At 71.8% G+C, this 110,498-nt stretch carries 109 protein-coding genes, 1 tRNA gene, 4 pseudogenes and 1 riboswitch (1 of these 115 cut by a window edge); of the genes and pseudogenes, 53 read left to right on the forward strand and 61 right to left on the reverse strand.

Annotation, left to right across the window (positions count from 1 at the left end; genetic code table 11):
* Positions 1-14 precede the first annotated feature (14 nt).
* From AB0J02_RS08770 to AB0J02_RS08780, 3 genes are all read left to right on the forward strand, one after another.
* Positions 15-1,082: an iron chelate uptake ABC transporter family permease subunit gene (locus tag AB0J02_RS08770; RefSeq protein ID WP_363193042.1), complete on the forward strand. Its 1,068-nt coding sequence runs from the start codon at positions 15-17 to the stop codon at positions 1,080-1,082.
* Positions 1,079-1,873 (forward strand): ABC transporter ATP-binding protein, encoded by a 795-nt coding sequence (locus AB0J02_RS08775; RefSeq protein WP_363192868.1) that lies wholly within the window; start codon positions 1,079-1,081, stop codon positions 1,871-1,873. The genes AB0J02_RS08770 and AB0J02_RS08775 overlap by 4 nt, the downstream gene beginning before the upstream one ends.
* Positions 1,874-2,112: 239 nt before the next feature.
* Entirely contained in the window at positions 2,113-3,096 is a 984-nt protein-coding gene (locus AB0J02_RS08780; protein WP_363192869.1) for an iron-siderophore ABC transporter substrate-binding protein, read from the forward strand.
* 2 nt (positions 3,097-3,098) lie between these two features.
* On the opposite strand, the gene AB0J02_RS08785 is transcribed toward AB0J02_RS08780, so the two are convergent.
* Positions 3,099-4,148: a hypothetical protein gene (locus AB0J02_RS08785; protein WP_363192870.1), complete on the reverse strand. Its 1,050-nt coding sequence runs from the start codon at positions 4,146-4,148 to the stop codon at positions 3,099-3,101.
* Positions 4,149-4,316: 168 nt separating this feature from the next.
* On the opposite strand from AB0J02_RS08785, the gene AB0J02_RS08790 reads away from it, so the two are divergent.
* Positions 4,317-6,767 (forward strand): helicase-associated domain-containing protein, encoded by a 2,451-nt coding sequence (locus AB0J02_RS08790; protein ID WP_363192871.1) that lies wholly within the window; start codon positions 4,317-4,319, stop codon positions 6,765-6,767.
* Positions 6,768-6,787: 20 nt separating this feature from the next.
* On the opposite strand, the gene AB0J02_RS08795 is transcribed toward AB0J02_RS08790, so the two are convergent.
* Together AB0J02_RS08795 and AB0J02_RS08800 are read right to left on the reverse strand one after the other, a co-directional pair.
* Positions 6,788-7,792 carry a hypothetical protein gene (locus AB0J02_RS08795; RefSeq protein WP_363192872.1) on the reverse strand — a complete coding sequence of 335 codons (1,005 nt, stop codon included), beginning with the start codon at positions 7,790-7,792 and terminating at the stop codon, positions 6,788-6,790.
* 18 nt (positions 7,793-7,810) lie between these two features.
* Positions 7,811-8,320: a SigE family RNA polymerase sigma factor gene (locus AB0J02_RS08800; protein ID WP_363192873.1), complete on the reverse strand. Its 510-nt coding sequence runs from the start codon at positions 8,318-8,320 to the stop codon at positions 7,811-7,813.
* Positions 8,321-8,597: 277 nt separating this feature from the next.
* On the opposite strand from AB0J02_RS08800, the gene AB0J02_RS08805 reads away from it, so the two are divergent.
* On the forward strand, positions 8,598-10,241 hold the full coding sequence (locus AB0J02_RS08805) for a DNA repair helicase XPB (protein WP_363192874.1): 1,644 nt from the start codon (positions 8,598-8,600) through the stop codon (positions 10,239-10,241).
* Here AB0J02_RS08805 and AB0J02_RS08810 read toward each other — a convergent pair.
* Both AB0J02_RS08810 and AB0J02_RS08815 read right to left on the reverse strand, forming a co-directional pair.
* Positions 10,193-11,326, reverse strand: a complete 1,134-nt coding sequence (locus tag AB0J02_RS08810; RefSeq protein ID WP_363192875.1) for a glycosyltransferase 87 family protein — start codon at positions 11,324-11,326, stop codon at positions 10,193-10,195. The genes AB0J02_RS08805 and AB0J02_RS08810 overlap by 49 nt on opposite strands.
* A 79-nt stretch (positions 11,327-11,405) precedes the next feature.
* Complete coding sequence (locus tag AB0J02_RS08815; RefSeq protein WP_363192876.1) at positions 11,406-13,664, reverse strand: heavy metal translocating P-type ATPase; 2,259 nt, start codon at positions 13,662-13,664, stop codon at positions 11,406-11,408.
* Positions 13,665-13,838: 174 nt separating this feature from the next.
* Here AB0J02_RS08815 and AB0J02_RS08820 point away from each other — a divergent pair, with 174 nt between their 5' ends.
* Together AB0J02_RS08820 and AB0J02_RS08825 are read left to right on the forward strand one after the other, a co-directional pair.
* Positions 13,839-14,711, forward strand: coding sequence for a hypothetical protein (locus tag AB0J02_RS08820; protein WP_363192877.1), 873 nt, complete (start codon positions 13,839-13,841; stop codon positions 14,709-14,711).
* 66 nt (positions 14,712-14,777) lie between these two features.
* Complete coding sequence (locus tag AB0J02_RS08825; protein ID WP_363192878.1) at positions 14,778-15,476, forward strand: copper homeostasis protein CutC; 699 nt, start codon at positions 14,778-14,780, stop codon at positions 15,474-15,476.
* Positions 15,477-15,689: 213 nt separating this feature from the next.
* On the opposite strand, the gene AB0J02_RS08830 is transcribed toward AB0J02_RS08825, so the two are convergent.
* Together AB0J02_RS08830 and AB0J02_RS08835 are read right to left on the reverse strand one after the other, a co-directional pair.
* Positions 15,690-16,403 carry a MerR family transcriptional regulator gene (locus AB0J02_RS08830; RefSeq protein WP_363192879.1) on the reverse strand — a complete coding sequence of 238 codons (714 nt, stop codon included), beginning with the start codon at positions 16,401-16,403 and terminating at the stop codon, positions 15,690-15,692.
* A 184-nt stretch (positions 16,404-16,587) separates the two neighbouring features.
* Entirely contained in the window at positions 16,588-18,567 is a 1,980-nt protein-coding gene (locus AB0J02_RS08835; RefSeq protein WP_363193043.1) for an AAA family ATPase, read from the reverse strand.
* A 365-nt stretch (positions 18,568-18,932) separates the two neighbouring features.
* Here AB0J02_RS08835 and AB0J02_RS08840 point away from each other — a divergent pair, with 365 nt between their 5' ends.
* The 3 genes and pseudogenes from AB0J02_RS08840 to AB0J02_RS08850 form a co-directional block, all read left to right on the forward strand.
* Complete coding sequence (locus AB0J02_RS08840) at positions 18,933-19,121, forward strand: hypothetical protein (protein WP_363192880.1); 189 nt, start codon at positions 18,933-18,935, stop codon at positions 19,119-19,121.
* Positions 19,122-19,174: 53 nt separating this feature from the next.
* Positions 19,175-19,831, forward strand: coding sequence for a hypothetical protein (locus tag AB0J02_RS08845; protein ID WP_363192881.1), 657 nt, complete (start codon positions 19,175-19,177; stop codon positions 19,829-19,831).
* Positions 19,800-20,414 (forward strand): annotated as a pseudogene (locus AB0J02_RS08850) (Cmx/CmrA family chloramphenicol efflux MFS transporter); the annotation flags it as partial. The gene AB0J02_RS08845 and the pseudogene AB0J02_RS08850, both read left to right, overlap by 32 nt.
* Here AB0J02_RS08850 and AB0J02_RS08855 read toward each other — a convergent pair.
* Positions 20,368-20,637 (reverse strand): DUF4031 domain-containing protein, encoded by a 270-nt coding sequence (locus tag AB0J02_RS08855; protein WP_363192882.1) that lies wholly within the window; start codon positions 20,635-20,637, stop codon positions 20,368-20,370. The pseudogene AB0J02_RS08850 and the gene AB0J02_RS08855 sit on opposite strands and share 47 nt — an antisense overlap.
* The gene (locus AB0J02_RS08860) at positions 20,634-21,014 is read right to left on the reverse strand and encodes a hypothetical protein (RefSeq protein WP_363192883.1); all 381 of its coding nucleotides are present in this window, start codon (positions 21,012-21,014) and stop codon (positions 20,634-20,636) included. Before AB0J02_RS08860 ends, AB0J02_RS08855 begins: the two co-directional genes overlap by 4 nt.
* A 122-nt stretch (positions 21,015-21,136) precedes the next feature.
* Here AB0J02_RS08860 and AB0J02_RS08865 point away from each other — a divergent pair, with 122 nt between their 5' ends.
* The 5 genes from AB0J02_RS08865 (at position 21,137) to AB0J02_RS08885 (ending at position 25,855) form a co-directional block, all read left to right on the forward strand.
* Entirely contained in the window at positions 21,137-22,066 is a 930-nt protein-coding gene (locus tag AB0J02_RS08865) for a MurR/RpiR family transcriptional regulator (protein WP_363192884.1), read from the forward strand.
* Between the two features lie 687 nt (positions 22,067-22,753).
* On the forward strand, positions 22,754-23,707 hold the full coding sequence (murQ, locus tag AB0J02_RS08870; protein ID WP_363192885.1) for an N-acetylmuramic acid 6-phosphate etherase: 954 nt from the start codon (positions 22,754-22,756) through the stop codon (positions 23,705-23,707).
* A gap of 43 nt (positions 23,708-23,750) precedes the next feature.
* The gene (locus AB0J02_RS08875; protein ID WP_363192886.1) at positions 23,751-25,253 is read left to right on the forward strand and encodes a PTS transporter subunit EIIC; all 1,503 of its coding nucleotides are present in this window, start codon (positions 23,751-23,753) and stop codon (positions 25,251-25,253) included.
* A gap of 90 nt (positions 25,254-25,343) precedes the next feature.
* Entirely contained in the window at positions 25,344-25,595 is a 252-nt protein-coding gene (locus tag AB0J02_RS08880; RefSeq protein ID WP_363192887.1) for a type II toxin-antitoxin system prevent-host-death family antitoxin, read from the forward strand.
* Positions 25,592-25,855 carry a Txe/YoeB family addiction module toxin gene (locus AB0J02_RS08885; protein ID WP_363192888.1) on the forward strand — a complete coding sequence of 88 codons (264 nt, stop codon included), beginning with the start codon at positions 25,592-25,594 and terminating at the stop codon, positions 25,853-25,855. Before AB0J02_RS08880 ends, AB0J02_RS08885 begins: the two co-directional genes overlap by 4 nt.
* Here the strand turns inward: AB0J02_RS08885 and AB0J02_RS08890 are convergent, their stop codons facing one another.
* Together AB0J02_RS08890 and AB0J02_RS08895 are read right to left on the reverse strand one after the other, a co-directional pair.
* Positions 25,856-26,059 (reverse strand): hypothetical protein, encoded by a 204-nt coding sequence (locus AB0J02_RS08890; protein ID WP_363192889.1) that lies wholly within the window; start codon positions 26,057-26,059, stop codon positions 25,856-25,858. It lies immediately after the preceding gene.
* Positions 26,056-26,310 carry a hypothetical protein gene (locus AB0J02_RS08895; protein WP_363192890.1) on the reverse strand — a complete coding sequence of 85 codons (255 nt, stop codon included), beginning with the start codon at positions 26,308-26,310 and terminating at the stop codon, positions 26,056-26,058. Before AB0J02_RS08895 ends, AB0J02_RS08890 begins: the two co-directional genes overlap by 4 nt.
* Before the next feature lie 80 nt (positions 26,311-26,390).
* Between AB0J02_RS08895 and AB0J02_RS08900 the strand changes: the two genes are divergently transcribed.
* The 5 genes from AB0J02_RS08900 to AB0J02_RS08920 all read left to right on the forward strand — a co-directional run bounded on the left by AB0J02_RS08900 (position 26,391) and on the right by AB0J02_RS08920 (position 29,502).
* Complete coding sequence (locus AB0J02_RS08900) at positions 26,391-27,224, forward strand: helix-turn-helix transcriptional regulator (protein WP_363192891.1); 834 nt, start codon at positions 26,391-26,393, stop codon at positions 27,222-27,224.
* Positions 27,211-27,420: a DUF397 domain-containing protein gene (locus AB0J02_RS08905; protein ID WP_363192892.1), complete on the forward strand. Its 210-nt coding sequence runs from the start codon at positions 27,211-27,213 to the stop codon at positions 27,418-27,420. Before AB0J02_RS08900 ends, AB0J02_RS08905 begins: the two co-directional genes overlap by 14 nt.
* A 266-nt stretch (positions 27,421-27,686) precedes the next feature.
* Positions 27,687-28,514, forward strand: a complete 828-nt coding sequence (locus AB0J02_RS08910) for a hypothetical protein (RefSeq protein WP_363192893.1) — start codon at positions 27,687-27,689, stop codon at positions 28,512-28,514.
* Positions 28,515-28,570: 56 nt separating this feature from the next.
* On the forward strand, positions 28,571-29,149 hold the full coding sequence (locus AB0J02_RS08915; RefSeq protein ID WP_363192894.1) for a Uma2 family endonuclease: 579 nt from the start codon (positions 28,571-28,573) through the stop codon (positions 29,147-29,149).
* 56 nt (positions 29,150-29,205) lie between these two features.
* On the forward strand, positions 29,206-29,502 hold the full coding sequence (locus AB0J02_RS08920; protein ID WP_363192895.1) for a hypothetical protein: 297 nt from the start codon (positions 29,206-29,208) through the stop codon (positions 29,500-29,502).
* On the opposite strand, the gene AB0J02_RS08925 is transcribed toward AB0J02_RS08920, so the two are convergent.
* The 8 genes from AB0J02_RS08925 to thrC all read right to left on the reverse strand — a co-directional run bounded on the left by AB0J02_RS08925 (position 29,499) and on the right by thrC (position 36,957).
* A complete protein-coding gene (locus AB0J02_RS08925) occupies positions 29,499-30,662 on the reverse strand; it encodes a mannosyltransferase family protein (RefSeq protein ID WP_363192896.1) in 1,164 nt (387 codons plus the stop codon). The genes AB0J02_RS08920 and AB0J02_RS08925 overlap by 4 nt on opposite strands.
* Positions 30,663-30,754: 92 nt before the next feature.
* Entirely contained in the window at positions 30,755-31,198 is a 444-nt protein-coding gene (locus AB0J02_RS08930; RefSeq protein ID WP_363192897.1) for a hypothetical protein, read from the reverse strand.
* Positions 31,191-31,688 (reverse strand): SigE family RNA polymerase sigma factor, encoded by a 498-nt coding sequence (locus AB0J02_RS08935; protein ID WP_363192898.1) that lies wholly within the window; start codon positions 31,686-31,688, stop codon positions 31,191-31,193. The genes AB0J02_RS08930 and AB0J02_RS08935 overlap by 8 nt, the downstream gene beginning before the upstream one ends.
* A gap of 113 nt (positions 31,689-31,801) precedes the next feature.
* Positions 31,802-32,500: a DUF6215 domain-containing protein gene (locus tag AB0J02_RS08940; RefSeq protein WP_363192899.1), complete on the reverse strand. Its 699-nt coding sequence runs from the start codon at positions 32,498-32,500 to the stop codon at positions 31,802-31,804.
* Between the two features lie 187 nt (positions 32,501-32,687).
* A complete protein-coding gene (gene groL, locus AB0J02_RS08945; RefSeq protein WP_363192900.1) occupies positions 32,688-34,313 on the reverse strand; it encodes a chaperonin GroEL in 1,626 nt (541 codons plus the stop codon).
* A 362-nt stretch (positions 34,314-34,675) separates the two neighbouring features.
* A complete protein-coding gene (locus AB0J02_RS08950; RefSeq protein WP_109445992.1) occupies positions 34,676-34,885 on the reverse strand; it encodes a cold-shock protein in 210 nt (69 codons plus the stop codon).
* Positions 34,886-35,317: 432 nt separating this feature from the next.
* On the reverse strand, positions 35,318-35,593 hold the full coding sequence (locus AB0J02_RS08955) for a MoaD/ThiS family protein (RefSeq protein ID WP_363192901.1): 276 nt from the start codon (positions 35,591-35,593) through the stop codon (positions 35,318-35,320).
* A gap of 53 nt (positions 35,594-35,646) precedes the next feature.
* A complete protein-coding gene (thrC, locus tag AB0J02_RS08960; RefSeq protein WP_363192902.1) occupies positions 35,647-36,957 on the reverse strand; it encodes a threonine synthase in 1,311 nt (436 codons plus the stop codon).
* A gap of 18 nt (positions 36,958-36,975) precedes the next feature.
* Positions 36,976-37,130, reverse strand: a riboswitch (SAM riboswitch).
* Between the two features lie 165 nt (positions 37,131-37,295).
* Between thrC and AB0J02_RS08965 the strand changes: the two genes are divergently transcribed.
* The 3 genes from AB0J02_RS08965 (at position 37,296) to AB0J02_RS08975 (ending at position 41,838) form a co-directional block, all read left to right on the forward strand.
* Entirely contained in the window at positions 37,296-38,243 is a 948-nt protein-coding gene (locus tag AB0J02_RS08965; RefSeq protein ID WP_363192903.1) for a glucosyl-3-phosphoglycerate synthase, read from the forward strand.
* Positions 38,244-38,282: 39 nt separating this feature from the next.
* Positions 38,283-40,346, forward strand: coding sequence for a hypothetical protein (locus tag AB0J02_RS08970; protein WP_363192904.1), 2,064 nt, complete (start codon positions 38,283-38,285; stop codon positions 40,344-40,346).
* 103 nt (positions 40,347-40,449) lie between these two features.
* Positions 40,450-41,838, forward strand: coding sequence for a trehalose-6-phosphate synthase (locus AB0J02_RS08975; protein ID WP_363192905.1), 1,389 nt, complete (start codon positions 40,450-40,452; stop codon positions 41,836-41,838).
* A gap of 146 nt (positions 41,839-41,984) precedes the next feature.
* On the opposite strand, the gene otsB is transcribed toward AB0J02_RS08975, so the two are convergent.
* From otsB to AB0J02_RS08990, 3 genes are all read right to left on the reverse strand, one after another.
* Complete coding sequence (gene otsB / locus AB0J02_RS08980; RefSeq protein ID WP_363192906.1) at positions 41,985-42,830, reverse strand: trehalose-phosphatase; 846 nt, start codon at positions 42,828-42,830, stop codon at positions 41,985-41,987.
* Between the two features lie 63 nt (positions 42,831-42,893).
* On the reverse strand, positions 42,894-43,130 hold the full coding sequence (locus tag AB0J02_RS08985) for a DUF3263 domain-containing protein (RefSeq protein ID WP_363192907.1): 237 nt from the start codon (positions 43,128-43,130) through the stop codon (positions 42,894-42,896).
* 10 nt (positions 43,131-43,140) lie between these two features.
* The gene (locus AB0J02_RS08990) at positions 43,141-44,355 is read right to left on the reverse strand and encodes an extracellular solute-binding protein (protein ID WP_363193044.1); all 1,215 of its coding nucleotides are present in this window, start codon (positions 44,353-44,355) and stop codon (positions 43,141-43,143) included.
* A gap of 227 nt (positions 44,356-44,582) precedes the next feature.
* Between AB0J02_RS08990 and AB0J02_RS08995 the strand changes: the two genes are divergently transcribed.
* From AB0J02_RS08995 to AB0J02_RS09005, 3 genes are all read left to right on the forward strand, one after another.
* Positions 44,583-45,566, forward strand: a complete 984-nt coding sequence (locus AB0J02_RS08995; protein ID WP_363192908.1) for an ROK family protein — start codon at positions 44,583-44,585, stop codon at positions 45,564-45,566.
* Positions 45,566-46,711, forward strand: coding sequence for an N-acetylglucosamine-6-phosphate deacetylase (nagA, locus tag AB0J02_RS09000; RefSeq protein WP_363192909.1), 1,146 nt, complete (start codon positions 45,566-45,568; stop codon positions 46,709-46,711). The genes AB0J02_RS08995 and nagA overlap by 1 nt, the downstream gene beginning before the upstream one ends.
* 114 nt (positions 46,712-46,825) lie before the next feature.
* Positions 46,826-47,755, forward strand: a complete 930-nt coding sequence (locus AB0J02_RS09005; protein WP_363192910.1) for a 1-phosphofructokinase family hexose kinase — start codon at positions 46,826-46,828, stop codon at positions 47,753-47,755.
* Positions 47,756-47,767: 12 nt separating this feature from the next.
* On the opposite strand, the gene AB0J02_RS09010 is transcribed toward AB0J02_RS09005, so the two are convergent.
* A complete protein-coding gene (locus AB0J02_RS09010) occupies positions 47,768-48,733 on the reverse strand; it encodes a carbohydrate-binding protein (RefSeq protein ID WP_363192911.1) in 966 nt (321 codons plus the stop codon).
* 111 nt (positions 48,734-48,844) lie between these two features.
* Positions 48,845-50,581, reverse strand: a complete 1,737-nt coding sequence (gene cdgB, locus AB0J02_RS09015) for a diguanylate cyclase CdgB (RefSeq protein ID WP_363192912.1) — start codon at positions 50,579-50,581, stop codon at positions 48,845-48,847.
* A gap of 351 nt (positions 50,582-50,932) precedes the next feature.
* On the opposite strand from cdgB, the gene AB0J02_RS09020 reads away from it, so the two are divergent.
* Positions 50,933-51,523, forward strand: coding sequence for a flavin reductase family protein (locus AB0J02_RS09020; RefSeq protein ID WP_363193045.1), 591 nt, complete (start codon positions 50,933-50,935; stop codon positions 51,521-51,523).
* A gap of 91 nt (positions 51,524-51,614) precedes the next feature.
* Here the strand turns inward: AB0J02_RS09020 and arfB are convergent, their stop codons facing one another.
* Positions 51,615-52,040, reverse strand: a complete 426-nt coding sequence (arfB, locus tag AB0J02_RS09025) for an alternative ribosome rescue aminoacyl-tRNA hydrolase ArfB (protein WP_363192913.1) — start codon at positions 52,038-52,040, stop codon at positions 51,615-51,617.
* 160 nt (positions 52,041-52,200) lie between these two features.
* Here arfB and AB0J02_RS09030 point away from each other — a divergent pair, with 160 nt between their 5' ends.
* Entirely contained in the window at positions 52,201-52,776 is a 576-nt protein-coding gene (locus AB0J02_RS09030; RefSeq protein WP_363192914.1) for a TerD family protein, read from the forward strand.
* A gap of 75 nt (positions 52,777-52,851) precedes the next feature.
* On the opposite strand, the gene AB0J02_RS09035 is transcribed toward AB0J02_RS09030, so the two are convergent.
* The 4 genes from AB0J02_RS09035 to AB0J02_RS09050 all read right to left on the reverse strand — a co-directional run bounded on the left by AB0J02_RS09035 (position 52,852) and on the right by AB0J02_RS09050 (position 56,712).
* On the reverse strand, positions 52,852-54,252 hold the full coding sequence (locus AB0J02_RS09035; protein WP_363192915.1) for a M1 family metallopeptidase: 1,401 nt from the start codon (positions 54,250-54,252) through the stop codon (positions 52,852-52,854).
* Positions 54,253-54,291: 39 nt separating this feature from the next.
* On the reverse strand, positions 54,292-55,470 hold the full coding sequence (locus AB0J02_RS09040; RefSeq protein ID WP_363192916.1) for a YncE family protein: 1,179 nt from the start codon (positions 55,468-55,470) through the stop codon (positions 54,292-54,294).
* Positions 55,467-56,066, reverse strand: coding sequence for an ankyrin repeat domain-containing protein (locus AB0J02_RS09045; protein ID WP_363192917.1), 600 nt, complete (start codon positions 56,064-56,066; stop codon positions 55,467-55,469). The genes AB0J02_RS09040 and AB0J02_RS09045 overlap by 4 nt, the downstream gene beginning before the upstream one ends.
* A gap of 100 nt (positions 56,067-56,166) precedes the next feature.
* The gene (locus AB0J02_RS09050) at positions 56,167-56,712 is read right to left on the reverse strand and encodes a heme-binding protein (RefSeq protein WP_363192918.1); all 546 of its coding nucleotides are present in this window, start codon (positions 56,710-56,712) and stop codon (positions 56,167-56,169) included.
* Between the two features lie 354 nt (positions 56,713-57,066).
* Between AB0J02_RS09050 and AB0J02_RS09055 the strand changes: the two genes are divergently transcribed.
* The 3 genes from AB0J02_RS09055 (at position 57,067) to AB0J02_RS09065 (ending at position 59,487) form a co-directional block, all read left to right on the forward strand.
* Positions 57,067-58,209 carry a sensor histidine kinase gene (locus AB0J02_RS09055; RefSeq protein WP_363193046.1) on the forward strand — a complete coding sequence of 381 codons (1,143 nt, stop codon included), beginning with the start codon at positions 57,067-57,069 and terminating at the stop codon, positions 58,207-58,209.
* A 54-nt stretch (positions 58,210-58,263) separates the two neighbouring features.
* A complete protein-coding gene (locus AB0J02_RS09060) occupies positions 58,264-58,911 on the forward strand; it encodes a response regulator transcription factor (protein WP_363192919.1) in 648 nt (215 codons plus the stop codon).
* Between the two features lie 66 nt (positions 58,912-58,977).
* Positions 58,978-59,487, forward strand: coding sequence for a hypothetical protein (locus AB0J02_RS09065; RefSeq protein WP_363192920.1), 510 nt, complete (start codon positions 58,978-58,980; stop codon positions 59,485-59,487).
* Positions 59,488-59,748: 261 nt separating this feature from the next.
* Here the strand turns inward: AB0J02_RS09065 and AB0J02_RS09070 are convergent, their stop codons facing one another.
* Positions 59,749-60,429 (reverse strand): pentapeptide repeat-containing protein, encoded by a 681-nt coding sequence (locus AB0J02_RS09070; RefSeq protein ID WP_363192921.1) that lies wholly within the window; start codon positions 60,427-60,429, stop codon positions 59,749-59,751.
* Positions 60,430-60,506: 77 nt separating this feature from the next.
* Between AB0J02_RS09070 and AB0J02_RS09075 the strand changes: the two are divergent.
* A pseudogene (locus AB0J02_RS09075) lies at positions 60,507-60,813 on the forward strand (FAD-dependent oxidoreductase); the annotation flags it as partial.
* Positions 60,814-60,907: 94 nt separating this feature from the next.
* A complete protein-coding gene (locus tag AB0J02_RS09080; protein WP_363192922.1) occupies positions 60,908-61,921 on the forward strand; it encodes a zinc-binding dehydrogenase in 1,014 nt (337 codons plus the stop codon).
* A 14-nt stretch (positions 61,922-61,935) separates the two neighbouring features.
* On the opposite strand, the gene AB0J02_RS09085 is transcribed toward AB0J02_RS09080, so the two are convergent.
* Positions 61,936-62,409, reverse strand: a complete 474-nt coding sequence (locus tag AB0J02_RS09085) for a GNAT family N-acetyltransferase (RefSeq protein WP_363192923.1) — start codon at positions 62,407-62,409, stop codon at positions 61,936-61,938.
* A gap of 72 nt (positions 62,410-62,481) precedes the next feature.
* Positions 62,482-63,363 (reverse strand): aminoglycoside phosphotransferase family protein, encoded by an 882-nt coding sequence (locus tag AB0J02_RS09090; protein WP_363192924.1) that lies wholly within the window; start codon positions 63,361-63,363, stop codon positions 62,482-62,484.
* Between the two features lie 33 nt (positions 63,364-63,396).
* Here AB0J02_RS09090 and AB0J02_RS09095 point away from each other — a divergent pair, with 33 nt between their 5' ends.
* Complete coding sequence (locus tag AB0J02_RS09095) at positions 63,397-64,053, forward strand: rhomboid-like protein (RefSeq protein WP_363192925.1); 657 nt, start codon at positions 63,397-63,399, stop codon at positions 64,051-64,053.
* Between the two features lie 11 nt (positions 64,054-64,064).
* The gene (locus tag AB0J02_RS09100; protein ID WP_363192926.1) at positions 64,065-65,489 is read left to right on the forward strand and encodes an FAD-dependent oxidoreductase; all 1,425 of its coding nucleotides are present in this window, start codon (positions 64,065-64,067) and stop codon (positions 65,487-65,489) included.
* A 72-nt stretch (positions 65,490-65,561) separates the two neighbouring features.
* Here the strand turns inward: AB0J02_RS09100 and AB0J02_RS09105 are convergent.
* Positions 65,562-65,635: transfer RNA gene (locus tag AB0J02_RS09105), tRNA-Thr, on the reverse strand.
* 226 nt (positions 65,636-65,861) lie between these two features.
* On the opposite strand from AB0J02_RS09105, the gene ugpC reads away from it, so the two are divergent.
* The 3 genes from ugpC (at position 65,862) to AB0J02_RS09120 (ending at position 68,485) form a co-directional block, all read left to right on the forward strand.
* On the forward strand, positions 65,862-66,998 hold the full coding sequence (ugpC, locus tag AB0J02_RS09110) for a sn-glycerol-3-phosphate ABC transporter ATP-binding protein UgpC (protein ID WP_363192927.1): 1,137 nt from the start codon (positions 65,862-65,864) through the stop codon (positions 66,996-66,998).
* 208 nt (positions 66,999-67,206) lie between these two features.
* Positions 67,207-67,665 carry a hypothetical protein gene (locus AB0J02_RS09115; protein WP_363192928.1) on the forward strand — a complete coding sequence of 153 codons (459 nt, stop codon included), beginning with the start codon at positions 67,207-67,209 and terminating at the stop codon, positions 67,663-67,665.
* Between the two features lie 64 nt (positions 67,666-67,729).
* Positions 67,730-68,485, forward strand: coding sequence for a nucleotidyltransferase family protein (locus tag AB0J02_RS09120; protein ID WP_363192929.1), 756 nt, complete (start codon positions 67,730-67,732; stop codon positions 68,483-68,485).
* A 79-nt stretch (positions 68,486-68,564) separates the two neighbouring features.
* Here the strand turns inward: AB0J02_RS09120 and AB0J02_RS09125 are convergent, their stop codons facing one another.
* The 10 genes from AB0J02_RS09125 to AB0J02_RS09170 all read right to left on the reverse strand — a co-directional run bounded on the left by AB0J02_RS09125 (position 68,565) and on the right by AB0J02_RS09170 (position 79,187).
* Entirely contained in the window at positions 68,565-70,244 is a 1,680-nt protein-coding gene (locus AB0J02_RS09125) for a DoxX family protein (protein ID WP_363193047.1), read from the reverse strand.
* 99 nt (positions 70,245-70,343) lie between these two features.
* Positions 70,344-71,294 (reverse strand): 23S rRNA (guanosine(2251)-2'-O)-methyltransferase RlmB, encoded by a 951-nt coding sequence (gene rlmB / locus AB0J02_RS09130; RefSeq protein ID WP_363192930.1) that lies wholly within the window; start codon positions 71,292-71,294, stop codon positions 70,344-70,346.
* A gap of 98 nt (positions 71,295-71,392) precedes the next feature.
* Positions 71,393-72,793 (reverse strand): cysteine--tRNA ligase, encoded by a 1,401-nt coding sequence (gene cysS / locus AB0J02_RS09135; RefSeq protein WP_363192931.1) that lies wholly within the window; start codon positions 72,791-72,793, stop codon positions 71,393-71,395.
* Between the two features lie 46 nt (positions 72,794-72,839).
* Positions 72,840-73,244 carry a PPOX class F420-dependent oxidoreductase gene (locus AB0J02_RS09140; protein ID WP_363192932.1) on the reverse strand — a complete coding sequence of 135 codons (405 nt, stop codon included), beginning with the start codon at positions 73,242-73,244 and terminating at the stop codon, positions 72,840-72,842.
* A gap of 112 nt (positions 73,245-73,356) precedes the next feature.
* A complete protein-coding gene (locus AB0J02_RS09145; protein WP_363192933.1) occupies positions 73,357-75,054 on the reverse strand; it encodes an ABC transporter permease subunit in 1,698 nt (565 codons plus the stop codon).
* Positions 75,051-76,517, reverse strand: a complete 1,467-nt coding sequence (locus AB0J02_RS09150; RefSeq protein WP_363192934.1) for an ABC transporter substrate-binding protein — start codon at positions 76,515-76,517, stop codon at positions 75,051-75,053. Before AB0J02_RS09150 ends, AB0J02_RS09145 begins: the two co-directional genes overlap by 4 nt.
* Positions 76,517-77,080, reverse strand: a complete 564-nt coding sequence (locus AB0J02_RS09155; protein ID WP_363192935.1) for a GNAT family N-acetyltransferase — start codon at positions 77,078-77,080, stop codon at positions 76,517-76,519. The genes AB0J02_RS09150 and AB0J02_RS09155 overlap by 1 nt, the downstream gene beginning before the upstream one ends.
* Positions 77,081-77,175: 95 nt before the next feature.
* The gene (gene ispF, locus AB0J02_RS09160) at positions 77,176-77,712 is read right to left on the reverse strand and encodes a 2-C-methyl-D-erythritol 2,4-cyclodiphosphate synthase (RefSeq protein ID WP_363192936.1); all 537 of its coding nucleotides are present in this window, start codon (positions 77,710-77,712) and stop codon (positions 77,176-77,178) included.
* On the reverse strand, positions 77,702-78,451 hold the full coding sequence (ispD, locus tag AB0J02_RS09165; RefSeq protein ID WP_363192937.1) for a 2-C-methyl-D-erythritol 4-phosphate cytidylyltransferase: 750 nt from the start codon (positions 78,449-78,451) through the stop codon (positions 77,702-77,704). Before ispD ends, ispF begins: the two co-directional genes overlap by 11 nt.
* A 253-nt stretch (positions 78,452-78,704) precedes the next feature.
* Positions 78,705-79,187, reverse strand: a complete 483-nt coding sequence (locus AB0J02_RS09170) for a CarD family transcriptional regulator (RefSeq protein WP_003953493.1) — start codon at positions 79,185-79,187, stop codon at positions 78,705-78,707.
* A gap of 658 nt (positions 79,188-79,845) precedes the next feature.
* Here AB0J02_RS09170 and AB0J02_RS09175 point away from each other — a divergent pair.
* On the forward strand, positions 79,846-80,505 hold the full coding sequence (locus AB0J02_RS09175; RefSeq protein ID WP_363192938.1) for a DUF461 domain-containing protein: 660 nt from the start codon (positions 79,846-79,848) through the stop codon (positions 80,503-80,505).
* A gap of 96 nt (positions 80,506-80,601) precedes the next feature.
* Here the strand turns inward: AB0J02_RS09175 and AB0J02_RS09180 are convergent, their stop codons facing one another.
* Positions 80,602-81,282: a response regulator transcription factor gene (locus tag AB0J02_RS09180; protein WP_018527980.1), complete on the reverse strand. Its 681-nt coding sequence runs from the start codon at positions 81,280-81,282 to the stop codon at positions 80,602-80,604.
* Positions 81,279-82,556 (reverse strand): ATP-binding protein, encoded by a 1,278-nt coding sequence (locus AB0J02_RS09185; protein ID WP_363192939.1) that lies wholly within the window; start codon positions 82,554-82,556, stop codon positions 81,279-81,281. Before AB0J02_RS09185 ends, AB0J02_RS09180 begins: the two co-directional genes overlap by 4 nt.
* A gap of 201 nt (positions 82,557-82,757) precedes the next feature.
* On the opposite strand from AB0J02_RS09185, the gene phoU reads away from it, so the two are divergent.
* Positions 82,758-83,459 (forward strand): phosphate signaling complex protein PhoU, encoded by a 702-nt coding sequence (gene phoU, locus AB0J02_RS09190; protein ID WP_363192940.1) that lies wholly within the window; start codon positions 82,758-82,760, stop codon positions 83,457-83,459.
* 381 nt (positions 83,460-83,840) lie between these two features.
* Complete coding sequence (gene cpt, locus AB0J02_RS09195; RefSeq protein ID WP_363192941.1) at positions 83,841-84,359, forward strand: chloramphenicol phosphotransferase CPT; 519 nt, start codon at positions 83,841-83,843, stop codon at positions 84,357-84,359.
* Between the two features lie 121 nt (positions 84,360-84,480).
* Here cpt and AB0J02_RS09200 read toward each other — a convergent pair whose 3' ends face one another.
* On the reverse strand, positions 84,481-85,395 hold the full coding sequence (locus tag AB0J02_RS09200) for a calcium-binding protein (protein WP_363192942.1): 915 nt from the start codon (positions 85,393-85,395) through the stop codon (positions 84,481-84,483).
* A 213-nt stretch (positions 85,396-85,608) separates the two neighbouring features.
* Positions 85,609-85,989 carry a VOC family protein gene (locus tag AB0J02_RS09205; protein WP_363192943.1) on the reverse strand — a complete coding sequence of 127 codons (381 nt, stop codon included), beginning with the start codon at positions 85,987-85,989 and terminating at the stop codon, positions 85,609-85,611.
* Between the two features lie 481 nt (positions 85,990-86,470).
* On the opposite strand from AB0J02_RS09205, the gene AB0J02_RS09210 reads away from it, so the two are divergent.
* Together AB0J02_RS09210 and AB0J02_RS09215 are read left to right on the forward strand one after the other, a co-directional pair.
* Positions 86,471-86,860 (forward strand): hypothetical protein, encoded by a 390-nt coding sequence (locus AB0J02_RS09210; protein ID WP_363192944.1) that lies wholly within the window; start codon positions 86,471-86,473, stop codon positions 86,858-86,860.
* Between the two features lie 55 nt (positions 86,861-86,915).
* Positions 86,916-87,050, forward strand: a pseudogene (locus AB0J02_RS09215) (site-specific integrase); the annotation flags it as partial.
* A gap of 82 nt (positions 87,051-87,132) precedes the next feature.
* Here the strand turns inward: AB0J02_RS09215 and AB0J02_RS09220 are convergent.
* Positions 87,133-87,894 carry a phosphoglyceromutase gene (locus tag AB0J02_RS09220; protein ID WP_363192945.1) on the reverse strand — a complete coding sequence of 254 codons (762 nt, stop codon included), beginning with the start codon at positions 87,892-87,894 and terminating at the stop codon, positions 87,133-87,135.
* 134 nt (positions 87,895-88,028) lie between these two features.
* Here AB0J02_RS09220 and AB0J02_RS09225 point away from each other — a divergent pair, with 134 nt between their 5' ends.
* From AB0J02_RS09225 to AB0J02_RS09240, 4 genes are all read left to right on the forward strand, one after another.
* Positions 88,029-89,318 (forward strand): MFS transporter, encoded by a 1,290-nt coding sequence (locus tag AB0J02_RS09225; RefSeq protein ID WP_363192946.1) that lies wholly within the window; start codon positions 88,029-88,031, stop codon positions 89,316-89,318.
* The gene (locus AB0J02_RS09230) at positions 89,315-89,467 is read left to right on the forward strand and encodes a hypothetical protein (protein ID WP_363192947.1); all 153 of its coding nucleotides are present in this window, start codon (positions 89,315-89,317) and stop codon (positions 89,465-89,467) included. Before AB0J02_RS09225 ends, AB0J02_RS09230 begins: the two co-directional genes overlap by 4 nt.
* 62 nt (positions 89,468-89,529) lie before the next feature.
* The gene (locus AB0J02_RS09235; RefSeq protein WP_363192948.1) at positions 89,530-89,796 is read left to right on the forward strand and encodes a hypothetical protein; all 267 of its coding nucleotides are present in this window, start codon (positions 89,530-89,532) and stop codon (positions 89,794-89,796) included.
* A gap of 68 nt (positions 89,797-89,864) precedes the next feature.
* Entirely contained in the window at positions 89,865-90,056 is a 192-nt protein-coding gene (locus tag AB0J02_RS09240) for a hypothetical protein (protein ID WP_363193048.1), read from the forward strand.
* A 3-nt stretch (positions 90,057-90,059) separates the two neighbouring features.
* On the opposite strand, the gene AB0J02_RS09245 is transcribed toward AB0J02_RS09240, so the two are convergent.
* From AB0J02_RS09245 to mshA, 3 genes are all read right to left on the reverse strand, one after another.
* On the reverse strand, positions 90,060-91,739 hold the full coding sequence (locus AB0J02_RS09245; protein ID WP_363192949.1) for a glycosyl hydrolase family 28-related protein: 1,680 nt from the start codon (positions 91,737-91,739) through the stop codon (positions 90,060-90,062).
* Between the two features lie 171 nt (positions 91,740-91,910).
* Entirely contained in the window at positions 91,911-92,411 is a 501-nt protein-coding gene (locus AB0J02_RS09250; RefSeq protein WP_363192950.1) for a YbjN domain-containing protein, read from the reverse strand.
* Entirely contained in the window at positions 92,404-93,747 is a 1,344-nt protein-coding gene (gene mshA / locus AB0J02_RS09255; protein WP_363192951.1) for a D-inositol-3-phosphate glycosyltransferase, read from the reverse strand. The genes AB0J02_RS09250 and mshA overlap by 8 nt, the downstream gene beginning before the upstream one ends.
* 179 nt (positions 93,748-93,926) lie before the next feature.
* On the opposite strand from mshA, the gene AB0J02_RS09260 reads away from it, so the two are divergent.
* From AB0J02_RS09260 to AB0J02_RS09270, 3 genes are all read left to right on the forward strand, one after another.
* Positions 93,927-94,721: a class I SAM-dependent methyltransferase gene (locus AB0J02_RS09260; protein ID WP_363192952.1), complete on the forward strand. Its 795-nt coding sequence runs from the start codon at positions 93,927-93,929 to the stop codon at positions 94,719-94,721.
* Between the two features lie 169 nt (positions 94,722-94,890).
* Positions 94,891-95,988 (forward strand): NlpC/P60 family protein, encoded by a 1,098-nt coding sequence (locus AB0J02_RS09265; protein ID WP_363192953.1) that lies wholly within the window; start codon positions 94,891-94,893, stop codon positions 95,986-95,988.
* A 317-nt stretch (positions 95,989-96,305) separates the two neighbouring features.
* Positions 96,306-97,631 (forward strand): SpoIIE family protein phosphatase, encoded by a 1,326-nt coding sequence (locus AB0J02_RS09270; protein WP_363192954.1) that lies wholly within the window; start codon positions 96,306-96,308, stop codon positions 97,629-97,631.
* A gap of 19 nt (positions 97,632-97,650) precedes the next feature.
* Here the strand turns inward: AB0J02_RS09270 and AB0J02_RS09275 are convergent, their stop codons facing one another.
* From AB0J02_RS09275 to AB0J02_RS09285, 3 genes are all read right to left on the reverse strand, one after another.
* Entirely contained in the window at positions 97,651-97,986 is a 336-nt protein-coding gene (locus AB0J02_RS09275) for a DUF2516 family protein (protein ID WP_363192955.1), read from the reverse strand.
* A 124-nt stretch (positions 97,987-98,110) separates the two neighbouring features.
* Entirely contained in the window at positions 98,111-98,707 is a 597-nt protein-coding gene (locus AB0J02_RS09280) for a hypothetical protein (RefSeq protein ID WP_363192956.1), read from the reverse strand.
* Positions 98,708-98,735: 28 nt separating this feature from the next.
* Positions 98,736-99,131 carry a helix-turn-helix transcriptional regulator gene (locus AB0J02_RS09285; protein WP_363192957.1) on the reverse strand — a complete coding sequence of 132 codons (396 nt, stop codon included), beginning with the start codon at positions 99,129-99,131 and terminating at the stop codon, positions 98,736-98,738.
* A gap of 299 nt (positions 99,132-99,430) precedes the next feature.
* On the opposite strand from AB0J02_RS09285, the gene AB0J02_RS09290 reads away from it, so the two are divergent.
* Both AB0J02_RS09290 and AB0J02_RS09295 read left to right on the forward strand, forming a co-directional pair.
* Positions 99,431-99,892, forward strand: coding sequence for a DUF2255 family protein (locus AB0J02_RS09290; RefSeq protein ID WP_363192958.1), 462 nt, complete (start codon positions 99,431-99,433; stop codon positions 99,890-99,892).
* 107 nt (positions 99,893-99,999) lie between these two features.
* Entirely contained in the window at positions 100,000-101,115 is a 1,116-nt protein-coding gene (locus tag AB0J02_RS09295) for a MerR family transcriptional regulator (protein ID WP_363192959.1), read from the forward strand.
* A gap of 3 nt (positions 101,116-101,118) precedes the next feature.
* Here AB0J02_RS09295 and AB0J02_RS09300 read toward each other — a convergent pair whose 3' ends face one another.
* The 7 genes and pseudogenes from AB0J02_RS09300 to AB0J02_RS09330 all read right to left on the reverse strand — a co-directional run bounded on the left by AB0J02_RS09300 (position 101,119) and on the right by AB0J02_RS09330 (position 110,336).
* Positions 101,119-102,468 (reverse strand): MFS transporter, encoded by a 1,350-nt coding sequence (locus AB0J02_RS09300; RefSeq protein ID WP_363193049.1) that lies wholly within the window; start codon positions 102,466-102,468, stop codon positions 101,119-101,121.
* A 170-nt stretch (positions 102,469-102,638) separates the two neighbouring features.
* On the reverse strand, positions 102,639-103,088 hold the full coding sequence (locus AB0J02_RS09305; RefSeq protein WP_363192960.1) for a TIGR03618 family F420-dependent PPOX class oxidoreductase: 450 nt from the start codon (positions 103,086-103,088) through the stop codon (positions 102,639-102,641).
* Between the two features lie 61 nt (positions 103,089-103,149).
* Positions 103,150-104,334 (reverse strand): annotated as a pseudogene (locus AB0J02_RS09310) (MFS transporter); the annotation flags it as partial.
* Positions 104,335-106,374, reverse strand: coding sequence for an AAA family ATPase (locus AB0J02_RS09315; RefSeq protein ID WP_363192961.1), 2,040 nt, complete (start codon positions 106,372-106,374; stop codon positions 104,335-104,337).
* Between the two features lie 41 nt (positions 106,375-106,415).
* Positions 106,416-107,084 (reverse strand): TetR family transcriptional regulator, encoded by a 669-nt coding sequence (locus AB0J02_RS09320; protein ID WP_363192962.1) that lies wholly within the window; start codon positions 107,082-107,084, stop codon positions 106,416-106,418.
* Entirely contained in the window at positions 107,081-109,309 is a 2,229-nt protein-coding gene (locus AB0J02_RS09325) for an aminoglycoside phosphotransferase family protein (protein WP_363192963.1), read from the reverse strand. Before AB0J02_RS09325 ends, AB0J02_RS09320 begins: the two co-directional genes overlap by 4 nt.
* Before the next feature lie 148 nt (positions 109,310-109,457).
* The gene (locus AB0J02_RS09330; RefSeq protein WP_363192964.1) at positions 109,458-110,336 is read right to left on the reverse strand and encodes a GntR family transcriptional regulator; all 879 of its coding nucleotides are present in this window, start codon (positions 110,334-110,336) and stop codon (positions 109,458-109,460) included.
* 150 nt (positions 110,337-110,486) lie between these two features.
* Between AB0J02_RS09330 and AB0J02_RS09335 the strand changes: the two genes are divergently transcribed.
* Positions 110,487-110,498, forward strand: partial view of a hypothetical protein gene (locus AB0J02_RS09335; protein ID WP_363192965.1) — the beginning only. The gene runs 180 nt beyond the window's last position; 12 of the gene's 192 nt are visible here — the first part of the coding sequence; its start codon is at positions 110,487-110,489; its stop codon lies beyond the right edge, outside the window.

Genomic DNA, 110,498 nt, shown 5'->3' on the forward strand with positions numbered 1-110,498 from the left:
AAGGCAGTGCCCGCATGAGCCCACTCACCGGGGTGCGCCCGGCCGGCTACACGGTGCTCCGCGCGGGCCGCGCCCGCTTCCTCCTGCACCGCAGGGCGACGGCGGTGGCGGTGCTCCTCACCCTCACGCTCGCCGCGAGCTGCCTGGCCCACCTCTGCGTCGGCGAGACGTTCACCAGCCCGGCAGAGGTGTTCAAGGTCCTCACAGGGCAGCCGTCCCCCGACGAACTCGTGGTCGGCACCCTGCGCGAACCCCGCATGGTGGTCGGCCTCCTGGTCGGCGCGGCGTTCGGCGTCGCGGGCGCGCTCATCCAGACCGTCGCGCGCAACCCCCTCGCCAGCCCCGACATCATCGGCATCAGCCAGGGCGCGAGCGCCGTGACGGTGGCGGCCATGACCTTCGGCCTGACCTCCTACACGCTCCTCCCCTACATCTCCGTGGCCGGCGGAGTCCTGGCGGCCGCCCTCGTCTACGTCTTCGCCTGGCGGGGCGGCCTGCACGCCACCCGCTTCGTCCTGATCGGCATCGGCTTCGCGATCGCGCTCCGCTCCATCACCACGCTGTTCATGACGAAGGGCGACTACCTGGTCGCCCAGCAGGCACAGATCTGGATGACGGGCTCCCTCAACGGCCGAGGCTGGCCGGAAGCGCAGCCGCTCGCCTGGAGCCTGCTCCTCCTCGCCCCCTTCATCGCCTGGGCGGCCCGCGCGCAGCGCACGGTCTCGATGGACGACGACACGGCGACCGCGCTCGGGGTGCGCCTGGGCCACGTACGCCTCGGCCTCGTCGCCCTCGGCGTGATCCTGGCGTCCCTCGCCACCGGAGCGGCGGGCCCGGTGGACTTCGTGGCCCTGCTCGCCCCCCAGATCGCCCGCCGCCTGACCCGCACCGCCCAGATCCCGCTGCTCTGCTCGGCGCTCCTCGGCGCGGTGATCGTGGTCGTGGCCGACCTGCTGGCCCGCCGCCTGTTCTCCCCCACGGAGCTGCCGGTGGGCGTCCTCACCGCGGCGGTGGGCGCGCCCTACCTGATCCACCTGATCATCCGCAGCCGCTCCGTCCGCACTTCCGGAGGCACCGCATGAGCCGGCTCACGGCCCGGGACCTGACGCTCGCCTATGACGACCGCACCGTCGTGCACGACCTCGATCTGAGGGTGCCCGACGGCCGGGTCACCGTGATCGTCGGCCCGAACGCGTGCGGCAAATCGACGACGCTCCGAGCCCTCGGCCGGCTGCTGAAGCCGGCGGGCGGCTCGGTCCTCCTCGACGGCAAGGCCCTCGCGGAACTGCCCACCAAGAAGATCGCCCAGCGGATCGGACTGCTCCCCCAGTCCCCCACCGCCCCCGAGGCGATCACCGTCGCCGATCTCGTCTCGCGCGGCCGCCAGCCGCACCAGAGCTGGTGGCAGCAGTGGTCCGACGCCGACGAGAACGCCGTCACCGAAGCCATGCGCCGTACCGACGTCGCGGCCCTCGCGGACCGCAACGTGGACGAACTCTCCGGCGGGCAGCGCCAGCGCGTCTGGATCGCCATGGCACTCGCCCAGGAGACGGACATCCTCCTCCTCGACGAACCCACGACGTTCCTCGACATCGCGCACCAGGTCGAAGTCCTGGACCTGGTAAGCCAGTTGAACCATGACAAGGGTCGTACCATCGCTCTCGTCCTGCACGACCTCAACCAGGCGGCCCGCTACGCCGATCACCTGGTCGCCATGAAGGAGGGCCGCATCGTCGCCGAGGGAGCCCCGTCGAAGGTGGTCACCGCGGCGCTGGTCCACGACGTGTTCGGCCTGGACTGCGTGGTGGTCCCGGACCCGGTCACTGGGTCGCCGCTGGTGGTCCCGGGTGCGCCGTGGCGTGCCGCCGGCTGAGCGGATCGATTGCCCGGCGCCGCGGCACAGGTCACGGGGCTCTGCCCCGGACCCCGCTCCTCAAGCGCCGGAGGGGCTTCACGCGCAGCGCAGTTCACGCGGTGGCGCCCGGCGAAGCAGCGAGCACGGACATACCCCGGGCGGCACCGGACCCACCCGCACACTTACCGACGCGAAACGGGAAGCCGCCGGCGATCGCCCGGGCGGCCACCCTCCATTCATGGCGAAAGGCAACCCACATGACTGCCTCCCTCACCCTCCGCGGCCCCTTGGCCGGCGCCCTCGCCCTCGGCGCCGCCCTGCTCCTGACGGCCTGCACCGACTCCGGCTCCGACTCGGCGAAGGACAACGCCGGCACCGGCGCCCAGGGCACGACGCACACCGTCAAGACCGCCATGGGCGACGTAAAGGTCAAGAACGACCCGAAGCGCGTCGTCGTCCTCGACACCGCCGAACTCGACTCCGCGATCACCCTCGGAGTGAAGCCCGTCGGCGCCACCCGGGCAGGCGCGGAGGACTCCTTCCTCTCGTACCTCCCGAAGTCGCAGACGACCGGCATCACCGAGGTCGGCGAGATCGCGAACCCCAACCTGGAGAAGATCGCGAGCCTCAAGCCCGACCTGATCCTCAGCAACAAGGCCCGCGACGCCCAGCGCTACCAGCAGCTCAGCGCCATCGCCCCCACGGTCCTCACCGAGTCGACCGGCTACCCCTGGAAGCAGAACTTCCGCGTGCACGCGGACGCCCTCGGCAAAACGGCCGAAGCCAATACCGCGATCGAGAAGTACAGGACCCGCGTGGCCGCGGTCACCAAGTCACTGGGCGGGAAGCAGAAGACGGCGGCAACGAAGATCAACGTCGTCCGCTTCGTCGAGGGCGCCGACATCCGCATCTACGGCAAGCAGAACTACATCGGCACGATCCTCGCCGACGTCGGCCTCGGCCGCCCCGCGATCACCGACAAGGCCAAGGACGGCTTCTCCTACGACGTCAGCCCCGAGCAGATCGACAAGGCGGACGCGGACGTCATCTTCACGTCGACGTACGGCAGTCCGGCCAAGGCGAAGGTCACGCAGACTACGACGAGCGGTCTGTGGCGGGGCCTCAGGGCGGTCAGGGACGACCGGGTGTTCCAGGTGGACGACGAACTGTGGATCCAGGGCATCGGCTACACGGCGGCGAACAAGGTCCTCGCCGAACTCCAGTCGGACCTGACCGGCTGAACTCACCCCCGACTGCGCTGCGACCGCCACACCAGATACAACGCGGTGGCGATCGCGGCGCCCCGGAGCACCCAGGGCCACGTCTCCCCGAGCGCGCCACTCATCTGCCCGGAGGGTATCGGCGCGCCCCACCGCCCGACGCTGCGTCCCCAGAGCCAGACGATGCCGCCCACCGCGGTGAGGCCGGGCAGTCCGAACACGGCCCATTTCTTCTGGCCCATGGTCAGCCGCCGGGACAGGTAGACGACGGCCCAGCCGATGAGGAGGGCCAGTACGTTGCCGAGTGCGGCACCGGCGACGAGGGCGGCGGCGGCGAGGAGCAGCACGGGGTTGGTGAACCCGCCGGCCGGCATGACCCGGGGCACGCGCCGGGGCACGAACCGCCGAGCGCCGCGCACCTCGGACGCCTCGACCGCGGCACCCTCGGTATCGGCTTCGACGGCATCGGCGTCGGCCTCATCGGCCGGATCCGGCCCGACCGGCACCCGCTTCTTGCGCAGATCGGGCCCGCCGTCCTTGCGCGGCGGCTTGAGGATGTCCGGGATCTCCACCCCGCCGGTGAACCCGGGCACGCTGTCCGTGTCGGAGAGCGACCCGGCGCCCCCTGCGCCGATCCGCCACCAGTCGGTCTCCGCGCCGGACGTGCCGAGTTCGTCGGTGCCGGCGAGATGCGGTGGCGCCGGCACGTCGGAGTCGTCCCGGGCGCGCTCGGGCGGGGGCTCGCGCCGGGGCCGGGGCACGATCCGGCGCCGCCCGCCGCTCTTGGGGGCGCGCTGTTCGGGCAGCGGCCGGGTGAGGGAGTCGGCCGGGTCGAAGGCGGGCCCGCCGTCCTGGGCCCCGCTGACGAGCCGGTCCGGACTGCCGAGCCGGTCGAGGATGCGGCGCACGGCGGCGGGGCTGTCGACGGTGACCTGGGCGCGGTGCCGGTCGATCTCTCCCCGCAACTCGGTCACCAGGCGCATCCGGGCCGCCGACGGCAGCTGCCGCTGATGGGCCAGGTCGCCGACCCGGCTCAGATAGTCGAAGACGAGCTGATCACTCTCGATCCCCACGAAGTCCCCTCCGGGGTGCAGCAGTTGTTGTCCCGACGGTATCGCGAATGCCGGTCCCGTCGGAGCACAGGTCACGGGGCTCCGTCCCGGACCGGGCCCGGCAATCGCCGGAGGGGCTTGAATTGTTCAATCGCTGCCAGAACTCACCGGCCCGCTACCGTGGGTCAGATGAGCCCCAACGAGCAGAACCCGGCGGCGAGCACCACGGCCCCACGGTCCCTGGCGGAAGCCCTCCGCGCCAGGGACGACGCCTCCTTGGCCCGCCTCCTGCGGGCCCGCCCCGACCTGCTCGGTCCGGTCCCGAACGACCTGACCCAGCTGGCCACCAGGGCCGGCACCCGTGCCTCGGTGGTGCGTGCCCTGGACCGTCTCGACCGGTTCACGCAGCAGGTGGCGCAGGCGCTCGCGGTGGCCCCGGAACCGGCGACGTACGAGACGCTGCTCGGTCTGCTGCCGGGCGAGCACACGGCGCGGGCGCTGCCGGGCGCGGTGACGACGCTGCGCGAGCAGGCGTTGCTGTGGGGCGGCGACGATCAGCTGCGCCTGGTGCGGACGGCCCGCGAGCTGCTCGCGCCGGCCCCGCAGCATCCGTCGCCGACGGGGCTCGGCCCGACGGTCGCCGAGGCCACGGCCGGTCTGTCACCGACCCGGCTGCAGGAGATCGTCGCGGCGGCGGGGCTGCAGTCGACGCACGACGGGGTGTCGGCGGTGGCGGCGCTGACGGGTCTTTTCGCGGACGGTGCCCGGATGTCGCGGCTGCTCGACGAGGCCCCGGCGCAGTCCATCGACGTGCTGAACCGGCTGCTGTGGGGGCCACCGTACGGGCAGGTGACGGCGCAGCCGGCCGCGCATCTGCGCTGGCTGCTCGACCGGGGGCTGCTGCTGCCGACGGCGCCGGGCACGGTCGTGCTGCCCCGCGAGGCGGCGCTGCACCTGCGCGGCGGGCGGGCGCACCGTGAGCTGGAGCCGGTGGCGCCGGACGTGCGGGAGAAGACGACGCACCGTCCACAGGTTGTGGACGCGGCGGCGGCGGCGCAGGCGTACACGGCGCTCGCCACCGTCGAGGAGCTGCTGAAGGACTGGGACGAGGGCGGCCCGACGGTGCTGCGGGCCGGCGGTCTGAGCGTCCGGGATCTGAAGCGCACGGCGACGGCCCTGGACAGCACGGAGCCGCAGGCCGCGTTCTGGGCCGAACTCGCTTACGCGGCGGGCCTGCTGGCGCCGGACGGGGAGGCCGACGAGCGGTACGCGGCGACGCCCGCGTACGACGAGTGGCTGAAGCGGCCCCCGGCCGAGCGGTGGACGCGTCTGGTGACGGCCTGGCTGCCGGCGACCCGCACGGCGGGCCTGGTCGGCGGCCGGGACAGCAAGGACCGCACGCTGTCGGCGCTCGGCCCGCACCTGGACCGCTCGGCGGCGCCGGAGGTGCGGCACCGCGTCCTGACCCTGCTGGCCGGGCTGCCGGAGGGCACGGCGCCCGACCCGGAGTCCGTCGTGGCCCGGCTGACCTGGGAGCGGCCCTCGCCCGCCGCCCGGGAGCTGCGGACGCGGCTGGCCCAGTGGACGCTGTCCGACGCCGAGTTCCTGGGGGTGACGGGCCGCGGGGCGCTCTCGGCGCACGGCCGCGCGCTGCTCGCGGGGCAGGATCTCAGCCCCGCCGAGCAGGCCGCGGCGACGGCGAGAGCGGAGAAGCTCATCGCCCCGCTGCTGCCCGAGCCGCTGGACCACGTCCTGCTGCAGGCGGACCTGACGGCGGTGGCGCCGGGGCCTCTGGTGCGCCCGCTGGCGGATGCCCTGTCCGTGCTCGCCGATGTCGAGTCGAAGGGCGGCGCGACGGTGTACCGGTTCACGCCGGGGTCGGTGCGCCGGGCGCTCGACGCCGGCCGCACGGCGTCCGACCTGCATGTCTTCCTCGCCGAGCATTCCCGTACGCCGGTCCCTCAGCCCCTCACATATCTGATCGACGACGTGGCCAGGCGGCACGGGCATCTGCGGATCGGGGCGGCGTCGGCGTACGTCCGCTGCGACGACGACGCCGTGATGAGCGAGATCCTCGCGGACAAGCGGTCGGCGCCGCTGCGCCTGCGGCGGCTCGCTCCGACCGTCCTCGCGGCGCAGGTGGACCCGGGTTCGCTCCTGGAAGGCCTGCGCTCGATGGGTTTCGCGCCGGCCGCCGAGACGTCCGAGGGCGATGTCCTGATCACCCGCGCGCACGCGCACCGCACCCCGCCGCGCACCGCCCCCGAGCCGGTCCCGGACGGGCCCGCGCTGCCCGACGGCACGCTCCTCGACGCCGCGATCCGGGCGATCAGGGCGGGTGACGTGGCGGCGACCGCGCCGCGCAAGGACCCGGACAAGGCGGCGCCCGCCCACTCCGGGACGGGTGAGCTGCCCCGCACCGCGGCGGCCGAGACCCTCGCCACGATGCAGGCCGCGGTCCTCACCGGCGACACCCTGTGGATCGGATACGTGAACGCGGAGGGCGCCGCCAGCCAGCGCGTCATCGCCCCCATCCGCGTCGAGGGCGGCTTCGTGACGGCGTACGACCACACGGCCGACGAGGTCCGCACATATCCGCTGCACCGTGTGACGGGAGTGGCGGAGCTTTCGGAGAACTGAGGGCCGCCCCGGCTCCGCGGCTACGGCTTGACCCAGGGCTGCCACGCCTTGGCCCGTGCCACGCGGGCCAGTTCCGCGGTGGTCAGCGGCGGCGTGGCGGTGCTCGCCGGACCGCGTTCGGCGTCGGCGGCGTTGGCCGTGGTGACCACGACGCGGGTGCCGTCCTTGCGGAGCAGGTCGGCGGTGCGCCGCACGAGGCGCCCGTCGTGTTCCTCGTACGTGATCAGGACCGAGCCGTCGGCGAGATTACGGGCGTCGCAGCCGCTCACGGTGATGCCGGGTGCGGCCTTGGCGGCGCAGGAGTAGAAGGTGCGCAGTTCGGCGCGGGTGACGGGACGTACCTTCTTCGCCCCCTCGCCATTCGCCCCCTTGTCCTTCGTGCCCTGGCCCGAGGCGTCCCGGGCGGCTTCCTTGTCGGGGGCGGTGGTGCCGGACTTGTCCTGCCGTCCCGCCTCCTCGGCGGCGGTGCGGGCCGCGTCCTTGCCGAGCGCCTCGACCGCGGTCAGCTGCACGTTGCCCTGGACGCTGACGGTGACCTCCGCGCCGGCCACGAGAAGCCGGCCGCCCGCGTCGGCCCGCGCCGCCTCCCGGGGCCCCTGCCACCCGCGCCGTCCGGTCGTGGCGGGCGCGCCGGGCAGCAGCCCGCGCAGTGTCGTGACGGCCTCCTCGCCGGTCAGCGGCCGTGTTCCGGCCGGCGGCCCCGAGGCGGCGGCGACCGGCTCGAACACCGGGATCGTCACCCCGTCCGCCTGCGCGGCGGGCCCGCCGCCCGGTCCCGCGCCGAGCGCCGCCCCGCCGGCGACGACGCCGGCGCAGACGACCGCGGCCGCGCCCCACAGCGCCCGGCGCCGGCCGCGCATCCGCCGGCCGCGGACCATGCCGCCGGCCACCAGGTCCTCGCCCGGTCCCGCCAGTTCACCGGCGTACCCGTCGAGGAGCGCTCCGAGCCGGCGCTCGAACTCCGCTTCGTCCGGGGCCTGACGGACGGCGTCGCGCCCGTCCCCGTACCGCTGCAGTCTCTTCATGACAGCTCCCTCACTCCCCTACTTCCCGGCGAGGACGTCGTCCTCGTCGGCCAACGCGCCCCGCAGGGACTTCAGCGCCCGCATGCTGCGAATCCGTACGTTCCCCTGGCTCAGGCCCAGTTCGGCGGCGGTCTGGGCGACACTGCGGTCCTCCCAGTAGCGCAGCACGACCACGGCCCGGTCCCGCGGCGGCAGCTCTGCCAGTGCGTTCACCAGCGTCAGCCGCAGGGCCGGGTCGTGAGTGCCGGCGGCCTGCTCCGGCAGCTCGTCCATCGGTTTCTCGGACGCCCGATGCAGCCGGGCGTACGAGAGGTAGGTGCGCATCAGCATCGCGCGCACATACGCCGGTGGATGGTCGGCCCTGCGCACGCGCCCCCAGGACACGAACACCTTGCCCAGAGTCGTCTGCACCAGGTCCTCGGCGAGGTGATGGTCCCCGCAGACCAGGAGCGCCGACCTGAACAGGGCCGGGCTCACGGTCCGCATGAACTCCTCGATCTCCTCGGTCCGGCGCGCCGGTCTGCGCATCTGTGTCCCCTCCCGACTACGCGTCCGTTCTGAACTGTTGACGCTTCGGCGGGGCGGTCGCGTTACAGGTGCCGCCCGGCGAGATGAAAAACCGGAGCGGTCGGCGGCGCAGGGCCTCCGCCGGCCGGATGCGGGACGCCCACCGCGGTCAGGGTGCCGGGGCCGGTCCCGATCAGCCCGCCGAGCGCCCCGTCGCCCCCGGCGTCCACGCCACCGCGCCGCCCGATGAGGCACACTGGACGTTTGGCCAGATGGGCCCAACGGAAGGGTGCCGCGCGTGAACGGTCCACTCATCGTCCAGTCGGACAAGACCCTGCTCCTGGAGGTCGACCACGAGCGGGCCGACGACTGCCGCCGGGCGATCGCCCCGTTCGCCGAGCTGGAGCGGGCACCCGAGCACATCCACACCTACCGGCTGACGCCGCTGGGGCTGTGGAACGCGCGGGCGGCCGGCCACGACGCGGAGCAGGTCGTGGACGCGCTCGTGGAGTACAGCCGGTACCCGGTGCCGCACGCGCTGCTGGTCGACATCGCCGAGACCATGGACCGCTACGGGCGGCTCACGCTCTCCAAGCACCCGGCGCACGGCCTGGTCCTGTCGAGCACGGACCGCCCGGTCCTGGAGGAGATCCTGCGCTCCAAGCGGGTGCAGCCGCTGGTCGGCGTCCGGATCGACGCCGACTCCGTGGCCGTGCACCCCTCCGAGCGCGGCCAGATCAAGCAGACGCTGCTGAAGCTGGGCTGGCCGGCCGAGGACCTCGCCGGGTACGTGGACGGCGAGGCGCACCCGATCGAGCTCGCGGAGGACGGCTGGGCGCTGCGCCCGTACCAGAAGCAGGCGGTCGAGGGCTTCTGGCACGGCGGTTCCGGCGTCGTCGTACTCCCCTGCGGCGCGGGCAAGACGCTGGTCGGCGCGGGCGCGATGGCGCAGGCCAAGGCCACCACCCTGATCCTCGTCACGAACACCGTCTCGGCCCGCCAGTGGAAGCACGAGCTGGTCAAGCGCACCTCGCTCACCGAGGACGAGATCGGCGAGTACAGCGGTACGCGCAAGGAGATCCGCCCGGTCACCATCGCCACGTACCAGGTGCTGACGACGAAGCGGAAGGGTGTCTACCCGCACCTGGAGCTGTTCGACTCCCGCGACTGGGGTCTCGTCGTCTACGACGAGGTGCATCTGCTGCCCGCGCCGGTCTTCAAGTTCACCGCCGATCTGCAGGCGCGCCGCCGCCTCGGTCTGACCGCGACCCTGGTCCGCGAGGACGGCCGCGAGTCGGACGTCTTCTCGCTCATCGGCCCGAAGCGGTTCGACGCGCCGTGGAAGGAGATCGAGGCGCAGGGGTACATCGCCCCGGCCGACTGTGTCGAGGTCCGCGTCAATCTCACCGACTCCGAGCGGCTCGCGTACGCGACCGCCGAGGCCGAGGAGAAGTACCGCTTCTGCGCGACGACGGCGACGAAACGGAAGGTGACCGAGGCGCTGGTGCGCAAGCACGCGGGTGAGCAGACCCTCGTCATCGGCCAGTACATCGACCAGCTCGACGAGCTGGGCGAGCACCTGGACGCCCCCGTCATCAAGGGCGAGACGACGAACGCGGTGCGCGAGAAGCTCTTCGAGGCGTTCCGCCAGGGCGAGATCTCCGTGCTGGTCGTCTCCAAGGTCGCGAACTTCTCCATCGACCTGCCGGAGGCGACGGTCGCCATCCAGGTGTCGGGCACGTTCGGCTCGCGCCAGGAGGAGGCCCAGCGCCTGGGCCGCGTCCTGCGTCCGAAGGCGGACGGCCACGAGGCCCGCTTCTACTCGGTGGTCGCCCGCGACACCATCGACCAGGACTTCGCGGCGCACCGCCAGCGCTTCCTGGCCGAGCAGGGTTACGCGTACCGGATCGTCGACGCGGACGAGCTGCTGGCCGACGGCTGACGCAGCGCCACGAGGACGAGGCCGAGCCCCAGCAGCGGATACGGCGACGCCAACGGCTGCTCCCACCAGGCGAGTTGAAGGTCCAGGTCGCCCTGGTGGGGCAGCAGCCACATGGTGCGGGCGGTGAACAGCAGCGCCACGGCGAGGACCGCCCGCCGATGGCCTTCCGCCCACAGGACCGCGAGCAGCGGCACGCACCACACCCAGTGATGGGACCAGCTGATGGGCGAGACGAGGAGCGCGGTGAACGCGGTGAGGGCGACACCCCGCGCCTCGGTCCGCGCGCGCGTGGCCGCGTACAGCCCGGCCAGGGCGGCGAGTACCGCGGGGACGGCCCAGAGCAGTCCGGGCTCGGCGAGGTGCAGCGCGCGGGCGATCAGCCCCTGCAGCGACTGGTTGTCGACGATCCAGGCCTTGCCGACGCGCCCGGTCTCGTAGAGCCGCCGCGTCCAGAACTCCCAGCTGGCGTACGGGAGTACGAGCGCCCCGAGCACCACGGTGCCGGCGCAGCCCGCCGCCGCGCACATCGCCTCGCGGCGGCGGCCGGTCAGCAGCAGGTAGACGACGAAGACGGCCGGGGTGAGCTTGATCCCGGCCGCGACACCGAGCGCGATCCCCCTGCCCCGGGCGCCGGCCGGCCGGGTCAGGTCCCACAGGATCAGACAGGCCACGACGAGGTTGATCTGGCCGAACAGCACGGTCTGGAAGACAGGTTCGAGCCACAGCGCCCCGCTGGTGACCAGGCATACCGCGGCCCGCGTGGACCGCAGCCCCGCCAGGCGGCAGGAGAGGTGGACCAGGAGCCCGGTGAGCGCGATGTTGCCGAGGAGGAAGACGGCCTTGAGCAGGGGCAGCGGGAGCCAGCTGGTGGGAACGAAGAGGAGTGCGGCGAACGGGGGGTAGGTGGCGGGGAGTTGCCACGCCGTGACCGTGAACCCGTAGAGATCGCGCCCGCCGCCCGCCGCAGCGGCGCCTTCGGCTCGATACACGAGGACGTCGGCCATGGGGGCGTGCTGGACGGCGCAGAGGGCGACGAAGGCGCTGGCGGAGAGGGCGAGCAGCAGGTAGGCGGCAACTTTACGCATACGCATGATCACGGTGAGCAACCATAGACAAGCCCCTCCGGCGATTGAGGAGCGGGGTCCGGGGCGGAGCCCCGTGACCTCAGCGCCAGCGCCGCAGCCGCAAGCTGTTCCCCACCACGAACACCGACGAGAACGCCATCGCGGCCCCGGCGATCATCGGACTCAAGAACCCCGCCGCGGCCAGCGGCAGCGCGGCCACGTTGTAAGCGAACGCCCAGAACAAGTTCGTCCGGATCGTGCCGAGGGTCGCGCGGGCCAACCGAATCGCATCGGCGGCGACCCGCAAGTCCCCCCGGACCAGCGTCAAATCCCCCGCCTCGATGGCCGCGTCCGTACCCGTACCCATCGCGAGCCCCAGATCGGCCTGCGCCAGCGCCGCCGCGTCGTTGACGCCGTCGCCGACCATCGCCACCGAACGCCCTTCCGCCTGAAGCCGCTTGACGACGTCGACCTTGTCCTGGGGCAGTACCTCGGCGATGACGTCCTCGGCCGCGATACCGACCTCGGCGGCGACCGCACGGGCCACCGCCTCGTTGTCACCGGTCAGCAGCACGGGGCGGAGCCCGAGCGCGCGCAGCCGGCGGACGGCGTCGGCGCTGGTCTCCTTCACCGCGTCGGCGACCTCCAGGACGGCGCGTGCCTCACCGTCCCAGGCCACGGCGACGGCCGTACGCCCGGCGGCCTCGGCGGCGGACTTGGCCCGGGCCAGGTCCGCGGGCAGGCGGATCGCCCACTCGGCAAGGAGCTGCTCACGCCCCACGAGCACCGCGTGCCCCTCGACGACGCCCTGGACGCCGAGCCCGGCGCTGTTGGCGAAGTCCTCGGGGACGGGCGGCGTCCCCGCCCGGGCGGCCGCGCCGGCCGCGACGGCGCGGGCGATCGGGTGCTCGGAGGAGTGCTCAAGGGCGCCCGCCAGCCGCAGGACCTCGGCTTCCGAGGTACCGGCACCCTCGGCGACGTGCGTGGCGAGGAGCGTCATGCGGCCCGTCGTCACCGTTCCCGTCTTGTCGAGGACGATCGTGTCGGCCTTGCGGGTGCTCTCCAGGACCTCGGGGCCCTTGATGAGGATGCCGAGCTGGGCGCCGCGGCCGGTGCCGGCCATGAGCGCGGTCGGCGTGGCCAGGCCGAGGGCGCACGGGCAGGCGATGATCAGTACGGCGACGGCGGCGGTGAACGCGGCGGTCAGGCCCGCGCCGTTGCCGAGCCAGAAGCCGAGCGTGGCGACGGCGAGCGCGATGACGACCGGCACGAAGACGGCCGAGATCCGGTCCGCGAGCCGCTGGGCGGCGGCCTTCCCGTTCTGCGCGTCCTCCACCAGCCGCGCCATGCGGGCGAGTTGGGTGTCGGCGCCGACACGGGTGGCCTCGACGACGAGCCGTCCGCCGGCGTTCAGCGTGGCCCCGGTCACCGCGTCGCCGACCGCGACCTCGACCGGCACGGACTCTCCGGTGAGCATGGAGACGTCCACGGCGGACGACCCCTCGACGACCGCGCCGTCGGTGGCGATCTTCTCCCCGGGCCGCACGAGGAAGCGCTCGCCGACCTTCAACTCGCCGACCGGCACGGTCTCTTCGCCGCCACCGTCCCGTACGACCGTGACGTCCTTCGCGCCGAGTTCCAGGAGCGCCTTGAGTGCGGCGCCGGCCTTCCGCTTCGAGCGCGCCTCGAAGTAACGGCCCGCGAGGATGAAGGCCGTGACCCCGGCCGCGGCCTCCAGGTAGATGTTTCCGGCGCCGTCGCCGCGCGCGATGGTCAGCTCGAAGGGGTGCGTCATGCCGGGCGTGCCGGCGGTGCCGAGGAACAGCGCCCACAGGGACCAGAGGAACGCCGCCGACGTGCCGACCGAGATCAGGGTGTCCATCGTCGCGGCGCCGTGCCGCGCGTTCGTGAACGCCGCCTTGTGGAAGGGCCAGGCCGCGTACGTGACGACGGGCGCGGCCAGTGTGAGCGAGAGCCATTGCCAGTACGTGAACTGGAGGGCCGGGACCATGGCCATGGCGACGACCGGCACGGCGAGCACGACCGCCGTGATCAACCGCTGGCGCAGAGGCCGCAGTTCATCGTCGCCGCTGTCCCGGTCGGGGCTCTCCCGCGGGACGGGCGCGGGCTCCTGCGCCGTGTACCCGGTGGCCTCGACCGTGGCGATCAGGTCCGCGACCCGGACCCCGGCCTCGCCGTCGAAGGTGACCTTCGCCTTCTCGGTGGCGTAGTTGACGGTCGCCTCGACACCGTCCATCCGGTTCAGCTTCTTCTCGATGCGGGCGGCGCACGACGCGCAGGTCATGCCGCCGATGGCGAGTTCCACCTGCGCGGGTGGGGCGACGGTCTGCGCCGACATGCTGCCTCCTTGGGGGCGGTCCCGCGGGCACTCGGGGTACGGGGGGCGGGTACCCCCGACGAGATCCATTTATACCCCTAGGGGGTATCGATCGCAAGGTTCGCCCCGGCTTGACTTGATACCCCCTAGGGGTATCGTCACGGTACGTCGGTACGCCGAGACGAGGAGCCCGCCATGCACACCGGACTGAAGATCACCGCGTTCGCCGCCGCCGTCGCCGCCACGTTCGGCACCGCGTACGGGGTGGGCAGCGGGCTCGGCCCCGTCACCGCACAGGAGCGGCCGGCGCCGGAACACGGAGGGCACGCGGAGAACGAGGACGGCGGGGCAGACGCCGGGGCCGGTGCCGTGCCCGGCGGGCCGCAGGTCTCCGAGCGCGGCTACACGCTCGACCTGGAGCGCGACCGGCTGACGGGACGGACCGGCGGGCTGCGCTTCACCATCCGCGAAGACGCCACCGGCAAGCCCGTGACCGCGTACAAGACGGAGCACGGCAAGGAGCTGCACCTGATCGTCGCCTCGCACGACCTGACCGCGTACCGGCATCTGCATCCCGCACGCGCCGCCGACGGCACCTGGTCGACGCGCGTCTCGCTGCCGAAGGCGGGCGGCTACCGGGTCTTCGCGGACTTCACGCCGCGCGGCGAGCGCGAGGGGCTCACGCTCGGCGCGGACCTCGGGGTCGCCGGGCGGTACGCGCCCGCCCCGTTGCCCGGGCACTCCGCGACGGCGCGCGTGTCGGGCGGCTACGAGGTCCGGGTCGAGGGCGGGCTGCGGGCGGGCGCGGCGGGACGACTGACCCTGCGCGTCGGCAAGGACGGGCGGCCGGTCACCGACCTGGAGCCCTACCTCGGGGCGTACGGTCACCTGGTCGCGCTGCGCTCCGGCGACCTCGCGTACCTTCACGTTCATCCGCACGACGGCGGGCCGGGGCCCGGGGTTTCCTTCACCGCGACGGCGCCGAGCGCGGGGACGTACCGGATCTTCCTGGACTTCAGGCACGGCGGGGAGGTCAGGACGGCTGCGTTCACGGTGCACGCGGCGTAGGCTGGCCGGGACATTGGACTAGACCTATAGCCGGTACCCCGGGCGGGTCGTCGTGACAGGAGCCTCATGAGCAAGCGTGCAGTCCTGGAGGTGATCGCTCTCGACGCCGAGGACGCGATCGCCGCCCAGGCCGGGGGTGCGGACCGCCTGGAACTGGTCACCGACATGGCGGCGGACGGACTGACGCCGTCGGTGGAGACGTTCACGTCGATCCGCGCCGCCGTGGACATCCGGCTGCGCGTGATGCTCCGCCTCGCGGACGGCTTCTCGGTGGGCGGCGCCGCCCAGGCGGACGCACTGGTGACGGCCGCGCGGGCGTTGCGCTCCGCGGGCGCGGACGAGTTCGTGCTCGGGTTCCTCGACGAGCAGGACGGCCCCGATCTGGTGGCCGTCGAACGGATCGTGGCGGAGCTGGACGGATGCCGGTGGACGTTCCACCGGGCCGTCGACCGGGCCGCGGACCGGGACGCCCTGCGCAAGCAGCTGGCGGATCTGCCCGGGCTCGACACGTATCTGACGGCCGGGTCCGCGCAGGGCGTGGACGCGGGGCTCGACGTGCTCGTCGCGGAGGCGGCGCGCGCCGGCGAACCCGGGTACGAGCAGCAGCTCCTGGTCGGCGGTGGGCTCCGCCTGGAGCATGTGCCGGGGTTGCGGGCCGCCGGGGTCTCGGCGTTCCACATCGGCGGGGCGTCCCGTCCCGGCGGGTGGGACGAGCCGGTTTCCGCGGATGCGGTGCGGGTGTGGCGTTCGGCGCTGGACGCCTGACGCGTCCGGCGCCTTTTGATTCGGGGCTGCGCTTCGTAGCCGTCGCGCCATGGGGGTCGAGGGTGCGTTCGCTGGCGCACGCCGGTCGTCGCTGATCACGCAGTTCCCCGCGCCCCTCAAGCCAACCGCCGTCGCCATCCCGGCTTCACTCGCGAGCGCCCGCCTGACGTGGTTGCTCGCGCAGTTCCCCGCGCCCTTACGAGGCGTACGTGCTCAGCCCTGCTCGATCACCGGGCCGTCCAAGTACTCGGTCAGCGCGGACGCGCCTCGCAGCATCTGGCGGGTGCGGGCGCCGAGTGTTCGGGTCCGGGCGTCCAGGGCCGCCTTCAGCGCCTCGCTGTCGCCGCTCGCGCGCAGGTCGGTGAGGACCGGGGCGATCTGGCCGAAGAGGTAGTGGCTCGCGCGCAGGGTGTGGATGATGCGGGCGTCGCGTACGTCGTCGGGGCCGAACAGTCGGTAGGAGGTGCCGTGTTGGCGGCGCAGCGTGAGCAGGCCCGCGGCCTCCCATACGCGTAGCGCCGACGTCCGTACGCCGACGAGCCGCGCCACCTCGCCGATCCGCAGGTCGTCCGCCGTGCCCCGGGACGCGGCGGCGCTCGCGAGGGCGGCGAGGGCCTCCCGGGTCGCGGCCAGCGCGCGCCGCTGCTCGTGCGCTGCCGCGTGCGCCGCGTCGACCGCCGCGAGGGCGCCCGGCTCGTCACCGGCGCGGACGGCCCGCATGACGCTCTGCGCGACCGCGCCCCCGTACCCCTGGGCGAGCGCGCGATAGGTGAGCAGGGCCCTTCGGTGTTCGTCACCGAAGACCCGGTAGCCGGACCCGGTCCGCGGCACGTCCGGCAGCACACCCGCGTCCTCGTAATTGCGGATCTGCTGCGTGGAGACACCGGCGAGGCGGGCCAGGTCGACGGTCCGGAGCCGTTTGTCCATGCCAGGCAGGCTAGGGCCTCTCTTCAAACTCCCTCGTCGCCCGGAGGGCGGCCCGGCGGCGTTCGGTGCGTGCCCTCGGCGGGCCGGGTGCAGGGCCTCATACGGGGCGTACTCGGCTTTGCGCCCGGTGCGGCGAGAGGGCGTGCCGGGCGTCGCCGGGCAGAGGGGAGTTCGAAGTCAGACCCTAAGGCCTGTCCGGCGCCGTCAGCAGTTCCGGGAGCGGCGCCGTGTGCGTCACCGCGAGGCCGGAGACCGCGCGGGTCAGTGCGACGTACAGGCGTCGCAGTCCGGTCCGTTCGTCGGGCTCGCCGTCGACCACCGCCGCCGGCTCGTCCAGGACCACGTAGTCGTACTCCAGGCCCTTGGCCAGCGACGCCGGTACCAGCGTCAGCCGGGACTCGGCCGTCGTCTCCTCGCCCGGGGCGAGGTACGCAAGGCCCGCCGCCCGCAGGGCCTCCCCCAGCGCACCGCACCGCGCGTCCGCCGCGATCAGGCCCACCGAACCCTCGTGCTCCAGCGCCCGCGCGCACGCGTCGACGACGTCCCCGGGGCCCGACACCGCACGCACCTCGAACGCCCCGGGGTTCTCGCGCACCGACTCCACCGGGGCGAGTCCGGGCGCGATGGACGGCAGCAGCCGCGACGCGTACGTGATGACGTCCGTCGGCACCCGGAAACCGGCCGTCAGCTCCTCCACCACCGCGTCCGGCTTGCCCAGGTGGGCCAGCGCCTCGGTCCAGCTCCGGGTCGCCCACGGCGTGGTGCCCTGCGCGAGGTCGCCGAGGACGGTCACGGACCCGGTCGTCGCGCGCCGCCCCACCGCCCGGTACTGCATCGGCGACAGGTCCTGCGCCTCGTCGAGGACGACGTGCCCGAGCGAGTGCGTACGCGCGACGAGGTCGCTCGCCTCGTCGATGAGCACGGCGTCCGCGGCCGACCAGTTGGCGCTCTTCGTGCTCCGCGCCGGCTTCGCCCACAGCACGGCCTTCCGCTCCTCCTCGTCGAGCAGGCCCTCGGCGTGCTCGGCGAGGAAATCGGCGTCGGAGAGCAGCCGCAGCACCAGTTTGGCCGGGTCGACGGCCGGCCACACCGTCTTCACCACGGCCTTCACGGCGGGGTTGCGCGCGACCGCGTCCTGCACCCGGTCGTCCGGGGCCTCGCCCGCCCGCTCCATCTGGACGAGCACGGCGTGCGCGATGCGCTGCGAAAGGGCGTCGCGCGCGGCCCCGTACCGCATGTCGCGCTCGCTCAACTCCCGCACGATGTCGGCGAGTTCGTAGGCGGCGACGCGCCAGCGCCGGGACCCGCGCACGACCACGACGCCCTCGGTGGGCACGGTGATGTGGGAGCGCAGCGCCCGCCGCACCACTTCGGCCATCCGGGCGTCACCCTTGACCAGGGCCGTCCCCGCGCTGTCGGTGCCGCGCACCTCGACCTGCGCGACGAGCTGGTCGACCGTCGCCTGCTTGACCTCCAACTCGCCGAGCGCGGGCAGCACTTGCTCGATGTAGTGCAGGAAGGAGCTGTTCGGCCCGATGACCAGCGTGCCGGTGCGGGCGAGCCGCTCGCGGTGCGCGTAGAGGAGATACGCGACGCGGTGCAGGCCTACGGCGGTCTTGCCGGTCCCGGGCCCGCCCTGCACGCACACGGACCCGGCGAGCCCGCTGCGCACGATCTCGTCCTGCTCGGGCTGGATGGTGGCGACGATGTCGCGCATCGGGCCGACGCGCGGCCGCTCGATCTCCTGCTGGAGCAGCTTGCTGGTCCGCTCCGCCTCTCCCGGGTCGGAGAGGTGCTCGTCCTCGTACGCGGTCAGCTCGCCGCCGGTGTAGCCGAACCGGCGGCGCAGCGCGACATCCAGCGGGTCCTTCTTCGAGGCCCGGTAGAACGGCTGCGAGACCGGCGCGCGCCAGTCGATGACCATCGGGTCGCCGTCGGCGTCGTGGACGTGCCGCCGCCCGATGTAGAACCGCTCGCCTTCGGCCCCCTCGGCCAGCTCGACCCCCGGCGCGTGCAGGTAGTCGAGGCGGCCGAAGAACAGCGGTGTGTGGCTGAGGTCGGCGAGGGCCTTGATCCGCTCGTCGATCTGGCGCTGCAGCACCTCGGCGTTCACCCAGTTCGCGGTGACGTCGCGGATGTCGAGCGCCTGCGCGTCCTCGCGCATGGCGCGCAGCGCGGCCCGGGACGAGACGAGGTGCGCGCGCTCGCGGTCGAGCGGCGAGAACGAGGGCGACGGTGACGTGCTCACGGGGTGGTGCCTCCGGCTCCGGGTACGCGTACGCGACGCGACGGGTCCGGCCGGTTTCCGACCGGTCGGCGGCGCTCCGGCTTCGGCGGTTGCGGCGAAGGGAGGCGGGGGGAACGCGCGAGTGTACGGGACGGGTGCGTGCCCGGGCCAACCGTTTTACCGCGCCCCCCGGAGCCCTGAGGGCCTCTCGGGGTCGGCATCAGCCGAAAGTCGTACCGCCCTCACCCCGATTACCTCGCGGGACGGATGTGCGCGCGAGGCCGGAATCGCATCCTGGATACATGAGCACAGCGACCTTCACCCAGGCCCCCTCCGGCTCCGCGGCAGCGACCGGAGCCCACCGTCCGCACCGCGTCGGCGCCGCCGCGCGTGCCGTCCGAACGTTCGCCTCCGCCGCGTTCTCCGTCGTCCTCCTCGGGGACACGGACAGCACCCTCTACCGGGACGCGGGCGTCGTCACGCGTCACTGACACGGCGCTCCGCCCCCGAGGGGCCGTTCGGGCCCACCCGCTAGGGTCGTGGCATGACGTACGAGTACGAGGATCAGCGGGAGCTGCGTGAGCGCTGGGCCCGCACCCTGCGCGCGACGACGGACACCCCGGACATCGACCCGTACCCGTACGCGGACAATCTTCTCGCCCGCTGGTCCGAACCCCAGCGCAAGTACCACACGACCGCCCACCTCGCCGCCGTCCTCGACCACATCGACGTACTGGAGGACCACGCGGACGATCCGGCGCTGGTGCGCCTGGCCGCCTGGTTCCATGACGCGGTGTACCGCCCGGACCGCTCCGAGAACGAGGAGCGCTCCGCGGATCTCGCCGAACGCGCCCTGACCGAGGCGGGCATGACGGTAAATCAGATCGCGGAGGTGGCACGCCTGGTGCGGCTCACCGTCACGCACGACCCGGCCGACGGCGACACCGACGGCGAGACCCTGTGCGACGCCGACCTGGCGATCCTGGCCGCCGCCCCCGAGGCGTACGCCGCCTACACCAAGGCGGTCCGCGAGGAGTACGCCTTCGTCCCCGACGAGGCGTTCCGCGAGGGCAGGGCGGCGATCCTGCGCCAACTCCTCGATCTGCCACGGCTGTTCCGCACGCCGTACGGGGCGTCGAACTGGGAGACCGCGGCCCGGGAGAACCTGACGACAGAGCTGGACCTGCTGGCTCCGGGCTAGGGCCGCCGAGGGGAATGCCACTCCCTCAGCCCCGGTTGCCCCTTACATGCCGCCATGGGTTCCGCTGGTCCTCGGCCTGTTCGGCATCGGCGCCCTGGTCGGCACGGTGATCGGCGGCCGGATCGCGGACGCCCACCTCTTCGGGGTGCTGCTGAGCGGCATCACGGCGTCGACCGTCTTCCTGGCCGCGCTCGCCCTGCTCGGCCACGTCGAGATCGCGGCGGTGGCCCTGTCCTTCCTGCTGGGCCTGTCCGCCTTCTACACGGCACCCGCCCTCAACGCCCGCATGTTCAACGTCGCCGGCGCCGCCCCCACGCTGGCCGGCGCCACCACGACCGCCGCCTTCAACCTCGGCAACACGGGCGGCCCCTGGCTCGGCGGCACGGTCATCGACGCCGGCCTCGGCTACCCGGCCACCGCGTGGGCGGGCGGCGCGATGACGGTGATCGCGCTGGCGCTGACCGCGGTGTCGCTGCGGCTGCACCGGCGGGCGCCGTCGAAGGTCGTGACGGGGTCGGCGGCGGAGAGCACGCCGCTCACACGAGCCGCCGGTGCTTCGGCCGCCGCAGCCCCGCGGCCGTGATCCTGCGTACGAGCTCCTTCGAGCCGATCTCGACGGCACCGGACCGCACCGCGTCCCCGTAGCGGTGCGACGGAATGTCGTAGTGGTCGCGCTCGAAGGCGCGCGACGGCACCCCCAATCGCTCGGCGAAGCCGTGGAGTTCGGCGAATGAGACGTCGCTGACCAGGTGCGACCACATGCGTCCGTGGCCGGGCCAGTTCGGCGGGTCTATATAGACGGTCACCCCCTCACCGTGCCCAGCGACCCCACCGGCGCCACCACGACACCCGCCTCCGAGCACACCCAGTGCGGATCGGCGCCCAGCTCGGGTTCGACGTCCAGGGCGTGCGGGCCCTCCGTGCCCGAGCCAGGACCGCACACCGGGCACAGCGGCCAGCGGCCGTGGCGCTCCAGGAGTCCGTCCTTGACGTCCTGGGCGACGAGCCCGGCGACGAACTCCACGCCCTCCGGCCACTGCTCGACCCACCAGCGGCGAGCCGTTATCGACTCCTCGACGAGCGAGACGACGTCCGGGTCGGCGACGTCCACCGCTTTCAGATCCGCGAGCACGAGCGCGCGGGCCGCGTGCAGGGCCTGCTCCAGGGGGCTGATGGTGTTCATGCCCCCAATTGTGCGCCCGCCCGGCCGCGGCATGGGAGTCGTGTGTGAGCCGCGCGACAGAACCGCTCGAGGGAACCGAAGGACTCTTGACCGGCTCCCGTTTTGAAAATATCTTTCAGAACGTGAGCAATGACGTGAAGGAAAGTTTCTCAAGCGACGCGCCGCCCGCCCCCGCGGCCCTCGCGGCCAAGGTGCGCACCCTCGCGCCGTCGATGACGCGCTCCATGCAGCGGGTCGCCGAGGCCGTCGCCGCCGACCCCGCCGGCTGCGCGGCCCTCACGGTCACCGGCCTCGCCGAGCTCACCAGCACGAGCGAGGCGACGGTCGTCCGCACCGCCCGCATCCTCGGCTACCCCGGCTACCGGGACCTGCGCCTCGCCCTCGCCGGGCTCGCCGCCCAGCAGCAGTCGGGCCGGGCCCCCGCCGTCACCGCCGACATCGCCGTCGACGACCCGATCGCCGACGTGGTCGCCAAGCTCGCCTACGACGAACAGCAGACGCTCGCCGACACCGCGGCCGGCCTGGACACCGTGCAGCTCGGCGCCGCCGTGAGCGCCCTCGCGGGCGCCCGACGCGTCGACGTGTACGGTGTCGGCGCCTCCGGGCTCGTCGCCCAGGACCTCGCGCAGAAGCTGCTGCGCATCGGCCAGGTCGCCCACGCGCACTCCGACCCGCACCTGGCGATCACCAACGCGGTGACCCTGCGCTCCGGCGACGTCGCCGTCTCCATCACGCACTCCGGCGCCACCGGCGACGTGATCGAACCGCTCCGCGTCGCCTTCGAGCACGGCGCGACGACGATAGCCATCACGGGCCGGCCCGACGGCCCCGTCTCGCAGTACGCCGACCACATCCTCACCACGTCCATCGCCCGCGAGAGCGAGCTGCGGCCCGCCGCGATGTCGTCCCGCACCAGTCAACTCCTCGTCGTGGACTGCCTGTTCGTGGGTGTCGCCCAGCGCTCGTACGAGACGGCGGCCCCGGCCCTGGCAGCGTCCTACGAGGCCCTGGCCCACCGCCACCGAACCGCTCCGCGGGGAGCCAGATCGTGAACCCGGGGCGCTGTCGCCCCGGTCCCTTCCGCAGTCGGTCGGCCGCGGCCCGGTGGGGGCTGGTCGCGCAGTTCCCCGCGCCCCTGGAGCATGCGGCTCCGCCGCGGCTCCAGAGGGGCGCGCTTCACGTGCCCTCCGAGATGGCGCACGCAGTGCGCATCTCAGGGGCGCGAGGAACTGCGCGACCAGCCCCACTCAACCCGCAGCCAACAACACAACAGCAACCCGGCAGACGCTCAGGGGCGCGAGGAACTGCGCGAGAAGACCCCACCGGGCCGCACGTGCAAGGCCCTTCAGGGGCGCGAGGAACTGCGCGAGAAGACCCCACCGGCCCGCACGTGCAAGGCCCTTCAGGGGCGCGGGGAACTGCGCGAGAAGACCCCACCGGCCCGCACGTGCGAGGCCCTTCAGGGGCGCGAGGAACTGCGCGACCAGCCCCACTCAACCCGCAGCCAACAACACAACAGCAATCCGGCAGACGCTCAGGGGCGCGGGGAACTGCGCGAGAAGCCCCCACCGGGCCGACAGCCACGACGAAACAGCAACCCGGCAGACGACCAGGGGCGCGGGGAACTGCGCGACCAGCCCCGACCCACCCGGAGCCGGCGATGAGACCGCACCCGGCAGACGCCACCCCGTAAAAAAAGCCACCCGCACCCGCCGCCGCACCAGAAAGAGCCGCCGAACATGACCACCACCGACGCCGCCGAGGGCAACTACGGCGAGCTCAGGGCCCAGCTGGCCACCCTCACCACCGAGGCGTTCCGGCCGGAACTCGCCGAGATCGACCGGCAGCCCACCCTGGAGATCGCGAAGATCATGAACGGCGAGGACGCCACCGTCCCCACCGCCGTCGCGGCCCAGCTGCCCCGGATCGCCGCCGCGATCGACGGCACGGCCGAGCGCATGGCGCGGGGCGGCCGGCTGATCTACGCGGGCGCCGGCACGGCCGGCCGGCTCGGAGTGCTGGACGCGTCGGAGTGCCCGCCCACCTTCAACACCGACCCGGGCGAGGTCATCGGCCTGATCGCGGGCGGCCCGTCGGCGATGATCACCGCGGTGGAGGGCGCCGAGGACTCCAAGGAGCTGGCGGCCGAGGACCTGGACGCGCTGAAGCTGACGGCGGACGACGTGGTCGTGGGCATCTCCGCCTCGGGCCGCACCCCGTACGCGATCGGCGCCGTCGAACACGCGCGCACCGGCGTGGGCGCGCTCACCATCGGCCTGTCCTGCAACGCGGACAGCGCCCTCGCCGCGGCCGCGGACCACGGCATCGAGGTCGTCGTCGGCCCGGAGCTGCTCACCGGCTCCACCCGGCTGAAGGCGGGCACGGCCCAGAAGCTCGTCCTCAACATGCTGTCGACGATCACCATGATCCGGCTCGGCAAGACGTACGGGAACCTGATGGTCGACGTACGCGCGTCGAACGAGAAGCTGCGGGCCCGCTCCCGCCGGATCGTCTCCCTGGCCACGGGCGCCGAGGACGCCGCCATCGAGGCCGCGCTCGCCGCGACGGACGGGGAGGTGAAGAACGCGATCCTCGTCGTCCTCGGCGAGGTCGACGGGCCGACGGCGGCCCGCCTGCTGGCCGACTCCGACGGCCACCTGCGCGCCGCGCTCGCCGCGGCCGCCACTTCTTGACCCGTCCCTTCAGTACTCCCGTACAGAGCAAGGCACCACGCACATGACCGAGAACAAGAACCGCGCCATCGCCGCCGCGATCCTCCCGCTCGTCGGCGGCGCCGCGAACGTCACTTCCGTCGTCCACTGCATGACCCGGCTCCGGCTGGGCCTCGCCGACCGTTCGCTCGTCCAGGACGAGGCGCTGAAGGCGCTCCCCGATGTCATGGGCGTGGTCGAGGACGAGACCTACCAGATCGTCCTCGGCCCGGGGAAGGTCGCCCGGGTCACCCCCGAGTTCGAGGCGCTGGTGGCGGAGGCCGATGTCCCGGCCCCTGCCGCCGCCCCCGCGCACACCACCACCGCCGACGAACTGGCCGACCGTGGCGCCGAGTTGAAGGCGGCCCGGAAGGCGAAGAACGCCACGCCGGTCAAGCTGTTCCTGCGCCGCATCGCCAACATCTTCGTGCCGCTGATCCCGGCCCTGATCGGCTGCGGCATCATCGCCGGCATCAACGGGCTGCTGATCAACCTGGAGTGGCTGCCCGGCGTCACCCCGGCCCTCGCCGCGATCGCCTCCGGCTTCATGGCGCTCATCGCGGTCTTCGTCGGCTACAACACGGCGAAGGAGTTCGGCGGCACCCCGATCCTCGGCGGCGCGGTCGCGGCGATCATCGTGTACGCGGGCGTCGCGAACATCACCGCGTTCGGCCAGAAGCTCTCGCCCGGCCAGGGCGGTGTCCTCGGCGCGCTGGGCGCGGCGGTCCTCGCGGTGTACATCGAGAAGTGGTGCCGCAAGTGGGTCCCCGAGGCGGTCGACGTCCTCGTCACCCCCACCCTCACGGTCCTCGTCTCCGGGCTGGTCACGATCTTCGGCCTGATGTACGTCGCCGGTGAGATCTCCACCGGTATCGGTACGGCGGCCAACTGGCTCCTGGACAACACGGGCGCGTTCGCGGGCCTGGTCCTGGGCGGCCTCTTCCTCCCCCTGGTCATGCTGGGCCTGCACCAGGCGCTCATCCCGATCCACACCACCCTGATCGAGCAGCAGGGCTACACGGTTCTGCTCCCCATCCTGGCGATGGCGGGCGCGGGCCAAGTCGGCTGCGCGATCGCGGTCTTCAAGCGACTCAAGCACAACGCGTCGATCCGCAAGACGATCAAGTCGGCGCTCCCGGCGGGCTTCCTGGGAGTCGGCGAACCCCTCATCTACGGTGTCTCGCTCCCGCTGGGCCGCCCGTTCATCACGGCGTGCGTCGGCGGCGCGGCGGGCGGCGCGTTCGTCGGCCTCTTCTCGATGCTCGGCACGAAGGTCGGCTCGACGGCGATCGGCCCGTCCGGCTGGGCCCTGTTCCCCCTCCTCAAGGGCAACCACGGCCTGGGCACCACCTGCCTGATCTACGGCGGCGGCCTCCTGATCGGTTACGCCGTCGGCTTCCTGGCCACGTACTTCTTCGGCTTCAGCAAGCAGATGCTCTCCGAGCTGAACCAGGACGTGGACGCGGGCGAGTCCCCGTCGGCCCGAGCGGAGACCGTTTCGGCGAGCCCGGAACCGGCAAAGGTCTGACCGATCTGACCTGCGGCCTTGCCGCGCCCCTCGGTCGGCGCACGCTTTCTTGTACGTACAGAAAAACGTACGCCGACCGAGGAGGCCGCGATGCGCACCATGACCTACACCGAGTCGCGAGCGAAGTACGCCGAGACGCTCAACGCGGTCGTGGACGACCGTGAGGAAGTAATCGTGACTCGCGCGGGCCACGACCCGGTCGTGATCGTGGCGCTCGATGAGTACGAATCCCTGAAGGAGACGGCGTACCTGCTCCGGAGCCCGGAGAACGCGCGGCGCATCCTGGCTTCCATCGATCGCCTGGAGAACGGCGGCGGCACCGTCAGGGAGCTCTCGGAGTGAAGTTCGTCTTCGACGAAGACCCCTGGCGGGACTACGTCTGGTGGCAGACCCAGGATCGTAAGATCGCCAAGCGCATCGATCTGCTGCTCCAGGACATCGCCCGCAACGGCAACGAGGGCATCGGCAAACCGGAGCCCTTGCGGCACGGTTTCCAGGGTTACTGGGTCCGGCGCATCACCGAGGAGCACCGCCTCCTGTACAGAATCGTCGACGACGAGATCCGCATCGCCGCCTGCCGCTACCACTACGAGCGGCCCTGATCACGGCAGCCGCCCCTCCTGATTGACCGCCCGCACCCGCGCCCGCAGCTCCTCCGACACCGGCGCGGGCGCCACCGACTCCGGCGGACAGTCCCACTCGACACCGCCCCCCGGCGGCCGCAACTGCACGAATCCACCCTCGCGCGCCATGACCTGCCCGACGCGCCCGTCCCGGGTGTCGATGACGTACGGGCCAAGGCTCATCGCCCGTTCCTCTCGTGCAGCACGGCCACCATCCGCATCGCCGTGTCCAGGTTCACGCGGCCGAGATCCACCAGAGGAAAGCCCGCCTCCCCCGCCACCGACATGGGATCGACCCGCAGGGACGGCAGCAGCACACCCAACACCCCGAGCTCCGCCCGTAGTTGCGCGATGGTCTCCTCGACCACCCGCAACCGCTCCACGTTCCGCACCACCATCGCCCGCTCCTTCACACCGAGTTCCGCCTTCCCCACCCAGCGTGACCGTCCCGCCTCTACGCTGGCCAGGGGCAACGGCCCAACAGACCCGACTGCTGGACCGGGAGCCGACACACATGACCGGACCGAAGGACCTCGACCCCTCATCCCGCCGCATCATGATCGGCGAAGAACTCCGCCACGCCCGCGAGCGCGCGGGCCTCACCCAACAGGCCCTGGGTGAGCCGCTGTTCGTCAGCGGCTCCTACGTGGGCCAGATGGAGGCGGGCACGCGCCGCATCCTCCCTGACATGGCCCGGCGGCTGGACGAGATCCTGGATACGGGGGGATTTTTCGTACGGCATTGCATCAGGGCGAACACGTCGAAGCACCCCGAGCAGTTCGCGGAGGCGGCCGAGGCAGAGACTTTGGCGACCTCGATCATGGAGTACGGGGCCATGCTCATCCCCGGCCTGCTCCAGACTCCGGACTACGCCCGCGCCGTCTTCCTCGACTACCAGCCCACGGCGCCGGACGAGGCGATCGACAAGCTCCTGACCGCCCGCGTCGAACGGGCACGCCTCCTCGACAATCCAACAACCCCGTTGTTGTGGGTCGTTCTGGACGAGGCGGCGCTCCGCCGACCGGTCGGCGGGCCCACCGTGATGGCGGCGAACCTGCGCCACATCGCGGACCTGATGCGCAGGCGCAGGGCCGTCGTACAAGTACTCCCGTTCGCCGCGGGCGGCCACGCCTCGCTGCACGGCTCGCTCAAACTCATGTACTTCGACGACGCACCACCGCTCACCCTGATCGAAGCCCCCACCACGGGCCGACTGCTGGACGATCCGGCCACCCTCACCCGCCACCAGCTGTCCTACGATCTGCTCAGGGCCAACGCGCTCACTCCGAAGCAGTCCCTGGCCCTGATCGCCTCAGTGGCAGAGGATTACGCCCATGAAGATCACTAACCCCGAGCCTGATCTCACCTCGGCGGTCTGGCGCAAGTCCACATACAGCGGCGGCGAGGGCAACAACTGCCTCGAATTCACCACCGACCACCCCGGACTCGTCCCGGTCCGCGACTCCAAGAACCCCGACGGCCCGAAGCTCGTGCTCCGGGCGGAGACCTGGTCCGCGTTCATCGCCGACCTGCGGCGCAGCTGACCCGAGGCTCAAGCTCCGAGCCGCGAGCCCTGCTTTCAAGGATTGGGTGGTGGGTCTCAACCCACCCACCCTCCCTGCGCGTTGGGAAAGCCGGACACTTTCCGGCACCGGCTTGCCACGCAGGGTGACGACGCTCTAACGTGCCCGATAACCGAACGACCCCCGCCGGTGCGCCAACACCGGGACGGGGGCCTGACCACCGAAATCCACCAGGAGATCTCGTGGCTGACGCCCACTTTAGTGCTGCCCCCACCTCACCGCATCCAATGGCCAACCCGGGCTACGGCAAACGCTCCGCGCCGGACGAACTCCGCCGAACCGGCCACGACTTCGCCCACCTCCCGGACCGCGAAGCGCACATCGCCGGGTTCATCGACCGGTTGCCCGACGGCTCCGACATCTCGGTGAAGCTGCTCTCCACCTGCCTCCCGTACGGCCAGGCGGCGATGCGGACGGCTCTCAACAACCTCCAGCGCGCGGGCCACTTGAGGCGCGGCCGGGAACACGTGCATGGTTCGGGGAGCGCACGCTGGGTGACACGCACCTGGTTCTCGCGTACGGCGCGCGGCGACACGTGGTGGACGGCGTACGCGATGGGCGACGTACCGGAAGCGACCCCCGACGAACCCGAACCAACTCAACGCCCCACCCGCACACGGGCGTTGCTCCTCCTGGCGGCGCTCGGCCGCACCGCCCCCGCGCTGGCGCTGTCCGCAGCCGAATGCGCACGGCTCGCGCCGGAGACGGAGCGCTGGTTCGCGCGTGGTGCGACGGAGGACGACCTGCTGCGCGCGCTGACGGCCGGTCTGCCCGTACCGGTCCACAGCCCCGCCGCCCTGCTGCACCGCCGCCTCGTCGACAAGCTGCCGCCACCGGCCCCCGTCGCGACCCGCCCGATCCTGCGCCTCATCGAGTGCGGCAAATGTGGAGCGCCCGGCCACCCCGAGGCCCTGCCCGACGGCTTCTGCGACCTGTGCCGAGGCGTACGCCCCACCTACAGAGCGCCCGCCCCCCTGACTCCGGAATCGGTCCGCTCCCACGCGGCGGAGGTGCGCAGGGCGATGTCGTACGGCCGGGAAGGGACACGGGTATGAGCGCTTCGCTCACACGTGCCGGAAGCGGGGCACGATGCAGGGGAGGAGGCGACCCCATGACCCACAGCACCGCTGACGAGGCCCAGATGTCCGTCGAGGACTTCGAGGAGATCGAGCGCCATGCGCCGGAGACAGTGCGGCTCGAATTCATCAACGGAAGGCTTGAGGTCAAGGCCATGCCCGACGGCAACCACCGCGAAATCTTCATGTGGCGGCTTGAACAGTGCATGCGGCACCGGCCCGGCCTGCGCCTCTACCCGGAAACCGGCCTGAAGACAGAGGCGTACCACAGGGGGCGGGCACGGACGGACGGAGCGCTCGCACCGCGGAAGCACTTCGTCGGGCAGGGCGAGTGGGACGGCCGGGAGGGCGTCCTCATGGTCGTCGAGATCACGTCTCACGACGACGACACCAACAGCCGGGACCGCGTCGAGAAGCCCATCGGCTACGCAGAAGCGGACATCCCGGTCTACCTCCTGGTCGAACGCGACAGCGACACCCTCACCGTGTTCAGCGAGCCGAAGAACGGCACATACCAGCAACGCCCCACATATCCGTACGGTGCGACGGTCCCCCTGCCCGACCCCGTCGGCTTCACCCTGGACACCGAGGAACTCCAGGACTACGCCGATTGAATCGCGTCGGCCCCGCTCCACATGCGCCCCGCCCTGCCCTCCCGCATCCTGGCCCCATGGCTGAGAGCACCCTTTCGAAGATCTCCTGGACCGAGTTCCGCCCCGACCAGCGGCGCCTCGTCACCGGCGCCGCACTGACCGGGGCCGGCATGCTTCTCGCCGCGGCGGGCGTCGGCGTACTGGTCTACGAGCTCGCCCGCGCGGGCCGCAGCTGGACCGGAAGCTGGAGCATGCCGCCCGCCGAACTGGCGTCCAGGACCCTGCACCAGGCGCAGACGGCGGCCCAGAGCGCGGCCCAGGCCGGCCGCGACGCCTGGGGCAGCTACGAGGAGTCCCCGCTCCGGCGCCGCTAGCCGGCCCAGCGCCCCGACAGGAACGCCACCGCGTACAGCGTGGACAGCGGGGCCAGGACGCACAGCAGGACGTACGTCACCCGCGGGCTGCGCAGCGACCACGCGGCCAGGCCCGCCCACAGCGGCCACCACAGCAGCGTCGCGCGCGGCACCGACGTATACCAGTAGGACGTGCCGAGCGCCCACAAGGTCAGTGCGACGTACAGGGCCTCGGCCCAGCGGCGGCCGCGCAGCAGCCGGGCGAGGAGCCCGAGGCCGAGCAGCATGGCCAGCAGTTCGGCCTGGCACATGAGCGCGTACCCGGTGGCGTACGTCCCGTCGAAGGCGGCGCCCCAGGTGTGCGCCCACGCCTCCCACGGCGGATGGAACGCGCGGTACCAGCCGCGTTCCTGCGCGTGCTTCCACGCCATCCAGTCACCGGTCCTGGCGTGCAGGTACGCCGTGTACGCGAGCACCGGCACCGCGGGCAGCGCCAGCCACGGCAGCCGCCGCCACTCCCGGCTCCCGCCGCGCGCCACGAGGAACTCCACCAGCAGCGCAGCCGCGAGGAAGAGCCCGCTGACCCGTACGGCGGTCGCCCCGGCGGCGAGTGTCCCCGCGAGGGCCCAGTTGCCGCGCCGCGCCGCGAGCCACGCGGGCAGGGCGAGCGCGAGGAACAGCGACTCGGTGTATCCGGCGGCCAGGAACACCGCGCAGGGCGAGAGCAGCAGGAGCAGCACCGCACGGGTGCCGACCGGTCCTCCGGCGATCCGGGCGAGGGCCCGTACGGCGATCGCGCCCGACACGAACGAGATGAGCAGCCCCGCGACCGTCCAGTCCGGCACGACGAGGTGGACGGCACGCAGCACCAGCGGGAACCCGGGGAAGAACGCCTCGGAGTTGTCGGTGTGGAAGTACCCGTGCTCGGCGATGGTCCGGTAATGCGTCCAGTCCCACTGCTGCCACACCGAGAGCAGGGGCCGCGCCTGCTTGGCGTCCGGCCTGCCGGGGAACAGCCGGGCCACGCAGTACGCCGTCACGAGAAGCCCGAGCCGGGTGAGCAGATACGTCCGCAGGACCGTCCGGTCGAGGGCGCTCAGCCATCTCAACGGGCCGCGTGGCACGGCGGGTTGAGGGGGTGCGGGTGGTGCTGGGGGTATGTCGAGGAGGGCCGTGGGCATACGGAGGCTCCGTTTCCGGTCGTGCGGGACCGTCCGGCGGCGCGTCACGCGTGCGCGGCCGGTCGCTCAGGTCTGGGGCTGTGGGGGCGGGTCTAAGGGGTGGGCGCGTTCGTCGGCGTGCCGGTGGACGCGGTCGCCCCCCGACTGGTCGGCGGCGGCGACGTCCGCACCGAACCCGGCGGATACGACCCCGAGGACGCTGAGGACGCCGTCGACGTCGACGAAGGCGTCGACGAGGGGGACTCGGGCGGCGTGGACGGCGGGCCCGAGGACGGCGCGGGCCGCGGATCGCCGGTGGTGTCGGCGGGCTGCACCGTGCGCGGCCCGTCCGTCATGAGCCCGGTGGCCACGGCCCCGCCCGTGCCGGCGCACAGCACGACCGCGGCGGCCGCGGCGACAGTGAACCGGCGGCGCCGCAGCCGGTCGCCGCGGGCCCGGATCACCGGTCCGGGCCGGGGCACGGCCCCCCGCTGCCCGGACGCGGCCAGTTCCTTGAGCGCCTCGGCAAGGCCGGGCTCGTCGCGGGCTTCAGTCACGGTGCGCCTCCTGCGCGCGAGGGTCCTGCATACGGTCGGCCAGCGCGGCCCGGCCCCGGGACAGATGGGTCTTCACGGTGCCGGTGGAGAGCCCGGTCTCGCCCGCTATCTGCTCGACGGACAGATCGCAGATGTAGTGCAGGGCCACGACCCTGCGCTGCTGCGCGGAGAGCTCCTTCAACGCGCCGACGAGCACGACGGACCCGGGCTCGGGCGCTCCGACGGGCGGCGCCCCGCCGTGCCGCAGCCAGGCCTGCTCGCTGCGCCGCAGCCCCTTGCGGCGGCGCACCGCGAGCCGCCAGGCCACGGTCCGTATCCACGCCTCGGGCGCGGCCTCCCGGTCGAGCCGTCCGCGTCGGCTCCACGCCTTCACGAACGCCTCCTGTACGACGTCCTGCGCCTCCTGCGCGTCGCCGAGCATCACATACAGCTGCCCGGTGAGGCGCCCGACCGCGTGGGCGTAGAACTCCTCGAACTCCTCTGCGGTCACTGCCGTGCTCCCCGTGCTCCCCTGCCGTGCTGTCGTGATCTATAGACCTGACGGCCCGCCGCCGGTTGACACCCACGGGAAGAAATTTTCGAACGGCCCTGGAGTCCGGCCCGTCACGAGTGGGGCGAGAACCCCGGAATCGTCGGCAGCACCTGCTCGGCGACCTGCATCAGCACCGTGTCGTCCGGCACGGCGCCGTCCTCGCGCCACAGCGCCAGCTCGAAGGAACCGCCCTTGTCCGCGGCGTCCTGCGCCACCGACAGGACGCGCACCGGGACACCGGGACCGCTGCTCGAATCGCTGCCGTCGAGGCGGAAGCGGATGCTGATGGTGCGGTCCGAGTAGAGGACCGCGCGGCGGCCGAGGAACCTCCGGTCCTTCTGGGTGTCCCCGAGGAGAGCGGCGGTGTCGCCGACCGGGTGGCCGTCGTAGGTGCCCTCCAGGGTGACCGTGTACGTCTCGAACTGGACCTCCGCCGACGGCGTGGGGATCTCGCGGCCACCGGCCATCTTGACCGAACCCCCGCCGCCCGACGCGGTCTTGGGGATCTCCGTCGGGGTGCCGAGCAGTTCGGCGAGGTCCCGCCGGTTCAGCACCGAACACAGCTGGGCGCCGGAGACCCGCCCCGCCGCCTTCTCGGCCTTCTCGGACTCCCCGCCCGAGCACGTGGCCGCCTTCGGCTCACTCTCCCCCGACGACGTCTCCCCGAGCGTCATCAGTGCGAGGCCGAGCGCCGCGACCACGGCGACGGCCGCTATCGCCTGCCCCCAGATATTGACGTCCTTTTCGGATCTGTCCCCATCGTCTTCCATGTCCCCCACCGGCCCCGATCCCCTGACATATGCCTGACATAGGCCCGGGGACCATAACCCGTGATCATCGGGCCGACAAGGAGGATTCACCGGGGCGCCGGGAAACGCCCGAGGGCGGCACCCCCTCGTGAAGAGGAGGTACCGCCCTCGGAACGAACAGACGAGCTGAACCAGGTCGGTGACCGGCTCAGAAGTCCATGTCACCGCCCGGCATGCCGCCCGGAGCGCCGCCGGGGGCGGCCTTCTCCGGCTTGTCGGCGATGACGGCCTCGGTGGTGAGGAACAGCGCGGCGATGGAGGCGGCGTTCTGCAGAGCAGAGCGGGTCACCTTCGCCGGGTCGAGGATGCCCTCGGCGATCATGTCGACGTACTCACCCGTGGCGGCGTTCAGACCGTGGCCGACGGCCAGGTTGCGCACCTTCTCCACGACGACGCCACCCTCGAGACCACCGTTGACGGCGATCTGCTTGAGCGGGGCCTCGAGCGCGAGCTTCACGGCGTTGGCGCCGGTCGCCTCGTCACCCTGGAGCTCGAGCTTCTCGAACACCGCGGAGGCCTGCAGCAGGGCCACGCCACCACCGGCGACGATGCCCTCCTCGACGGCCGCCTTCGCGTTGCGAACGGCGTCCTCGATGCGGTGCTTGCGCTCCTTGAGCTCGACCTCGGTCGCGGCACCGGCCTTGATGACCGCGACACCGCCGGCGAGCTTCGCCAGGCGCTCCTGCAGCTTCTCGCGGTCGTAGTCGCTGTCCGAGTTCTCGATCTCGGCACGGATCTGGTTGACGCGACCCTGGACCTGGTCGCTCTCACCGGAGCCGTCGACGATCGTGGTCTCGTCCTTGGTGATGACGACCTTGCGGGCGCGGCCGAGCAGGTCGAGACCGGCGTTCTCCAGCTTGAGGCCGACCTCCTCGGAGATGACGGTGCCACCGGTGAGGATGGCGATGTCGCCGAGCATGGCCTTGCGGCGGTCACCGAAGCCCGGGGCCTTGACGGCGACGGACTTGAAGGTGCCACGGATCTTGTTGACGACCAGGGTCGACAGGGCCTCGCCCTCGACGTCCTCGGCGATGATCAGCAGCGGCTTGCCGGACTGCATGACCTTCTCGAGCAGCGGAAGGAGGTCCTTCACGTTGCCGATCTTCGAGTTGACGATCAGGATGTACGGGTCGTCGAGCGACGACTCCATGCGCTCCATGTCGGTGGCGAAGTACGCCGAGATGTAGCCCTTGTCGAAGCGCATACCCTCGGTGAGCTCAAGCTCCAGACCGAAGGTCTGGGACTCCTCGACGGTGATGACGCCTTCCTTGCCGACCTTGTCCATGGCCTCGGCGATGAGCTCGCCGATCTGGGTGTCGGCGGCGGAGATGGAGGCCGTAGAAGCGATCTGCTCCTTGGTCTCCACGTCCTTGGCCTGCTCGAGCAGAGCGGCGGAGACGGCCTCGACGGCCTTCTCGATGCCACGCTTGAGGGCCATCGGGTTGGCACCGGCGGCCACGTTGCGAAGGCCTTCGCGAACGAGGGCCTGGGCCAGGACGGTCGCGGTCGTCGTGCCGTCACCGGCGACGTCGTCCGTCTTCTTCGCGACCTCCTTGACCAGCTCGGCGCCGATCTTCTCGTACGGGTCCTCGAGCTCGATCTCCTTGGCGATGGAGACACCATCGTTGGTGATCGTGGGGGCGCCCCACTTCTTCTCGAGGACGACGTTGCGACCCTTGGGGCCCAGGGTCACCTTGACGGCGTCGGCGAGCTGGTTCATGCCGCGCTCGAGGCCGCGCCGTGCCTCCTCGTCGAACGCGATGATCTTGGCCATGTGAAGTGGTCCTCCCGGACGGGGTGGAAAAGCAAGCAAACGGACCGCGCTGGTGCCCGCGACGGACGGCCTGCAGCCCTTGTGGTTCCTTGCCCCACCCGGCCTGCGGGCCTCACCGACCCGATCCAAGTTCTGTCACTCTCACTGGGAGAGTGCTAAGCCCAATGATTAGCACTCGACCCCGGTGAGTGCAAGGTGCTCCTGCGAAGCGGGATCGATGAGGGGTGACGGTCGGGCGACGGGCGGGCGCGAGCGGCTACCACGGATCCGGCGGGGGCGCGCGCAGCACGAAGGGCCCGCGCCCCTGGTGGGGACGCGGACCCTTCGTCTCGTACGAAGCCTGCAGTCAGTCGCGACGCGCTTCAGCCGGCGGCGGCCAGGCGGACCATGTCGGCCTGTGGCCCCTTCTGGCCCTGCGAGATCTCGAATTCAACTCGCTGACCCTCTTCGAGGGTGCGGTAGCCGTCCATCTGAATCGCGCTGTAGTGGACGAATACATCCGCACCACCGTCGACCGCGATGAAGCCGTACCCCTTCTCCGCGTTGAACCACTTGACGGTGCCCTGAGCCATGCCTAACTCCCCTATTACTGGCCCTTGCACAGATCCGCACTTCGCGGATCCGGGTCAGACCTCACCCTCCCCATTGGGTGGGGGTGTGCGCCGGAACGCGTCGACCGCGGCTGAATGTATCTGCCCAACTGCCCTCTGCAACAGGTCAATCGGACGAGAATTCTGGGCAGACACGATCGGGGAAACCGGGCCAACTCACCGGAACCCAGGGCAAGTCGGGCCGCGCAAATGCCATAAAAGGCCCGAATGGGCTGGGCACTTTGGCTGCTTCTTGTCGCGTCGAGAGCGAGAATTCATATGCACCCGTCATGCACCAAACGGGGGAACGAAGCAGCTTCCCCAACTGTACCGCGCTCAACCAAGCAGAATTGCCCCCTCCGCTTCTCTCGCGGAGGGGGCAATTCGAGTAACTCTGTGTGGAACAGCGAAAGATCAGCCGCCGGCGACGGCGGGAATGATCGACACGCCGGCGCCGTCCGGCGTCGCCGTGCCGAGGCCCTGCTCGAAGCGGACGTCGTCGTCGTTGACGTAGACGTTCACGAAGCGGCGCAGCTTGCCCTGGTCGTCGAGGACGCGGGCGGCGATCCCGGTGTGGTTCTTCTCCAGGTCGGCGATGACATCGCCGAGGGTGGCGCCCTCGGCGCTCACCTCGGCCTGTCCGCCGGTGTAGGTGCGCAGGATGGTGGGGATGCGGACGTTGACGCTCATGGCTGGGTGCCTCCCGGTGCTACAGGTTCGTCGGTGCTACGGGTTCGGGTGGCTCAGTGGTCGAGGCCGGCGGCGCGGAACGCGTCCAGCGACGGCCGGATCGTCGCCGTGGCCTGCGAGGACTCCGCGACGGCGTCCAGCGTCTTCAGACCGTCACCCGTGTTCAGGACGACCGTCGTCAGGGACGGGTCGATGAGGCCGGCCTCGATGAGCTTCTTCGTGACGCCGACCGTCACCCCGCCCGCCGTCTCCGCGAAGATGCCCTCGGTCTGCGCGAGCAGCTTGATCGCGTCGACGACCTGCTCGTCGTTCACGTCCTCCACCGCGCCACCGGTGCGGCGCGCGATGTCCAGGACGTACGGACCGTCGGCCGGGTTGCCGATGGCGAGCGACTTGGCGATGGTGTCGGGCTTCTGCGGACGGACGACGTCGTGGCCGCCCTTGTAGGCGACGGAGACCGGCGAGCAGCCCTCGGCCTGGGCGCCGAACAGCTTGTACGGCTTGTCCTCGACGAGCCCGAGCTTGATCAGCTCCTGCAGCCCCTTGTCGATCTTCGTGAACTGCGAGCCGGACGCGATCGGGATGACCAGCTGGTCCGGCAGCCGCCAGCCGAGCTGCTCGCAGATCTCGTAGGCGAGGGTCTTGGAGCCTTCGCCGTAGTACGGGCGCAGGTTCACGTTCACGAAGCCCCAGCCCTCGCCCAGCGGGTCGCCGATGAGCTCGGAGCAGAAGCGGTTCACGTCGTCGTAGTTGCCCTCGATGGCGACGAGGTCACCGCCGTAGACACTGGCCATGACGACCTTGCCCTGCTCCAGGTCGTGCGGGATGAACACGCACGAGCGGAAGCCGGCGCGGGCGGCGGCGGCGCCCACGGCGCCGGCCAGGTTGCCCGTCGAGGAGCAGGAGAGGGTGGTGAAGCCGAAGGCGCGCGCGGCCTCGATGGCCTGCGCGACGACGCGGTCCTTGAAGGAGTGCGTGGGGTTGCCGGAGTCGTCCTTGACGAACAACTTGCCCTGCTCGACGCCGAGTTCACGGGCGAGGTTGTCGGCCTTGACGAGCTTGGTCCAGCCGGGGTTCAGGTTCGGCTTCTCGGCGACGTCGGCCGGGACGGGCAGCAGGGGGGCGTAGCGCCAGAGGTTGGCCGGGCCCGCCTCGATCTGCTTGCGGAGCGCCTCAGGGTCGCCGACGGGCAGGTCGTACGCGACTTCCAGAGGCCCGAAACACTCGACGCAGGCGAAGATCGGCCCGAGCTCGAACCTGGTGCCGCACTCGCGGCAGGAGAGGCCGGACGCGGGGCCCAGATCGACGGTCTTCGCGGTGGTGTCCGTGGCGGCGTCGGTAGTGGCGACAGTCTGTACAGCCATGAGAGGCGAGGCCCTTTCTCCTCATCTTCCTCGCGGCGCATCTCGCCACGAGACGGATTTGGCACCTTCCCGAGCCGGGAGCCTCGCGGGCGCACTTCGATGTGCGTACGAGACCGGCTGGAGGGTTGCCGGGGCTTCAACGGGCCGTATCCCTCTGCCCCTCTGGATGAGCGGTATTCGATTATGTGGAGCGGTTATGTGGCGGTGACCCCGACATGCGATGGTCACCGGCCTTGTTCAAGACTGTAACCGAAGGCCCGGACCCTTGAGATAGTCGTCCGAACCGCGAGATGGATCACATCCACCGATACCGCCCCGCCGCTGAGGAGCCACAGACCGTGCTGGAAGAAGTCGAACACTGGCTGAGCAGGCGCTCCTGGTCCGTGGCCGACCGCCCGCCGCAGCAGCTGATCGCCGCGAAGCGGGCATCCGGCCAGAAGGTGAGCGTGGTGCTGCCCGCGCTCGACGAGCAGGAGACGGTCGGCGCCATCGTCACCGCGATCCGGCGCGAGCTGATGACGGAGGCGGTACCGCTCGTCGACGAGCTGGTGGTCGTGGACTCCGGTTCCACGGACCGCACCTCCGAGGTCGCCGCGGCGGCCGGGGCGCGCGTCGTGCACCGGGACACGATCCTGCCGCGCATCCCGGCCCGGCCCGGCAAGGGCGAGGTGCTGTGGCGTTCCCTGTTCGTCACGTCCGGCGACATCGTGTGCTTCGTCGACGCGGACCTGAAGGAGTTCTCGGCGGACTTCGTCACCGGGATCGTCGGACCGCTGCTCACCGAACCGGACGTGGACTTCGTGAAGGCCATGTACGACCGCCCGCTGGACGGGGCCGCGGGGCAGGGCGGTCGCGTCACGGAGCTGATGGCCCGCCCGGTCCTCAATCTGCACTGGCCCCAACTGGCCGGATTCGTCCAGCCGTTGGGCGGCGAGTACGCGGCCCGCAGGTCGCTCCTGGAGCGGCTGCCGTTCCCCGTCGGGTACGGCGTCGAGCTGGGGCTGCTCGTGGACGCGCTGCACACCGTGGGCCTGGACGCGCTGGCCCAGGTCGACGTCGGGGTGCGCAAGCACCGGCACCAGGACGGGCAGGCGCTCGGGCGGATGGCCACGGCGATCTACCGCACGGCGCAGCTGCGGCTGGCGCGCGGCCATCTGGTGCGGCCCGTACTCACCCAGTTCGAGCGCGGCGAGCACGGCTTCGAGCCGAGGACGTACCCGGTGGACACGGAGGAGCGGCCCCCGATGACCGAGATCGGTGAGTATGCGGAGCGTCGCGTGGCGTAATCACGGGATCATCATGCTTATTGCCTAGATTGCCCACTTATGTGGCTTAGACATCTCAAGGGCATGGCGGCACTCGCCGCGACAGCGACGGCCGCCGCGACACTCCTCGCGGCGGCCGCTCCCGCCTCGGCGGTCGTCGTCGAACCGTTCGCCAAGCGCTACGAGGAAGCCCTCTACGGCGACTTCATCACGTTCGGCAACACCGTGCTGCAATGCCCGGCCACGCCCGAGGCCGACGCGACGCGCTGCAAGAACGCGCAGGCCGGAACCACGTCGGAGAACAACAACCAGTTCGACATGCGGTACGCGGACACGGCCGGGTTCGGCTCGACGGCCCTGAACTCCTCCACCGGCAAGGTGACCGTCCCGCCCGGCGCCACGGTCGCCTACGCCCGCCTCTTCTGGGGCGGCAACGACGGCACGTACAAGCTCGGCCGCAACCAGATCCAGCGCTGCGACACCGCCGGCCTCGCCACCTCACCGGCCGGCGACCCGCTCACCCAGCGGCCCCTGGTGGCCGTGGACGGCGGCACCGAGTCCCCCGTCACCGTCCAGAACGCGGTGCGCACCCCGGCCGGGGTCGGCGGCCCGCACTACTACACGGCCGAGTCCGACATCACCTCGCTGTTCTCCGGCGTCGCCACCGGCGTCGAGGTACCCGTCGCGGTCGGCGACGTCTGGGCGCCCACCGGCAAGGGCTGCGTCGGCGGCTGGTCGCTGACCGTCGTCTACAAGTACGACAGCCCGGACAGCGAGTACGCGCCCACCCGCCGCAACGTCTACGTCTACGGCGGCCACGTGGTGCAGCAGTCCAAGGACCCGGACACCACGATCTCCATCGACGACTTCTACCGGGCCGGCGGCGGCGACGTGCGCGCCAGTGTCACGGCGTACGAGGGCGACGCGAACGTGGCGGGCGACCAGTTCCTGGTCAACGGCCGGCGGATCGCGGACCCCGAGGGCGGCGGCACCAACAACTTCTTCGACAGCCACGCCGACGGCGCCCTCGACCCGGCCGACCACAACAACTTCAGCATCGACGCGAAGCAGGCCGTCATCCCGTCGGCCGCGCTGCCGCCGGGCTCCACCTCCGCCGATCTGACGTTCCGCACCCGGGGCGACACCTACGTGCCCTCGGCGCTGGCCTTCTCCGTGCCGGTCCCCGACCTGGAGATCAAGAAGAGCGCCGCGCCGAAGAAGGTCGCGCCGGGCGGCAGGGTCACGTACACGATCACCGCCGAGAACATCGGCGAGGTCGACTACCCGGGCGCCAAGCTCAGCGACGACCTCGGCGACGTGCTGGACGACGCCACGTACAACGGCGACGCCGAGGCCACCATCGGCGACGTCACCTACGCCTCGCCGAAGCTGAACTGGCGCGGGGACGTGCCCGCCGGGCAGACCGCGAAGATCACCTACAGCGTCACGCTCCACGACCCGCTCAGCGGCGACGGCAAGCTGACCAACAACGTGATCGCCGACACCCCGCGCACCAACTGCGAGGACGACTCCGGCGACCCGAACTGCGGGACGACCCCGGTCATCGAGAAGCCGCGCGCGCCCGTCCCGCCGATCGAGGTCGTGGAGCGGCCGTCCACCACGACCCCGCCCCCGTGCGCCACGATCCGCGACACCATCACCATCCGTAACAAGAGCGCGCACCCGCGCAAGAACGCGCGGATCCACTGGCCGTCGAAGTCAGCCGTCGGCACCCCGACCGCCGGCAGGGGCACCATCACCAAAAAGGGCTCGGCCTTCTACTGGAACGGCGACGTGCCCGCCCACGGCAAGGTCGTCATCAAGTGGAACGTGCGGGTCTCCTGCACGCCCGGCAAGGTCCTCGTCATCCCGGTCTCCGGTGACGTGGTGAAGACCAACTGCTCGACCCGTGCCCGTGGTGGCGGCGACGACCCGTGCACCGCGGTGATCGTCCCCCGGCGCCAGCAGGCCCGCCCCGCGCCGTCGCAGTCACCGTCGCACGGTCCCGAACTGGCCGCGACGGGCTCCGAGGGGTCGCACGCCCTGCTGTACGGCGGGCTCGCCGCAGCACTGTGCGGGCTCGGCGCCCTGGCCCTCGCGGCAGCGCGCAGCCGCAGGGGATGACGCGCTTCGCATGACCCGCTCCTGAGGGCGTCGTATACGGCCGGACCCCTGACGGGGTCCGGCCGTACGTTTGAACCCGGGTGAGCCGGGCTAGCGTGCCCGTATGGCTTCCACTCTTGGTGCTGCTGAGGTTCTCGTCGCGTCCAACCGCGGCCCCGTCTCCTACGTCGTCGGGGACGGTGACGACGGCGCCACGATCGAGGCGAAGCGCGGCGGCGGCGGACTGGTGTCCGCGCTGAGCGTCGTCGACGACAAATTGTGGGTGTGCGCGGCGCTCACCGACGGCGACCGGGAGGCCGTCCGGCGCGGAGTCTCCGAACCGGGCGTGCGGATGCTGGACATCGACGCGGACGTGCACGCGGACGCGTACAACGGCATCGCGAACTCGGTGCTGTGGTTCGTGCACCACATGCTGTACCAGACGCCTCTGGAGCCGTCGTTCGGCCCGGAGTTCCGCCGCCAGTGGGCGTCGTACGAGGCGTACAACCGGGCGTTCGCCGAGGCCCTCGCCGAGGAGGCCGCGCCGGGCGCCACCGTGGTCGTGCAGGACTACCACCTGGCCCTGGTGCCCGGCATGCTGCGCGAACTCCGCGACGATCTGCGCATCGGGCACTTCTCGCACACGCCCTGGGCGCCCGTCGACTACTTCCGGATGCTGCCCGACGACATCGCCGAGCAGCTCCTGAAGGGAATGCTCGGCGCGGACCGGCTGGCCTTCCTGACCCGGCGCTGGGCGGACGCGTTCACCGACTGCTGTACGCGGATCCTCGGGGGCACGTCGGGAACCCGGATCGGGGTGCACGGTCTCGGCGCCGACGCCGACTTCCTGCGGGAGCGCGCGAGCCGCGCGGATGTCGAGGAGCGTCTCGCCGCGCTGCGGGAACAGGTGGGCCCGGACCGCAAGGTGATCGTGCGGGTGGACCGCACCGAGCTGTCGAAGAACATCGTGCGCGGCCTGCGCGCCTACGAGCTGCTCCTCGAAACCCGGCCCGAGCTGCGGGAGAACGTGGTGCACGTCGCGTTCGCGTACCCCTCGCGCCAGGACCTCAGCGTGTACCGCGACTACACGGACGAGGTGTCGCGCGTCGCCGATTCCATCAACTCCCGCTTCGGGGTGGCTGGTTGGACGCCGGTCGTACTGCATGTCAAGGACGACTTCGCGCGCTCGCTCGCGGCGTACCGGCTCGCGGACGTGGCCCTGGTCAACCCGATCCGCGACGGCATGAACCTCGTCGCGAAGGAGGTGCCGGTCGTCTCCGACGCGGGGTGCGTGCTGGTGCTCTCCCGCGAAGCGGGCGCGTACGAGGAGCTGGGCGAGGACGCGCTGGTCGTGAACCCGTATGACGTCGGCGCGACGTCGGCGGCGCTCGGCGCTGCGCTCGACATGGCGGAGGACGAGCGGGCGGAGCGCACGAAGCGGCTCGCTGCCGCGGGGACCGCGTTGCCGCCCGGGCAGTGGTTCCTGGATCAGCTGGACGCGCTGCGGGGCTGAGGTTCGGGGGCCTGTCGCCGTTGGTGGTCGCCGCTTCGTCGGCGAGTACCGCGCCATCGTGGCCGGCCGCGCAGTTCCCCGCGCCCCTGAGACGCGGGAACTGCGCGACCGGCCCCCACCGGGCCCGCGGTCGACAATGAACGCTTTCAGGCTCCGGCAGACCGGCCGAGGTGCTCCAGCAGGGCCACCACCCCGGCGGGCCCGTCCAGCACCAGATCCGCCCGCTCCCCCAACTCCGCGATCACCGTATCCGCGGCGACGAGTACGCCCGGCACCCCTTCCTCCCGCAACTTCTCGACCGCCGTGAACGCGGGAAGGTCGCCGAGATCGTCACCCGCGTAGAGAACGGACTCGGCGCCGATCTCCCGTACGTACTCGGTGAGTGCCACGCCCTTGTCGACGCCGGGCGGGCGCAGTTCCAGGACCATCCGGCCCGGTTCCACCATGAGGCCGTGCCGGGCGGCGAGCGCGGCCAGGGGTGCGCGCAGCGTCTCGAACGCGCCCTGCGGGTCGCTCGCGCGGCGCGTGTGGACCGCGACGGCCCGGCCCTTCTCCTCCACGTACGTGTCGTGCCACAGGCCGGACTCGGCGAGGACGCCCGGGAGTTCGGCGCGGACCGCGGCGACCCCGGGGTGCGGCGCGGGGGCCCGAACGGTGCCGGTGACGGCGTCCCAGCGCTCGGCGCCGTAGTGCCCGAGGACGACGAGGTGCTCCAGGCCCGGGACGCCCGCGAACCCGCCGTGCCGGACCGCGACACCGGCCGGCCGCCCGGTGACGACGGCGACCGAGGCGACCCGGGGTGCCAGCGCGGCGAGCGCCGGTACCGCGTCGGGGTGCGCGCGGGCCTGCTCGGGGTCGGCGACGATCGGCGCCAGCGTCCCGTCGAAATCGAGGGCGACGACGGCCCTGGAGGGCCGGGCGACGATCGCGGCCAGGCCGTCGCGCCCGGCGGAGGTGGTCGGGGTCCAGAGGTCGTTCTGGGGGCTCACCATGCGACCGACCTTAACCGCGGCCCCGGCGTCGTGGGGCCGCGGGGACTCCGCGGCCGACCGGGTTCAACGCTCGCGGCGCTTGCTGTCCCGCACCCGTCGCAGCCGGTTCACCGTCACCGGGGCGAACCGCAGCGCCCGGGGGTCGTCCAGCAGCGCGTTCAGCAGCTGGTAGTAGCGCACGGGCGCCAGCTCCAGCTCCTCGCGGATCGCCCGCTCCTTGGCGCCCGGCGACTCCCACCCGCGCCCCTCGAACGCGAGCACCGCGCGCTCGCGTTCGTCGAGAGGGGGTGGGGTCTCCATGCCCGCCACGCTACTCGGCGGCCTCGGCGGCCGCCGCCTGGTTCTGGATCCGGCCGAGCACGGCGCCCGCGCTGCTGTTCGCGGAGACCGCGGAGCCGATCTGGTCCTTGATGTCGGCGCTGACCGACGCCCAGGACGTCTTGCCGACGGGGTAGATCTCGGAGCTGTCGAGGCTCTCCAGGAACGGCCAGAGCTTCTTGTCCTCCTGGGCGCCCAGCATGGCCTCGGAGGCGCTGTTGGTGACCGGCAGCAGGTCGTACTCGCGGGAGAACTCCAGGACGTTCTTCTCGCTGTAGACGTAGTTGAGGAAGTCGCCGACCTCCTTGCCGTGGCCGTTCTGCTTGAACGCCATCATCCAGTCGGCGACGCCCATGGTGGACCTGGCCTGCCCGTCCGGCCCCGGCAGCGGCACGGTGCCGAAGTCGACGCCCTGCTTCGCGGCCATCCGCATCAGCGTGGGGTGGCCGTTGAGCATGCCGACCTCGCCCTTGGCGAACGCGGCGAAGGCGGTGGCCCGGTTGAGCTCGCCGGGTGCGGTGGGGCCGGTCAGGCCCTTGCCGACGAGATCGTTCTTCAGCCAGTCGAACGTGGCGACGTTCTGCTTCGAGTCGATGGTGTAGGAGCCGACGTCGTCGGTGTAGCCGTCGCCGCCGCTCAGCATCCAGATCATGGTCTCGGCCTGGGCCTCCTCACGGCCCAGCGGCAGCGCGTAGGGGATCTTCACCCCGTCCGCCTTGAGCGCCTTGGCGTCGGCCTCCAGCTCGGGCCACGTGGTGGGCGGCGTGATCCCGGCGTCCTTGAACAGCTTCTTGTTGTAGAACAGCAGCCGCGTGGAGGAGGCGAACGGCATGCCGTACTGGGTGCTGTCGACCTTGCCCGCGTCGGAGAGCTGGGGCAGGTAGTCGGCCTGGGTCGGGACGTTGAGCAGGTCGCTGACCGGGTAGAGCTTGCCGGCCGCGGCATAGTCCGCGTACGCGCCGATCTGCGCCATGTCCGGGGCGTGGCCCTCGGCGACCATGTTCTTGACCTTGGCGTCCACGTCGTTCCACGAGTAGACGTCGACGTCGACCTTGACGTTCGGGTGGTCCTTCTCGTACGCGGCCGCGAGCTTGTCCCAGTACTTCTGGGAGCTGTTGGCCCCGGAGTCGCCGTAGTCGGCGGCGACCAGTTTCAGCGTGACGTCGCCGGAGTCCGTGCCGCCGCAGGCGGTGAGCGTGCCCGCCATGCCCAGTGCGGCCGCTGCCGCTATCAGACCGGTGATGTGCCGCTGCACCGCTGTTCCCACCCTCGTATGTGTGTCACGTGTGACGTCGCGAGGGCCCGGGAGTCCCCCAGGCCCGAACCACAAGGTCTACACCACCGAGATCTCGCTCCGGCAACAGGGCGGTATCCGCGCAAGATCCATGCGAATGGACTAGACCTCTCGCGGGTGTACGCGAGACACTGTGCCCCGTGGAACATGTCATCGCCCTGGACGTGGGCGGCACCGGAATGAAGGCCGCCCTGGTCGGGGCGGACGGCACCCTGCTGCATCAGGCGCGCCGGGCGACCCTGCGCGAGCGCGGCCCCGCCGCGGTCGTCGAGACGATACTCGGCTTCGCCGCCGAGCTGCGCGCGTACGGGGAGGAGCACTTCGGCGGACCCGCGGTGGCCGCCGGCGTCGCCGTGCCGGGCGTCGTCGACGAGGCGGGCGGCATCGCCGTGTTCGCCGCCAACCTCGGCTGGCGGGACGTGCCGATGCGGGCCCTGCTGAGCGAGCGGCTCGGCTCCATTCCCGTCGCGCTCGGCCACGACGTGCGCACCGGCGGGCTCGGCGAGGGCCGGCTCGGCGCGGGCAAGGACGCCGACCGGTTCCTGTTCCTGCCGCTGGGCACCGGGATCGCGGGCGCCATCGGCATCGACGGGCGCATCGAGCCCGGCGCGCACGGTTCGGCGGGCGAGATCGGCCATGTCGTCGTGCGCCCCGGCGGGGTGCCCTGCGGCTGCGGCCAGCGCGGCTGTCTGGAGCGGTACGCCTCCGCGTCCGCCGTCACGCTGGCCTGGCAGGCCGCGAGCGGCGACGAGAAGGCCACCGCGGCGGACTGCGCGCGGGCCGTCGACGCCGGGGACCCGATGGCCGCCAAGGTCTGGCAGGACGCCGTGGACGCGCTCGCCGACGGACTCGTCATGGCGCTCACCCTGCTGGACCCGCGCACCATGATCATCGGTGGCGGTCTCGCCGAGGCCGGGGAAACCTTGTTCACACCGCTGCGGGCGGCCGTCGCGGAGCGCGTGACGTTCCAGGCGCTCCCCACGATCGTCCCGGCCGTCCTCGGGGACACCGCCGGATGCCTGGGCGCGGGCCTGCTCGCCTGGGATCTTCTCGCCGACAACCCAGAAAACGCAGACAACGCCGACAACGCCGACAACGCCGACAACACGGAGGTATCCGCCTGATGGCCACAGCAAAGGTGCTCGCCGGTGCCCGGGTGGTACTGCCCACCGGGACCGTCACCGACGGACGCGTCATCGTCGACGGCACGAAGATCGCTGGGAGCGCTCCCGGTGACGCCGGGACCGTCGACGTCTCCGGCCACTGGGTGGTGCCCGGCTTCGTCGACATGCACAACCACGGCGGCGGCGGCGCCTCCTTCACCTCCGGCACCGTCGAGGAGATCCTCAAGGGCATTCACACCCACCGCCTGCACGGCACGACGACGGTCGTCCCGTCGTTCGTGACCGGCGAGACGGACTTCCTCATCCAGCGCGCGGGCCTGCTCTCCGAGCTGGCCGAGCAGGGCGAGATCGCGGGCATCCACTTCGAGGGCCCGTTCATCTCGCCGTGCCGCAAGGGCGCCCACGACGAGACGCTGCTGCGCGACCCCGAGCCGGCCGAGGTGCGCAAGCTCGTCGACGCGGCCCGCGGCAAGGCCAGGATGGTCACCCTCGCCACCGAACTCCCCGGCGGCATCGACTCCGTGCGTCTGCTCGCCGAGCAGGGCGTGATCGCCGCGATCGGGCACACCGACGCGACGTACGAGCAGACCGTGGAGGCCATCGACGCGGGCGCCACCGTCGCCACGCACCTCTTCAACGCGATGCCGCCCCTCGGCCACCGCGCGCCGGGCCCGATCGCGGCGCTCCTGGAGGACGAGCGGATCACCGTCGAGCTGATCAACGACGGTACGCATCTGCACCCGGCCGCCCTCGAACTGGCCTTCCACCACAAGGGCGGTGGGAAGGTCGCGTTCATCACCGACGCGATGGACGCGGCAGGCTTCGGCGACGGGCGCTACATGCTCGGCCCGATGGAGGTCGAGGTGAAGGACAGTGTGGCGCGGCTCGTCGAGGGCGGCTCCATCGCGGGCTCGACGCTGACCCTGGACCGGGCGTTCAAGCGCGCCGCGACCATCGACCGCCTCGCGGTCGAGGACATCGTCCGGGCGATCTCGGCCAACCCGGCCCGGCTCCTGGGAATCGACGACAAGGTGGGCTCACTGGAGCCGGGCAAGGACGCCGACCTCGTGATCCTGGACGCGGAGTTCGAGCTCAAGGGCGTCATGCGCAAGGGCGAGTGGATCGTCGAGCCCCAACTGGGCTGACGCGCGGGGCGGTTGGTCCGCGGACTGGGCCAACCGCCTTGACTTTGGCATGATCAGCCCCCGTAACTGAAAGCGTCGCCGCACGTACGCGTATCCATCGGGGGGTGAGGTCCTGTGATCCTCACAGTCACCTTGAACACCGCGCTCGACATCACCTACAAGGTCGAGGCACTGCGTCCGCACGCCTCGCACCGCGTCCGCGATGTCACCGAACGGCCGGGCGGCAAAGGGCTGAACGTGGCCCGGGTGCTCGCCGCCCTCGGCCACGAGGTGACGGTGACGGGCTTCGCGGGCGGCGCGACGGGACGTACGCTCCAGGACCAACTCCTGGGCGCCGACGGCATTTCGGACGCCCTGGTCCCCGTCAGCGGTTCGACCCGCCGCACGATCGCGGTGGTCGACGCCTCGACCGGCGACACGACCCAGCTCAACGAGCCGGGCCCGCAGGTCTCCCCCGCCGAATGGACCGCCTTCCAGGAGGCGTACGAGCATCTGCTGGGCGCCGCCAGCGCGGTGGCCCTGTGCGGCAGCCTGCCGCCGGGCGTCCCGGTCGGCGCCTACGCGACGCTGGTACGCGCGGCGCGGGCCGCCTCCGTCACCGTGCTCCTCGACACCAGCGGCGAACCGCTGCGCCGCGGCATCGCGGCCCGCCCCGACATCGTGAAGCCGAACGCGGACGAGCTGGCCGAACTCACCGGCTCCCACGAGCCGTTGGGGGCCATGAAGGACGCCCGCAGGCGCGGCGCGCACGCCGTCGTCGCCTCGCTCGGCGCGAAGGGGCTGCGCGCCCTCACCCCGGACGGCAGCTGGCAGGCCCCCGCCCCCGCCCGGCTGGCCGGCAATCCGACGGGCGCCGGCGACTCGGCGGTCGCGGGCCTGCTCTCCGGCTACGTGGAACACCTGCCGTGGCCGCAGCGCCTGGCCCGCGCGGTCGCGCTGTCGGCGGCGACGGTGGTGGCGCCGGTGGCCGGGGAGTTCGACGTACCGACGTACGAGCGCCTGGTACGCGAGGTGAACGTGACGGATCAGATCAGCGCGGCCTGATCCGCCGGGACGTCAGCCCTTGTTCTCGGCCAGCCACATCTGGTCGATGTTGGCGTCGCACGTGTTGCCCTGCTCGCAGGAGACCGTGATCGCGTTCGTCCCCTTGGTGAGCTGGACGATGGCCCACGTGGTCGTCCAGCCCTTCTCCCAGTCGCCTTCCTTGGCGCCGGCGAAGTTCGTCATGTTCAGCGGACGGGACTGCTTCGTCCCGTTCACGTTGATCGTGGCGTCGGAGTCCTTGCCGGGCACTCCGTAGTTCACGTACAGCCTGTACGCGCCGTCCTTCGGGATGTCGTTGACGGTCCAGGTCAGGCTCGCGCCCACCTGGTTGAAGCCCGCGACATACACCCCGCCGGCCGCCTTCGCGCCGTCGACGTCGGAGGCCGTGGCGGTGCCGCCGTCCAGCTTCAGCGCCTTCGCGTCGGTCTTCGGCAGGTCGACCGGGTCGGCGGAGGCCGACTTGGAGGGCGTCGCGCTGGGCTGCACGGTCTGCGAGCCGCCGGACGGCTTGCTGCCGGCCTCGCCCTTGTCGTCGTCCGAGTCGGCGCTCAGCATGGCGACGCCGATACCGATCACGACGGCCGCCACCACGGCGACCGCGCCGATCAGCAGGGCCTTGGTGTTCGGGCCGCGGCCCCGGCCGCCACCGCCGCGCGAGGGCTGCGGCGGACCCGGCTGCGCGGGGGCGCCGCCACCGGGCAGCGTCTCGGGCGCCTGGTAGTGGGCGTTCGGCTGGTTGTACTGGGCGGTCTGCTGCGGCGGCGGCACCTGCTGCTGCCCGCCGTACTGCTGCTGCCCGTACTGACGCTCACCGACCGTACGGACCTGGTTGTACGAGGAGCGGGAATGCGGGTAGCCGTAGCCGCCACCCCCGCCGTTGGGCGGGGTCGCCCCGGCCGCCTGTCCGTCGGCGTACAGATAGCCGAACGGATCGTCGTCCTCGGGCGTGGTGCTCGCGCCGTTATTGCCGGGCGCCATCCCTGATCACTCCCTACGCGTTGCTTACCGGGGCGAGCGTACCCGCTGCGGGCGACCCGAAGACGTGGCCTTGACCTCACCGAAACCTCGGGATCCGGACTTCCTGTCCGGTCAGCCGGCCCGCCGGTGCTGCTTGGCACGTGATCTTTTCTCCACGTACATCCGCTGGTCAGCGGAGCGCAGCACCTCTTCCGCGGTCATCCCGCAGTGCGCCCAGCCGATACCGAAACTGGCCCCTACGCGCACCGCGCGGCCATCGACCCGAATCGGCGGAATGATGGCGTTCCGCAACCGGACCGCCAGATCCTGGGCGTCCGCCTGGCCCAGACCGTCGGCCAGCACCACGAACTCGTCGCCACCGAGCCGGGCGACCGTGTCCCCGTCCCGTACGCCGCTGGTCAGGCGGCGCGCGACCTCGATGAGGACGGCGTCGCCCGCGTTGTGCCCGAACCGGTCGTTGATCGACTTGAAGCCGTCGAGGTCGCAGAAGAGGACGGCGAGACCCTTCGCGCCGTCCTCGACGCCCGCCGGGTCCCCCTCGGCGCCGTCGGGCGCGACCACGTGCACGTGGTGGTCGAAGCCGTCGAACCCGTCGTACAGGCCGGACTGCGGCGGGACGGGAAGGGCGGGCCCGTAGTCGAAACCGTGCCCGTTCACGGGCGCGGGGTGCTGCGCGCCGGGGGCGGCGTGGACGCCATGGGGTCCGTGGTCCCCGTATGCCGCGTCGAGCGAGTCGACGGCGCTCGGCCGGCCGGTCTCCAGCGGGCGGTGGCACAGCCGGGCGGAGAGCCGGGCGCGCAATTCGGCCGAGTTCGGCAGGCCGGTCAGGGAGTCGTGCGAGGCGCGGTGGGCGAGCTGCAGCTCGCGGCGCTTGCGCTCCTCGATGTCCTCGACATGCGTGAGCAGGAAGCGGGGCCCGTCGGCCGCGTCGGCCACCACGGAGTTGCGCAGGCTGACCCAGACGAATGTGCCGTCGCGCCGCCCGAGCCTCAGCTCCGCACGCCCGCCCTCGGCGGAGGTGCGCAGCAAGGTGCCTATGTCCTCGGGGTGCACGAGGTCGGAGAAGGAGTAGCGGCGCATCGCGGAGGCGGGGCGGCCCAGGAGGCGGCACAGCGCGTCGTTGGTGCGCAGGATGCGGCCGTGCTGGTCGCCGCCCATCTCGGCGACGGCCATGCCGGACGGCGCGTACTCGAAGGCCTGCCGGAAGCTTTCCTCACTCGCGCGCAGCGCCTGCTGCTCCCGTTCGAGGCGGACCAGCGCGCGCTGCATGTTGGCCCTGAGCCGGGCGTTGCTGATCGCGATCGCCGCCTGGAAGGCGTACATCTGCAGGGCCTCGCGGCCCCAGGCGCCGGGCCTGCGTCCGTTGCGCGGGCGGTCCACGGAGATCACGCCGAGCAGTTCGCCGCCGGAGGCGCCGGTCGCGTACATGGGGGCGAAGAGGCGGTCGGAGGGGTGCCACTCGTCGTCGAAGCGGGGCGGCGGGCCGTCGGTGAACCACTGCGGCACGTCGTCCTCGTCGAGGACCCAGCCCTCGGTGTACGGGATGAAGCGCAGCTCGCCCCAGGGCTCGCCCATGCTCAGGCGGCGGTCCCAGGAGTCGCGGGAGCCGACGCGGCCGGTGATCAGCGCCTCCGCCGCGGAGTTCCCCGCGAAGGCGGCGACGACCAGGTCACCGTCGGGTCGCACGAGGTTCACGCAGGCCAGCTCGTAACCGAGCCCGTTGACCACACCGTCGGCGACGGTCTGCAGGGTGTCGGCCAGGCTGCGGGCGGTGTTCATGTCCGCCATCACCTGGTGCAGCTGGTGCAGGGTCGCAAGACGGACGTAGGGCTCCGACTCGGTCTCCATGCTCAGTTCTCCCCGAGACCTCGACAGCACTCCAGAATTCTGATCGGCTCTCCACGCGCACGTGCAGCAGCACGTTCATCTCGCAGTATCACCGCCACTGAATCACAGCGAGCTGCCCACCCGGTACACAGGGTCAACAAAATATGGCTCCTGTGACTCAAGTCACAGCAGGGAGTGGAGGGTTGGGGCGGGTTCCTGGGGAAATCCTGTGTGGTCGCTGAGCGTGCGAAACGGCACGAGGCGGTGCGAAGCCGGGCAGATCCGGTCGGTTACCGCCCGGAGTCCTAGGACCCGTCTCGGCCGTCGGCCCGATGTGGTGCGCATGAGGGCGCGACTAGCGTCTGAAGCGTGTTGAAGACTCCCCCTGCCACGTCCGCCGTTCCCTCCCCCCACGTCCCGCCCCCGAGCCGGTCCGCCGGGCATTCTGAAGGGGTGAGCAACGACGAGTTCCGCACCGCCCTGTCCCGTCTCGCCGCGGGGGTCGTCCTGCTGACCTCGCACGAGGCCGCCCTCGACCCCGACGGGCCCGTCGGGGAGGACGCGGGCATGACGGCGACGTCGTTCATGTCGGTGTCGCTGGACCCGCCGCTGGTCCTGGTGTCGTTGCGCAACGGGTCCCGCATGGACGACCTCCTCGACGAGCAGCCCCTGTGGGCGGTGTCACTCCTCTCGGAGTCCCAGAGCCACATCGCCGGCCGCTTCGCCATGAAGGGGCGGATCAGCGACCGGCTGCTGTTCGAGGACATCCCGTACGTACGTGGTCCCCACACGGGCGCGCCCCTGGTGGGCGGGGCGCTGGCGACACTGGAATGCCGGACCGAGCAGTTGGTGCCCGCGGGTGACCATACGTTGGTGATCGGGCGGGTGCTCGGCGCGGCCCTGCCGAGCGCGGACGGGGGCCCGCTGACGTATTTCCGGGGCCGGTATCGCAGCCTGGGCTAGGCGGCGCGTCGCCGGGCGCGGGCCTCGTCGTGGCTGGTCGCGCAGTTCCCCACCCGGTGACGAAACCGGTAGGCGGCACCCCCGTGACCGCCTACCAGTCCCGAGCGGAGCGCCCCCGTTTGGTCTCCGAGCGCGCCTTCTTCTCCCGCAGCCGCCGCTCGTTGATCCCGCGAGGGATGCGCGTGGCCCGGCGCTGCTTCGGCGGCGGGGCCGTCGCTTCCGCAAGCAGTGCCGCGAGGCGGGTCGCCGCGGTCTCCCGGTTACGCCACTGCGAACGGTGCTCGGAGGCCCGTACGGAGACGACGCCGTCCACGAGGCGGGACGCCAGGCGCTCCAGGGCGCGCGCCTTCCACACCTCGGGCAGCGCCTTCGTGGCGGCCAGGTCGAAGCGCAGCTCCACCTGCGAGTCGCTGGTGTTCACGTGCTGCCCGCCCGGCCCGGACGACCGCGAGAAACGCCAGAGGAGCTCGGCCTCCGGGAGGACGACCGAACCGCGGATGGGATAAGGACCGGACATGTGTCCATGGTCGCCTGCCCGCGCCGCTCCGTCACCCGGTTTTCACCCGGGTAAAGAAAGTAAAGGGACCTGGAACCTCCCGTACCCGCTTCGCGTTCATAGGGGTACGAGTAGCTTCGGCTACGCACGTACGAACGTAACGAGGGAAGGGACTCCCGCAATGGCAGTAAGCCTGTCCAAGGGTGGCAACGTCTCGCTCACCAAGGAGGCTCCGGGCCTGACCGCCGTCACCGTGGGCCTCGGCTGGGACGTCCGCACCACCACCGGTACCGACTTCGACCTCGACGCCTCCGCGATCGCGGTGAACCCGGAGGGCAAGGTCTACTCGGACGGCCACTTCGTCTTCTTCAACAACAAGTCGACGCCGGACCAGTCGATCGTGCACACCGGTGACAACCGCTCCGGCGAGGGCGCCGGCGACGACGAGGCGATCAACGTGAACCTGTCGGCGCTCCCCGCCGACGTCGACAAGATCGTCTTCCCGGTCTCGATCTACGACGCGGAGAGCCGCTCGCAGAACTTCGGCCAGGTCCGCAACGCGTACATCCGCATCGTGAACCAGACCGGCGGCACCGAGATCGCCCGCTACGACCTCTCGGAGGACGCGGCCACCGAGACGGCCATGGTCTTCGGCGAGCTGTACCGGAACGGGGCGGAGTGGAAGTTCCGCGCCGTGGGCCAGGGCTACGCCTCGGGCCTCACCGGCATCGCGCAGGACTTCGGCGTCAACGTCTGAGTTCGCGAGCATCACTCGGCCGGACGGGCCCCGGCCGCGACCGCATGCGGTCGCGGCCGGGGCCCGTCCCGCTGTTCAGGCGCGGTCCGGCTTCCCGTCCCCGTACAGCCACACGTCCCAGATCTCCGCGAGCGCCTTCGCCTTTCCGGGGTTCTTCCTCTCGACGTACGCGGTGAAGTCGCCGGTGTCCGCGTTGCCGTACTTGTGGTCGGCGGGCCAACTCTTCAGCAGTGCAAAGAACTTGCTGTCGCCGATCGCCTCCCGGACCTTGTGCAGGACCATCGCCCCGCGCTGGTAGACGGGCGCGTCCGAGATCTGCGCGGCGGTGGGCGGGACCGCCGGCGGGTAGGCCCACACACCGTCGCCCGCCGGACGGGCGTCGAGCGCGTCGAAGGCGTCCTGGGCCGTGTCGCCCTCGTGGTCCTCCTCCCACAGCCACTCCGCGTACGTCGCGAAACCCTCGTTCAGCCACATGTCGCGCCACGACTTCGGCGTGACCGAATCCCCGTACCACTGGTGCGCCAACTCGTGGACGAGCGTGGTGAGATCGGGTGCGCCGGGGAAGACGGGCCGGTTCTGGGTCTCCAGGGCGTACTCCGCGTCGCCCTCACGGTCGACGATCACGCCCGTGGAGGAGAACGGGTAGGCGCCGAACGTCTCCGTCTCCCAGTCGATCACCTCGGGGAGCCGGCCAAGGACCTTCGCGCTCGCCCTCGCCTCGCGCGGATCGACGGCGGTGTACACGGGGAGGCCGGACGGGGTCCTCGACTTCTTCGTCTCGAACTTTCCGACAGCAACGGTCGCCAGATAGCTCGCCATCGGCTGCGGCACGTGCCAGGAGTAGGTGGTGTGCCGTCCGTCGGCGGCCATCCGCTCGCTCCGCAACTCGCCGTTGGAGACGGCCTGTACGCCCTTGGGGACGGTCACCGTGATGTCGTACGTCGCCTTGTCCGAGGGGTGGTTGTTGCCGGGGAACCACGCCATGGAACCGGTGGGTTCGCCGAGGCCGAGCGCACCGTCGGCGGTGCGCAGCCAGCCTTCCCGGGAGCCGTCCGGGTCGGTGATGGTGACGGGCTCGCCGGAGTAGCGGACGACGGTGCGGAACGTGGTTCCCGCGGCCAGTTCGTCGCGCGGGCGGACCGTCAGCTCGTGCCCGGCGCGACTGCCCACGGCGCGTTTCCCGTCGACGGTGACCCCGTCCACCGTCAGCCCTTCGAGGTCGAGGTCGAACGCGCTGAGGTCCTGCCCCGCCTCTGCGGTGATGTCGGCCCTGCCGGTGAGGCGGTGCGTGCCCGGGTCGTAGGCGAGGTCGAGGGCGTAATGGGTGACGTCGTAGCCGCCGTTGCCCAGCTTGGCGAAGTACGGGTCGCGCAGGCCCGCGGAGCCCGGGGTGCCGTGGACGCCGCCGGAGCACGCCGGGACGGCGGTGAGAGCCAGCAGGAGCGGCAGGGACAGCAGAGACCGGGGAGTGCGCACACCGTGATCCTATTGCCCCTCTATGTCCAGGCCCCGCGCCTACCGTTCCGCTGCCGAACCGGGCCGCAGGACGGCGACGCCCAACGGCCGCTCCCCGGCGGCCAGTCGACGCGTCCCGCCGCTGTCGAGGTCGACGACGGTGAGCCCGTCCCAGTACCCGTCGCGGGTGAAGCCACCCGTGACGTACGCCGTGCGGCCGTCGGCGGAGACGGCGACGTCCTCGTGCGGGCCGTCGAGCGGGATCACCTTCTCCTGGCCGTCCTTCGAGCGGACCGTGAGGGAGGGGCCCTCGTCCCGGTCCGGGTCGATGGGGCCCGTGCCGACGACGAGGAGGGTGCCGTCGGAGGTGATCGCGGTGCCGTGCTGATGGGTGTCGGCCGTCATCCGCTCGACCGTCGAACGGCCGGTCTCCGGGTCGACGACCACCAGCTTCTCGCCCTCGAAGGGGAACAGGAGCCTGCCGTCGGAGGGCCGGACGGCCGCGTAGTGCGGCTTGAGCCAGGAGCCGAGTCCGCCTTCGGTACCGTACGGCGCCACTTCGATGCGGCGGGTCTCGCCGAGACGGGCGGGATCGACGACGGTGACGTCGAACGAGTCGTGGCCGGTCGCGTACACCTGCTCGCCGTCCCGCGAGACGTCCACGTCGAAGGGGCGCCGGCCGACGCCGGCGGTACCGGTGACCTTGAGGGTGCGCGTGTCGACGACCTCCAACGTGCCGTTTCCGTCCGGGACGTTGACGCCCACGTAGACGTGTTCGCCGTCGGGGGCGAGGGCGATGCCCATGCCGCCGCCGCGGTACTCGCCGTGCGTCGGGTCGCCGAGATTCCCCGTCTCGTACGGGATGAGGGCGGTCCGCGTACGACTGCCGGTGTCGACGACCGCGACGCCCTCGGCCGTGGCGACCCAGGCCCGGCCGTCGTCGCCGACGGCGAGACCGTAGGGCGCGGTGCCCACCTTCACCGAGTCGGCCGGCCCCGCGTCCGGGCCCTCCGGATTCACGAAAGTGACCGTGTCGGAGCCGAAGTCGGCGACCAGGAGGGTGCCGGTGGGCGTCTTGGCGGTGGGGGCCTTGTCGGTGGACTGCTCGCGAGGTGGGGCCGGCGCCACCGAACCGCTCGAACCGGGCTTGTTCCGCGGCGAGTTGTCGCCCTGCGCGGCACATCCCGTTCCCGCGAGCAGCGCCACCGTCGTCGCGGTGAGAAGCAGACGGCGTTTCACCGTACGGCCCTCAGCAGGCCGGCGATCTCCGTGAAGCCGCGCCGCTCGGCGTGCTCCAGGGCGGTGACGCCGTCGCCGTCCGGCAGGCCCGGGGTGGCGCCCGCCGTGAGCAGCAGCTCCACGATCTCCTGGTGCGGGCGGCCGCCGTCACCCAGGATCACGGCCTCCAACAGGGCGGTCCAGCCGAGGCGGTTGACGTGGTCGACGTCGATGCCGGTCTCGCGCAGCAGGGCCCGTACGTAATCGACGTGGCCGCGTTCGGAGGCGGGGATGAGGGAGATGCCGCCGAACCGGTTGGTGATCTTCAGATCGGGGCGCGCGGGCAGCAGGGCCCGCATCATGGCGACGCTTCCGGTGACGCCGGTGACCAGCCAGGGGGTGTCGTCGCGCTCGTCCTGGGCGTTCGGGTCGGCGCCGGCCTTCACCAGCGCCTCGGCGGCGTCGACGTGGTCGTGGAGGGCCGCGAGCAGGAGGGGGGTGCGGCGGTGTTCGTCGCGGGTTTCGGTGTCGGCGCCGGAGGCGAGGGCGGCGCGCACGGCGTCGGCGTCACCGCTGACCGTTGCGTCCAGCAGGGCGCGATTCCTGGGGTTGGGCATGGTGATCGGCTCCAAGGGCGAAGCCCCTCCGGCGATCGAGGAGCGGGGTCCGGTGCGGAGCCCCGCGGCCGGCAGGGCGCGGGGCAACCAGTGATCCGGCCTAGCGAAGCGCGGCCACACCCGCCTGGGCGAACTTCTCGTCCAGGTCGCCGGACGGCGTACCCGCCACGCCGATACCGGCGATCGGCGCACCCTTGGCGGCGACGGGGGCGCCGCCACCGAGGAACAGCGTGCCGGGGATGTCCTTCAGGGTCGGGGCCTTGTCCAGGCGCTTGGCCAGCTCGGACGTCGGGGCGTTCCAGGAGACCGCGGTGAACGCCTTCTTCTCGGCCGCCTCGTACGCCTGCGGGCCCGCGCCGTCGCCGCGCAGCGTCAGGATGGTGTTGCCGTCACGGTCGACGACGGCGACGGAGACCTTCTGGTTCTCCTTCTTCGCGGCGTCGAGCGCCGCCTCGGCGGCCTTGGTGGCCGAGTCCAGCGTCAGGTGCGTGGTCGTCATGGTGGTGCCGCTCTTGGCGGCGGGGGCCGCGGCCGGGGCGGCGGGGGCGGAGGCGTTCGCGGAGACCGTGCCGAACGTACCGGCGGCGACGGCGGCGAGCACGGCACTGCCGGTGACGACGGTGGAGCGGCGCGAGAGCTTCTTCATGGGGACTCCTCGGGAGGCGGGGCGGCGGGATCGGTGTTCCTTCCGCTCTCCAGCCTGGGCCCGGAACCGGGGCGCGACCGTCGGCGTTCCGGCTGCTCACGGGCGGCCGAGCGGCCGACGCCCGGGTCATCCGATCGGTTGACCCCGGGGGCGCGCGGGCCCACCACAATGGAAGTGTTTGCCCAGCTCGAAGCCGCAGAGGGAGGTGCAGGGACCGTGCCCGACAACCAGCGGACGCACACCGGCCGGACCAACGGGAGCCACCTCGACGAGAGCCACATCAACAAGGGGCACCTCGACGAGAGCTACGTCGACGAAAGCTATGACGCCGACACCCGCCGCCTCACCGCCGTCATGCACGCCGCGTTCTTCCTGCTCCTGTTCGTCGCCCTCGCCCGCTTCCTGCTGCGCCACCCCGGCGGAGCCCGCACCCCCTGGATCATCGCCCTCAGCGCCGTACTGGCCGTCGTGTACGTCACCGGACTCGCGCGCGGCATCGCGGAGCGCTCCACCACCAGGCAGCGGAGCTGGCTGACCCTCGTGGTCGTCGTGTGGGTGGTGCTCGTCGCGCTCGCGCCCAGTTTCGCCTGGTGCGCGGTGCCCCTCTTCTACACCGGGCTGCGTACGCTCCCGACCCGCGCCGCACTCGTCCTGGTGACCCTGCTGACCGGACTGGTCATCGCGGCCCAGCTGCGGCTCGCCGGGCGCTGGGACCCGGACCTGGTGCTCGGGCCGCCCGCGGTCGTCGTGATCGCCACCGCCGTCTTCCTCACGATGGAACGGCAGTCCGTACGCCAGCGCGCCCTCATCGACGACCTGATCCGCACCCGCCGCGAACTCGCCGCCGCCGAACGCCGCGAAGGCACCCTCGCCGAACGCCAGCGCCTCTCCATGGAGATCCACGACACCCTCGCGCAGGGCCTCTCCAGCCAGCAGATGCTGCTGCAGGCGGCCGACCGCGTGTGGGAGTCCGACCCCGGCAAGGCCCGCGCGCACGTCCGCACCGCCGGATCCGTCGCCGAGCACAACCTCACCGAGGCCCGCCGGTTCGTGCACGACCTGGCCCCCGCCGACCTGGCCCACGGCCTGGAGGAGGCGCTGCGTGCCGTCGCCGCCCGCGAGAGCGGCGAACGCCTCACCGTCCACGTCCACATCGACTCCATGAGCGGGCCCGGCCGCGCCCCGCACCTGCCCGACCGCGTCCAGTCGGCCCTGCTGCGGATCGCGCAGGGCGCCCTGGCCAACGTACGGGAGCACTCCGGCGCCACCACCGCGGCGCTCACCCTCACGCTCCTGGACGACCAGGCCGTCCTGGACGTCGCCGACGACGGCCACGGCTTCGACCCGGCGTCCCTGCCCGACGCGCCGTCCGGCGTACGCGGCCACGGGGTCCCGGCGATCCGGGCGCGGGCCCGCCAGCTCGGCGGCACCCTGACGATCGAATCGGCGCCGGGCGAGGGCACGGTGCTCTCGGTGGCGATCCCCCTGAAGCTCTGAGGGGCACAACCCGGCACCCCGCTGAACCCGGCAGACAGACGAGGCCCGAACACCATGACCCAGCCCACCCCCACCAGCCCCGTGCGCATCCTCCTCTGCGACGACCACGTGGTCGTCCGGGCCGGACTGCTCGCCCTCCTCGACAGCGCCGACGGCATCGAGGTCGTCGGCGAGGCCGGCACCGGCGAGGAGGCCCTCGCGCTCGCCGCCCGGCTCACCCCCGACGTCGTCCTGATGGACCTCCAGCTCGGCGACGGCATCGACGGCGTGGAGACCACCCGCAGGATCGCCTCGGGCCCGGCGCCCACGCCCCACGTCCTCGTCCTCACCACGTACGACACCGACGCCGACATCACCCGCGCCATCGAGGCGGGCGCGACCGGCTACCTGCTGAAGGCGGAACGCCCGGAGGAACTCTTCGCCGCGATCCAGGCCGCCGCGCAGGGCCGTACGACCCTGTCCGCACCCGTCGCCAGCCGCGTCATGGCCAACCTGCGCAGCCCCCGGCCCACCCTCACCGACCGCGAGCGCGACATCCTCGCGCAGCTCGCGCACGGCCTGGGCAACCGGGAGATCGCCAGAGCCCTGTTCATCAGCGAGGCCACGGTCAAGACCCACCTCGGCCGGATCTACGACAAGCTCGGCGTGGACACCCGGGCGGGCGCCGTCGCCGTGGCGAAGGAACAGCGGCTGCTGCCCTGAGGCCCGGGCACGAGGGAGCGGCGGCCCCGGACGCCCGGCCCACCGGGGCGTGACACCATCCCTTACGTGCTCGACATCGGCTACGCCCTCTCCCACCGCTTCCCGGACCCCCCGCAGACGGACTACCGCCGCGCGGACGTCCACGCGCTGCGCCACGACCTGTTCTGCGGCGACGTGTACCTGGCCGACACGAAGGCGGACCGAGAGGTGTCCACAGCCTGGGGATGGGTGCCGGTGCTCGACTTCGCCTGGGCGCTGTGCGACATCGTCGAGCAGCTGGACCAGGACCCGCGCGGCAGCCGCAGCGCCACTCCGCAGTACGCGGACCTCGACTTCACCGAGTCCACCGACCGCATGCTCTTCGAGCGCCGCTTCGGCTGGGTCGACGTCGAGGCCGACTGGATGCCGGGCGACGAGGCCCCGCTGACCTTCTCCCACGCCGAACTGCGCCGCGAGGCACGGGACTTCCTCCACGACCTCGTCGCCGACCTCACCGACATGCACGAGGACCTGGCGGACAACCCGGCGATCTGGAGCCTGCAGTCCCGCTTCCCCCGCGTCCCCGACAAGCGATAGGGCCTGTCCGGCGGATCAGGTCGCCTGTGGGTGGCCCGCGCTTTGCTGCGCTGGTGAGCGTGGGCTGGTGCGTGCGGCCGCAAGGCGGAGAAGGGCGACAACGCGATGGGGGTCCCCCTGCTCGGGCGAAGCCGAGAGCTTGGGGGAGTTGGCAACTGACGACAACGCCGCGGACGGGCGGGCCGGCCCACGCGCCCGCGACAAGATCCGCCGGACAGGCCCCAACCCCACAGGCGACAGCCCCGAGGCTCCGGGCCCGCCCTACCCCACCACCCGCACCCCGAGCTGCGCGGCGAACGCCGGTGCCAGATCGAAGAGTTGCGGCGGGGAGATCACCGCTCCGCCCAACCGGTCCACCCCCCGCGCGATCCCCAGCTCGGCCGTGTCCCGCAGGTCGACGTCGGTCATGGTCACGCCCGTGAGGTCCGCCCCCTTGAGCACGCACCCGGGGAACTCCACCCGCTCCAGGCGCGCGCCCCCGAAGTCCGGCTCCACCAGCACGCAGCCGTCGAACACGACGTCCTTGAGCCGCGCCTTGCGCAGATTCAGGTAGTCGATCTTGCCGCCCCGGATCACCACCCGCTCCAGGACCGCCCCGTGCAGCTGCACCCCGCCGAGCCGCGCGTCCGTCACCTCCACGTCCCGCAGCGTCGCCTCCGCGAGATCCGTGCCCACACCCCGGATACCGGCCAGCGTGGAATCCAGGATCCGCGCGCGGCGCAACGCCGTCCCGTCGAAGCCGCACCCCTGGATCCCGCAGTCCATGAACCGCGCCCCGGTCCCCTCCTGCCCGGCGAGGTCCGCACCGCTGAACTCCAGCCCGTCGTAGTCCCCGTCCGGCTCCAGCCGGCCGCCCTCCTCCCAGGGCACCAGCGGAGGCAGCCGCACCTCCGGCCGCCGCGCCTTCTTCACCTTCGCCGCCGCACCGCTCCTGTCTGCCATGCCCTCATGCTGCCCTCCCCCACCGACAGTCCCGCGAGCCCCCGTCGATACCCCGTACGACCTGCGGCGATTCCCCCGATGTCACATTCCGCGCCGAACGCCTCCTCAACCTCGCCCTCCCCGACTGGCGCGAGCGCACCACCTGGCGCCGCGACTCCCTCGCCCGGGGCCGCACCGGCGCGCTCGACCGCCCGGGCACGACCTGGCACGACCTGGCGCGACCGGCCCGCGATCCAGCGCGGCGACGGCATCCACCTCGCCGGCGACATGGTGGGCGCGCCGGGTGTCCTCTCCGAGGTCTCCTTCACCAGCGCCATCGAGGCGACGACCCTGGCGCTCCGGTCCACCGTGACCACCCGCGGCCTTGACCTCAACAGCGCTTGAGGTCGAAGACTGGCGCTCCGGCCACCGATCAGCCCGGCCGCCACCGGCCACCGGCCACGCCGCCACCGGCCCACGCATCCGACGGGGAGAACCCATGCACGCCATCCGACTGCACGCCTTCGGCCCCGCCGAAAACCTCACGTACGAGAAGACCGACGACCCCGAGCCGGGCCCCGGCCAGGTCCGCATCGCGGTCGAGGCAGCCGGCGTACACCTCCTCGACACCGCGATCCGCACCGGCGTACAAGGCCCACTGCCCCGGCTCCCGGAACTGCCCACCATCCCCGGCCGCGAAGTCGCGGGCACCGTCGAGTCGCTCGGCCCGGACACCGACCCGTCCTGGCTGGGCAGGAAAGCCGTGGCCCACCTCGGTTTCGCGCCCGGCGGCTACGCCGAACTCGCCGTCACGGACGCCGCCCGCCTCCACCCGGTCCCGCCGAACCTCGACGCCGCCCAGGCCGTCGCCATGATCGGCACCGGCCGCACCGCCCTCGGCATCCTCAACTTCACCGAGGTCACCCCCGAGACCGTCGCGATCGTCCCCGCGGCGGCAGGCGGCATCGGCACCCTCCTCGTCCAGTACGTGAAGAACGCGGGCGGCACCGTCATCGGCCTGGCCGGCGGACCCACGAAAACGGATCTGGTCACGGCGAACGGCGCGGACCTCGCCCTCGACTACAAAGACGCCAACTGGCCAGCTGCAGCACAGGAGTTCCTCGACGCGCGAGGCTCCCGGGCCACCGTCCTCCTCGACGGCGTCGGCGGCCCGGCCGCCGCCACGGCCCTCGACCTGCTCGGCCCCGGCGGCCACCACATCATCTTCGGCTGGTCCGGCCAGGGCATCGGCGACACCGCAGGCCCACTGCTCCTGGACGAGGCCGAACGAACCCGCCGCGGCCTCGTACAGGAACAAATCCTCGGCCCGGCGCTGCTGCGCACGGCAGGCGGCGACAACCCCGTCCGCACCCTCGAACTCGCCGCACTCGACCTCGCCGGCCGCGGCATCCTCACCCCCGCGGTCCACCGCTTCCCCCTCACCGAAGCGGCCGCCGCACACCACGCCCTGGAGACACGCGGCACAACGGGCAAGGTCGTCCTGGAACCCTGACTCCCCCGCTCCCGCTACGCCCCGAGCCGGCTCAGCCCATCATCGGTCAGCCGGTACATGGACCACTCGGATTGCGGGCGGGCACCAAGAGCCCGGTAGAACTGGATCGACGGCTCGTTCCAGTTCAGCACGGACCACTCCAGGCGCTCGTACCCACGCTCCACACAGATCCGCGCCAACGCGGTCAGCAACGCCTTCCCGTACCCGCCACCCCGCGCCCCGGGCCGGACGTACAGGTCCTCCAGATAGATCCCGTGCACCCCGCGCCAGCTCGAGAAGTTCAGGAACCACAAGGCGAAACCGACCGGCTCCCCGGTCACGTCGTCCTCCGCGATGTGCGCGAACGCCGCCGGCCGCTCACCGAACAACGCCTCACCGAGCTGCGCCTCGGTGGCCCGCACCTCGTGGAGCTCCTTCTCGTACTCGGCGAGTTCACGGACCATGGCATGGATGACGGGCACATCGGCGGAAATGGCACTACGAATCATGGCCGCAGGGTAGCCGCCCCCACGCGAACAGGGCCCACGCCCACCGACCGGCCGGCCGCAGGCGAAGGCAGCTCACCCCAGCAACCGCCCCGCGATCTCCATACCGTCGGCCGAAAGCTCCCGCCCGTCCGCCACGTCCCACAACGCGTTCTGCAGCACCCGGCCCAACGTCCAGGCCCGGGCCCGCTCCCGGTCCAGACCCAGCACCTCCGTCATCGCGTCGAACCGCCACACCACCTCGTCCGCCTCGAAGCGGTTGTCCAGCGCGGGCCACAGATCGAACCCCGGGTCCCCCGCGAGCGGCTTCGGATCGATGGCCAGCCACGGCTCCCGCTCGCTCGCCAACACGTTCTCGAAATGCAGATCCCAGTGCAGCAGACGGTCCCCCGCCTCCCCCGCGACCTCCCGCACAGCCGCCGCACACGACGCCACGATCCCCCGGCGCACCGGATCACCGATCCTCGGCAACGCCCCCGGCACCTCCGCCAGCATCCGCCCGGCGATCTCGGACAACGTCCGCATCCCCGCCGGCGCGGGCCCCGCCGTCAGCCGCGCCAACAACCCGGCGATCACCAGAACCGCCTCGCGCGAATCCTCCACGACGCTCAACATCCGCCCGGCGTCCAGCCGTTCGAGCAGCATCGTGCCCGTACCGCCGTCGTGATCGAGCAGCCGCACCGCACCATCACCACCCCACACCCGCAGCGCGACCGGCTCCCCCTCCGTCTCCCCGTCCAGGACCTGGAACTTCACCGCCGCGCGCACCCCGTCCGCCCGCCGCACCACCGGCAGCACCAATGCCGCCATCCCGTGCATCGCCGGCCCCTCGACCCGCAGGTCCCACCGCTCGACGAACTCCTCGACCCGGGCCGGCAACGCCGCGATGAACGCCCGGCCCGCCTCCCCCGCGTACTCGTACTGCGCCTCGGCCAGACCCTCCGGAATGTCGATCACGGCCGCGACCCTACCGGCGTGCCTGAATCGGGCATGCGCCTTTTCCTCCGTCGTGCGGGCACGACCGCCTGGTCGTACCTCCGCAGCGCCCCCGGCACCTACCTCTGGCTGGCCGCGCTCTTCCTCACGACGGTCGCCGTCCACCACATGGACCCGCAGTTCGAACAGGACTTCCTGCGCCAGCGCTCCACCAACCTGCACGAACTGTCCAAGAACCCGATCCGCGTCCTCGTCTCCTCCGCCTTGTGGATCGACGGCAGCAGCTGGTGGCCGTACGCCGTCCTCTACACGCTCTTCCACGCACAGGCCGAGCGCTGGCTCGGCACCGCGCGCTGGCTCGCCGTCGCCGCCGCCGCACACGTCCTGGCCACACTTATCAGCGAAGGCGCCCTCCTCTGGGCGATCCGCCACGGCCACGCACCCACATCGTCGGTCAACACCCTGGACGTCGGGGTGAGTTACGCACTCGCCGGTATCGTCGCCGCACTCACCTACCGCATCGCCCCACCCTGGAGATACGTCTACCTGGCCGTGGTCCTCGTCATCTACGGCAGCCCCCTCCTCACCAGCCGCACCTTCACCGACCTGGGCCACCTCACCTCCGCCCTCATCGGCCTGGCCTGCTACCCGCTCTGCCGAGGCCACGGCGAACCCTGGAACCCGTTCCGCCGACCCCGGCCCGCGCAGTAACGTCCACCGCCATGAGCAGTGCGAACAGCATCGGCACCGGCGGACGCGGCCCGGTCAACGGCGGCATATCGTTCTGGTACGCGGACGACGGCATCCCCGACGCCCGCGAACCCCTCGCCGCGGACGCGAGCGCCGACATCGTCATCGCCGGCGGCGGCTACACCGGCCTCTGGACGGCCTACTACCTCAAAAAAGCCGCCCCCTTCCTCCGCATCACCGTCCTGGAACAGAAGTTCTGCGGCTACGGCGCCTCAGGCCGCAACGGCGGCTGGCTCTACAACGGCATCGCGGGCCGCGACCGCTACGCGGCCCTCCACGGCCACGAAGCGGCCGTCCGCCTCCAACAGGCCATGAACGACACCGTGACCGAGGTCATCGACGTGACCCGCGCCGAAGGCATCGACGCCGACATCCACCACGGCGGAGTCCTCGAAGTCGCCTACACACCAGCCCAGTTGGCCCGCCTCAAAGCCTTCCACGCCACCGAACTCTCCTACGGCGAAAAGGACCGCACCCTGCACGGCGCCCGCGAAACCGCGACCCGCGTCCGCGTCGCCGGCGCCGTCGGCTCCACCTGGACCCCGCACGGCGCACGCCTGCACCCCGTGAAACTCCTCAAGGGCCTGGCCCGCGCAGTAGAGAACCTCGGCGTCACCATCCACGAATCAACGCCCGTCACCGAGATCTCCCCCAAACACGCCGTCACCCCCTACGGCACCGTCCGCGCTCCCTACATCCTGCGCTGCACAGAAGGCTTCACGGCCTCCCTCAAGGGCCGGCGCCGCACCTGGCTCCCCATGAACTCCTCCATGATCGCCACCGAGCCCCTCACACCCGCCCAATGGGACTCCATCGGCTGGGAAGGCCGCGAAACCCTCGGCGACATGGCCCACGCCTACATGTACGCGCAACGCACCGCCGACGGCCGCATCGCCCTCGGCGGGCGCGGCCACCCCTACCGCTACGGCTCCCGCACCGACAACGACGGCCGCACCCGGCCCCACACCATCGAGGCCCTCACCACCATCCTCACCCGCTTCTTCCCCCAGCTCACCGGGATCGGCATCGCCCACGCCTGGTCCGGCGTCCTCGGCGTCCCCCGCGACTGGTGCGCCACGGTCACCCTCGACCGCTCGACGGGCCTCGGCTGGGCGGGCGGCTACGTCGGCTCGGGCGTCGCCACCACCAACCTGGCCGCCCGCACCCTCCGCGACCTCGTCCAACAGGACTCCGGCCAGTCGGGCCCCACCGACCTCACCACCCTCCCCTGGGTCAACCACAAGGTCCGCAAGTGGGAACCCGAACCCTTCCGCTGGCTCGGCGTCCACGGCATGTACGCCGCCTACGCGGCAGCGGACCGCCGCGAACTCACCACCCCCACGACAGCCTCCTCCCGCCTGGCGAGGACGGCGGACCGCATCGCGGGCCGCCACTGACCCCCGTGCGAGCGTCCGCGCCGGACAGCGAAAAGCCCAGGTCACAAAAGGATGTGACCTGGGCTTTCGCGGAGCCCCCTGTCGGATTCGAACCGACGACCTTCGCTTTACAAGAGCGGCGCTCTGGCCAGCTGAGCTAAGGGGGCAACCCGAGCAGTGTAACCAAACCCGGAGCCGCTCCCTTCGAAAACTTCGGCGAATCTCACAGGCCCCGACCTACTGACAGACCGCCCACCTGCCGGGTACGGTCCGATCAGTTCACTCGCGTGGACTACACCAGTGCTTCACGCCGCCGTGGCACGAGCCGTGGCGGCCCCACCTTTACAACGGATCGTCCGGCACGTTCCTGCCGGTGAAGGGGGCTTCACAGCCATGGCTTCTGTCACGTTCGACAAGGCGACCCGCGTCTACCCGGGTTCCACCAAGCCCGCCGTCGACGGCCTGGAGATCGAGATCGAGGACGGCGAGTTCCTCGTCCTCGTCGGCCCGTCCGGTTGCGGCAAGTCGACCTCCCTGCGCATGCTCGCGGGCCTCGAGGACGTCAACGGCGGAGCGATCCGCATCGGCGACCGCGACGTCACGCACCTGCCGCCCAAGGACCGGGACATCGCCATGGTGTTCCAGAACTACGCGCTGTACCCCCACATGTCCGTCGCCGACAACATGGGCTTCGCGCTGAAGATCGCCGGCGTGAACAAGGCGGAGATCCGGCAGAAGGTCGAGGAGGCCGCGAAGATCCTCGACCTGACCGAGTACCTGGACCGCAAGCCGAAGGCGCTCTCCGGTGGTCAGCGTCAGCGTGTGGCCATGGGCCGCGCCATCGTGCGTGAGCCGCAGGTGTTCCTCATGGACGAGCCGCTGTCGAACCTCGACGCCAAGCTCCGTGTGTCGACCCGTACGCAGATCGCGTCGCTGCAGCGCCGCCTCGGCATCACCACGGTGTACGTCACGCACGACCAGGTCGAGGCCATGACGATGGGCGACCGGGTCGCGGTCCTCAAGGACGGTCTGCTCCAGCAGGTCGACACCCCGCGCAACATGTACGACCGTCCGGCCAACCTCTTCGTCGCCGGCTTCATCGGCTCCCCCGCCATGAACCTGGTCGAGGTCCCGATCACCGACGGCGGCGTGAAGTTCGGCAACTCGGTCGTGCCGATCAACCGTGAGGCCCTCAAGGCCGCCTCGGACAAGGGCGACACCACCGTCACGGTCGGCGTCCGCCCGGAGCACTTCGACATCGTCGAGCACGGTGGCGAGGCCGCGAAGACCCTCACGAAGGACGCCACGGACGCCCCGGCGGGCCTCGCGGTCTCCGTGAACGTGGTGGAGGAGCTCGGCGCCGACGGTTACGTCTACGGCGCCGCGCAGGTCGACGGCGAGCACAAGGACCTGGTGGTCCGGGTCAACGGCCGTCAGGTGCCGGAGAAGGGTGCCCAGCTGCACGTCGTGCCGCGTCCGGGCGAGACCCACGTGTTCTCGACGTCGACGGGCGAGCGTCTCTCCGACTGACGGATCACTGCGATACTTGAAGCAGTCCGATGGGCCCCGTGCTTCGGCGCGGGGCCCTTCGCATACGCCCGCGTTGTCGACAAATACCCCGGCAAGTAAGACATTTAGGCCAGTGGCGTCAACGCGTAGGCAAAGAAACGTAGTTGGGTGTCCCTCGGTCGAGTGACTAAATGTCGCCAAATCATCACTGACCGCTACGCTCACTCGCGTGACGCACTCCGCTAACTACACCCAGAAGTCGCGCCGAGCCCGGGGTCAGGGCCCCGCCCGCCGCGCCGCCCGCACGCTCGCCTTCGTCCTGCCGGTGATGCTGGTGCTCTCCGGGACCCTCGCGGTCACCCGAGTCAACTGGTCCGGGAGCTCTTCGGACTCCATCCTCACGGCTTCCTCACATGACGTCTCGGCGCGCGCCAAGTCGCGCGCCCCCCAGGACGTCCTGCGCGACCGTCTCCTCCAGGAACTTCAGGAGGAGAACCCCGGTATCGCGCTGACCCATCTCCAGCAGGAGGTCGACCGACGCCCCTCGCTCGCCAAGCACTGCATGACGATCGCGAAGGCCCTGGGCCGCGCCGCGGTGCAGGCCTACGGTCCGGCCCGCGCGCAGTCGTACGCGCGCCCGGTCTGCGACACGTCCTTCGCCTCGGGGGTGGCGGGCTTCCGCGGCTGACCCTCAAGAGCCCTCCCACGCCCACGCCGGCCCCTGCGGGCCGTGCGCACGTACAGTTCCGGTCATGACGACCGCCGAACCGGCCGCGCACGGCCCGCATTCGTATCCGCACCGCCCCACGCAGGCCGTGGTCCTGGCGGGCGGTCAGGGCTCCCGGCTGCGCCCGTACACCGACGACCGGCCGAAGCCGATGGTGGAGATCCCGGGCACCGGAACGCCGATCATCGGCCATCAGCTGGCCTGGCTCGCCGATGAGGGTGTCACGGACGCCGTCGTCTCCTGCGGCCATCTCGCCGAGGTCCTCCAGGAGTGGCTGGAGCAGGCCGATCTGCCGCTGAACGTGACGACGGTCGTCGAGAAGGAGCCCCTGGGCCGGGGCGGCGGTCTGAAGTTCGCGGCCGCGCACCTGCCGCACCGGGACCGTCCCTGGTACGCGACGAACGGTGACATCTGGACCCGTTTCTCGCTGCGCGACATGGCCGACTTCCACCATGAGCGCGAGGCGTCGGCGACGTTGGCGCTGGCCCGGCCGCGCATCCCGTGGGGGGCCGTCGAGACGGACGCGTTCGGTCACATCACGGACTTCGTCGAGGCGCCGCCGTCCCCGTTCCTGATCAACGCGGGTCTGTACGTCTTCTCCGCCGACTTCGCCTCTCTGCTCCCGGATGTCGGCGATCACGAGCGCACCACGTTTCCGCGGCTGGCCCGCACGAAGCGGCTGGCCGGTTTCCCGATCCCGCAGGGCGCGTACTGGCGGGCGATCGACACGGCGAAGGACCTCCGCGAGGCCGCCAAGGAGCTTGCCGCGCAGGGCCGTTGAGGTTCCCTGCCCGTTGTACGTCGATGGGGCCCCGCACGTGATTCGTGCGGGGCCCCATCGGTGTTCCGGGGGGTTGCGGTCAGCCGAGGAGGCCGCCGACGAGCCTGCTGCCGCCGCCTCCGTCCTCGGAGCCGCCGCCACCACCGCCACCGCTGCTGCTGGTGCCGCCGGAGGAGGACGTGCCGCCCTCCGAACCGGCACCGCCGGTGGTGCCGCCGGTCGTCGGTCCGCCGGTGCTGCTGGTCGGCGGCTGCTGCGGCGTCGTCTGCTGCGGCGGGGCCTGGCCGGCCGTGGAGCCCTGCGTCGGCGTGGTCGTGCTCCCGCTGACGGTGCCGGTCTCCCGCGTCGCGCCGGGGGTGCCGGCCGCGCCTGAGGGGCTCGCCGTGGTGCCCTGCGTCGGCGCGTTGGACGCCGACGGGCTCTTCGACTGCCGGTGCTTGTGGCCGGGTTCGGAGGGCAGCGGGGAGCCGGGCAGTTCGTTGCGCGGGGCGTCGCCGGGGCCGGGTGCGGTGACCCGGTCGGCGTCGCGGACGGCGCCGCCGAGCAGCGAGCCGATGAGCAGGGTGCTGCCGATGACGAGGGTCGCGATGACCGTGCCGCGGCGCAGTACGTAGCGGCGCAGGTCCCACAGGGCGGTGCGCGGTCCGAGGCGGCGCCAGGCGCCGCCGGCGAGCCGTCCGTCGATGGAGTAGACGGGGGCGCCGGCGATGATCAGGGGTGACCAGGCGGCGAGGTAGATGATGTCGGGCGCGTCGTAGACGGGGACGCTCTTCCAGCTGACGGTGAGGAGCAGCGCGGCGGAGAGCAGTGCGCCGACGACGGCGGCGATCCGCTGCCACAGGCCGAGGACGGTGAGTACACCGACGATGACCTGGAGGAAGGCGATGACGAGTCCGGCGCCGACGGGGTGCTGGAGCGCCCAGTCGCGCATGGGTTCGGCGAGCGCCCAGGGGTGCAGTGAGTTCAGCCACTTGACCATGGAGCCGCGCTCGCCGCCGTCGAAGTAGACGGGGTCGCAGAGCTTGCCCATGCCGGCGTAGATGGAGATGAAGCCGAGGAAGACGCGGAGCGGGAGGAGGACGACGCCGAGGTTCATCCGGCGTCCGGGGTAGTAGGCGTGCCGGACGGGGCCGTAGCGGCGTGCGGCGGTGGTCTCGTTCTCCGACTCGTCGGAGTTGTCGGGGTCGTCGAATTCGTCGTCGCCGTAGGGGACCTGGTCGAGTTCGCCGGTCTCCTCGAAGGCGCTGCCGGCCTGGCGCATCTGCGGCAGGATCCGGGTGCCGGGGCCGCCCCCGCCCTGGCGGGGGGTGATGACGACGGAGGTCTCCTCGGTGGCCTCTCCCTCGTACAGTTCGTCGGCGAGGTCGCGGTCGAGGTCGAGGCGCGGGATCACCTGCGTGGCACCGCCGTCGTCCGGTTCGCCCACGCGGCGCGCGGACTGCAGGAGTCCGCTGGCGGCGAGGTCTCCCGCGCCGCTCATGACGACGGGGCGGCGACGGGCACCAGGGGTGCCTGCGCCCGTGATGACGGGGATGCGGGTGGTCGCCGCGCCGGCTCCGGCCACGCCCATGGCGTCCAAGTGCCGTGCGATGCGCGGGAGTTGCGTCTGCTGCGCCCTGGGGAGCTGCACGCGGAAACTCGCGTGGTTGACGATGACCTGCGCCGGATCGCACGGAACCTTCACCATGCTCAGCGCGGGAGCGTCGTCGAATCCCGACGAGCGGTCCCCCGAGGGTGTGCGGGGCGTTCTGGTGTCCACACTCATCTAACCGAGTGATGTGTGTTTAGGACACTGCCTTGACCACACCGAAATGTCCGGGCCCCGTCAAGGTCATGGGGCCCGGACCGAACGGGCTCGTCAGGCGCGGCGGCGCGACGCCTCGTAGAGCACAACTCCCGCCGCTACACCGGCGTTCAGCGACTCGGCGCCGCCCGGCATCGGGATGCGGACGCGGTGGTCGCAGGTCTCGCCGACGAGGCGGGAGAGGCCCTTTCCCTCGCTGCCGACCACGATGACGACGGGGCCCGAGAGCGCCTTCAGGTCGCCGAGTTCACGGTCGCCGTCGGCGGCCAGGCCCACGATGGTGACGCCGGCCTTCTTGTACTGCTCCAGGGTTCGCGTGAGGTTGGTCGCGCGGGCCACGGGGATGCGTGCGGCGGCGCCGGCCGAGGTCTTCCAGGCGCCGGCGGTCATGCCGGCCGCCCGGCGCTCGGGCACGACCACTCCGTGGCCGCCGAACGCGGCGACGGAGCGGACGACGGCGCCGAGGTTGCGCGGGTCGGTGACGCCGTCGAGGGCGACGATCAGCGGGTCCTGGCCCTGGTCGAAGGCGGCGGCGACGAGGTCCTCGGGGTGCGCGTACTCGTACGGCGGGACCTGGAGGACGAGGCCCTGGTGGTTGAGGCCGTTGGTCATGCGGTCGAGCTCGGGGCGGGGGGCTTCCATGAGGTGGATGCCGCCGCGCTCGGCGGCGAGCTGGAGTGCCTCGCGCACGCGCTCGTCGTTGTCGATGAACTGCTGGACGTACAGCGTGATGGCGGGCACGCCCTCGCGCAGTGCTTCGACGACCGGGTTGCGGCCGACGACCATTTCGGAGGTGGCCTTGCCGCGCGGTCCGCCGCTGCGGCTGGTGGGGCGGCGGGCGGCCTGCTTGGCCGCGGCGTTGGCGACGCGGTTCTTCTTGTGACCCTTGCGCGCCTCGGCGGGCGGGGTGGGGCCCTTGCCTTCGAGGCCCCTGCGCCGCTGGCCGCCACTGCCGACCTGCGCGCCCTTCTTGCCGGACATGCGACGGTTGTTACTGGCGGCCATGACTTACCTGTCTCTGTGTCTGTCTGCGCGTGGTGTGCAGATGTACGTCTACGTCTATGAAGTGTGCCGCCCGAGGGGCCGGGCGGCACATTCGGGGCTCAGCGGGGTCCGAGGCTCCAGCGCGGGCCGCTCGGGCTGTCCTCGATGACGAGCCCGGACTGGCCGAGCTGGTCGCGGATGGCGTCGGCGGTGGCCCAGTCCTTGCGGGCGCGCGCCGATTCGCGCTGGTCGAGCACGAGGCGGACGAGGGTGTCGACGACGCCGTGCAGGTCTTCGCCGCGGTCGCCCTCGCCGGCCCAGTGCGGGTCGAGCGGGTCGAGGCCGAGGACGCCGAGCATCGCGCGGACCTCGGCGAGGCGGGCGACGGCGGCTTCCTTGTCGTCGGCGGCCAGCGCGCTGTTGCCCTGGCGGACGGTGGTGTGCACGACGGCGAGGGCCTGGGGTACGCCCAGGTCGTCGTCCATCGCCTCGGCGAACGCGGGCGGTACCTCGTCGGCGGCTTCGACGACGCCGCCGGCCTTCTCGGCGACGCGCTGGATGAAGCCTTCGATACGGGCGAACGCGGACTCGGCCTCGCGCAGCGCTTCCTCGCTGTACTCGATGGTGGAGCGGTAGTGCGGGGTGCCGAGGTAGTAGCGCAGGACGATGGGCCGCCAGTGCTTGACCATCTCGGAGACGAGGACGCTGTTCCCCAGCGACTTGGACATCTTCTCGCCGGACATGGTGACCCACGAGTTGTGGACCCAGTACTTGGCGAACTCGTCACCGAAGGCCTTGGCCTGCGCGATCTCGTTCTCGTGGTGCGGGAAGATCAGGTCGATGCCGCCGCCGTGGATGTCGAAGGCGGTGCCGAGGTACTTGTGGGCCATGGCGGAGCACTCCAGGTGCCAGCCGGGCCGGCCGCGGCCCCACGGGGTCTCCCAGCTGGGCTCGCCCTCCTTGGCGGCCTTCCACATGGCGAAGTCGCGTGGGTCGCGCTTGCCGGTGACGCCTTCCTCGGCGGGCTGGCGCAGCTCGTCGAGGTCCTGGTTGGAGAGTTCCAGGTAGCCGGGGTAGGAGCGCACGTCGAAGTAGACGTTGCCGTCGACCTCGTAGGCGTGGCCGCGCTCGATGAGGCCGCGCATCATCTCGACCATCTCGGTGACGTGGCCGGTGGCGCGCGGTTCGTACGTCGGCGGGAGGCACCCGAGCGCGGTGTAGGCGTCGTTGAACGCCCGCTCGTTCTCGTACCCGATCGACCACCACGGCCGGTTCTGCTCCGCGGCCTTCTTGATGATCTTGTCGTCGATGTCCGTCACGTTGCGCACGAACGTCACGTCGTAGCCGCGGTACGCGAACCAGCGGCGCATGATGTCGAAATCGAGCCCCGACCGGATGTGGCCGATGTGCGGGGCCGCCTGCACGGTAGCGCCACACAGGTAGATCGAGACACAGCCCGGGACGATCGGGGTGAAGTCACGCGTCTGCCGGGCGCTGGTGTCGTACAGGCGAATAGTCACCCCTCCAGGGTAGTGGGCCCGGAGGGGTGCCATGGGCCCGCCGGTGTCACAGCCTTCCGACGACTTTGCGGGCGCGGACCCGGACGACCACGCGCTCCGCGTCCTCGCCCGAGGTCGGATTGAATTCGGCGTACTTCTTGCCGGTGTACTTGAGGGAGAGCTCGTCGATGAGTTCCTGGCCGCCTTCGGTGGTGATGTCGGCGATGCCGCGGATCTCGGCGTAGGTGTACGGGTTGTCGGCGGGCTGGACGAGGACCGTGACGCGCGGGTCGCGGCGCAGGTTCCTCTCCTTGCGGCGGTCGACGGTCGTGGAGAACAGGACGTCGTCGCCGTCGCGCTTGACCCAGACCGGGGAGACCTGGGGGCTTCCGTCGGGCTGGATGGTGGCGACGTTGATGAAGACCTTGGTGTCGAGCAGTGCCTTGAGCTCGTCGGACAGGTGGGCGGTCATGGCCTCACTCCTTCTCGGGGGGTGTGCTGGGTCGGTACCGGTTTTCGCGTACCCGATCCTGCGGGAACGGAGTGGGGCGGCGCAGCATTTCCGTGGCGCGTCCACAGGCTGTTCATCGGCGGCGGCCCGAGGCGGCGAGGACGGCGAGTGCGCCGACGCAGGCCAGCGCGGCCGCGGGCGCCAGTACCGACCAGGGGGCGCGTTCGGCGTAGGGGAGGTTCTCCATGAGGAGGCGGCCCCATTCGGGGGTGGGGGGCTGGGTGCCGAGGCCGAGGAAGCTCAGGGAGGCGAGGGCCAGGGTGGTGGGGGCGAGGCGGAGCACCGCGTGCCGGGTGACCGGCGGGAGTACGCCGGTCAGGACGTGGTGGCGCAGGATGTGCCGGCGTCCGGCGCCGTGGACGAGGGCTGCTTCCACGTGTCCTGAGGCCCGTTCCGTCTCGGCGAGGGCGGCGGTGTGGGCGGCGAGCGGCGCCCAGCCGACCGCGGCGACGGCGACGGCCGCGCCGGCCGTGCCCGCGCCGAAGAGGCCGGTGACGAGGAGCCCGGCGAGGATCGCGGGCAGGGCGTTGGCGACCTCGGAGAAGCCGGCGGTCCAGCGGGCCAGGCCCAGGGCGACTCCGGCGACGAGGCACGCCGCGCACACCGCCGCCGCCACGGCCAGGGTGCGCAGGGCGCCGTGGCCGAGCCGGGCGAGCACGTCCCGGCCGAGCGCGTCGGTGCCGAAGGGATGCGCGGCGGAGGGCGGGGCGAGGCGGGCGGCGAGGTCGACCTGGAGGGGGTCGCGGGTGAGCCCCCAGATGATCACGGCGAGGAGTGCGGCGGCCAGGGCCCCGGCCGCGTAGTGCCGTGCGGGTCCGCCGCCGGGGGTCCGGGCCAGGCCCGGGAGCGCGCCCGCTTTCAGGGCGGGGCCGAGCAGCCGTCGGCGCAGCAGGCCGACGGCGACGGCCGCTGCCACCCCGAGCGCGAGCAGGACGAGCAGACAGCCCTGGAGGAGCGGCAGGTCCAGGTCGAGGGCGGCGGCTACGGCGGTGCCGCCGAGTCCGGGGATGGCGAAGACCGCTTCGACGGCGGCCGCGGCGCCGGTCAGGCCGACCACGGTGAGGCCGGCCTGGGGCAGCACGGCGGGCAGGGCGCGGCGGGCCGCGTGCCGGGCGATGCGGGCGCGGGGCAGGCCGCTCGCCCGCCAGGTCCGTACCCAGGGTTCGGCGAACGCGGCGGGCAGCGCGTCCTGGCCGAGCCGCCCGAGGACGGCGCCTGCGGGGATGCCGAGGGCGAGGGCCGGCAGCACGGCGGAGGCGGGTGACTGCCAGCCCTGTGCGGGGAACCAGCCGAGGCGGACGGCGAAGAGCGTCGCGAGGACGGAGGCGAGGAGGAACTCGGGGAGTGCGGCGAGGATGCCCGCGCCCACCCCGCCGGGCGGCCGGGTGGCGCCGCGCCGCAGGGTCGGCAGGCACAGGGCGACGGCGACGAGGACGGCGACCACCATGGCGTACGCCATCAGCGACACGGAGACCCCGAAGGCGGCGGAGACGTCCGCGCCGACGTCGGCGCCGGTCACCCAGGAGGTGCCGAGGTCGCCGTGGAGCAGGCCGCGCGCCCACTGTCCGAGGAACGTGAACGGGCCTTCGCCCAGGCCGAGTTGGTCGCGTACGTCGGAGAGCTGTTCCGGGGTCGTGGGGGCGTCGCCGTAGCGGGCGTGCAGCACGGTCAGCGCGGGGTCGGTGCGGGTCAGCCAGGGCAGCAGCGCGGTGAGGGCCAGCAGCGCGGCGGCCGCGGCCACCCGGCCCGCGGCGACGCTCGCGTTCTTCATCGGGCGCGTGTCTCCAGTGCGACGAACTGCCGCTCGTAGGGGTCGAGGACGACGCCGCGCACTGCCGCGCCGACGCCTTGGAGGTGTTCTTCGTGGACGACCGGCACGGCCGCGTCGGTGCGCAGGATCGCGGCCTCGGCGGCGAGTACGGCGGGCCGGCGCGCGGTGCCGTCGAGCCCGGCGGCCTCGCGGACAGCGGCGTCCACGGCGGAGTCGTGCAGTTGGGAGATGTTGAAGCTGCCGCCGCTGGTGAAGTCGGAGGCGAGGTAGGAGACGGGGTCGCCGGTGTCGAGGGCGGTGGAGCGCGACATCAGGAACGCGTCGTACTCTCCGTCGAGTGCCCCGGTCTCCAGGCGTGCGTAGTCCTTGATGACGAGCCGGACCGTGAACCCGGCGCGTTCCAGCTGCTGTTGGAGGGCGGCGGCCACTTCGGGCAGCTCGGCGCGGTTGGTGTACGTGGCGAGGGTGAGGTGCTGTCCGCGCGGTGTCGCGGCCTTCGCGCGGCCGGTGACCGGGAGCTGTTTCCCGTCGGCCCAGGCGAATCCGGGGCCGAGGAGGCCGGTGGCGCGCTCGGCGTACCCCTCGTAGACGCTCTTCGCCAGCGCGGAGGTGTCGGCGCTTTCGCGTACGGCGGCGCGCAGTCCGGGGTCGGCGAGCGGTCCGGTCCGGGTGTTCAGGTACAGGGTGGTGGTGCGCACGCTGGCGACCTTGCGGGCCCGGCCGCCGAGGATGAGTGCCTGCGCGGCGGGGACGAACTCGGCGAGTTCGATCTGGCCCGAGCGCAGCGCGTTGGCGCGGGCGTTGTTGTCGGCGACGAACGTCACGTCGACGCCGTGCGCGGCCGCTCTTCCGCGCCAGTGCCCGTCGAACCGGTCGAGCGTCGCGGACACGGCCCCGTTCAGCTTCGTCAGCGTGAACGGGCCGGTGGCGGTCCCGACGGGGTCGACGGCGCCGTCCTTGCCGTACGCGGCCGGGGAGAAGACGGCGAGGGAGGGGTTCGCGAGACGGGCGGGCAGCAGCGGGTCGGCGGCGCCGGTCGTGATCCGCACGGTCCGCTCCCCCGCGGCGGCGGCCGTCAGTGTCACGTCGCTGAGCACGCGCGGCTTCACCTTGGCCCGCCCGGCCGCCCGCAGCGCGCCCACGACGGCCTGCGCGGTGACCCGGGCGCCGTCCTGGAACCGCGCGTCCCGCAGCGTGAACTCCCAGGTGGTCGCGTTCGTACGGGTCCACTTCGCGGCCAGCGCCGGATGGATGACGCCGGCGGTGTCCATGCGCGTGAGCCCGTCGACGACGGCGAGGCGGCTGAGCAGCAGCCCGTCGTCGCCGTACGGGGACAGGCCCTGGGTGGGGGCGAAGGCGAGGTCGACGGCGATCCGGCCGCCGCCCGCGGTGCCGGTGAACGAGCCGCAGGCGCTCGTGAGCCCGGTCCCGGCCGCCGCCAGCAGGAAGCCGCGGCGGCGCATCAGGCGACGGGCACGGCTGCGGGAACCGGTGCGGGCAGCGGCAGTTCGAAGTGGACGATGCCCTGTCCGCCGCCGGGCAGCGCGCGTTCGTCGCAGACCTCGTGCGCGAGGGAGCGCCAGAACGGTTCGGCGCCGGGCACGGCCGGGTCGGTGTGCAGGTAGAGCGCCTCGTAGCCGCCGGCCGTCGCCACGAAGCCGGTCAGCTCGCGCACGAGGGCGCGGGCGAGGCCGTGCCTGCGGTGTTCGGGGCGTACGTAGACGCGGCAGAGCTGGGCGGTGGTGCCGGACGGGAAGCGGTCGGCGACCCACCGCGGGTTGGGCGGTGCGGCGGGCCCGCGGTCGCGGACGGCACCGGTGGCGACGATCTCCCCGCTCGCCACGTGCTCGGCGACGAGCAGGGTGCACCGCTCGGGGCGCAGGTAGGCGGCGGCCGGGTCGATGATGTCGGCGTGCCAGCGCGGCACGTACCCGGACCTCAGATCGCGGTACACGGTGTCCAGCATGACGGCGCGGGCCCCGTCCACGTCGCCGACACCGGCCGCGCGGATTGCGTACTCACCCATTGCCTGACACTGCCTTCACCACGACCGGACACCTGCCCGACCATGCTAACTGCAACTGATGTGCAGTAAGCCCCCGCCCAGTCGATCGTCCCCGGTCAGGAGCCGGCTGTCGGCGCGGAGGGCGGCGGGGTCCGCACCACGAGCGCGGTCGCGACGGCCATCAGGCCCTCGTCGCGCCCGGGGAAGCCGAGCCCGTCCGTGGTGGCGCCGGACACGGAAACCGGCGCCCCGGCCGCCTCCGACAGCACCTTCTGCGCCTCGTCGCGCCGCTTGCCGATCTTGGGCCGGGCGCCGACGACCTGCACGGCGACGTTCCCGATGGTGAAGCCCGCCTCGCGCACGATGCGCGCGGCCTCCGCGAGCAGCGTCAGGCCACTGGCGCCGGACCACTCGGGCCGCCCGGTGCCGAAGTGCTGCCCGAGGTCACCGAGCCCGGCGGCGGAGAACAGGGCGTTGCAGGCGGCGTGCGCGACGACATCGGCGTCGGAGTGCCCGGCGAGCCCGGTCCCCTGGCCCTCCCACTTCAGCCCGGCGCACCACAGCTCCCGGCCCTCTTCGAAGGCGTGGACATCGGTCCCGATGCCGACCCGCGGCAGCACCATGTGCGCAAGAGCGTGCTGCTCAGAACCCATCGTTGGCCCTCCTGCGGGCGAGTACGGCCTCGGCGAGCACCAGGTCCAGCGGCCGGGTCACCTTGAAGGCCTCTTCGTGTCCGGGCACGAGCACGACCTGCAGGCCCAGCTTCTCGACCATGCCCGCGTCGTCGGTGACCTCGTCGGTGACGGCCTCGTGGGCGCGTACGAGCGTGGCGTGCTCGAAACCCTGGGGCGTCTGGACGGCGCGCAGCCGGGCCCGCAGGGGGGTCGCGACGACCGGCTCGGGCGAGCCGTCGGCCGACGGGACGACTTCCTTCACGGTGTCGGCGAGCGGCAGCGCCGGTACGACGGCCGGCGCTCCGTCGCGTACGGCCTCGATGACCGCGTCGACGGTGTCGACCGGGACGAGGGGCCGGGCCGCGTCGTGCACGAGCACGATGTCGATACCGGCCGGCAGCGCGTCGAGGCCGAGCTTCACGGACTCCTGGCGCGACTCGCCGCCGGGCACGACCAGGAAGTCGGTGCGCTCGGGGAGGGCGTGATCGGCGAGCAGCGACTTGACCTCGGCGGCGCCGTCCGGCGGTGCGACGACCACGACGAGGGAGACGGAGCGGGACGCCGCCATGGCCCGGACGGCGTGGATCAGCATCGGGGTGCCGCCCAGCGCCCGGAGCGCTTTCGGGGCGCCCGGACCGAGGCGTACGCCCCGTCCGGCGGCCGGAATCACGGCTGCGGTACGGGCGCCACCAGCAACGGGACGCGTTTCGTCAGACATCGGTTCCGTTCAGGTTTGTGCGCTCGGGGGTGGTGGGTATGGCCACAACGTGTCGGGCGCGACTTCTTGACCGGACCCTTCCGTGACACTGGTCGAGCCAGCGTTCCGGGCCCGGCACACCCAAGTACGGGCGTGTCCCCACAGGGAGAATGTGTGCGGGAACGCGTGCGGGTACGAACATGCCGCAGCGCCCGGCGACACCAGAAGCGTCAGCGGGCACCACGGCATTGTTCCTACGCGGCAGCAGCGCGTATCAGGACGCGAGAACCTCGTCGAGCAGGGCCTCGGCCTTGTCCTCGTTCGTGTTCTCCGCGAGAGCGAGCTCGCTCACCAGGATCTGGCGAGCCTTGGCGAGCATGCGCTTCTCACCCGCGGACAGTCCGCGCTCGCGCTCCCGACGCCACAGGTCACGCACAACTTCCGCGACCTTGATGACATCGCCGGAGGCCAGCTTCTCCAGGTTTGCCTTGTAACGACGCGACCAGTTCGTGGGCTCCTCGGCGTACGGCGCGCGCAGTACCTCGAAGACCCGGTCGAGCCCGTCCTGACCGACCACATCACGTACGCCGACGAACTCCGCATTGTCCGCTGGCACACGCACCGTCAGATCGCCCTGGGCGACCTTCAGCACCAAGTAGGTCTTGTCCACGCCTTTGATCTGGCGAGTTTCGATAGCCTCGATCAGCGCGGCCCCGTGATGGGGATAGACCACGGTGTCGCCAACCTTGAACGTCATGTGACAGGTACCCCTTCCGTGGCTATCCAGGGTAACACGGAAACGGCGGGTTCTGAATGGCGTTTTCGCAGGTCAGGGCATATCTCGGGGCTTGACAACAACAACAGGAACGTGCTGCGGAGGGGTAGCGGAGCACGGTATTCGCAGGTCGGAGCGGCTCTCCGGCAGGCCCGAAACACTCGCGTCACAGGCGCCTGAACAGGCCCGCAAGGGGATGAACGTCCCGTTTTGCGTAGTTCGAAGCGCTGAACTTCCGCTACTCCGTTCGGGGACGCGGAGGCCCGTTCGAGACGAATCCGGAATTGATCACCGACAAACCATCGGGATTCCCGCCGTCGGAAGATCGTTTTTCCGGACCGCCATGCATTCCTTACCGGATATCCGCACGGACGGGTGGACGGCGCTTATGCGAATGGTGAACGAGGGGCCAATGGTGACGGTGGGGTGTGTGGGAAGCACGAGCTGCCCGGGACGCCGACGAGGGGAGTCCGGGCGCCGCGGAGATCCGGCGGAGAACCATCGGAAGGGCCCTAGGGGCGGGTCGGGTGCGGTGACGTGGGAACGGCTCGGTAGCCTAAGGCCGCTGACAGTCCCTTAGGACGGCTTTACAACCTGTGGATGCCGTCGCTCCGCCCACGTTCAAGGAGATGCCGCCGCCGTGAGCAGCAGCCTTCGACGCGGCGCCCTCGCCGCCGCCGCCATCGCGTTCTCGATCGCCTCGCTCGCTGCGTGCGGTGCCGGCAACGACGCCCAGACACTCCAGGTCAAGCCGGACAACGCCGAGGCCTCGGTCGGCGACATCAAGGTCCAGAACGCCACCGTCATCACGCAGCCGGACCGCACGTCCAAGGGCCCGGCCGTGGTCACGGCGACGCTCTTCAACAACGGCACGACGGAGCAGACCCTCGACTCGATCACGGTCGACGGCGTCGACAAGACCGCGAAGCTGACGGACGCCAAGGGCGGCTCGACCATCAAGGTTCCGGCCGGCGGGTCGGTCGTCCTCGGCGGCAAGGACAACGCCTCCGCCGAGCTGCCCAACAGCCGCACCGCGGTCCTCGACGGGAACGCGCAGCCGATCACGTTCACGTTCAGCAAGACCGGTGCCGTGAAGCTGAAGGCCTTCGTGGTGCCCGCCGAGAGCTACTTCTCGAAGTGGGGCCCGAGCAAGGCCCCGGCGACGCCGAGCGCCTCGACGACCTCGTCGCCGAACGCGGGCTCGTCGAACTCCGTCTCCCCCACGAACTCGGCCTCCGACACCTCCTCGCCGAACGCGGACGCCACTGCGAGCGCGACGAACAGCGCCGCGGGCCACTGAGCCGTACGTGTGAGAACGCGTGACAACGCCTGAGGGCGGACCCCGCACGGGTTCCGCCCTCAGGCGTTTCACGTTTCACCTCTGCCCGGTGTCGGCCTACGGCTCGAACTTGTAGCCCAGGCCGCGCACGGTCACCAGGTAGCGCGGCGCCCCCGGGTCCGGCTCGATCTTGGCGCGCAGGCGCTTCACGTGGACGTCCAGGGTCTTGGTGTCGCCGACGTAGTCCGCGCCCCAGACCCGGTCGATGAGCTGCATACGGGTCAGGACGCGGCCCGCGTTGCGCAGCAGCATTTCGAGGAGGTCGAACTCCTTGAGGGGCAGGTCGACCTTGGAGCCGGAGACCGTGACGACGTGCCGGTCCACGTCCATGCGGACCGGGCCCGCCTCCAGAGCCTGCGGGGCGACCTCCTCGGGCTCCCCGCGGCGGCGCAGGACGGCCCGGATGCGGGCGACCAGCTCGCGCGAGGAGAAGGGCTTGGTGACATAGTCGTCGGCTCCTATTTCCAGGCCCACGACCTTGTCGATCTCGCTGTCCTTGGCGGTCACCATGATGACCGGGACGTTCGAACGGCCGCGCAGCTGACGGCAGACCTCGGTGCCGGGCAGGCCCGGCAGCATCAGGTCGAGCAGCACGAGGTCGGCGCCGTTGCGCTCGAACTCGTCCAGGCCGTCGGGCCCGGTAGCCGCGATGGCGACCTCGAAGCCCTCCTTGCGGAGCATGTAGGACAGGGCGTCGGAGAAGGACTCCTCGTCCTCTACGACGAGCACTCGGGTCACGGAAGGACCTCCGGGGCGGCAGGGATGGATTCGTATGCGGTGGAGCGGTCGGGCCCGTGTGCGTCGTCTTCGTCGCGTACGTCTCCGGGGCCTGAGGCTTGGGGGGTCTTTCGCGGGACGCGGGGCGCGGCGGCCTCGGGCAGCCGCAGCGTGAAGGTGGAGCCCTGTCCCTCGGAGCTCCACACGGTGACCTCCCCGCCGTGCGAGGCGGCCACGTGCTTGACGATGGCGAGGCCGAGGCCGGTGCCGCCGGTGGCCCGGGAGCGGGCCGGGTCGACGCGGTAGAAGCGCTCGAAGACGCGCTCCTTGTCCTTCTCGGAGATGCCGATGCCCTGGTCGGTGACGGCCACCTCTATGAGGTCGCCGCCCGGCGCGGCCACCCGGCGCGCGGCTATCCCGACGCGGGTGCGGGCCGGCGAGTAGTTGACCGCGTTCTCGACCAGGTTGCCGAGGGCGGCGGCGAGCTGGCCTCGGTTGCCCCAGATCTGCAGGTCGGCGGTGCCGCCGGCGGCCATGGTGATCTGTTTGGTGGCGGCGGGCTGGCGGCAGCGGTCGATGGCCTCGGCGACGAGTTCGTCGACGCGGACCGGCTCGGCGTCCTCCAGCGGGTCGTCGTTCTGCACCCGGGACAGGTCGATGAGTTCCTGTACGAGGCTGGTCAGGCGGGTCGCCTCGATCTGCATCCGGCCCGCGAACCGCTCGACGGCCTCGGGGTCGTCGGAGGCGTCCATCACGGCCTCGGACAGCAGCGACAGGGCGCCCACCGGGGTTTTCAGCTCGTGGCTCACGTTGGCGACGAAGTCGCGGCGTACGGCCTCGATGCGCCGGGCCTCGGTCAGGTCCTCGACCAGGAGGAGCACCAGGCGGGAGCCGAGCGGGGCGACGCGGGCGGAGACCGCGAGGGCGTCGCCGCGGCCGGTGCCGCGCCGGGGCAGGTCCAGCTCGACCTGCCGTATCTCGCCGTCGCGCCGGGTGTCGCGGGCCATCTGCAGCATGGGTTCGACGGCGAGCTTCCCGCCGCGGACGAGGCCGAGGGCGTACGCCGCCGAGCTGGCCTTGACCACGGTGTCGCCCTCGTCGAGGACGACGGCGGAGGAGCGCAGGACCGACAGGACCGTGTCGACGCCGGGCGGAAGGACCGGGTCCGTGTGCAGAGAGGTGCGGGTGGGGCGTTTCTGGTCGCGTTCGCTCCAGCGAAACGCCAGCATGGCGATGACACCGGTACACACTCCGGCGATCGCTGCCGCTGCGGCGACCGCCGCGTTCACGTCCATGTCATCAGGTTATGCGGCACGAGCCGGTACTCCACAGCCGTCCGGGTGGTAGCTCGAACACTCGTCGCCCAGAGTTCACCTTGGATACGGAGTTGGTTCACTTGGGATGCCGGATCCGGACGCGTACGGGGGCGAACGTGGGAGCGTGGGGCCGACCCGGTCACACGGAGAGAGCCTCAGTGACAGAGAGGGAACGTTCGTATGCGTGACGCGTACCACGAGGAACTTGACTCGATCGGCGAGGGCCTGGTCGAGATGGCCCGTCTTGTCGGGTCGGCTATCGGGCGCGCCACCACGGCCATGCTCGACGCCGACCTGAAGCTCGCCGAGAGCGTGATCGCCGCCGATCAGAAGGTCGACGATCTGCAGCACGACCTGGAGGCGCGGGCCATAGCCCTGCTCGCGCGGCAGCAGCCGGTGGCGACCGATCTGCGGATCGTGGTCACCTCGCTGCGGATGAGCGCCGACCTGGAGCGCAGCGGGGACCTGGCGCAGCACGTCGCCAAGCTGGCGCGGCTGCGGTTCCCCGAGCGGGCCGTGCCGCACGACCTGCACGCCACCATCCTGGAGATGGGGCAGCTGGCGCAGCGGCTGATGGCGAAGGCCGCCGAGGTCATCATCACCAAGGACGTCGATCTGGCGATGCAGCTGGAGCAGGACGACGACGAGATGGACCTGCTGCACCGCACGCTCTTCCAGCACCTGATGGACGAGAAGTGGAAGCACGGGATCGAGACGGCGGTGGACGTGACGCTGCTGGGCCGCTACTACGAGCGGTTCGCCGACCATGCCGTGTCGGTCGCGAAGCGGGTGATCTACCTGGTGACGGGTGAGCACGTGGATGACACGCAGTCGTCGGCGGCGTCGGCGGCGGCGTCGGTCACGTCCGTGGAGACCCCCTGACGGTTCTCCGCCCGTACGTGCGTCAGGGCCCCGCACCCGTGACAGGTGCGGGGCCCTGCGGTGTCCGCGGGCGGGTCAGCCGGTGCAGCCGCCGCACTGGCACGGTGCGCCCGACTGGCAGCCGCAGCCGCAGCCCGAGCCGCACCCGCAGGCCCCGAGCAGTACCAACTGGGGTGCGGGGTGGGTCACTCGGCTGGAGACAGCGGGCGGTTCGGGTGTCCGGTGGGGCCTGGGGGACTCGGCAGCCATGGTTCCCTCCTCGGTGGTCTCCGCGCTGGAGTACCTCCCCCATTGCATGCCCAGCGAGGTGGGCGCATCAACGGCGCATGCGCGCGCGGTAACTCGCCGGCCCGTGCCCCGGCGCGGGTCTACGGTGCGACCGTGACCCACGTGATCGTCCTCAACGGCGGCTCCAGCTCCGGCAAGTCGGGCATCGCCCGCTGCCTGCAGTCCCTGCTCCCCGGCACCTGGCTCGCGCTCGGCACCGACACGCTCGTCGAAGCCCTCCCGAAGTCCGACGAGGTCATCGCCTTCGGAGCCGACGGTTCGGTGACCGTCGGCGCTGCCTTCCGCGCGGCGGAGGAAGCCTGGATCGCGGGTGTCGCGGCGATGGCGGCTGCCGGGGCGCGGGTCGTCGTGGACGAGGTGTTCCTGGGCGGCGCGGGCTCGCAGGACCGCTGGCGCACGGCCCTGCGGGGCCTCGACGTGCTCTGGGTCGGGGTGCGCTGCGACGCCGCGGTCGCCGCGGGCCGGGAGGTGGCCCGGGGCGACCGGGTCACCGGGATGGCGGCGTCGCAGGCGGAGTTGGTGCACGAGGGCATCACGTACGACGTCGTCGTCGACTCGACGCGGACCGAGGCGCTTCAGTGTGCGCGGGAGATCGCGCGGCACGTCGGCTGACGTGATGGCGGAATGCCTGCGTCAGTCCTGGTGTCAGTCCTGGTGTCAGTCAGTCCTGGCGCCGGTTTTTGCGTCAGTTTTTGCGTCGCTCCCGGTGACAGCCCTGATATCAGTCCTGATGTCAGTCCTGATGGACGACGTTCGTTCCCGGGCCGCCGGAGAGCGTGTCCTGGCCGGGGCCGCCGTACAAGGTGTCGTTGCCGCTGTTGCCGAACAGGGTGTCGTCGCCGCTGTTCCCGTAGAGGACGTCGTCGCCCTTGCCGCCGTACAGGAAATCGTTCCCGGTTCCGCCGTATATACGGTCGTTGCCGTCGTCGCCGGAGAGGTTCTGGTCGCCGGCGCCGCCGTGGATCACGTCGTTGCCCGCGCCGCCCGCGACCGAGCTGGAGTCGCCGTCGGCGTCGATCGTGTCGGCGCCGGTCCCGCCCTGGATGACGGCCCCGCCGCCGGTGGCGTGCACCGTGTCGGCGCCGTCGTCGGCCAGCACCACCGCGGCGGCACCCACCGTGATGGTGTCGTCGCCGGCGCCGCCGCGCACGCTGTTGCCGTCGACGCCGCCGGTGTCGGTCAGCTTGTCGGCGCCCTCACCCAGGTCGATCGAGGCGAAGTTGTAGGTCTGGTCGGTGGCGTTGTCGTAGGTGACGACGTCGTTGCCGTCGCCGAGGTGCAACTCCAGCGTGGCGTACGGGTCCTGGCTCTCCAGGGTGGTGACCGTGCAGGTGACCTTCGTGCGGTCCTCGCTGTCGGGGTACGTGCAGCCGTCCCCGGCGTCGATCGGGGCGACATCGTCGAGCACGTAGGTGATGTCCGCGGAGCCGGGGGCCTTGGAGGCGGTGACGGCCGCCTGGTTGGCCTGGCCGGGGGCGGCGGTGTACACGGCGAAGTGGCCGCTGGAGTCGAGCGCGGCGGTGGCCGAAGGAGTCGCGGCGGCGACCGGCCCTGCGAGGACGGCCGGGGCGGCGAGCCCAGCGCCGAGCGCCAGGGTCAGCGCCGAGGCGGTTCGTAACATCCGGCGGCTGATGAGGTGAGAGGGCATTGCGCTACCTCCGTGGGGAGTATGTGCTTCCTGGGACCGGTCCCGGTTCCGATCACAAGTGACTCCCCGCGGATGTGCTTGGTTGCGGGCCGCGAATACGCCCGCGCAGGCCTTCCGCACCTCATCTGACCTGCGCCGATGAGCTGATCGTCGGCGCAGGTACAGCTACGCTTCGGGCACGCTTCGACTGAAGTTCACGCTGCCCGGAGGCCGTCAGAGCGGGTTGAGACGGGCCTTGAGCAGGCAGAACTCATTGCCCTCGGGGTCCGCGAGCACGTGCCACTGCTCCTCGCCGGTCTGGCCGATGTCGGCCGGGCGCGCCCCGAGCTTCAGGAGGCGTTCGAGCTCGGCGTCCTGGTCGCGGTCGGTGGGGTTGACGTCGATGTGCAGCCGGGTCTTCCCCGGCTCCGGCTCGTCCCTGCGGCTGAGGATGATCGTCGCCTGCGCGCCGCCGAACCCTTCGCGCGGCCCGATCTCGAACATCTCGTCGCCCTCGCGATCGAGCACGACGAAGTCCAGGACCTCGCACCAGAACCGCGCCAGCACCTCGGGTTCGCGGCAACCGAGCACGAGTTCACTGATACGACATGCCATGAACGAGACCTACTCTCAGCGTGGAGCGTGAACACTTCCGGAACGACCGCGCGCGATGCTTGCGAACTCCCCGCGGTACGCATCCGCCCGAGACCGTACTGGGCGGGGCGGACGGGGGCGGAGGGTTTACGCCCCGCGTCATGAAAATACCCCCGACGCGCACGCCAAGGCGCAGGTCAGGGGGTTGTTGGTCGTTGCCGGTAGTCGCCGGAGGCTCCACAGAGGTTCCCGACCTGAGGTGCCGCGCGGCCTCTTGGGCCGGAGGTTCCGCCGGCTTGGGTATCGCCTTGCTTCACGCGGGGCGATGGCGGCGGCGGTCCGTCTCACTGTGGGATCAGAAACATGGGTACCTGGCCGGGGGGGGCGACGTCGTCTTTACATACGGACGATCCTGTTCTGTCTCCTTCACCTCAAGAACGAACTTACGATCGCACAGTCGTGTTTCAGGTGGTTCAGACGTTCAGGGGGCAGCATGTCCAGCATGTCCAGGCGAGCACTGTTGGGTTACTCGGGAACGGCCGCGGCGGGTGCGGTCGTCGGGGCCTCGGCTCCGGCCACCGCGGCGCAGGACACCGCGGCGCAGGACACCGCGGCGACGGACACCGCGGCGACGGACGAGACGGCGGCGGTCACGTTCAAGCGGGACACCTACTTCGACGGCAGCTCCCAGATCGCCAACACCAACCCCGACTACAGCGAGCCCGACGGCTACGTGCGCATCGAGTTCCGGATGACCTTCGAGAGAGGCAACCCCGCCGTCGAGACCATCGAGCCCCTCGACATCGCGGGCGCGCTGAACGAGTTCCTCGCGTCGCGGGGCTGGCCCGCCATCACCTTCTACGGCACCCCGGAGCCGGCCCCGCTCAACTAGCCGCAAGGTGTATTGCCCCGCAGCGTTGTCGACCGCTCCGGCGGCCGAGCGGTAGGCCCTCGCTGAGTACCTCGGGCACTCCGATCCGGGCCTGACGCTCAAGGTGTACGCCCACCTCATGCCGAGCAGCCAGGAGCGAGCGCGGCAGACTCTCGAGCGAGCCCTCCGGCCGCAGGACCCAGAGGGCTGAGGTTCCAGGAAAGTTCCAGAGCGCGAAAATGCCTCCCATCCGCGCCGTATGCGCAGGTGGGAGGCATGACCACAGAGGGCTGCTACTTCTTCTTGCCCTGGTTCTTGACCGCCTCGATGGCCGCCGCGGCCGCGTCCGGGTCCAGGTATGTGCCGCCCGGCTTCACCGGCTTGAAGTCGGCGTCGAGCTCGTAGGACAGCGGGATGCCCGTCGGGATGTTCAGGCCCGCGATGTCGGCGTCGGAGATGCCGTCGAGGTGCTTGACGAGGGCGCGGAGCGAGTTGCCGTGGGCCGCTACCAGGACCGTCTTGCCCGTGAGCAGGTCGGGGACGATGCCATCGAACCAGTACGGGAGCATGCGGACGACGACGTCCTTCAGGCACTCCGTCTGCGGGCGCAGCTCCGGCGGGAGCGTCGCGTAGCGCGGGTCGGAGAACTGGGAGTACTCGGCGTCGCGGTCGAGCGGCGGCGGCGGGGTGTCGTAGGAGCGGCGCCACAGCATGAACTGCTCCTCGCCGAACTCCGCGAGGGTCTGCGCCTTGTCCTTGCCCTGGAGGGCGCCGTAGTGACGCTCGTTCAGGCGCCAGGAACGGTGGACGGGGATCCAGAGGCGGTCGGCGGACTCCAGGGCGAGCTGCGCCGTGCGGATCGCGCGCTTCTGGAGCGAGGTGTGGACCACGTCGGGGAGCAGGCCGGCGTCCTTCAGCAGCTCACCGCCGCGGATCGCCTCCTTCTCGCCCTTCTCGTTCAGGTTGACGTCCACCCAACCGGTGAACAGGTTCTTCGCGTTCCATTCGCTCTCGCCGTGGCGGAGGAGGATCAGCTTGTACGGTGCGTCGGCCATGGGCCAAGACTAATCGGCCCGCATGATCCGTGCCGATTGACGGTCCCCGTCAATTCGTTGGCACACATTCCTACCCGGGCCGTAAGTTACGCAAACCATCGTCGCCGCTTACACCGTTCCCGGGGGATGCACCCATGTCAGTCGCCGCGCTCAGACGTGCCGCCAAGGAGTCGGTCGCCGGGCTCCCCCGCGAGTTCTGGTGGCTGTGGACCAGCACTCTGGTGAACCGGCTCGGCGCGTTCGTCCTCACGTTCCTCGCGTTGTACCTGACGGCGCAGCGCGACTTCTCGGCGTCGTACGCCGGTCTCGTGGCCTCGCTCATCGGGTGCGGCGGGGTGATCGCCTCGATGCTCGGCGGGGTGCTCGCCGACCGGTTCGGGCGCCGGCCGACGCTGCTCGGCGCGCAGCTCGCCACCTCCGCGACCGTCGCCGTCCTCGCCTTCGTACGCGACCCGGTGTGGATCGCCGTCACCGGCTTCGCGCTCGGGCTCGCCTCGAACGCGTCGCGGCCCGCGGTCCAGGCGATGATGGCCGACATCGTGCGCCCCGCGGACCGGGTGCGGGCCTTCTCGCTCAACTACTGGGCCATCAATCTGGGGTTCGCGGTCTCGTCCGTGTACGCCGGTTTCCTCGTCGCCCAGAGCTACACCGTCGGCTTCCTCGTCGAGGCCGGTATGACGTTCGCCTGCGCCTGCGTCGTCTTCGTGAAGGTGAAGGAGTCGCGGCCCGAGCGGACCGCGCCCGTCGCCGGCGCCGCGCCGTCGGCGCCGGTCACCATGGGGACCGTGCTGCGCGACCGGCGTTTCATGCTCATGGTCGGGCTGTCCTTCCTCGTCGCCGTCGTCTTCACGCAGAGCTCGGTCGGGCTGCCGATCGTCATGGGCGAGAACGGGCTCACCAGCGCGGACGTGGGGATCGTCGCCTCCGTCAACGGCGCCATCATCGTCGCTCTGCAGATTCCGCTGACCCGCTTCATCGAACGCCGGGACCCCGGCCGCCTGTTGACCTTCTCCTCACTCCTCATCGGCTACGGATTCGCTCTCACCGCGTTCGCCGGGTCCCTCGCCACGTACGCGCTGACGGTCGCCGTGTGGACGCTCGGCGAGATGGTCAACGCGCCGACCCAGTCCGGCCTCGTCGCCCGCCTCGCCCCCGCCGAGGGCCGCGGCCGCTACCAGGGCGTCTACACGACCTCCTGGTCCGCGGCGGCGCTGGTCGCCCCGCTGGCCGGCGGTTGGGTGCTGGACTCCGCGGGCGCGGGGTGGCTGTGGGCGGGGTGCGCGGTACTCGGCACGGTGGCGGCGGCCGGGTACTGGCTGCTGATGCGCGGCTTGCCGGGACGCCGTCCGGCGGCGCCCGCACCGGTCTCCGTCGCCGCGTCCGCCGACGGCGCGACCACCGACACCGTGAGCCGAGTGGCATGACTGGCACTGGGAAGGAGGCGGGCGCCGCCGATGCTGCCGCATACATGCACGTACGGGACCACCTCTTCGAACATCTCGGGCTTGCCGATCCGGAGACGTTGGAGCCGTTGAAGGCCGGTCGGGCACGCGTCTACCTGCGGGCTTTCTGAACGTTCCGGGTAATGGCCCTGTCCCCGCTTGGCGGGGCTTCACGGCGGGTACGGGACCGTACATGTCCGAAGTCTTCAGGACCGACGAGGCGCCCAGGACGCTGGTGGGCGGCGTCGAAGTCGATGTGCCCAACAGCATTCCCGCGATCCGTGCGGCGCTCCCGCTGCGGCGCCGCACGGAGTTCGACAAGGCGATCAACGCGGCCGGGGTCGGTGAGATCCACGCCGTCATGCGGCACTGGATGCTGGAGGCCGTGCCCGACCCGGAGGCCGACGCGATCCTCGCCCGGCTCGCCCGGGACGAGGCGGAGAGGCGGGGCCCGGCTTGAGCCGTCGCCGCAGGCGCAGTGCCTGCCGTATCGCGTACGCCCCGCCCGCCGACGACACCCTGGCCAAGATGACCGACGGCGAGTCGTTCCGCGCCGAGATGACCCGCACCGTCGGGCACGACCCGTACGGGCACGGCTCCAGCTCGGTGTCCGGTGAGCGCGACCGGCGCGAGGCGACGATCGGCGGGGCGATCGTCCTCTACTACGTCTCGGGGACCGTGCTCACCGTGACCGTCGTGCGGATGGTCGCGCTCGGATAGGGCTCAGCGCAGGGCGCGTTGGGCCTCGTACAAGTTCGCCGGGCGGACCGCGTCCGTCGTCCCGTACAGCTCCAGGCGGGAGTTGAGGGGCCCCGTGAAGTCCGGCACGTCCGTCTGGCCGAACTCGCGGACCGTGTTGACCCCGACCGTCGCGCTCCACGGTGCGAGCCCGTCGATCTTCATCAGCCCCGCCCGCTCATTGGTCACCCTGATGTTCCAGTGGGTGAAGCGCGCGCCGAACAGGGGCCCCGCGGAGGCGTCGCCGCCGTGCTGCCCGTTGTTGTTCACGGTGATGTCCGTGCGGACGTTCGCGAACGGCATGCCGCGGTGCGAGTCGAAGGTGCCCATCTCCATGCGGCCGCGCGACCACACGTTGTACGAGGAGAGCCCCTCCACGTTGATGCCGTGCAGCTGTGTGCCCGCGGGCGCGGCGACCGTGCGCTGCTCGATCGCGAAGTCCTCGACCAGGTTGTCGTGGGAGCCCTCGCGGCAGAAGTAGGGGTGGTGCGCGCCGCGCCCGCCGACCCTGGTGCGGCGCAGGGTCGAGGCCGAGGCGGCGACGAACCCGAAGCCGTTGTCGACGTTCCACACCGTGACGTCGTCGACCCAGCAGTCGTACGCGCACTGCAGCGCGACGCCGTTGTAGCCCTTGTCGAGCAGGTGCTGGAACTGCGGGGTCTCGACGGCTTCGAGGGTCAGGCCCTCGACTCCGGCGCCGGTCAGCGCGGTGACGTGGGTGACGATCCGCGGGTCCCATTCCGGGCGTACGTCGAGGGGCAGCGGGCGCTCGAAGGTGACCCGGCCGCGCTTCACCGAGGCGATGCGCACCGGCCATTCGTAGGGCACGTACGAGGTCAGCTTGGTCTTGTCGTCCCAGTAGTAGGCCTCGGGGCCCGGGCCGCCGCCCGCCATGTGCTCCAGGAGCGTGTGATCGGCGTCGTCGGCGAGGCGCAGCAGGACCAGGTCGCCCTTGCGGAGTCCGGCGGCGTCCCCGACCTGGACGGACCAGGAGCCGCGCTCGGCCGGTTCGACCGTGGTCAGGGTCTGCCACTCGTCGCGTTTGTTGCCGGTCCAGCCCTCGAAGGGCCAGGCCTTCGCCCTGATCGCGTCGGTGAGCGTTCGGAACCGGTCCTCGGGGCAGAGCCAGATCAGGCCGCCCGCCCAGGACCAGGACGACTTGTCGCCGCCGTAGCGGGAGCCGTAGACGCCGATGAGTTCGGTGAGGTTCTTGGTGGCGTACAGCTTGGTGCGGTCGCTGCCCGCGCCCTTGAGGACCACGTCGTCGTAGCCGATGTGGATCAGGTCGTCGACGCGGTACGTGCCAGGGCGCAGGAGCACCGTGCCCCCGCCGGCCCTTCCGGCAGCGGCGAGGGCACGGTTGATCGCGGGGGCGCTGTCGGTCGTGCCGTCGGCGACCGCGCCGTAGGACTCGGGCCGGAAGACCCGCCCCGGGCGGTCGGAACGGGGGCGGCCCGTGCGGTATCCGGCGCGGCCGATGTAGGGGATCTGCGGGTGGGTGAAGGGGGCTTTGGTGAACTCGCGCCAGATGCCCGGCACTTGGCCCCTGGTCCGGGCGCCGGTGGCGCTCGCCGCCGGCGCTCCCGCCCCCGTCGCGGCGGCGGCCGCCACCGCGATCGCCCCGCCCAACACGCCACGTCTACTGAGATCCCGCACCGATGCCATCGCTGCCACCCTTCACCGACGTACAAGTATGTGAACGACGTTCACGTGAGTGCCGGGCGCGAGCATGCCACGGAGACCGCAGGCGCGGAAGGGGTCGCGCAGCCGCCAACTGGCAGAAAGGGACGCCTGCTTAACGGCTGCCTGAGGACAGACCTGAGGACTGCCTGAGGGTTACTTGGAAGGGCGCTCGATCAGATGCGTGAACGCGTCCAGGTTGCGCGTGGATTCGCCGCGCGCGACCCGCCACTCGTGCTCCTTGCGGATCGCGCTCGCGAAACCGAGCTCCAGGAGCGTGTTGAACGCGCCGTCGGCCGCCTCCAGGACCGACCCGAGCAGCCGGTCCAGTTCGTCGGGCGTGACGGCGGCGAGCGGCAGTTTGCCGGTGAGGTAGATGTCGCCGAGCGGGTCGACCGCGTAACTCACGCCGTACAGGCGCAGATTGCGCTCCAGGAGCCAGCGGTGGACCCCGCCCTCGTTCTCGTCCGGGTGGCGGATCACGAAGGCGTTCAGGGACAGGCTGTGCTGCCCCAGGCGCAGCGAGAGCGTCGTGGAGAGCTTGCGGGTGCCGGGCAGCGTGACCACGTACGAGCCGGGCTGCGGGCACTCCCACACCAGCTCGGCGTCCTTGAGGGTCGCCTCTACGGTCTCCGCGGGCGTGGGGTGGTCAGCCATGGTGCGAGGGTACGTGACGGCGGTGTTCCTGCATGGCCGCGGTGTATACGTCGGCCGTCGCCGAGGCGGCCGTGTCCCAGCCGAAGGACTGCGCGTGCCGGGCGGCCGCGCCGCCCATGCTGTCCACAAGACGGGGATGGTCGGCGAACTCCCGCAGCACGCGCGCGTAGTGGGCAGGTTCGTGACCGTCGACAAGGAAGCCGGTCTCGTCGTGCCGTACGGCTACGGGGAGACCGCCCACGGATGCGGCGAGGACGGGGGTCCCCGCGGCCTGCGCCTCTATGGCGACGAGGCCGAAGGACTCGCTGTAGGACGGCATCACCAGGACGGACGCGGCGCGGAACCAGTCCGCGAGCTGGTCCTGGCCGACCGGCGGGTGGAAGCGGACGACGTCCGCGATGCCGAGCCGGGCGGCGAGCTTCTGCAGGGCGGCGGGCTTGGCGAGGCCACTGCCGCTGGGGCCGCCGACCACGGGCACGACGATCCGCGAGCGCAGCCCGGGCCGCTCGTCGAGCAGTACGGCGACCGCCCTGAGCAGGATGTCGGGGGCCTTGAGCGGCTGGATGCGACCGGCGAAGAGGGGGACGAGGGCGTCCTGCGGCAGGCCGAGGCGGGCGCGGGCCGCGGCACGGCCGTCGGCGGGGCGGAACCGCTCCAGGTTCACGCCGGGGTGGACGACGGCCACCTTGCCGGGGTCGGCCTCGTAGTGGCGGACCAGTTCGTCGGCCTCTTCGGAGGTGTTCGCGATGAGCCGGTCGGCGGCGCGCACGATCTGGGTCTCGCCGATGACGCGGGCGGCGGGCTCCGGGGTGTCGCCCTCGGCCAGCGACGCGTTCTTCACCTTGGCCATGGTGTGCATGGCGTGCACGAGGGGCACGCCCCAGCGCTCGGCGGCCAGCCAGCCGACGTGCCCGGAGAGCCAGTAGTGCGAGTGCACGAGGTCGTAGTAGCCGGGGCGGTGGCCCGCCCAGGCCTGCATCACGCCATGGGTGAAGGCGCACAGCTGAGCCGGCAGCTCCTCCTTGGCGAGGCCTTCGTAGGGTCCCGCGTCCACGTGGCGGACCAGGACGCCGGGGGCGAGCTCGACCTCGGGGGGCAGGCCGCCGGTGGTGGCGCGGGTGAAGATCTCGACGTCTATGTTGATCGCGGCGAGGCGCTTGGCCAGCTCCACGATGTAGACGTTCATGCCGCCCGCGTCGCCCGTACCGGGCTGGTGCAGCGGGGAGGTGTGCACGCTGAGCATGGCGATCCGGCGGGGGCGCCGGGCGCCGCCGGAGAACCTCAGCCGGGCGGGCGGAGCCCCGGAACGGCGGAACCTGGTCACGTACTGGCTCACGTGGCGGGCCCTCCTAGGTGGGGCGTTCAAGCGGTACAGCGGGCACGGCTCGGAGCGGGCAGGCACCCCGCTCCAAGAACGGCAACGCCGGAGCACCCTCCTCCATTCCAGTTTGCCGAATCATTACCGTTCGGGCCTCAACCACAGTCCCTCCCGGTGCAGCGCATACCCTCGTGGCCATGAGCCCGCGTACCCCGTCCCGCCCCCTGGGAACAGTGACGCGGGGTACCACCAACCCCAATCGCCTGCGCCGCATGGACCGCTGGATCGCGGCCGTGCACGGTGCCGCGCTGCGCCGCGCGGACGACCCGGTGGCGGTCGATCTCGGCTACGGGGCGGCGCCCTGGACCGCCGTGGAGCTGCTCACCCGATTGCGTGACACCGCGCCCCGCGCGCGCGTGGTCGGCATCGAGATCGACCCGGCGCGGGTCACGGCCGCGAAGCCGTACGAGAGGGAGGGGCTCACCTTCCGGCACGGCGGCTTCGAGCTGCCCCTGGCGGTACCCCCCGTGCTGATCCGCGCCGCGAACGTGCTGCGCCAGTACGACGAGGAGCAGGTCGCCGACGTGTGGGAGCGGCTGTGCGGGCGGCTCGCGCCGGGCGGCCTCCTGGTCGAGGGCACCTGCGACGAGATCGGCCGGCGGCACGTGTGGGTGGCGCTCGGTCCGCGGGGGCCGCGCACGGTGACGTTCGCGACCCGCCTCGGCTCCCTGCACACCCCCTCCGACCTGGCCGAGCGGCTGCCCAAGGCGCTGATCCACCGCAACGTCCCCGGCGAGCCGGTGCACGCCTTCCTGCGGGACTTCGACCGGGCCTGGGCGGCGGCCGCGCCCTACGCCTCGTACGGGGCACGGCAGCGCTGGATCCGTACGGCACGGACCCTCACGGCGGACTGGCCGGTGGTGGACGGGCCCGCCAGGTGGCGACAGGGTGAACTGACCGTGACCTGGGGCGCTTTGGCGCCGCGGGCGTAGTTCACCGGCTGGACGGCCACTGCTTGCCGCGGGAGGGGAACGATCACCGCCCGCCGTTCGTCAGACCGTGCGGGGTCTGTCGTATTCGGCGTTCGCATGGCACCATCCCCGGAGCGCGCGCATGTTACTGACGGTAAATCAGATGTGACTCGGCTGTGGGGCGGGGCGGATGAGCAAGCGGAGCACGACGACGATGGCTGCGGTGGCGCTGGTGTGCGCCGTGACCGTACTGACGGCGCCCGGAGCGGCCTTCGCGGCCCCGGCTCCCACGCCGTCCCCATCGGGCTCACCCTCGGCCTCCCCCACGAGCGCCGCACCGGACACTCCGGAGACCGCGGAGCTGGAGGCGGTGCGCAAGAAGATCGACAAGCTGTACCACGACGCGGCGGTCGCCACCGATGAGTACAACGCGGCGGAGGAGAAGGCCGACAAGCAGTCCGTCGCCATCGTGAAGCTGGCCCAGAAGATCGCGGCGGGCCAGAAGAAGCTGGACCGCCTCCAGAGCAGCGCGGGCGCGGCGGCCCGGGAGCAGTACCGCACGGGCGGGATCCCGCGCGAGGCCCAGTTCATGCTCTCCGGCGACCCGCAGCAGTTCCTCGACAACGCGGGCCGGGCGTACCAGGGCCAGCAGGCCACGAGGAACCTGCTCTCCGAGCTGGCGCGGACGCAGAAGGACCTCGCGGGATACGCCGAGGACGCCTCCGCCAAGTGGAAGGACCTGGAGGAGGGCCGCAAGAAGAAGGCCGCCGCGAAGAAGAAGGTCGAAAAGCAGATCAAGGAAGCGCAGACGCTGGAGGGCAAGCTCGAGAAGAAGGAGCGCGAGCGGCTCCAGAAGCTGGAGGAGGAGGCCCAGCAGAAGGCGCAGACGGCCTGGCTCTCCTCGGGTGTCCTCAAGGAGATCGACGGCAAGGCGTCCAAGGCCGGCAAGGAGGCCGTGCAGTTCGCCACCGCGCAGATGGGCAAGCCGTACGTGTGGGGCGCCGAGGGCCCGAAGTCGTTCGACTGCTCGGGGCTGACCTCGCAGGCGTGGGCGGCGGCCGGCACGCCGATCCCGCGGACGTCGCAGGAGCAGTGGAAGCAGCTCAAGCACATCGCCGTCGAGGACATGCGCCCCGGCGACCTCATCATCTACTTCGACGACGCCAGCCACGTCGGGATGTACATAGGGGACGGGGCGATCATCCACGCGCCCCGTCCGGGGCGAACCGTGACCGTGGCGGGCGCCGGATCGATGGCGATACTCGGAGTGGTGCGGCCCGACGCGTAAGAGCGCCGCCGGAGCGTCCGAGGGGCGCGCGGCAGCCGCGCGACAGCCGTGCGACCGGCTCGCGCGGCGGTGACCTGGGACACGTGACCCACCGCACTCGGCCCCTCGCGGTTCCGGCGCCCCGGCGTGATGTTCGTCATCCCCCCGAAGCCCGCCCACCGCCGGGACCTGCCCAATTCCCATACCGCTTGCGGCATATGACGCTGGCTGTTCGCCCTTGACCATTCCGTTGAAGCGCCGGGTACCGCTAGGGTCCCCGTCTGGTGGCGACGACCTTCGTCCCACCGTGCCCTCGGGGGAGGGAAGGAAACCGAGCGATGCCCGTACCCGTACCGCGGCAGAGAGCGATCCCCGCCGTGGAAGGTGGTCAGGCTCACGCTGCGCCGACTACAGCGACCACGCAGGCGGGGCTGCCCCTGCAGAAGACCGCCGATGACACACCGGCTCCGGGCCCCGTCGTGCCCGCGTCCCCGCCCACGACCGCCCTGACGCTCCTGGTGATCGAGGACGACCCGGCCGGGTCCCTCTCCATCCCGGAGATGCCCGACGCGGCCGGCCGCCCGATCCGCGTGCGCACCGCCCGCAACCTCACCGAGGCCGAGCGGCTGCTCACCCATGACGTCAACTGCATCCTGCTCGACCTCTCGCTGCCCGGCGCGAAGTCCGACACCGGCGCCGACGAGCTGGAGACCCTGCGGCACGTGCTGCGCCTCGCGCCCCGGCACGCCGTGCTGGCCCTGACCACGTCCGGCGACGCCGAGCGCGCCGCCGAGGCGGTCCGCGTGGGCGCCCAGGACTATCTGTTCCGCGACGAGCTCGACGCGCGCCTGCTCGGCCGCGCCGTCCGCTACGCCGTCGAGCGCAAGCGGGCCGACATCGCGCAGCGCAAACTCACCGAGTCCCGGCTGCGCGCGCAGGAGAACGCCCGCCTGGAGCGCGGCCTGCTGCCGACCCCGCTGCTGGACGGCTCGCCCCTGCGGTTCGCCGCGCGCTACCGGCCCGGCCGCTCCCGCGCGCTGCTCGGCGGCGACTTCTACGACACGGTGCGCACACCCGACGGCACGGTCCACGCGATGATCGGCGACGTCTGCGGGCATGGCCCCGACGAGGCGGCGCTCGGTGTCGAACTGCGCATCGCCTGGCGGGCGTTGACGTTCGCGGGCCTGTGCGGCGACGAGCTGCTCTCGACGCTCCAGCAGGTCCTGGAGCACGAGCGGGAGAGCGACGAGATCTTCGCGACGCTGTGCACGGTGGACATATCGCCGGACGGCCGCCGCGCCGGCCTGTGCCTGGCGGGCCACCCGTCCCCGCTGATCGCGAGCCCGGGGCGCCCGGCGTCCCTGCTCCCGTACGAGAACAGCGGCCCGGCACTCGGTCTGCTGCCGAAGGCCCGATGGCCGCGTATGCAGGTGGAGTTGGGAGCGTCCTGGAGCCTCATGCTCTACACGGACGGACTCATCGAGGGCCGGATCGGCGAGGGCAACCAGCGGCTCGGCCAGGAGGGCATGGTGGAGCTGATCCGGCGCAGACGCGCCGACGGTCTGGTCGGCGAGGAACTCCTGGAAGCGGCCATGAACGAGGTCCGCGACCTCAACGGCGGCGACCTGACGGACGACGTGGCGGTACTGCTCCTGGACCGCTGACGGCCCCGGAGGGGGTCGGTCAGCGCCCGCCGTTGTACGGCCCGTACGGCCCGTCGCTGCTGGAACCGCGGCCCTTGCGGCCGCCGCCGCCGGTGATCTGCCGGACGGCGGGCCGCACGTCCACCATGTACACGATGGTCGCGACGAGCCCGATGATCGGCAGGAACGACAGGATCGGGAACAGCAGGTTCGCGGCGAACGCGAGCCCGAGGATGATCAGCCAGAACGGCTTGGTCTTCTTGTCCGCCGCGCGGTAGGCGTCCTCACGGCGGATGGCGGCGTCGACGAGAGCGAAGCCGCTGAAGACGGTCAGCGCAAGGCTCAGTAGCGACATCACATTGGCGAACCCCTGCATCAACACAACGCCACCACCAAAATCGTCTTCCGAACGGTCCTACGAGCTTGCGGCCACCGTACCCGCACAACGAGCCGGGCACGCGCTGCGCGCCCGGCTCGTGACGCACCCCGTACCTACCGGGTTACTTAACGGGCGGCGTCGGGTCCGTGCTCTTCTTGGCGGTGGTCGTCTTCTTGACCGGAGCCTTCTTGGCGGCGGGCTTCTTCGCCGCGGCGGCCTTCGCCTCGGCGGAGTCGGCGGCCGCGGCCTCCGGCTGGGGCTCGGGGTCCGGCTCGACGGCCACGGCGATCTCGTTGATCTCCTCGGCGGCCTCGCCGCGCCACGCCTTCACGGTCTCCTCGCCGTGCTCGGCGACCTTCTCGTACGTCTCGCGCGCCTTGACGGCGGCCTCGGCGGCGAGGCCGACGCCGCGCAGGGCGAACTCCTGGGCACTCTCACCGAACTTCTTCAGGTCGGTGTCGAAGGCGGTGACGAACTCGGTCACCTTCGCGCTGACGGTCGCCTGGGCCTCCTTGGCCCGCGTCGTCGCCTTGTCCTGCACTTCCTTGGGGTCGGTGTTGCGCACGGCGTCGAAACGCGCCGGCGCCTCGGCACGCAGCTGCTCGACCAGGCCGGGCACCTTCTTGGCCTGCTGGTACGCCAACTCGGCCGTACCGGCGGCGAAGTAGAGCGGGGTCGGGTCGGAGAAGGTCTTGCGCAGGTCGTCCTTGATGGCCATGGCGGTGGTCCTCCCGGATCACATCTACTTACTTGCTCGAGGGCTCGGCATCGCCGCCGGCCACGTCGCCGGCGCTGGTCCCGTTCTCATGCCTGAATGACTCGTAGATCTGCAACAGGACTTGCTTCTGGCGTTCGTTGAGGGAGGGGTCGGCGAGGATCACCGCACGCGTCTCCACCTCGTCCCGCTCCCGCTCCGCGTCGAGAATGCCCGCGCGTACGTACAGCGTCTCGGCGGAGATCCGCAGCGCCTTGGCGACCTGCTGCAGCACCTCCGCGCTCGGCTTGCGCAGCCCGCGCTCGATCTGGCTCAGATACGGGTTGGACACCCCGGCCGCATCGGCGAGTTGACGGAGCGACAGCTGCGCGGTGCGCCGCTGCTCGCGCAGGTACTCGCCGAGACTTCCGACGTTGAGCGATGCCATGCGCCGATACTGCCCCACCCGTGCTAACTATTGCAAGCGACTGCTTGCAAAAGTGTTCCAAGCCACTGATCGCCCCGTGCGGCCCTCGGCGGCGTCCTGAAGGAGCGTGGCGTCGGGGAACCGGTCCACCGGCTCCGCCAGGCGATGGGCGACGGCCGCACGGCCGGGACCGTCGTGCCCGGCAACTCCCCGGGTGGCCCCGTTGGCGCGCCGCCCCGCCGCCGGTCCCCCACCGGCGCAGCATGAGACCGCGAGCATGAGCGCAGCCGCCTTCGAGGCCTCCAAGGAGACGTACGGCCATGAGCACCGACCCGGTCGACCCCACCGACGCCACTTCCCCCACCGGACCCGACGACCCTTCCGACACCACCCCCCGCCCGGCCGCGGCCTGGACGGACGCCGAACTCGACGCGATCGGCACGGCCGAGGAGCTGGAGATCGCCTCGCTGCACTCCGACGGCACCACCCTCGGCAGCGGCCGCACGGTCTGGGTGGTCCGCGAGGGCGACGACCTCTACGTCCGCTCTGTCAACGGCCCCGGTTCCGACTGGTACCGCGCGAGCCGCGTCCGCGAGGCCGGCCGGGTCACGGCGGGCGGCGTCACCCGCGAGGTCACCTTCCAGACCGTCGCCGACCCCGGTCTCAACGACGCGATCGACGAGGCGTACCAGCGCAAATACAGTGCCTACGCCGCCCGCGTCCTCGCCCACATCACCAGCGACTCGGCCGCCTCGACGACGATCCGCCTGCTGCCCCACTGACCCGGCCGCCGCGGACGGAACGGCGGGTTGACCTTCACCTTGGGGAAAGCCGCAGCATCAGGGGGCCGGGCGACGCGCCCGGCCCGACGAGGAGGGGAGGAGGCGCCATGGGGCTGCTGACCATCGGGGCGTTCGCCCGGGCATCCCGGCTGTCGCCGAAGGCGCTGCGGCTCTACGACGAACTCGGGCTGCTGCCGCCCGCCCGCGTCGACCCCGCGACCGGCTACCGGATGTACGCCCCGGAACAGCTGGAGCGGGCCCGTCTGGTGGCCTGGCTGCGCCGCCTGGGGATGCCGCTCGCCCGAATACGGCAGGTCTGCGCGATGCCGCCGGCCGCGGCGGCCCAGGAGGTCCGCGCGTTCTGGGCGCGGGTCGAGGCCGACACCGCCGCGCGGCGGGACCTGGCCGCCTTCCTCGTCGACCACCTGTCCCTGACCCGGAAGGACTCCGCCATGCCGTCGACCGTCGAACCCCTGGGCCTGCGCTACGCCGCTCTCTCCGACCGGGGGCTGGTCCGCGAGAGCAACCAGGACGCCGTGTACGCCGGACCCCATCTGCTCGCCGTCGCCGACGGGTTCGGCCCCGCGGGAGCCCCCGCGAGCACCGCCGCGGTCGGCGCCCTCGCCCACCTCGACACGGGCGGGATCCCGGCAGGCGACCTCCTCGGCGCCCTGGAGGACGCGGTCGGACAGGCAGGGCGGGCCGTCGCCGGAACCACCGGTTCCGGACTCTCCAAAGCGGAGACAGCGGAAGAAACAGAAGCCGCGGGTACGACGCTGACCGCGATACTCAGGGCCGGTTCGGGGTCCCGGCTCGCCCTCGTCCACATCGGGGACACCAGCGTCCGGCTCCTGCGCGACGGCGAGCTGTTCCAGATCACCCACGACCACACGATGGTGCAGTCGATGGTCGACGAGGGCCGGCTGACCCCGGAGGAGGCGGCCTCCCACCCGCAGCGGTCCCTCCTGGTCCGTGCCCTGGGCCGGGCCGCCGACGCCACCCCCGACCTGCGCCTGCACGACGCCCGCGCGGGCGACCGCTACCTGCTCTGCTCCGACGGCCTGTCGTCCGTCGTGCCGGCGGACGCGCTCCACCGGGTGCTCGCCGGGACCGCCGAGCCCGGGCAGGCGGTCCGCGCGCTCGTCGCCCTCGCCAACGGGGCCGGCGGCCCGGACAACATCAGCTGCGTCGTCGCCGACGTCGTGGAACTCGGGCGGCCGTAGCGCCTACAGCACCGGGCGGGTCGCCTCGTCCGGTGCGACGCGCACCCCTCCCCCGGCGGGCCGCGGGACCTCCCGGGCCCGCCCCGCCGTCGCGCACGCCCACGCGACCGGCAGCAGCAACAGGGCGAACGCGGCGGCGAACGACGGGAGTTGACCGGACGTGAGCGCCGCGACGGCGCTGAACAGGGCCGAGGCCAGGGCGAGTACGAGCGTCTGGCCGAGGTTCTGCGAGGTCTGCATCGCGCTGCTGGCGTACCCCTGCCGGTCGGCCGGGGCGTGCGTCAGGGACAACAGCGTCAGCGAGGGCGCCGCCAGGCCCATGCCGACGGCGGCCAGGACCATCGGGGCCACCGCCGACGCCGCGGGCACGGCGGGCAGAGTGCAGAGGGCGGCCAGGGCGACCGCCACCGCCATCACCACCGCGCCCCCGCGCACCATCCGCGCGCGCGACACCCGCCCCTGGAGCCGCCCCTGCAGCCAGGACGCCCCGGCCCAGGCGAGCGCGGCGCCGGTGAAGGCGAGCCCGGTCACCACCCCGGGCACCCGGCGCGCCGTGGTGAGCATCAGCGGCACGAACGCCTCCAGGGTGAAGTAGGCGCCGGACGTCAGGGCGCGCAGCAGCACCGTCGCGGGCAGGCCGGGCGCGGCCCGCCCGGTGCGCGGGGGCAGCAGGCGCGGCGCGAACGCCACGAGCAGCGCGAGGCCCGCCCCGGTGCACAGCAGGTGCCGTACGTCCCATGCGGTGACGCCGTACTGGGTGAGGGCCGCCGCCACGCTCACCGCCACCGCGGCGGGCAGGGCCGGTCGCGGCGCCGGTGCGTCGGACACGGCGTCGGCCCGCGTCGCCCGCCCGCGCAGCAACAGGACCGCCGCCACCGCCGGGATGACGGTCAGCGCCGCGAGGCCGAAGAACACGGTCCGCCAGGACGCCCACCCCGCGACCAGGCCCGCGAGCGGCGGTCCGACCAGGGACGGGACGATCCAGCAGGCGCTCATGAGGGCGAGGGCCCGGGCGCGTACGTGGTCGGGATAGGACTGGCCGATGGCCGCGTTCACGGAGACCGCGACCAGGCCCGCGGCGATCCCGTCCGTGAACCGCCCGAGGGCCAGCTGCCAGATGCTCGTGCTGGTCGCCGAGACGAGCAGGGTGACGACCGTGAGGATCACACCCGCCGTCAGCGGGTGCCGCGCCCCCTTCCGGTCCGCCCAGGACCCGCCGAGCACCCCGCCGAGCAGACTCGCGGCGACGAACGAGCCCGCCACCAGCGGATAGAGCCCGACCCCGTCGAGATCACGCGCGGCCACCGGCAGCAGCGGCATCACGGCCAGCGCGGCGAACCCGGTCAGGAACATCACCGCCGCGAAACTGGCGGTGGCGGGCAGATACGCACGGGAGAAGAGTCCGGCGGAGGACAGGTCGGGATGCGGGGCGGGATCGGGACGCGTCACGGCGAGCAAAGGTACGCACCAAGCGTCGCCGGGTGCCACACCTTTTACGCTGCCCCGGATTTCCGGCGCACCGGTCACCCCACGTCGAGTGCGGTCCCGTACAGACGGGCCACGTTGATCCTGATGACGACGCGCCGTTCGGCGACCATCTCCGTGAAGAACGCCTCCTCGGCGCCGGCCTCGACGAACTCCCGTGCCACATCGAGGAGTTCGCGGCCCGACGCGTCACCGGGCTCGGCGCCGGGGCCGACCACCTCGGCCTCTCCCTCGGCCACGGCGAAGGCGAAGTCGTCGCGTCTGACGTGCAGCGCCGCGTGCGGGTCGGCGCGGTACTGGCGCGGCTTGAGGCGTCCTTCGGTCGTGGAGATCCGCAGCACCCGCTCGTCCGGGTTCCAGTCGTAGAGGACAGTGGAGAGGTGCGGGTGCCCGGTGCTGCGGACGCCGGCCAGGGTGCCGAACTTCCCCTCTCGCAGAATCCGTTGAAGCTCGGGCTCGGTGAGGGTACGGGGCGCGGGACCGGACATCACGGTTCTCCTTCTGGTCTCCTTCTGGCTATCTGCGTATTCATCGGTCCACGTACGCCGGTCAGGCCGCCGGGGCCTGTTCGGGGGCCCTGGGCGCGGGGCGACGCAGCACCAGCAGCGCGACCACGAACGCCGCTCCGATCAGTACGGCCCCGGCGCCGAACGCGAGCCGGTATCCGCCGGTGAGCGCGGCCGCCCGTGAACTCCCCTCGCCCATAAGGGAATCAGTGTGGGACGCGGCGAGCGTGGAGAGGACGGCGACGCCTAGGGCCATGCCGATCTGCTGGGTGGTGTTGAACAGGCCGGAGGCGAGCCCCGCGTCCTCCTCGCCCGCGGCGGACATGCCGAGCCCCGCGAGCGACGGCAGCACGAGTCCGCCGCCGGAGATCAGCAGCATCACGGGCAGCAGATCGGGGACGTACGCGCCCTGCACGGGCACCCGGGCGAGATATCCGAGGGCGCCCGCGAGCAGCACCAGCCCGGCCAGGAGCACCCGCCGCTCCCCGAACCGGGCCGCGAGCCGCGCCGACGCCCCGAGCGAGACCGCGCCGATCATGATGGCGGCGAGCATCGCGAAGCCGGTCTCGGCGGCGCCGTAGTGCAGCACCTGCTGCATGTAGAGCGCGGCGAGCACCTGGAAGGCGAACATCGCGGCGAGGGTGAGGATCTGCGTGACGTTGGCGCCGACGACGGTGCGCGAGCGCAGGATGCGCAGGGGCATGAGCGGGGTACGCGCCCGGGCCTGCCGCACGGCGAATCCGGCGACCAGGACGAGCGAGCCGCCGGTCAGCCCGATCGTGCGGGCCGAACCGGCCCCGTACTCCTCGATCTTGACGACGCCGTAGATGCCGAGCATCAGTCCGCCGGTGATCAGCAGCGCCCCCCACGCGTCGGCCCCGGCGCGCAGTCCGAGGCCGCGGCCGGCGGGGAGCGCGGGCCCGGCGAGGGCGAGGACGGCCGCGCCGATGGGCAGGTTGATGAAGAAGATCCAGTGCCAGTCGAGGGCGTCGGTCAGTACGCCGCCCAGCACTTGCCCGATGGAGGCCCCGGCGGCGCCGGTGAAGCTGAACACCCCTATGGCGCGGGCCCGTTCGCGCGGGTCGGCGAAGAGCGGGACGAGGATGCCCAGTCCGACCGCGGCGGCCATGGCGCTTCCGACGCCTTGCAGGAAACGGGCGGCGAGCAGCGCTCCGGGGCTGGTGGCGAGCCCCGCGAGGAGCGAGGCGGCGGTGAACACGGCGGTGCCCTACGCGGCAGCGAACGGCAACGGCCGGCTGTGCACCACGTCCAGCCGCGACACCGCCCGGGTCAGCACGACATACAGCCGCTCCATCCCCCGCGCCTCCGCCTCCACGACGGCAGCCGGTTCGACGGCGACGACATGGTCGTACTCAAGCCCCTTGGCGTCACCCGCGCCGAGCACGGTGACCCGGGCCCCGAGCTCCTCGGGCCCGGCCACCGCGACACCCGCCGCGCCCAGCGCACCGCGCACCCGCGCCACGTCCCGCTCGGCGGCGATCACCCCGACCGACCCCTCGTACGCGAGCGCCCGCCGCACGGCCCCGACGGCCCCGTCCACCACGTCCGGTACCGACTCGACCCGCAACTCCCCGTCCCCGCGCAGGGAACGCGCGGCCGGGACCTCGACATCGATCCGCTCCAGCACCCGGTTGGCCAGCGCGACGACCGCGGCGGGCACCCGGAACCCGGTCGTCAGCGGCACCACCACCGCCTCCGGCTTGCCCAGGTGACCGAGCAGCTCGCCCCAACTCCGCGCCGCCCAGGGCGTGGTGCCCTGCGCCAGATCTCCGAGCACGGTCAGCGAACCGAAGGCCGCGCGCCGCGCGACGGCCCGCGCCTGCATGGGCGACAGGTCCTGCGCCTCGTCCACGACGATGTGCCCGTACCCCTCGGGGTGTTCGAGCAGCCCGGCGATCTCGTCGAGCAGCACGAGGTCGGCGGCGGACCACTTGGCGGACTTGTACGAGCGCGGGGGCCGGGCCCAGAGCACGGCCTGCTGCTCATCACGGCTGAGCACCCCGTCCGCGACCGACTCCAACTCCCCATCCCGCGACAGCAGTTGACACAGCACCTCTTCGGGTCCGACCCGGGGCCAGGCGGCATCCACGTAGGCGCTCATCGCCCGCGACCGCCCGATCCTCTGCAGCCAGACGTTGTTCACCGACACGCCCCGCCGCTCGGCCCGCTGCTGGATGTACCGCACGGCCCGGCTGCGCACGCGCTCGCGCCCGACGGCGTACGGCGGGCTCTCGTCCCGTACGTTCTCCACGATCCGCCGCAGCTCCGCGGCCGGCACCCGCCACCGGTACGAACCGTCGGGGACGGCGAGTGCGTCGGCGACCCCGTCCGCCGAGACCCGCGCGTACAGCGCGCGCCGCAGCACGCCCGCCATCCGGACGTCGTGCTTGACGACGGCCGCGGCCTCGTCGTCGTGGCCCCGCACCGCGCCGTGCGCGACGAGTTCCTCGACCGTCGACCGGCGCACCCCGCTCTCCCCGAGCGCGGGCAGCACGGCGGAGATGTAGGAGAGGAAGGTCCGGTTGGGGCCCAGGACCAGGAGGCCACCGCGCTGGATGCGCTGCGGGAACGTATAGAGCAGGTACGCCGCCCGGTGCAGCCCCACGGCGGTCTTGCCGGTGCCGGGCGCGCCCTGTACGCACAACGACGTCGCGAGCCCCTCGCGCACCAGGTCGTCCTGCTCGGGCTGGATGGTGGCGGCGATGTCGCGCATCGGCCCGACGCGGGGCCGCTCGATCTCCCCGGCGAGGATCCGGCTGCCGGTCCCGGCCTCCCCCGAACCCGCCTCCCCGGAGCCGAGCCGTTCGTCCTCCATGCTGGTCAGGTCCGCGGATTCCCCGAGGCTGCCCGGCACCCACCCGAACCGCCGACGGATGTCCACACCCTGTGGATCATTGGCGCCGGCCTGGTAGAACGCCCGCGAGACCGGCGCCCGCCAGTCGACCACGAGGGGCGGCGCGGCCGGGTGCTCGGTGATCCGCAGCCGGCCTACGTGGTAGCTCTGCCCGGCATGCTCGCCGGACGCCCCGAAGTCGAGCCGGCCGAAGAACAGCGGTGCCTGCGGCAGCTCCCGAAGTCCCTTGGCCAGGCTGCGCAGTTGATACCCGAGCACTTCCGCGTCGGCGCCGGACGCCGAGGCGTTCTCGCCGATGACGACCTGTTCGTCGGCGCCCTCGGTCATGGCGGTGAGGGCGGCGCGGCAGGTGTCGTGAAAGCGGCGTTCGGCGTCGAGGGAGGCATGGCTCATCCACGCAGGATAACCCGGATACCGTAACTCGGTAACGTTTTTTACTCAGTAACGTCCGGTGTGCGGAGTCGGCTCGGCAGCCCGCCCGCCAGCTGCCCGAACCCCACCCCGGCGGCGCGCACCGCGTCCGCCGCGACCGCGTCGGCCGACTCCCCGCCCCGGATCCGCCGCACGTTCTCCTCCGCCAGAATCCGCTGCACCGCCACGATCTGCCCGGCGGCGAGCCGCGCCTCGACCGCCGGCCCGCCCAGCGCCCCGGCCAGCGCCCGCTCCGACCGCTCCTGATACCCGTACAACCGCGCCACCAGGGACGGCGTCCCGTACAGCAGCCGCTGATACGCGAGCACCGCCGGGTGGTCGCACAGCCCCGTCACGGGATCGCGCCGTTCGAGACCCGCCAGGAAATGCCGCCGCAACGCCCCGAGCGGCGCCTCCCCCGCCGCCCGCTCCGCCACGACCCGGGCCGCCTCGTCCTCGTGATCGGCGAACCGGTGCAGGACCAGGTCCTCCTTGGCCGCGAAGTACCGGAACAGGGTCGGCTTGGACACCTCCGCCGCGGCGGCGACCTCCGCGACGGACACCCGGTCGTACCCCTTCTCCAGAAACAGCCGGACAGCGGTGTCGGAAAGGGTCTGCCGGGTCCGCTGCTTCTTGCGTTCACGCAGGCCGGGAGCGGAATCGGCGGCGGAACCGGGGTCGGGCTTGGTCATGGGGAGGAGGGTACGGGGGCTTCGTCGTCCGCGTGCGGCAGGGCGAGGGCGAGGTAGGGATTGGCCGCGGTCCACGAACCGGGCGGCATGCCCAGCCACTTGAGGGCCTTGTGGAGTGTCGTCGTGTACGAGCCCACGGCCCGCCGGACGTTCGGGGCGTCGAGACCGGAACCGGTGACCAGCCGGTCCAGGTCCACATAGGCGGAGCGGACGAGTTCGAGTCCCCGGTACACCGGCACGTCACGCTCCCAGCCGGCCGTGAAGCGCTCCGGCATCAGCCGCTGCCAACGGGAGTACATCCGGTCCCTGATCTCCCGGGTCGTCGGCGTCAGATGGATGTGCCGCACCAGGTCGTAGAGCGGATCGCCCACCATCGCCATCTCCCAGTCGATGAGGGTGAGCCCGAAGCCGCGCTCGCCGCGCACCAGGTTCCACGGGTTCAGGTCACCGTGCAGCAGGACGTACGGACGCTCCCGCACCTCGTGCCGGCGCAGTCTCCGGTCGAGCCCGACGGCGTCGGGCAGGCCCAGCCGGGCGGCCAGCTCCTTCGCCGTGCGGGACAACTCCGCGACCATGTCGACGAGTTGGCCGGACAGCCACCCGTAGAACCCGGACCCCTTCGTGTCCTGGGCCAGCGACCACGGGTCCACGTCGATCAGCTGACGGAGCTGGTCGACGAGATCGTGCGCCTCGCCGGGCAGCAGCCCGTGCACGGGGTGCCTCGGGCGGCGGCAGATGTCGGAGGGCCCCTCGTACGTGTGGATGGTGAACGGCTCCCCGAAGTCGCTCACCCCCAGCGCGAGAACCTTCGGCGCCCCGACCGCGACGCCCGCGTCCTCGATCGCCCGCAGGACCGCGTGCTCGTCCAGGAACCTCGGCTCGATCGGGCTGTCCGTGCCCACCTTCCTGCGCACCATGACCGGGGCCGCGAAACCGCCGACCTCGACCACCGTCCCCAGGTGGGCCGTGCCCTTGAAGACCTGCCGCGCCGTGGCCGCGCCCTCCGCCCACAGCGCCTCCTCGACCTCCGCCTCGGAGAACGGCGCGCGCAGCGGCACGCGCTCGTCGCGCCGCCAGTTGATGGCCGCGGAGAAGAGCCTGCCCCGATGACGGGCCCCCCTGGCCACCCGCCACCGGAAGAGCAGCGGCTCGATCGCGGCCGCGTCCATCACATCGCGCAGTCTGAACTGGCGCCTGGCCGCGAGCAGCGCCCGGTGGACCTCCTCCGACGCCGCTTCCAGATCACTCTGCGTGAAGGTGTCGCCGAGCGAGCCGACCGCCCTGATCACATCGGGGTACACGGACTGGGCGCGCTCGAAGTCGATGTAGTGCGGCAGGTCGTCCGCCAGCCCCCGGACCGCCTCGGGGCGCACCCGGCCCATCGCCTCCCGCCACCGGTCGACCACCTCCGCCCGCTGTTCCGTCGGGTAGCGCATCCGCACCAGGTGGACGGCGAGGTCGTGCAGCGGGTCGCCGTACGTGGCCAGCTCCCAGTCCACGCACATGAGCGGGGGCTCGCCGTCGTAGGTGACGATGACGTTGTCCCGGTGCAGGTCGCCGTGGAGGAGACCGAACGGGCGCGGCGTCAGCTCGGGCGCCCAGTGGGCGTACAGCCTGAGCGCGTTCTCCGGTACGCCCAGGGCCACGAACAGCCCGCCGAAACCGGTCCAATTGGGCTGCCGGATCTGATCATCGGCCGCGGCCGCCAGCCTCCTCAGGAACCCCCGGGAGTCCCCGTCGCGGGGCCAGTGGGACGGCCGCGGCGGCAGACGGTCCCCGGGAACGCGCGTCATGTCCGCGAGCAGGCCGGTGAAGGCGTCGATCAGCAGCGAGTCCACCGGTTTCCCGTCCCGGCAGACACCGGCCAGGGGGGTGCCCTCCATATAACTGTGGATCGCGATGTCCCCGCGTCGCGCCAGGCACTGCGGCACGTGCCCCAGGCCGCTGATCGCGTCGAGGACCGCCTGTTCGTCCGGCCAGGTCCTGATCACCACGGGGGGCACGTCCCGCTTGCGGTGTCTGACCATGACCCGTGAGCCGGCCGGACGGCCGAGAGCGGCGGCCTGCCCGTCGGAGAGCTGCACCACACGGTTGAGGTTGTGGTGTCCGCTCAGCTCCTCGCCACTGCGGCGCGCTCCCGCGATCACGCTGTCCCACAGCCGCCGGATCTCCTCTTCGGAGGCTTCGGCGCGCGTCCGGGGACTCAGGGCGAGATCTACGCCCACAGGTCACTCCTGGATACTCATGCATCGGGCCGTACAAAGCCCACAGAGTAGTGCCGTACCGGAGCGGCCACGACCGCGGTCCAGGAGTGCCTTGTACAGGTGACGTAAAGAAACTCCTTCGGGGGGCTTCGTTCGAGCGGCGACCGATTCAGTACGCCAGCCGTGTCCACACCGAGTCGAACCACGCCTGCCACGCCTTCAGGAACACCGAGCCCCGCGAGTCCGGGTTGTCGTCCTTCACGTAGTGCGTGAGCGTCGCCCCCAGGCCGAGTACGTCCAGCGCCCGCACCGTCTCCTGGTCGCTCAGGACGATGGGCCGCTCCACCACCTCGTACGGGGCGTGCAGCGCCTGCGTGTCGTTGATCAGGTACAGCTTGAAGGTGGGAGCGAGGTCCACGTGCAGGATCTCGATGCGGGCCGACTCCACCAGCTCCTCGGCCTCCAGCTGTTGCAACTGCGACACCATCGAGCCGCTGTGCCGGTGCGTGATCTCCAGCAGCCTCTTCCGCAGCCGGACGGTCAGCCGGGCCTCCGGATCGTCCAGCGCCCGCGGATACGGGAGGCCGAGGGACTCCGCAGGCAGCAGCATCCGGATCGCGATGCTGCGCGGCCGCGTCTCCCCGGATCTGATCCGCTCGATCTGCCCCCGCACCTGCGTGTCCAGGGACTCCGACGTGAGAGTGAAAACGTCGAGCCGTACCTCCTCCTGGGTGAACGCCTCGTCGAAGTACTCCCGCAGCGTCACGCGCCCCTCTCTGGCGGCCTTCGCCGTGTACGACTGAACCTGCTGTGCCCGCACGACCCGGGTACCGCTGCCCCGCCGCGGCTCGACCCAGCCTTCCTTCCTCAGCTGCTTCAGCGCCTTCTGCACGGTGTCGCGCGAGACGGAGTACTCCACGGCCAGCAGCCGCTGGGCAGGCAGGGGCGCGCCGAGCGAGAAGTCACCCCCGGCCATCCGGCTGCGCAGATCCTCGACGACCCGGAACACGGCGCTGCCGCCACTCACTTCACTTCGGCCGTTCGTCACAGGGGGAACGTACCGCCGTCAGCCCACCAGCACACCATATTCAGTCAACTTCCCTGCGGGGCAAGCGGGTTGATTAACGATCTGCCCAGCTGGGGAAGACCGATGCAAGTCAACCAGTCCAATTGGACTACGAGTTGAGGGGTGGGCCTCATGAATCCGCTG

Source organism: Streptomyces sp. NPDC050264 (genome assembly GCF_040655895.1).
Classification (GTDB): Bacteria; Actinomycetota; Actinomycetes; order Streptomycetales; family Streptomycetaceae; genus Streptomyces.

Excerpts from the sequence above, each read along its gene's own strand:
- AB0J02_RS08770 (WP_363193042.1), top strand. The coding sequence starts at position 15 with ATGAGCCCACTCACCGGGGTGCGCCCGGCCGGCTACACGGTGCTCCGC.
- AB0J02_RS08775 (WP_363192868.1), top strand. The coding sequence starts at position 1,079 with ATGAGCCGGCTCACGGCCCGGGACCTGACGCTCGCCTATGACGACCGC.
- AB0J02_RS08780 (WP_363192869.1), top strand. The coding sequence starts at position 2,113 with ATGACTGCCTCCCTCACCCTCCGCGGCCCCTTGGCCGGCGCCCTCGCC.
- AB0J02_RS08790 (WP_363192871.1), top strand. The coding sequence starts at position 4,317 with ATGAGCCCCAACGAGCAGAACCCGGCGGCGAGCACCACGGCCCCACGG.
- AB0J02_RS08795 (WP_363192872.1), bottom strand. The coding sequence starts at position 7,792 with ATGAAGAGACTGCAGCGGTACGGGGACGGGCGCGACGCCGTCCGTCAG.
- AB0J02_RS08800 (WP_363192873.1), bottom strand. The coding sequence starts at position 8,320 with ATGCGCAGACCGGCGCGCCGGACCGAGGAGATCGAGGAGTTCATGCGG.
- AB0J02_RS08810 (WP_363192875.1), bottom strand. The coding sequence starts at position 11,326 with ATGCGTAAAGTTGCCGCCTACCTGCTGCTCGCCCTCTCCGCCAGCGCC.
- AB0J02_RS08815 (WP_363192876.1), bottom strand. The coding sequence starts at position 13,664 with ATGTCGGCGCAGACCGTCGCCCCACCCGCGCAGGTGGAACTCGCCATC.
- AB0J02_RS08820 (WP_363192877.1), top strand. The coding sequence starts at position 13,839 with ATGCACACCGGACTGAAGATCACCGCGTTCGCCGCCGCCGTCGCCGCC.
- AB0J02_RS08825 (WP_363192878.1), top strand. The coding sequence starts at position 14,778 with ATGAGCAAGCGTGCAGTCCTGGAGGTGATCGCTCTCGACGCCGAGGAC.
- AB0J02_RS08830 (WP_363192879.1), bottom strand. The coding sequence starts at position 16,403 with ATGGACAAACGGCTCCGGACCGTCGACCTGGCCCGCCTCGCCGGTGTC.
- AB0J02_RS08835 (WP_363193043.1), bottom strand. The coding sequence starts at position 18,567 with ATGCGCGAGGACGCGCAGGCGCTCGACATCCGCGACGTCACCGCGAAC.
- AB0J02_RS08840 (WP_363192880.1), top strand. The coding sequence starts at position 18,933 with ATGAGCACAGCGACCTTCACCCAGGCCCCCTCCGGCTCCGCGGCAGCG.
- AB0J02_RS08845 (WP_363192881.1), top strand. The coding sequence starts at position 19,175 with ATGACGTACGAGTACGAGGATCAGCGGGAGCTGCGTGAGCGCTGGGCC.
- AB0J02_RS08860 (WP_363192883.1), bottom strand. The coding sequence starts at position 21,014 with ATGAACACCATCAGCCCCCTGGAGCAGGCCCTGCACGCGGCCCGCGCG.
- murQ (WP_363192885.1), top strand. The coding sequence starts at position 22,754 with ATGACCACCACCGACGCCGCCGAGGGCAACTACGGCGAGCTCAGGGCC.
- AB0J02_RS08875 (WP_363192886.1), top strand. The coding sequence starts at position 23,751 with ATGACCGAGAACAAGAACCGCGCCATCGCCGCCGCGATCCTCCCGCTC.
- AB0J02_RS08880 (WP_363192887.1), top strand. The coding sequence starts at position 25,344 with ATGCGCACCATGACCTACACCGAGTCGCGAGCGAAGTACGCCGAGACG.
- AB0J02_RS08890 (WP_363192889.1), bottom strand. The coding sequence starts at position 26,059 with ATGAGCCTTGGCCCGTACGTCATCGACACCCGGGACGGGCGCGTCGGG.
- AB0J02_RS08900 (WP_363192891.1), top strand. The coding sequence starts at position 26,391 with ATGACCGGACCGAAGGACCTCGACCCCTCATCCCGCCGCATCATGATC.
- AB0J02_RS08905 (WP_363192892.1), top strand. The coding sequence starts at position 27,211 with ATGAAGATCACTAACCCCGAGCCTGATCTCACCTCGGCGGTCTGGCGC.
- AB0J02_RS08910 (WP_363192893.1), top strand. The coding sequence starts at position 27,687 with ATGGCCAACCCGGGCTACGGCAAACGCTCCGCGCCGGACGAACTCCGC.
- AB0J02_RS08915 (WP_363192894.1), top strand. The coding sequence starts at position 28,571 with ATGACCCACAGCACCGCTGACGAGGCCCAGATGTCCGTCGAGGACTTC.
- AB0J02_RS08920 (WP_363192895.1), top strand. The coding sequence starts at position 29,206 with ATGGCTGAGAGCACCCTTTCGAAGATCTCCTGGACCGAGTTCCGCCCC.
- AB0J02_RS08925 (WP_363192896.1), bottom strand. The coding sequence starts at position 30,662 with ATGCCCACGGCCCTCCTCGACATACCCCCAGCACCACCCGCACCCCCT.
- AB0J02_RS08940 (WP_363192899.1), bottom strand. The coding sequence starts at position 32,500 with ATGGAAGACGATGGGGACAGATCCGAAAAGGACGTCAATATCTGGGGG.
- groL (WP_363192900.1), bottom strand. The coding sequence starts at position 34,313 with ATGGCCAAGATCATCGCGTTCGACGAGGAGGCACGGCGCGGCCTCGAG.
- AB0J02_RS08950 (WP_109445992.1), bottom strand. The coding sequence starts at position 34,885 with ATGGCTCAGGGCACCGTCAAGTGGTTCAACGCGGAGAAGGGGTACGGC.
- AB0J02_RS08955 (WP_363192901.1), bottom strand. The coding sequence starts at position 35,593 with ATGAGCGTCAACGTCCGCATCCCCACCATCCTGCGCACCTACACCGGC.
- thrC (WP_363192902.1), bottom strand. The coding sequence starts at position 36,957 with ATGGCTGTACAGACTGTCGCCACTACCGACGCCGCCACGGACACCACC.
- AB0J02_RS08970 (WP_363192904.1), top strand. The coding sequence starts at position 38,283 with ATGTGGCTTAGACATCTCAAGGGCATGGCGGCACTCGCCGCGACAGCG.
- AB0J02_RS08975 (WP_363192905.1), top strand. The coding sequence starts at position 40,450 with ATGGCTTCCACTCTTGGTGCTGCTGAGGTTCTCGTCGCGTCCAACCGC.
- otsB (WP_363192906.1), bottom strand. The coding sequence starts at position 42,830 with ATGGTGAGCCCCCAGAACGACCTCTGGACCCCGACCACCTCCGCCGGG.
- AB0J02_RS08985 (WP_363192907.1), bottom strand. The coding sequence starts at position 43,130 with ATGGAGACCCCACCCCCTCTCGACGAACGCGAGCGCGCGGTGCTCGCG.
- AB0J02_RS08990 (WP_363193044.1), bottom strand. The coding sequence starts at position 44,355 with ATGGCGGGCACGCTCACCGCCTGCGGCGGCACGGACTCCGGCGACGTC.
- nagA (WP_363192909.1), top strand. The coding sequence starts at position 45,566 with ATGGCCACAGCAAAGGTGCTCGCCGGTGCCCGGGTGGTACTGCCCACC.
- AB0J02_RS09010 (WP_363192911.1), bottom strand. The coding sequence starts at position 48,733 with ATGGCGCCCGGCAATAACGGCGCGAGCACCACGCCCGAGGACGACGAT.
- cdgB (WP_363192912.1), bottom strand. The coding sequence starts at position 50,581 with ATGGAGACCGAGTCGGAGCCCTACGTCCGTCTTGCGACCCTGCACCAG.
- arfB (WP_363192913.1), bottom strand. The coding sequence starts at position 52,040 with ATGTCCGGTCCTTATCCCATCCGCGGTTCGGTCGTCCTCCCGGAGGCC.
- AB0J02_RS09030 (WP_363192914.1), top strand. The coding sequence starts at position 52,201 with ATGGCAGTAAGCCTGTCCAAGGGTGGCAACGTCTCGCTCACCAAGGAG.
- AB0J02_RS09045 (WP_363192917.1), bottom strand. The coding sequence starts at position 56,066 with ATGCCCAACCCCAGGAATCGCGCCCTGCTGGACGCAACGGTCAGCGGT.
- AB0J02_RS09050 (WP_363192918.1), bottom strand. The coding sequence starts at position 56,712 with ATGAAGAAGCTCTCGCGCCGCTCCACCGTCGTCACCGGCAGTGCCGTG.
- AB0J02_RS09055 (WP_363193046.1), top strand. The coding sequence starts at position 57,067 with ATGCACGCCGCGTTCTTCCTGCTCCTGTTCGTCGCCCTCGCCCGCTTC.
- AB0J02_RS09060 (WP_363192919.1), top strand. The coding sequence starts at position 58,264 with ATGACCCAGCCCACCCCCACCAGCCCCGTGCGCATCCTCCTCTGCGAC.
- AB0J02_RS09070 (WP_363192921.1), bottom strand. The coding sequence starts at position 60,429 with ATGGCAGACAGGAGCGGTGCGGCGGCGAAGGTGAAGAAGGCGCGGCGG.
- AB0J02_RS09080 (WP_363192922.1), top strand. The coding sequence starts at position 60,908 with ATGCACGCCATCCGACTGCACGCCTTCGGCCCCGCCGAAAACCTCACG.
- AB0J02_RS09085 (WP_363192923.1), bottom strand. The coding sequence starts at position 62,409 with ATGATTCGTAGTGCCATTTCCGCCGATGTGCCCGTCATCCATGCCATG.
- AB0J02_RS09095 (WP_363192925.1), top strand. The coding sequence starts at position 63,397 with ATGCGCCTTTTCCTCCGTCGTGCGGGCACGACCGCCTGGTCGTACCTC.
- AB0J02_RS09100 (WP_363192926.1), top strand. The coding sequence starts at position 64,065 with ATGAGCAGTGCGAACAGCATCGGCACCGGCGGACGCGGCCCGGTCAAC.
- ugpC (WP_363192927.1), top strand. The coding sequence starts at position 65,862 with ATGGCTTCTGTCACGTTCGACAAGGCGACCCGCGTCTACCCGGGTTCC.
- AB0J02_RS09120 (WP_363192929.1), top strand. The coding sequence starts at position 67,730 with ATGACGACCGCCGAACCGGCCGCGCACGGCCCGCATTCGTATCCGCAC.
- rlmB (WP_363192930.1), bottom strand. The coding sequence starts at position 71,294 with ATGGCCGCCAGTAACAACCGTCGCATGTCCGGCAAGAAGGGCGCGCAG.
- AB0J02_RS09140 (WP_363192932.1), bottom strand. The coding sequence starts at position 73,244 with ATGACCGCCCACCTGTCCGACGAGCTCAAGGCACTGCTCGACACCAAG.
- AB0J02_RS09145 (WP_363192933.1), bottom strand. The coding sequence starts at position 75,054 with ATGAAGAACGCGAGCGTCGCCGCGGGCCGGGTGGCCGCGGCCGCCGCG.
- AB0J02_RS09150 (WP_363192934.1), bottom strand. The coding sequence starts at position 76,517 with ATGCGCCGCCGCGGCTTCCTGCTGGCGGCGGCCGGGACCGGGCTCACG.
- AB0J02_RS09155 (WP_363192935.1), bottom strand. The coding sequence starts at position 77,080 with ATGGGTGAGTACGCAATCCGCGCGGCCGGTGTCGGCGACGTGGACGGG.
- ispF (WP_363192936.1), bottom strand. The coding sequence starts at position 77,712 with ATGGGTTCTGAGCAGCACGCTCTTGCGCACATGGTGCTGCCGCGGGTC.
- ispD (WP_363192937.1), bottom strand. The coding sequence starts at position 78,451 with ATGTCTGACGAAACGCGTCCCGTTGCTGGTGGCGCCCGTACCGCAGCC.
- AB0J02_RS09170 (WP_003953493.1), bottom strand. The coding sequence starts at position 79,187 with ATGACGTTCAAGGTTGGCGACACCGTGGTCTATCCCCATCACGGGGCC.
- AB0J02_RS09185 (WP_363192939.1), bottom strand. The coding sequence starts at position 82,556 with ATGGACGTGAACGCGGCGGTCGCCGCAGCGGCAGCGATCGCCGGAGTG.
- phoU (WP_363192940.1), top strand. The coding sequence starts at position 82,758 with ATGCGTGACGCGTACCACGAGGAACTTGACTCGATCGGCGAGGGCCTG.
- AB0J02_RS09200 (WP_363192942.1), bottom strand. The coding sequence starts at position 85,395 with ATGCCCTCTCACCTCATCAGCCGCCGGATGTTACGAACCGCCTCGGCG.
- AB0J02_RS09205 (WP_363192943.1), bottom strand. The coding sequence starts at position 85,989 with ATGGCATGTCGTATCAGTGAACTCGTGCTCGGTTGCCGCGAACCCGAG.
- AB0J02_RS09210 (WP_363192944.1), top strand. The coding sequence starts at position 86,471 with ATGTCCAGGCGAGCACTGTTGGGTTACTCGGGAACGGCCGCGGCGGGT.
- AB0J02_RS09220 (WP_363192945.1), bottom strand. The coding sequence starts at position 87,894 with ATGGCCGACGCACCGTACAAGCTGATCCTCCTCCGCCACGGCGAGAGC.
- AB0J02_RS09225 (WP_363192946.1), top strand. The coding sequence starts at position 88,029 with ATGTCAGTCGCCGCGCTCAGACGTGCCGCCAAGGAGTCGGTCGCCGGG.
- AB0J02_RS09230 (WP_363192947.1), top strand. The coding sequence starts at position 89,315 with ATGACTGGCACTGGGAAGGAGGCGGGCGCCGCCGATGCTGCCGCATAC.
- AB0J02_RS09235 (WP_363192948.1), top strand. The coding sequence starts at position 89,530 with ATGTCCGAAGTCTTCAGGACCGACGAGGCGCCCAGGACGCTGGTGGGC.
- AB0J02_RS09240 (WP_363193048.1), top strand. The coding sequence starts at position 89,865 with ATGACCGACGGCGAGTCGTTCCGCGCCGAGATGACCCGCACCGTCGGG.
- AB0J02_RS09245 (WP_363192949.1), bottom strand. The coding sequence starts at position 91,739 with ATGGCATCGGTGCGGGATCTCAGTAGACGTGGCGTGTTGGGCGGGGCG.
- AB0J02_RS09250 (WP_363192950.1), bottom strand. The coding sequence starts at position 92,411 with ATGGCTGACCACCCCACGCCCGCGGAGACCGTAGAGGCGACCCTCAAG.
- AB0J02_RS09260 (WP_363192952.1), top strand. The coding sequence starts at position 93,927 with ATGAGCCCGCGTACCCCGTCCCGCCCCCTGGGAACAGTGACGCGGGGT.
- AB0J02_RS09265 (WP_363192953.1), top strand. The coding sequence starts at position 94,891 with ATGAGCAAGCGGAGCACGACGACGATGGCTGCGGTGGCGCTGGTGTGC.
- AB0J02_RS09270 (WP_363192954.1), top strand. The coding sequence starts at position 96,306 with ATGCCCGTACCCGTACCGCGGCAGAGAGCGATCCCCGCCGTGGAAGGT.
- AB0J02_RS09275 (WP_363192955.1), bottom strand. The coding sequence starts at position 97,986 with ATGCAGGGGTTCGCCAATGTGATGTCGCTACTGAGCCTTGCGCTGACC.
- AB0J02_RS09280 (WP_363192956.1), bottom strand. The coding sequence starts at position 98,707 with ATGGCCATCAAGGACGACCTGCGCAAGACCTTCTCCGACCCGACCCCG.
- AB0J02_RS09285 (WP_363192957.1), bottom strand. The coding sequence starts at position 99,131 with ATGGCATCGCTCAACGTCGGAAGTCTCGGCGAGTACCTGCGCGAGCAG.
- AB0J02_RS09290 (WP_363192958.1), top strand. The coding sequence starts at position 99,431 with ATGAGCACCGACCCGGTCGACCCCACCGACGCCACTTCCCCCACCGGA.
- AB0J02_RS09295 (WP_363192959.1), top strand. The coding sequence starts at position 100,000 with ATGGGGCTGCTGACCATCGGGGCGTTCGCCCGGGCATCCCGGCTGTCG.
- AB0J02_RS09300 (WP_363193049.1), bottom strand. The coding sequence starts at position 102,468 with ATGTTCCTGACCGGGTTCGCCGCGCTGGCCGTGATGCCGCTGCTGCCG.
- AB0J02_RS09305 (WP_363192960.1), bottom strand. The coding sequence starts at position 103,088 with ATGTCCGGTCCCGCGCCCCGTACCCTCACCGAGCCCGAGCTTCAACGG.
- AB0J02_RS09315 (WP_363192961.1), bottom strand. The coding sequence starts at position 106,374 with ATGAGCCATGCCTCCCTCGACGCCGAACGCCGCTTTCACGACACCTGC.
- AB0J02_RS09320 (WP_363192962.1), bottom strand. The coding sequence starts at position 107,084 with ATGACCAAGCCCGACCCCGGTTCCGCCGCCGATTCCGCTCCCGGCCTG.